Source organism: Ruegeria sp. AB9, from assembly GCF_056542585.1.
Genome location: NZ_JBQGAA010000001.1, coordinates 907142 through 1021055 on the forward strand (window position 1 = coordinate 907142; position 113914 = coordinate 1021055).

The following is a 113914-nucleotide window of genomic DNA, read 5'->3' on the forward strand; positions in this document are numbered from 1 at the left end:
GGGTGCCGCCTTCGGATTCGAACACGACGATGTCGGTCAGGTTCTCTTTATAGCAGCGGTTCATATGGGCGCAGAACGCCGCGAACTTGTCCTTGCCAGTGCGGATCTGACCTTCGTTCACGTGATGGGCCACGTCATCAGACAGGCAGGCCAGCATGCCGTCAACGTCACCCGCGTTGAAGGCTTGGAAATAGGTTTTGACGGTCTGGTTCATGGTCACTCCGTAGGTTCGCCCCAGCGGTCCTTCAGATGCTTGATGATCTGATCGCGGGTCTGTCGGTAGTGATGTAGCTTTTGTTCGCGGGTCTCGCCCATCCCGGTAGGGTCCATTATTGGCCAATAATCGACATCAAGGTGAAAAAACCGGGTCAGTTCCAACGCTTTTCGCTGGCTCGCGGGAGACAGCGCCACGATCAGATCGAATGAGCTGAGGTCATCGCCCCATTGTTCCATCTCGTCGAATGACCGGGACCGATGGCGCGACAGCTCAACATCGACCTCATGGCAGGCAGCAATGCTGAAGCCGTCAATTTCCAGATCGTTGTGCACTCCCGCAGACTGAACATAGGTGCCAGTGCCATAAAACTTCTTCATCAGGCCTTCGGCCATGGGCGAGCGCACCGAGTTGTGGTCGCAACAAAACAGGACCGACTGCGGCAGGGGCTTCACGCGTCAGCCCCCAAAATGCAACACGCAGATCAGCGTGAAGAGGCGGCGGGCGGTGTCGGTGTCGATGTCAGCCTTCCCTTCGAGCCTTTCCTGCAGCACCCGGCTGCCTTCGTTGTGGATACCGCGGCGGGCCATGTCGATGGTTTCGATCTGGCTGGGCGGCAGCGATTTCACCGCGTCGAAATAGCTTTCGCAGATCTGGAAATAATCCTTGACCACCTGCCGGAACGGCCCAAGCGACAGGTGAAATTCGGCGGCTTTTTCGGCCTCTTCCGTCGCTATGTCAAAGACCAGGCGTTTGTCGCGGATCGACAGCTGCACATGGTAAGGCCCGTCTGGTATGACACGGTCATCCCGGACGGGCAGCGAAAAGCTGTTTTCTTCCAGCAGATCATAGATGGCGACCTTGCGCTCCTGCTCAATCTCGGGCGTCGGCGGTGGCAGGTTTCGGTCATCCAGTTCGATATGCGAAATGCGGGTCATCTTTACGGCTACAATCCTTGTGTCAGCACAGACCTATAACAACGAAATTCAGTCGGCAACGCAGAGAAGCGCCATATGCGTCCGGTCTTTGCGTCATTTCAGCCATTCAGGCGGTTCAGACGCGCGGTGACCGACAGGCCATGCGCCTCAAGGCTTTCCGATTGCGCCAGTTGTTCAGCGGCAGGGCCGATGGCGCGCAACGCTTCGGGGGTCATCTGACTGAGCGTGGTGCGTTTGAGGAAATCCATCACGCTGAGCCCCGACGAGAACCGCGCAGACCGTGCCGTCGGCAATACGTGGTTCGGGCCGCCGACATAGTCGCCGATGGCTTCAGGCGTGTACTGGCCCAGAAAGATCGCTCCGGCGTGGATGGTTTTTTTGCTCAGCGCCACCGGGTCGGCGACGCACAGCTCAAGATGTTCCGGGGCGATGCGGTTGGACAGCATTGCCGCCTCCTCCAGATCGCGGACGGCGATGATGGCGCCGAAGTCGCGCCAGCTGGCCCCGGCGATGGCGCGGCGTTGCAGGGTTTCCAGACGTTTTTCGACCGCCTTTGCCACGTTCTGACCAAAAGCGGCATCATCGGTGATCAGAATAGATTGCGCGCTTTCGTCGTGTTCGGCCTGGCTGAGCAGGTCCAGTGCGATCCAGTCGGGGTCGTTGTCCTTGTCGGCGATGACCAGAATCTCCGAGGGACCCGCGATCATGTCGATGCCGACCTTGCCAAAGACGCGCCGCTTGGCCGCTGCAACAAAGGCGTTTCCCGGGCCGGTGATCTTGTCCACTGGTGCGATGGAGTCGGTACCATAGGCCAGCGCGGCCACGGCCTGTGCGCCGCCAATGCGATAGATTTCGTCGACGCCCGACAAGTGCGCCGCCAGCAGCACCAGCGGGTTCACCTGTCCATCCGGCGTGGGCACGGCGATGGCCAGCCTTTCCACGCCCGCCACTTTGGCCGGGATAGCGTTCATCAGAACCGATGACGGGTAAGAGGCCAGTCCGCCCGGCACATAAAGCCCCGCGGCAGTGACCGCAGACCAGCGCCAACCCAAGGTTGCCCCTGCCTCATCTGTCCAGTTGTGATCAGAGGGCAGCTGTTTTTCGTGATAGGCCCGGATGCGGGCTGCGGCCAGTTCCAGCGCTGCACGATCTTCGGTCGAGACCTGCGCCACCGCGTCCTCGATTTCATGCACACTGAAGGCCAGCGTCTCAGGCGTCAGTTCCAACCGGTCAAATTTCGCGGTCAATTCGATGACTGCCGCATCGCCCCGGTTACGGACATCGTCGATGATCTGCGCGACGACCGCGTCCACATCCGGGCTGTCCTCGCGCTTGGCCGACAGCAGGGTTTGAAAGGCGGATTCAAAATCGGACGAGTTGGTGTCGAGGAAAACGGGCATGATCTGGCACTCCGGGCGTTGCGCAACGGGACATATCGCCCGCCGGGCGCGGCCTCAACCCTCAGTCCCCGGGGTGCAGCGATTTGCGCATGGGGTGTTGCGGGATACCGTTCCAGTCACCCGGCGGGCCCGCAGGTTGCCACCCTTGTTTCAAATAAAACTCGCGCGCGGTTTGGGTGGCATCCAGACGCGCCTCGGAACAGCCGCACGCGGCCAGTTGCTCTTCCAGCCGACTGAGCAGTGCGGCCCCGACACCGAAACCTGTGTGATCCGGGTCGACATATAACAGGGTTACTTTCCCGGTCTCGAACAGGCCCCCGGCAGCAGCCACCTGCCCTTCGCGAGCGGCCAGCCAGATCTGCGCGCCGGGCTTGATCCACCCCCGAATGGTGGCAGGGTCCTTATTTGCGGTCCACTGTTGCAGGTGGTCGGGATCGTTGTTGTGATCAGCCACGCAAAGCTGCGTGATCGACCGGATCAGTACGCGGCTAAGGTCAAACACGTCGAACACAGTTGCGGGCCGCAGCACGACACCTGCGGGCGATTTGGAAAACGCCTGAGAAATGCCGCGCTTGTTTTGCATCTATTCAGGGTGGATTGGAGCGTGCCCGGAAGGTGCCAGATAAGGACGTGTAACGTCTTTGAGCGTGACATCCAACGCCTCAACCTTCAGGCGGATCGCGCCATCACCCGCCAGCGTCAGCACAACATGTCCGGCACCATCTTCACCTGCTTCAAAATCGACAGACAGAAGCGACATGACCATGTCCTTGTCGCTACGATCAATGCCTTGGCTGGCCACAGACAGAACCGAGTCAAACACCAGAACCGACTGCACCCGTTCAAACGGACGGTCTCGGCGGGTAGCGGCGTCTTTGTCTTCCCAACGAAAGCGGTTCAATAACAAGCCGAAGCGGCGCTGAGACGGTTGCCATTTCATTTCGGTTACCGGAAAGACCGCGTCCTGCGCGAGAGTCGAGATCACCTGCAGGTCATCTGCATCCTCGGCTCCCAGATTCAGCGGGGCTTCGCGCCCGTCTTCAAAACTTGCGTCAGTCATTCGCCCTTGATCCGTTCAATTTTTGCGCCCACACCTTCCAGCTTGCGCACCACATGCTCATATCCGCGATCCAGATGATAGACCCGGCTTACCGTCGTTTCACCCTCTGCCGCCAATCCGGCAAGGATAAGTGAAACCGAAGCCCGCAGATCCGTCGCCATCACCGGCGCGCCTTTCAGGTTTTCAACGCCCGTGACGGTGGCCGTGCCGCCATGCACTTCGATATCCGCGCCCATGCGCACCAGTTCCGGGGCGTGCATGAAACGGTTTTCGAAAATACGCTCTTCCAGCACTGAAGTTCCTTCAGCAGTACACATCAGCGCCATCATCTGCGCCTGCAGGTCGGTCGGAAAGCCCGGGAAAGGCTCCGTCACCACATCCACTGCCTGCACCCGACCATTCTTACGGGCCACTTTCAATCCGTTTTGGGTTTCAGTGACACTGACACCCGCCGCGTCGAGTTTGGCGGCGAAGGAGTCGACCAGCGACATGCGCCCACCCAGCAGTTCAACCTCGCCGCCGCAAATCGCGGGGGCCAGCATATAAGTGCCCAACTCGATCCGGTCTGTGACAACCTGATGTGTGGCCCCGTGCAGCCGGTCGACGCCCTGAATTTCGATGGTCGGGGTCCCCTCGCCCGAAATCTGTGCACCCATCTTGCGCAGGCACTCGACCAAGTCGACAATCTCAGGCTCGCGCGCGGCGTTCTTCAGAACCGTAGTGCCCTTGGCCAGTGTTGCAGCCATGACAATGTTCTCGGTGGCACCCACAGAAGCAAAGCGCATCTCATGCACGGCACCCTTCAGACCGCCCGGAGCCTTTGCGTGCAGATAGCCGTCTTTCAGCTCGATCTCGGCGCCCAGCGCTTCCAGCCCTTCCACATGCAGATCCATTGGACGCGCGCCGATCGCGCAACCACCGGGCAACGACACAACCGCTTGCCCGAACCGCGCCAGCAACGGACCCAGCACCAGGTTCGAAGCGCGCATCTTGCGGACAATGTCATAATCCGCCGTCTGGCTGGTCAGGTTGTGGCTCGACATCGCGATCACCTGACCATCCTGCAGCGACGACACTTCGGCCCCCAGCGATTGCAGCAAAGCCGTCATGGTCTTGATGTCGCTGAGGCGTGGCGCGTTGGTCAGCGTCAGCGGTTCTTCGCTCAGCAAGGTCGCGGGCATCAGCGTCAGGCACGCATTCTTGGCCCCCGCAATCGGTATCTGACCATTCAGCGGGCCGTTGCCCGTCACCAGAATCGAATCCATCTGCTCTTATCCCTCGTCCTTGTCGGCATTGTCTCCGGAGACCGCCCGCGCCTTGGCCTGCGCCTTGCGCCGCGCCATATTGGCCTTCAGCGCCGCCTTCAGCCGCTCTTCGCGCGCATCCCCGGATTTGCCTTGTTTTTTGGGTGAATTTTTATCCGTCATGATCTTTCTCTACAGGAGGCGAAAAAAACCGTCCAGACACCCTTGCGCCGCGTTTCGTTTGAGTCTAATCACCCGCCCACAGCGCTGCTGTAGCTCAGAGGTAGAGCACTCCCTTGGTAAGGGAGAGGTCGAGAGTTCAATTCTCTCCAGCAGCACCATCTCGCTTTTCGAATCTGTGATTTCCTTTAACACCCTGAAAGGAAAGGCAGAATTGATAGTTCCATACCCTTCCTCACGGCTGTACCGAATTGGCTCAGCAAAGGCTAGCCGAAGCACTGATCTGCGTACCGCCAAACTACCTTTTTCGTATATTTCATAGGGGTTTGACAGGAACCGCATAGCGAGTTCCATACAATTCTCCAGCTGCCCCTTTGGCGGCACTGTTTTTTCGGCTTTTTCCGCTAGAACAATCTTCTGCCGTTCCAGTTTTTCGATACGCGACTCATAGGCCTTAACTGCACTGCGAGAACTCGCCTCGACTACCCGATCCAGAAACTCTTCGATCTGCTTCTCGACCTGTTTGATTTGTCGTGCCCACTCGACCTTCTGTTCTTGCGCCTTTGCCAGCCGCACGTTCCACGCATCCTTGATCATTGCCCGCGCCACATCGAATAGCTGTTTCGTTGGGACCAGAGATTTCAAAACTTCCGCAAAACCATCCTCCAACTCTGCGCGCGGAATGGAGTCATCCTTCGACGGACAGCCGCGTGTCATGCAACGATAATAGGCGTAGCGGTTTCGACATCCGGTCGACCACGCCGCTGTCATTGCGTTGCCGCAATCGCCACACAGGACGAAACCACGTAGGGGAAAGTCCTCACTAAGGTCTTTGCGTTTGGGTGCGCGTTTCTTGTTTTGCAGGTTATCCTGAATACGCTGAAAGGTTTCAAAGCTGATCAAACCTTCATGCTGGCCTTTGCGCAAGGAAACGCTCCATTTCGGCGCTTCGACATACCCGGCATAAACAGGCTTTTTCAAAAGGCGGTTGACCGTCATCGGGCGCAACCTGCCGTCTTTTAGGTCTTTTGGGAAGAACGGGTCTTTTTCCAGAAACCGCTGAACTTCAGCCTGTGAGGCAAACCTGCCAATGGCGTAGCCATTCAGCGCTTCACGCACGACAGGTGCGAGTTTTTCATCAGGAACAAGCACCTTCCCACCACCGCCTTTAGCGGCAGTGTATCTGTAGCCGACAGGTGCGCGGAAAACCCAAAATCCGTTCTCCACACGCGCCTTCATTTTCTGGACAACCTGACGGCGGTTCTGTTCGCGTTCAAGCTGCCCCTGAGCGGCTATGATGGTTTCAATAAATTTGCCTTCGGGCGTATCTTCAATTTTGAAATTCAAGCATTCAATGCGCGCGCCACGCTCGGCAAATTCCCGGCGCAGTTTCAGATGAAATTCCGTATCACGAGCGAAACGTTTGAGGTCGTCGAAAATGACGGTGTAGCTCCGGTCGGGCTGCGCATCGAGATAGGCCAGCATCGCCCGCATGCCGGGGCGTTGCATAAAATCGCCGCCACCGGATACGTCATCGGGAAAAACGGCTTCGACATGCAAACCCTTCTCGGCAGCAAAGGCGCGACAGCGTTGTTCCTGACTTTCCAGACCACCGCCATCAATGCGCTGTTTGGCGGAACTGACACGGCAGTAAATCAAGGCCGATTGCACAGCGCCCGCCTCAGCGCTGGCGGCCATATTCTGCTCAGCATTCATGCGTAAATCCTCCTTTGCTGGTATGGTCCGAGTTTACAATATTCGTGGACTCCTGGGCAGAGTCTGCACCTCCCGGTTCGTCCTTTTTTCCACAGTTTTCTTGAGGAAACTGGACCTCGAAGCCCATATCCACAAAGCCGATTGCAATCTTTGCCAGTTCTTGGAGGATTTGCAGTTTTTCTTCATAGCCGCCGTCCACCTCCGACAGCATGTCGACATATGCTGTGAGGTCGAATTCAACCGACTTCGTGGGGCGCGAGCTTTCTGCGTCGTTGAATTTTCTGCTCAGATCAAAATCTTTGCCTGTACCGTACATGGTTGTTCCTTTCGCAAATCTCGTTTGCGGCGGCGGGCGCGATAGCCCACTGCGTTGGTGTTCTTAGGTGTTGTGAATTTTCGGAGCGCACGGCTCTGTGCCAGATGCTCCGCCACCAGAATGGGGTGGCAAACCAAATCAATTCCTGTGCGGAATACATCCGCAGATTGGTATCTATTTTTATAATATCATCCATGGGTTACATCGTGCAAATTTCGTGAGGCGTTACGGTCTTGCTGTGCGCGGAAAAACCACCATCGGCCCTTGGCTGGAACTGACTAAAACGGCAGGTCATCATCAAGTTCAGGCTCGCCCAGATACAGGTTCAGGACCTGCATCGCCCACACGCGCCGCTCCTCAAGATGCTGAAGAAAGGCCATGTGAATGGCGGCCACGGCGGCTTCCTCAAGGGAACGACCGGAGTGCTGCGCCAGAGCAGAGAGTTGCAAGGCCGAAAATGGCGGCAAAGATACGGAGATGTTCGATAGGGGTTTGTTCTCATCAAATTTCATCCTGCCTTCTCCTTTATCTGCCGCGTTCGGGATCGCCCGCTCGCTGCCTGAAATCATGGGCGGTGCGAAAATCTTCACGTCCCTTTTGGGATCGGTGATGAAACCGCCAGCGCATACGTCTGGCCAGTCTTAGATTTTCCCGCTCGGCCTGTTCCCGGGACGCGGCATCACCCGGCGTGTATTCCTGTGCGGGTGCATCGGGGCTGCGCCGTTCCATCCAGTCCAGCATCTCGCGGGTTTTGATCCGTTTCTCGTACAGTTCCTGCGGAGCAGCCTTCCCATCGCGGCGCATCTGCGCGAACCGGGCGGCAATCGCCTTAAACTGATCCCGGATGCTTTTCATCGGCTTCGATCCTGATCACGCTCGCAATTATCGCGGGACGGAGCATCCTTCCGGCGTTCCGCACGAAGCCGTGTCAGCGCGTCATAGGACTGACCTGCAAGCCGCGACAGGCGCAGCAAGTCGTTGCCGGAAAAACTGTCCGTGTCGCGGAACTCGCCTTCCTGATCCCGATAGGTGCGGCGGAATTGCACGCTGTGCATCACATTCTCATCGCGTTTGTTCTCCCAGATGGAGGCTTTCAGATTGCCATCGCGCAGGGTTTCGACGGGCTGTTTTCGTGAATCGCTCATGACGTTCTCCTTTTCGGCTGAGCGTGGGTTTCAGGTGCCTGGACGATAGCCTTCGATGAAGGACCATTCGCCGCTTCGGTATTGTGGAAAGTCACGGTAGCGCGCAGGTATGACCTCGCGGATCACGCGGCGGGTGCGATTGCCCCAGAAGGTTCTGACGCGCACTTTTTCCATGTCCCGGTCAAAATAAGGGTTGGGGAAATAGCGGCCTGCATATCGGCGCAGCGTGTAATACGGCACCTTGTCGGCGAAAAACGGGCGCAGCCCATAGCCGGAGGCCAGTACCAACGCCTTGTCGCGCGGCATCATCAGCACCTCATCCGGTGTCATCAGAGGCCGTGCCTGTTTGCGTGTGTGCTGCACCTCATACCGCAGGGCTTTCAGGGCCATGGCGGATTTGAGCGGGTCCTGACCGTCAAACAAAGCGCCATGCAACATCTCACGCTTGGCACGCATCGCGCGGGCCTGTGTCAACGCATCATCCAGTGCTATAGTCTGCTGGCCCAGCTTGCGGCTGAGATGTTCCGCTGTCTTCAAATCCGATATGCCGCCGCCGAGGTAAATCTCGACATCCGCACTGGCCGAAAGCGTCATCGCACCCGTTTCACCCAGATTGCGTTTGATCTGACCAATGTCTTGATAGACACAAAGCGGGCTGAGACCAAAGCCCCGGCCAATGGCATAAAACTCTGCAATCTCTGAAAAGCGGCCAAGCTGCGCCGCCTCATCAATCACCAGATTGATCGTGGGGGCCTGCGGCTTGCGCTGTTTCAAAGCGCGTATGGTCGAAAAGCACTGGCGGATGATTGGCGCACTCTGTGCAATCAATTCGGCAGGCATCATCACAAAGACAAAAACCGCGCGGTCGCTATCTTCGGTCAACACATCCAGTGTGAAATCCGCACCCGCATCGCTGACGAAGCCATTCTGCAATTTCGGGTCGCTCAAAAAAGCGAGCGCATTGGCGATCTCGCTCAGCACGGAATCATAAGTCTTGCGGCTGTTCTCCGCCATTTCGACCATTTCCAAATAAGTCACGTTAAGGTCGGGTTCGCCGCGCGCGGCCATAGCGTCGGCCATCTCGGCCCAGGCTTCCGGCGCGGCGCGTATCATGCCGGCCAGTTCGAAGAGGCTTTGCGGAGAAACGCTGCCATCGGTGTGAACCAACCCCCGCAGCAGCGGGTCAACCCAGTTCTGGGCTTTCTGTTCAAAGAACCGCGCATCACCGCCGCCACTTTCCGGCAGCAAGGTGCGCGACGTTTGGCGAGCATCGGCAACGAGGGTGTTAGAACTGGGTTTCAGATGGCTGAGCAGCGAAAGTGAATGGCTTGGCAGGCCGTGCAGACCATAGGGGTTGATGTAATAAACATGGGCGTTTTGATGGGCGAGGCCCGGCCCCATCACCGCTGCCACCTCGCCTTTCGGATCAAGGATCAGATAACGCGGTGGCTCACCTTTACGTCTCTCTGCGCTCATGATGTGGGACAACATGGTGGTAAACTTCCCGCAGCCCGCACCGCCAATCAGCAAAGCACCCGCCTGACCGGAATGCGTCAGCTGACGGCCACGATAAAAGCCAATCGGCAAACCACCTTTTTTGCGGAACGCGCGGCGTATCTCCAGCGGATCGGCATAGCGTGCTGAACCATGTGGATTATCATGATAGTGGTTCATTGCGTTTCCTTGAATCGTGGCAGGGGAGAAAACGGCCCCGACCGGGGCCGCCCTTCGGATCAGCGGTAAACGCCGCCTTTGACGACAAGTTTGCGTTCGGTTTTGATTTTGGTGGCGATGAAGATCGATGCGGCGGCAAGGCCTGCACATATCAGGAAGCCCTTGCCGTTGCCGTTTTGGACAAACCCGTAGGCCAGCAAGGCTGACAAAACTCCAATCACGATCATGGTGTTGCGGATTGTCTTGCGTCCGGGGATTTCCTGAGTGTCCGATAGATGTGCCAAATCGTATCTCCTTTTCTGGTTGGGTTAGATGAGGCGATAGGCGAGATAGACGCCTGCTGCTGTGAGTGCGTAGGCAACACCTTCGCGCGCAGCAAAAAAGACGAATGGAAAACAGCAGATCATCCATACGACTTCAAAGATTGCCACGATTTCTTCGGCGTAAGACTTGCGCGCGATCTCGAGGACGAACGGCAGGGTGTGGCTGCTCACAATCGGCGCGAAGATCAGTGCAAGCATGAACGCCACCGTCGTTGAAAATCCGCCTTTAAGATCGTGGCCAGGACCGCGTGCACCCGGTGCCGCACTGTTCTTATGATAGTTACCAAACATGGTTCCCGCTCCCTTGCGCGGTTTCTCGCTGTATCGTAGTGATGCATATTTGTAGCCCACGTAGGCAGGTCAAGGGGCGGAAAGGAAAAAACTCTTTCTAAAGCGTGAAACGAGGTGTCAAATCGGAAGCTCGGTGCGCCAAGGCGTGGAAAATCAAACGCCTTGCCCAGTCAGCTTTCTTGATGCCAAGCGCCTCAGAGATATCTTCGATCTGTTTGTCGAGATCGTTTGGAATTCTAAGGTTTACCACACCTTTGGTCCGGTAATCAGGGTAGTCATCCGCAGCTTGCCCCGGAAACAAGTTCAAGAATACCTGCGCCTCTTTCGCAAACCAGGCCGACCGATCAAGCCCTTGGTCCTTTGCAGCTTCATCCATGCGCGAACGAAGCTGCTCGCTGATGCGCATCTGAAACCGCGCATTCGAGCGTTTCTCTTCCGACCAACGCGGCGTGTCCTGACCACTTGCTCGAAGATGCTGCCATTTCAGTTTGTCACCTTCGTACCGAATATTGTCTTCTTCTTTAACCACATGTTCATTATTGACTTGAACAAAATAAGAATTGGTTAACTCGTTAATTATATTCTCCACACGATCTTTTTCAGTTTCAAGCAAAACACTGAAAATCTTCGCTCGCGCATCGGTTTTGAGCAGACAGAACACCTCTAATTTCTGCAAAACACCAACGGAGAAATACTCCATATCAATGCTGTCCAAATTGATATCACTCGACGCATACAGCTTGATCGCTTTCTGCGTGCTGCGGACTGAGGTTCTCATGAACTTGGAGGCTTCTTCTGGGTTCAGTTCCAATGCCTTGAGAAGCTCTTCAATTTTGACGAGCCTTGCAGCCCCGTCATAGTCTTTGTCTGACAGACCAAGATATGATGCCTGATCTGTAGCTTTTGAAACTGGTGACATCTTGTTTGGTTTAGAGTTAGGCATGTCTGTCCTGATGTGCTGTGTGGGCTACAAAATGCAGCCAAACGATAGCACCGTCAACTGAACCGATAGTAGCAGGTACGTTCTGCGTCCAACATGACGCTCCCGCCATATCAGAGGTAAAAAATCTATTTGTAGCAAGAGGTTGCAAAGTAAGCTTCTAAAGCAGGTTAATACCTTCTTAACCAAAATTACCTATAATATCCAATATGATGGAAGATGGAGAAGACAGAGCATCCAAGTTAGCAGCGCGTTTTGCAAAACACGCGCAGGACTTTGACGACCTCCAAAATGAGTTGGCCGGGCGAGATGTCGGGCGCATTTCCCGCTTTCTGAATGCTGATGCACGGGAAACCAGAGTGGGAACGCAGAAGCGCGATGCCCGCAATAGCTCCGTCATGACGGCGCTTCAGGTCATGATGTTGAATGACCCGGAATATGCCCAGCTTTACCGGGAGACAGAAAAACATCTGCGTGACGTACAAACACGCTTGGACACCATGCTGGAAACCGTGTTGCGCGCCAAAGAAGAAGCCGAGGAGCGCCTGCGCACTGCACAAAATGAAGCCGAGAGACTGGCGCAGCAAGAACGCCTGAACGAATTGACCGAACTGGAAAACGACATCCGTAGTGGTCAGGCTGATATCGGTGACATGCAACTGCGCATGGAAGACGAAGAAAACCCGCCATCGAAGGACGAAATAGCGGATTTCCAGATACGTGCTGATGAGAAAGAAGCTGACATAAGAGAACAAGCTGAGGAACTGGAAATTATCCCTCCATCCGTCGCACCAGACTCAGAACAGCCTGTGTTTTCAGAAACAGTTCCAGATGTGCCAGAACTTTGAGGATGTCAGCGTCAAAAGCAGAGGTCATTCATCCGGCTTGATATAGCCGATAGGATTCTTCGGCTTTTCTTCTTGCGCCATCAGCGTGCAAAATCTCCGCACGCTTCTTCCAGCACAGCCATAATAATTCCCTGCGGGTGATATCCGGGGAAATCCTCTAGCTTGGCGCGGATGTACTCATGACGCTCGCCCTGAACACGCGCGCGATACCAATGGTTAAGACAACGTACAATGTCTCCGTGCTGACCAGTCTGCACGGCGACGATACGTGCCATCGAGATAGATGTCTGAAAGAAGCTCACTTGCGCGCTTTCTTCCCATTCCAGCACATCGGCACTGGTGAATTCATTCGCCAAAGAAAGTTGTGGACTCATCAGACAAGTCACCAGAAATGCTTTGCCGGATACCTTTAATGCATTGATCATAAACGAAGGTTTTTGATCAGGCACACTTTAACGGGAGGCACATTGAGCGTATACGGTGAAATCAGTGATTTCGGACAATCTGGTTTGAATAAAACCGCGAATGCAGCACAGGTAATCAACTGTTCAGAAAGGTTCCTTTCTGAGCAGGCTTGCATGCACCAGCCCCGCACAGTCGCTTATTTGCGCGTGTCAACCAAGGAACAATCTATTGACCGTCAAGCCTATGGGCTGCGCGATCTATGCGATGAATTTCATGTGGAACGACTGTCTGCGGGCGCACGCCGCCGCCCAGTCTTTGAACACACCATAGCCAGCCTTAGGCCCGGTGATACGTTTCTGATCTGGGATTTGGACCGGGCATTTCGTTCGACCATTGATGCCCTTGTCACGGCGGACTTGCTTGAAAAGCGCGGCGTCCAGCTTCGTATCGCGCAAATGCACATCAATGCCGCCACGGAGGAAGGGGAACTCTTCTACACCATGGTTGCAGCCTATGCGCGGTTCGAACGGCGTATTCTGGCAAGGCGCACGCGCGAAGGTCTCGCTGCTGCAAGGGCAAACGGAAAGCGCCTCGGCAGGCCACCCCTCATCAATGCGGAAACAGCGCGTCTTGCCCATGAGGATATCACGCAGCACGGCTACCCCTGCCGCTATGTAGCACATCTTCTGGGCGTCTCCCGCATCACTCTGCAACGGGCAATACACAGGGAGGGACTGGAATATCCAAACTCAAAACCAACGAAAGGAAAGAAAAATGATCCAATCATCTTATGACGTAACACCGGAGGAACTATTCCGGCTGATAACGGCCTACGCCGCCATCCGAAAACCAAATATCCGCGCGGAATTTTTACGTTCTATTGAAGTCTGGACGACAGAACAGTGGCTGAATGAGGGAAGATGATCTGCAAAGAGCATTACCAAACTTGTAGTCGTGCGTGCGAATACCTGAAACGACGTACCACGCTCAAAGTTTTTCGTTTAGTTTACTAGTCACTTAACGGCGACAATCCACACGACTCCGTAATCTGCAAGATTTATGCTATTCTCCGCGCATTGATTAGTTTCATTCGGTGGATAGCCCGATGTTCCCGTGTAGTCGAATCCTTACGTTCTTTTTCTCACTGTTCGTTATTCTGGCGATATGTCCGCCAGACTACGTTGCGGCACAAAACCAGACGTTCATTCAACAGCAACGTATGTTGCAAAGCCAGCGAGCGAACCAGCAGGCATTGCAGGCGCAACGAAACGCCGCACAGGCTCGCATCCGTCAGCAGGAACAGGCCCGGATTCAACGCGAACAACAGAGACTGGAACGCGAACGTCAACGCATACAAAGCCAGCAGCAGCGTGCACAGCGCGAACAACTACTGAAACAAAGAGAACTCTTACGCGCACAACGGGACCAACAGAGGGCGGAGCGTGCCACGCAGCAAGCGGCGCGCGCCCAGCAACAGGCCCGTCGCACTCAGCAACAACAGAGTGACGCAACGCGTAAGCGTCAGGAAACCGAAGCAAGGACAGCGATCCTGACGCGGCAACAGACTACAGCAATTCGGTCGAAACTGGCTGCCCTTCCCAAGCCCGGCAATCAAAAAGCGAATGATGTTTCAGGTAAGCTCGCAAAACCAGCGAATGACACGCAGAAATTCGATCTTAAAAAAATAGGACCGTTGCGTGACCCTGCGATCAAACCAAAACCGAGTGAATCTAGACAAATAGGCCGTTCCGAAGGGCTGTTGACAGCTACGGATACTAAATTTTCCAACGTAAAATTAGGAACTTACGGAGATCGTGACTCAAAATACATTTGGACTATTGATAACAGGGGCGTTAATATAGTTAAGGAGTTAAGTAATCAAACTACTTACAAACACACTAATCTCAGCAGCAAAGCTGCAATTGGAGGGGAGGTTTGGTTCAAAGACTCCAAAACCGTAGTAATTAACTCCGGCTCCGGGAGATTTGGTGATGGCAACGGAAATGTTGGAAAGTCCACCTATCGATCAGCAATAAAAGCTTGGGAGTCATTGGGCTATACAGTGGAGGCAAAATCATTTCGAGAAAGATACTAAATATTGAATTGATTAGCTTGATCAGCCGAGCATTTGATGAAGGGAGTGAAGCTTTGCAGACGCTTGAGAAATCAAGCAATGAAGGGCGGCAAACCATTTCTCTATTGAACGACTATGAATCAATGCTTCATCCAGATCAGCACTCACAATATTTGCAAGAAATAGACCCTCAAAATGAGATGCTACAGTTTTTTATTGGCCAGTTTAAAGAAGTTCTTTTTACGGATGTTGATCAAAAATCTCTTTATAGAACAAAACGCTCATCCGCAGATAGGGAAATTTCTCTTCCTGATGCTCTTAAAATGTTCGGTCTGATTGGTGTCCATGATGCGATTGAATATGGTTCCTACAAAAAAATTAACGCATAATCAAATCCGCCGAATTCATCACAAACTGTCGCAGTTCCTTACTTTCGCAAGGATAGCGCCCTTCAAGCGTCGATGCGCTATCGTAAGCAGACCCCCAATCCAACAGTGTTTTCTGCGTCCCCACTTTTGATTTCAGGGTCGGCAGAAGTGTTGGAAGATGTGTACCATAAATATGTACGGCGTGGCGCAGCGCCGGATCATCTGGATTTTCTGACAACCTTGTTCTTAATTGGCTCAAGGTTCGCGGATCGGAGCAGAATTCGGCGAAGCTTTCCAGCATGAAATATAGAAACTCCGGGATTCCGCGTTCATAATCAACCGCTCTGCCCTGATCGAGATAATCGGGATTAATGCGCGCGCTCATTTTGTAAACCGACGTTAGTTCAATCGGCAAAGCAGTTCCGCTGGCATCAAACGGCTTGTCCGTATCTTCGGCGAACGGATTAAACCCTGCGGCCTCCGCCTGAGCAAAATATGCATCGGATAGCTCGTAATCCTGAGCAATACCTTCTCCAGACAGGTACATTTGCCCAAGGTAATCCGCTGCACCAGCATGGTTTTGCGCCGCCGCAAACTCAAAGTACCCGAATGCCTCCTCAACCAGTCCAGCTTCATACAAAGCGCGCGCCAACTGAAAACTAAGAACGGGATCATTCGGGCGCAATTCGAGTTCGCTAATGCAGGCGTCAATCGCACGCTCCAAATCTTGAGGAAGGATAAACTCACTACCTTGTAAACCGTAGCGGCGCATCCTGTCTGCGGGATGTGCAGTGAGTTTATCGCAGAGCGGTGCGTGTTCCTGCGCGATCCTCCGAGCTTTGCTGATACTATCGGCATGCGGTAGGCCGTCCAGACCTTCTCGCCTGTGTTTCGGCTGGGTACCGCTGATATCGAAAACCCAGGTTTCAATCGGCCCATCAACTAGCGTAGATCGAAACACAAAACGTACGGTTCGTAGTTGGGGACAGCTTTGGCGCATTGTTTCAAGCGCTTGGAGCACGCCTGTTGAAACCGGAAACGTGCCCTGGTGCGACAGATCAATGGGATATTGAAGCTCGCCGACGACTTGTTCAGCACACCACTGACCGTTGGGCAACCACATGCCAACTGAATACTCATCCTCGGCAAATTTGAATAAGCCGTGTTTGGATTTCTCTTTGGTGCCATCAATTCGTGGAATATACCCAAATTCTGTTTCCGGCTCTGTATCAAAAATGATGAGCCTCGCATCCGCATCATCAATCCCGTCACCATAAATCCGCGTTAGAATGATGGCTGTTTCGAATTCGCGTTTTTCAAGCTCGGCGGCAAGTTGCGCAACGGTTGTGGATTCATTCCAACCTAGATGCCACAAGTAATCACCAGATCGGAAACCTGCTGCGAATGCCGGGCCATCCGGCGCGATGTGGTCGATTTCAAGATTTCTGTATCCGGCAAGTACGCCTTCAGAGTTACTGGCTGTTTCTATGACACTCATCCCAAGAAGATCACGGATGAGTTGCTGACGCGGATCGGTCATGGATGTGACTGGCCCTTCCGGCTTTGCGCCGCTCAAAGCAGCAGGCCGTAGCGCAGGGTCCAGCATTTCACCAAGCTGCCCTGCAATAAGCTCAATGCCCTTTCCAAGTGTCGCCGGACAATTTGCTACTTTGGGACCAACCATCAGCAGAGGATGTGGAATGGCATTCGTTGTTTCCCGTTGCTTGAGCGCACTGGAGGATAGTGATTCAGGGACATCCACCCCCCAGAACAATAGCTTTGGTGTGGTCCAGGAGTTGGAATTATTGCCGGGTATGTCTGGATGGAAATACCGATCATAAGTGCATTCGAGAACCGCACCAACAGCGGAAAGGGCTTGGTCAAGTTCAAGATCAAACAACTCTGAATCACCGCTTCTCCAATGATTGTAGAGCTCTGACATCCACACGTTTCTGGATTGCTGGCTATTGAATTTCGTTGGATCAAACAGTGCTAAAATAGGATCAATAGCGGTGTCGCTATGCAACGCGCGGGTTACGTCTTTTCCTTTGAGGCGGCGTACCGCTTCCTTACCTTGGCGATTGAAAAGCTTGGTTTTGTAATCTTCTTCAAAGAACCCGGAAGCCCCCGAAAACGTGTTGGGGTTCGCCGGGGGTAACAGCAAAACTATTTCACTTTCGACTATCTGGTCACTCACATCGATAGTTCTGGGTGGTTGGTCCGTCATATGTTGACGACGCTGCGCAGCCCTACGGATTTCCTGCTCAGCTTCCCAAGCAGTGTTTTGATCGGCTATACGGATCTCTTCTGCGGCTGCGGCTTGTTGTTCAGCAAGTCGTTCCTGTTCCTCTCGGAGCTGTTGTTCCTCAGCCAGTCGTGTATGTTCTTCCTTCTCATGCAATCGTTGCAACTCGGCTTCGACACGGCGGGCAAAATCTCCTCGCAAACTATCTAAGTGACTGTCGTACACTTGGATCAGTGGGCGAATACCCTGACTCACGTGATAGGTACGGAATTTCGATCCAGCAAAGTTTCTTCTGTCAATTTGTTGTTTGGTTCGTTCGGCAATGGCGGTTCCCTCAGTTTTTTGAATGAGGCCGTCTATCAGGTTCAACATCTCCCGATGCCGCTGCGAAAGTTCCTCAGAAGCGCATATGGCTTTCTGAGCAGGATGGATTGCGGTCGCACAATCGTAACCGGGACCGGGCGCAGGCAAGGCCAAAAGTTCTTCAGATGTGAACGGTGTAAACAAGGAATCCCATACGCCGATACGCTCTTTCATGACATCTGCAAGACAGGGAATATCCGCTCCACATGCCGAATACTGCTTGATCGTTTCCGAATTGTAGCCATAGAAATTAGGGGTCATTTCCAGATCATCGGACATGCGCGCGATAGCAGCTGCCGCCGCTTCTGGTAACTCTTCAAGCAGAGGAGATAGTTCTGGGTTAGTGCAAAACGGTGTATTTTCTGGGTTCTGACAGTCAAGCTTCACGATGTGCTTCTCGGCTTCCGCCAAATGCCTCTGTTCAAATGATCGCTCTGAACCGGGAACTTCCGATGAGACTCCGGGCGATTGTTCCGCTGTCACCGTTGATCCGCATGTATTTTCAAGCGCAGCCAAGTGATCAGACAAGCCATCGTGGAGGCTGATTGGCCCTGCGCCCCAATGCCCGCCAGCTTCCTTAATCCAGAGCCATCCGCCGCTCGTCTTTGCTGATCTTACACTCTGGAAAAATTGCCCAGCATCGGTGAAATCTGCGAACCCCATGCCTTCTATGTCGGTGTTTAGATCGGCAGGAGGCGATGGCACGCCTCCGACTTCAAGCAAGATCTGCTTGACTTCAAACCCGTCAGAATTTCTACGCGGCGTAGCCCAACGATCTATCAGTGACACACGAAGTGCGCCATTTTGGCAGGACAGGCGCAATATGTCGCGTCCACCAAGCTGAAATGCAATTGTCGGTTTTTCCAGTCCAGCGACTTCAACTTCCTCCCAGCTTTGAGCAAAGCTGTTGGAAGCAATAAAACCAGTGGAAATTGAGGCAACGAGGAGGAAAATGCCAAACCGCATACTTAAAACCCTCACATAACCAAACAACAAAAAATATGCTCGAAGGTTAGCGGCTGCATCAAGATACGTAAACAGTCGAGAGTCTCATGCGGTCCAATGGAAGACGGCAGACCGCTGTCGCTGTAGACACTCTGGCCCATCAGCGGGCAAGATGCGTGCATATTTTGAGGATCATACGATCATGCGCTTTTTGACTATCGTTTTCCTTTTGCTGGTTGCTCAGGATTTGCCTGCCCAAGAAACATCTCCGCCGACAACGGGCGACATGCGTGTTTTTATGCGCAGTTTGATGAATGCGCAGATGGAAGGTATCTATGTCGTCGACGTTACTAGGCAAAGCTGTGCAAAAATCACGTCGGGCTTAGTCCAGCGCGGCGTGGTCTACTTTCGAATTGATCATGCCTCAGCGGGGGAGCGGTTTGTTTATGATCGCGCGACCCATGATCGGTCTGAAAGCGGAGAGGTTCGAAAAGACGGCTCAATTCTTTATCGGCCGCTCCTAAGCTTCGATACTGAAACTGAAATGGGCGCTGCGGCACGAATTCTGGATTCTTGCGAAGTAGACCCCGAGCCTGCCTATCTAGAGATTACGAATGTGTTTCATGACGACGGCGAGGCTGTAATCTGGGAGGCCAGCCAGGCATCGGGATATTGTAAACGCCCATGGCTCAATGAAGACTGCGTGCTAGGGTGCTTGGAACATGTAGATCGCGGCGTGGCTGTACTTGTTTTTGCGAAAGGTCAACCTCGCGCAGATCATGTTATGCATGATGCAGGTTTCATCGCACATTGTACACCATAGGGCTTATGGCGCCGGACCCGCGCCAAAACCTGCCGTGGTATTGTACCCGGCCTTGTCTTCACGGTGCGCGTCAAGCTCCGCCAATTTTTCACGGATACTCTCCACTTGATCCGGTGAGAGTGGGCTATGAAGTGCGGTATCTGGTAAATCCATCGCCGCCGCGATTTCTGTATCGGGGTCCATGCCATCATCAATGGCTTGACGAAGACGAACCGCCATTTCGTGCACGTCATTCTCAAATACGGGTGTCTCCCCGGATTGAACCGCTTGCAGGGCACGGATCACATCCAGTTCTTTCACCATGCCTTCGGACGCATCTTCACTCATGACGATGGCATCATAAACTTCATATGCTGTGACCTCTTCGTGAAGACCAACACCCATATAGCGCTTTGCCGCGACAACGACGCCAAGGCTTTCGGCGTCCTGAGGGCTATCTTCCAATCCGGTTTCCAAAGCACCACTACGAAGGGTTTGTCCGGCACGTGCCGCATCAAGGCCGATATATCTGGCCTGTCTTTCTTCAAGTCCTAAATCGCGGGCTGCTTCATACGCTTGTTCCTGAGCCCATCGCCGATCCTGCCTGTTTTCAACTTCCAACGTGGTTTCAGCCATGCTCACGACATTTTCGACTACGCTTTCAATGGGGCTTCCGTTTTTGAGGGAATTGACGACCATATTGATGTTGTCAGGCCGTGTTTGAAAATAATGTGTGACAGCGAGCGTTGCCTGCGGATCATCCATCTTAGCCAGATGCTCGTGTAATGCAGCTTTAAAGTCCTCCAATAGCTCTGCGTCGTTCTTTGGTGTCTCACTGGCCGGATTAATGGCATCACCAGCGCGCGCCAATGCGGCTCGCAGATACAGCATAAGATCGGAGTTGTTCTGGCTCGTGTCCTTTTCCTTACCCATGCAGTTATATTACCAAACGGATGTTAATTCTTTGTTAACCTAGACTTGCGCAGCATATACCCGATTGCTGTTAGCCGAAGAAAAGAGGAGCGCGATCCAGTCCAATTGCGCAGAAGGCGAGATTCTTGCTGGCTGGGTCGATAACGCGAAAGGCAAGATGTTGGTGGTACTACCACCATCTTGGCAAGGGAACTCGCTGCGCGTTCCCGTTGCATCCCTCCGGCGGCTGGCTCGGATCAGGGAATTAACCCATCTCAGAGCCAGAAGAACGCATCCCCGTTCAATCAGTCGTCGGATTTGGAGACGTGCCTCTCCACCAACACCAAACCATGCACAAACGGATGCTCGTTTGATCGCCAATCAGGGAAGCGTTCCAGCTACCCCCGATACCCCCATGACCATTTCATGGAGACACTTCAGCGGGACCAGGAAGGGAGCACTTCATAGCTGCCCTTACCTTGGAACCATCCCATTGATCAAAGGGCGTCCCTGCCCTTGTGAAATCCTGACCAACCCTGCGCGGTTTGGATGCCGCCATCTTATCGAAGATGGATCACTCCTAAAAGCTTATCGTCCCGCAGCCAGATTTATTCAAAATAACGCGCAATTGCCTTTAACAGGAATCGGCTTGAAACGAAGCACCCGTAAGGTTGAAGCTCGTCACCCTTATTTTCATCTGCCAAATCCACAACAACTTTTGCACACAAAACGTCGGGTCTATTACTAGCCAGGTGAGCGGCACGATGTAACCCAAACACTTCCATATCGAGACCTGAAACTTTTCGATGATAACTTGCCACCTGAGACATATACTGGGCATCTGCTATCACTGCAGATCCACTAGTAAAAACAGAAAGCTTCGGATTACTTGTCTCGTGTGGTCTCTTTTTTCGCCAACCATCTTCAAGATCGAACGCAATATTATCGTCATCAATTAAGTGTCGAACAATTGCTCTCAAATTCTCGGACATTGCGTGTTGATAAGGTTCTGCTTCAAACCCATCCGTTGACCACTTACCCGTCTGGTATTCGTAAGTGGACTCTGCAATCAGCAGCTGCCCTAGCTTGGCCCGACCCTTAAAACCGCCACAAATACCTGACATACTGACGAGCTTTGGCGAAAATCTGTCAATACACTTTGCCGCAACAATAGATGCATCGACAAGTCCCATACGCGGCATTTCAATAACCGAACCTTGCTTATCACCGACTTTAATATCGTAGCGTGTAAGCCCATCACTTAAAACAGATTTTCCCTCAAGTTCTGGAAAAGCTAGGTAGGGTGAGCGTTCCTTGGGCAGCGCTGTGAATATCAGGAAATCAAACTTTGTTTTTGAAGACGATTGCAAGAGCAAGATGCGCAGCGCGCTTTTCCACACGTCACGATCTTCAAAATTGGCCAAGACGCAACCCTGTCGTTCAAACTTTGGCCGTATGTCCTCAAACTCATCAGGATATGCGCTGATAGCCAAAAGCTTCACTCTGCCGGTTGACGTTCGATCAATGTGCTGGAGAACACCAAGACCATTTTTATCGGCATCCGCTCCGTCGTAAGCTGGGATACGAACATCAATGACACAAATATCGACATTTTCATCGAACTTGCTAGTGAAATCAGCCATGGTGTCAGCTATCAAGATATCGAGGTTCGAATGCTCCAGTGACTCAAGAAAATCAACTATCTCATTAGTTTTTCTTTGGTCATCGTCGCAGATGAGTATTTTTACCATAATGTGTCCAAGATTTTCTTGATTTTATGTCGGTTTCCCGAGGATTTATATTTGTACAAAACCGCGCCCAGAATGGTTTGGTTGTACCTTCTACTTAACACTGATACCGCAGCTCTTAGCTTCACCCTTTTTCCTCCAAGGGAAATGTCAGGATATTGTGTAACGATTATTATTCCCATCTTTTTGTTTAATGTTTTTAACACACGCAATATTTCCACGCCCCCAAGGGCCTGATCGAGTCCACCATCAAGAACATCATCTTGCACGGTGAATGTCGGAAGCGCCATGTCCAGTAAAATCAGGTCGTAATCATTTTCTTCAACCGTCAGAATTGCCTGTCTCACGCTATCAACAACATCAATCGTTTTTTCACAACGAATAAATTCATTCAAATAGCCAGACAGCTCTTCTCGCTTGTGAGCTTCATCCTCCACCAAGAGTATACGCTTAGTCGTCATCTCGCCCGCTATCTACTTCAACCTTTAATGTAAAACGTAACTCAATCTCGTTGCCTACATTTGTATATTCGACCGTGTGAGAACCCTCGTTTAGTTTCGTGATGTATTTTAGCTTCTTCAATCCGGTATACCCTTCCGTCACCATATCTTGACCTGTTTCAGTGGTTGCAAGGGCCAGTTTTATTCTTTCAAGACAGTTTTCGATATCATTCGGGCTAACTGATGAAAGCACGGAAACCTGCACTCGATGCAGGTTGGTATTAGCCAAAGCCACAAAATTTGCATTAACAGACACAGGTGTATGAAAATCACCATGTTTAAAGGCGTTTTGCATTAACACCGCTAAGCAGTCGTAAAGTCGGTGAACGCTAATACCGTAGTACCGAGTGTCCGTTGCATTTCCTGTGACTTTGGTAGGGTTTTCTTCTCTACCAAACTCAATATCAATAATGTTGCTTAAGGACTCTATCGTAGCTGGCACAAAGCCTGTCTCAGGCAATCGAAACCAGTTGGCAACCGTTGTGAAAACTGAGTCTATGGCTTCATGAAGCTCAGCGAGAACTCTCTGCTCTTGTGGCCCCCTAAATCCGAACGTAGCGCTCTCCAACGCAGCTTTTATCTCTCCGGCCATCTTAACTTTGAACTGGCGAGAAGCATAGTCCAACTGAGGGGCAATCTGCTGCCAACAAAAGGTTATGACCAAATCATGCATCAGATCGGAGCCCGTGACTTTTAACGTCTCCGAAAGGCTATTTATATTGCGCCGTGTGGATGGGTCTGTTTGATCCAAAACAGGATCGAATAACGCATTTGGCTTACTAGAATCCCGAAACTGGAGAAACTCTCGTCTAATTCGTTCAATGTAGTTTTTATAAAACTTCAGCCACTCATCCAATGCAGCGCCAAATTTTGTTTTTATCGTGACTGGCCCGTGCATGGGGTTGTTCAAAATACCATCTATTGGGTCACTCATAACACCGTTCAATGTATTATGTCTAATTCTACGACCCAAATAGGACTCAATTCCGAATTCCGTATTCGTGCAGAATTCCTTAAAGGCTTCGCTTGCAATTTGACGTACCAATTGGGCGGCAGTGTTGGTGTAAACTTTAATAGATATTTTTGTACTTTCCCCGGCATCGTTACCAACTGGCGTTTCGATTGTCGCAGAAGTGGAAACTAGCTTTGGCAATAGTTCTTTATATTCTCTTACGTATGCAGATGGATTAGCCTCCAACCAATCTTTCATAGCCACCGAATCCACATACATTCTGCTAGTTTCAAAATACCTCTTCAATTTTGCGACTTGATTACGGGTTTCTATTGCTTCAGCTTCGATGATAAACTCGATTCTGTTAAGCGCTGCACCAATCGATAGTAAAATATCTCGCCGTACAAGGCTTGCCTCTAATGGAGACTTTATTAGTCTGTACATCTTTTGTAGAGTTGTATCATTTAATGAAAGAACTAAATAGTGCGCAACTTGTGGACTACTGACTATTAAGGATTCAATGAAATCTTGAATGCTTCCATTATAGTCTTCTTGAATAAGTCTTTCTAGTTTGTCCCTGTAAGCGAAGTCAACATCGGCGTCCGAGGAGCGCCCACGATACAGCGCGAGAGCAAGAACAGAAACCAACGCTCTTGTTTCGTCTGAAGCATTTAGATGCATTGTCTGAAGCTCATGCTCTTGCAGTAACGCATCCAAATCAGATGTGTTATTAAAGATATATTTAAAATCCGCTTCATCCAAAAATGATAATTCAACTGGATTTTGGATAAATCTAAGAAACAAAAAGGTTCGGTAAAAGTTATCTAACTTCACGTCGGGCTTGTTATGAAGCGCAAAGTCAAAATGCTCGTCAGTTCTGCGCAGAACATCGATGCTACTGAAGTTTTCTGACGGCCACTCTGTTATCTTGGGTAAGAGCGACGAGACCAGACGTAAGCCTACCACACAGTCTATGTCATTTCGATATTCACAGAGACGTGGAAACTCAAGAAATGCTGCACTTTTTCTATATAGGACAAGCGATTTTTCGAGCATCCGGTTGTCCAAATCCGATGCGTTTTTTACGATATCTGGCACATCGAGTTGTCCAATATCCTTTTGTGCTTCTGTAAGTGTACGGAACAATTCGTCCTGCAATACTGACTTGACAGTTTCTTCTAGGCTAGGAAATCGATGTTTCAAATTCAACAACACCCAAAGCCCATGAACCGTATCCAAGAGACTTGTTTCCGCAGCCCTATGGATAAATGCAGCAGCATCGCTCGCGGAAAACGGCGTGGAAACTAAGTTGTTTAGGTAGTGACTCCTGCGGAAATTCTGACCAACTTTTGACCTCATAGAATTTGTATGTCTACGGGCGACTGAGAATAGTGAGATGTCCGGTATCAAATTTTCCAGAGCGCTGTATTGTAGGGCCGGATGATCTGCATGACCCAGAACAGCATCAATCTCGTCCAATACGACGCTTTGCGGCTCTTTTGGATCACCGTTGGCTTTGACAAAAGCCAGCTTAAAACAAATGTAGTTTGAGGCCCCCCAACGTAGTGCAGCTGCTTTTATCGCGGTCGCAGCGTCTTCATGATCAACGACCGCAACCAAAGAAAGTAGTCGAATAGTCTCGATAGCATCGAGTGTATCTGAGCTCCAGCTGTTCAAAATCCCGCATGCGAAAGATAGCTCAAGCTCCAGAGATTTATCTGGCAAAGTGTAGCTTGTCCAAAGATCTTTCTGGGAAAGGCCGTGTATTTTTCGCCCGCGCAGACCTCTGGGCCCCTCGAGCATTTCTGCCGCTAGGCTCATATCTGCTACTGTGGCGTTGTTGCGAATTTTCTCCAAAATCTCGTTGTCTAATCCGGTCTTTTGAAATTGAGCCAAGGCCCCCCGTATTTCGTTTCGACGTGCCTTGGTGAACCTCTGAACTAAACCCAGAGAAAATTGAGTGTTGAAGGGTTGGGTCTTCACCTTAGGTACTATTGATCTCGCCAAATCAGTCTTCCAAAATATTGCCACACCAAGTTCAAAGCTTGGGAATGGTGCAGACGCTACGCTGTTCAGCAATCAGCCGCAAGCAGTTGTAGGTAAGCCTTACTACCGTTTGAGTTGCCACACTGAAGGTGAGTTGTAAGGAAAATCCTACATTGACATTTTGGGCCGTGAACCGAGCCTGTAGTCTCGGCCAGTACGGTTTCCATCCCTTGCGCAGAAGAGTTGTGGCGGCAGGCATGCCGCCAATTTCGTTTCCGCATGCCCTGGCATGCTTGGAACCTGTTCTTCCAGCTTAAATCGATGCGATGCACCTGACCCAATAGACCAAATCCTCCGGCCCGCTCCATTCCCCGGATAAATCCGGCTCCCGTGTTGTCAGATTTGGTCTTTGGGGCGCATCGCGTACGAACTCACATCCAATACGCGCGTCGTTACCTCCTTGCGCATTTTAATCTGGATGCTCGCCGCTGGGCAGAGGTTCAAGCGCGGGGCTGATTGTTCGTCTCTGCCTTCAATCTCAAGAAAGCGAGGATGCTATGTTTAAAGATCAAATTATTTGCGGTGATGCGATAAACGAACTCAAAAAATTGGAAGGTGAATGTGTTGATCTGGTGATTACCGATCCGCCTTATCTGGTGAATTACAAGGATCGCACGGGGCGCAAAGTTGCCAATGATACGAATTCAGACGGGGTGTTGCCTGCGTTTGGTGAGATTTTCCGCATTCTGAAACCTGATAGCCTGTGCATTTGTTTTTGCGGCTGGACGGCGCTGGATCAGTTTACAAGCGCATGGAGTGCGGCAGGATTTCATGTGGCGGGTCACATCGTCTGGACAAAACCCTATGCGTCCAACAAGGGACAAACGGCTTATCACCATGAATCGGCCTATGTGTTGGCAAAAGGGTTTCCGAAACGTCCCAACACACCCTTGGCTGATGTTCAGGAATGGACCTACAGCGGCAACCGAGCGCACCCGACAGAAAAGAGTGTCAATATTCTCACGCCGTTGATGCGCACATTTTCAAAGCCAGGAGATTTAATATGTGACCCGTTCGCAGGGTCGGGCAGCACTTGTGTATCGGCAGCACTGGCGGGGCGGCACTATCTGGGCATTGAACTTGAGGAAAAATATTGCCGTTTAGCCAAAGCCCGCCTTGCTGGTGTGGAACGCTACAATCGCAGCAAGGACGCACAAGCCCATTCCAACGCTTCAAATCCAACCGAGACAGCAGGGATTGCCGCGTAAGCGGCAGATCCCCATCAAAGGGGGAAATAGGCATGGAAACTCACAATATCACATGGCGCAATATCGATATTGAAATCTCGTTCACGCCGGAGGAATTTGGCATGGTGGATCATATCGAATTGCGCACCAACCTCCGCGTGCCGCTACCAGTCACCGAAACGGGCTATAAATCGCATTTCATTCCGGTTGGCACGGTTGAAGCGCATGGGGGCGTGGTATCCTTTGTAACAGCATGGCTGGATCATGAGGCAAGGCGCACAGGCTGGAACGGGGCGCAACTGTCATTGTTCTGACAAAAAAATCGCGCCCGCCATACGGCGGGCGCTCTATCGTCCGTTAAAAAAGTGGACTCGAGAGCGAAGCGTAGTCAAGTTTGGAGCTAAACAGAAAATTGCCACGGAGGTAGCTGTGGAACTTGAGAGATTGACACTTCCGCAGTTGTTCCGACTGCTTAAGATCAAAGACTGGCTTTTTGTGGTTGGAATCGGAGCAGGTATTTACACATTAGGTGCCGCATCGGCTGTTTGGTTCCCGGAAACTAATTCGGACGCTGCTGAAGAAAAATCGGAAGATAGCATAAAACTTCAAAACCAAGTGGTACAACTAGAAGCGGATTTGCAGGCTGCGAAGAAAAAACTCGAAGTAGCCAATGAACAACAAGCCGCTCTTGCGGAAACAGCAAAAACACAAAAAGCACTTGTTACTTCCGATTCCAAACGCTTGTCTTGCATAAAAGTTGTTTTGCCTACCTTGATATCACGGCTCGATGACGCAAATGAACATGTGGAATTGGCAGCGGGCACGTTTGCCAATCATACTTTGCGCGCAACAATGATCACCAATTGGAAATCTAGTATGCTTCCGGGAATAAAAGAGCAGATCAAACTAATCGACGACTATACCGAAGCACACCGAAGCGACTGCTGAGAAGAAGCGACAGGCCAATTTCCCAAACGCACTGAGTTAGAAACTTGGCTTCCGCACCGCCAATTCAGCCTGCACGGTTTCCTGCGTTGCCAGGGCATTGCGGCGTTCCGCGCTATCGGCATCCGATGCAGCCAATGCATTGAAGGTTTCCCGAAGCAGGCTACGCAGTTGATCATCGCTGAGTTTTGCCGCTTCAAATCGTGTGGTGAGTTTCATGTTATCCTCCTTTGGATCAAGGAGGCCCCGACCTTCAGGGCCTTTCGGCCCGTCACCCGCATCATCCCCGGCTCATGAAGGCGCTGATAGTGGGCGGTTGAACTTGATTGAAAGCTGGAAGGTGCGAAACTCACGCGGTTTGATGCATCAAATCGGCGATGGAATGGAGAAAGCTTGCTCTGAAAACTGTTTTCTGCTTTGTCGCGTCAGGACAAAGATAAGGGGAATGAAATGTCGATAGACATTAGCGGCCTGAACGCTGCTGAATTGAAAGAACTGGCGGCGAAAATCGAAAAACGTGCTGTGGAAGTGGAAAAAGAAACGCTGCAAACGGCGCTGAAAGAAATGCGCGCTGTAGCCGATAAATTGGGAGTGGCCTTTGAAGACGTGATTGCGCTGCATAGCGGCAAGGGCAAGAAAACAGCCAGCAAAGCTGCCCCGAAATACGCCAACCCTGACAATCCATCCCAGACATGGACCGGGCGTGGCCGCAAACCCGCATGGGTGAAAGAGGCGCTGGAGGCCGGAAAATCAATAGACGATCTGACGATTTAAGAGCTGGCTACTAGCCAATTTGGTTATCGTCAGACTGATTATTCTCCCTCATCGAAGGCATCTTCTACGATTTCTTCAATGAGGGTGATTTCTGCATCAGTCAGTTTGTCGAATGGATCGCGGTTACGCCGTTTGCGAGGCAAAGCGCCGCCATTTTGCCGAATGAACATGATCAGGTTTTCGGCTATGCGATCCGGCATCTCGACCGCATTCATGATATTGCGCATCGCCTCATCATGACGTTTGAGGTAATCGATTTCGCCCGGCAGGTCTTTTTCTATGGTGCGCAACACGCACTCATACAGAAATTCCGCTTCTGCCGTGCAATCAAAGAAACGGTATAAATCTGCTGTTTCGTTGGTGACTTCGACATTGCCATTTGGCAAGGCATGCCACTCAATAAAATCCATGAGTGGTGATGAGTGACTTTGCAGGACATCCCGGTAATCATCAATCCGGTCGAGCATCACTGTCGATACGGGGAAGACCATGCCCGCCGGGGTATAACCGCGCTCAGCCAGCACATGATGAATAAGGCAACGATGCAGACGCCCATTCCCGTCAGCAAGCGGGTGAATGTAAACGAAGCCGAAAGCGATGCAGGCGGCCTGCAACACCGGATCAACATCGTCAGCATCTGATATCCGAAGCCTGTTGTTGCAGTTGTTAAGCGCTGTCATCAACTCCGGCACGTCCTGAGCGCGCGCGCCAATGAACTCCGGCATGGGTTCATTGTGATGATCCCGTTCACCCAGAAATACACCGTCTTCGCGGTAGCCTACCGGAGTAAAGCGATCATCGTTGCCAATGAGAATACCATGCAGTCGGTAAATCTCGGTCTGGTTAAGAGGCCGTTTTCCCGCTTCCAAAATGGCGCGCGCCCAACGCTCAAGCCGATTGATTGGCGGGCGCTCTCCTTCAATTTCGAAACTCGCCCGGCTATCGGCCAGCAACATGAAACTCGCTGCCCTTGCGATGACCTGCGCTCCGGTCTTTCCGATGATATCCTGCGCTTGTTGCGCCAAGTTGGAGTCCACCAGCTTTTGTAGCTTTTCGGTGCGCCTAATTATCGGGCAAAGCTCCCCTGTACCCAGCATATTATCCCGGACACGGTGGCGCTGCGAAAAACGAACCTTTCCAGTGAAATACAGTTTGGGGTCCAGAGCATCGACGGCTGTGACCTTAGGTGCATCTTCCAGTTCAAGCGTCTTCCCCGTCAAAATTTCGTAGAAAAACCATATACGGCGTGCATTCGCGCCCGTTGGTGTGGCTGCAACGATATCCTCAATGGCCTGCGCAGGAACAGCATCGAAAACGCGCTTCAACACCAGCAAGTCGATATCTTCATGCCGAAGCGCAAAATTCAGATGCCCCTCCAGCGTGGCGTCAGGCAGATAGCGTTTGTCAAATACGTCCCAATGCACCTCGACCCGCTTGTTCCCACGGACATGCTTACCTGAAATGCATGATAGTTTACGGACAGGCGCAGCGATCCCCAGATGATGTACGAGCGCTGCCCAGCCTGCCAATGTAACGTCATCGGGCACGGGCTCATTTTGAAAAAAATCTGGTCTGGCTGCTACAATCTGCATTGTCGAAAATCTTTCACTTAAGTCGAAAAATACCGCACCAACGAGAGGAAAGCGGAAAATCAATGTACCATGGCTGATGTCGAAATTCAATCACAGGCGTCGAAAAATGACCCAAGCACTAAGCCAATGTCGAAAATCGCCTCTTCGTAACCGTTTCCACGAGTGAGGGCATCAACAAGGCGTGTTGTCATCCGGGCAGTTATGCCTCTGACGCGGCTTGTATTCCGGCACCAGTACATCGGGTTTGCTGCGGTTGGCATGAGCCAGCCGAATGGCAAGACGCAGCGTATCCTCAGCAGCCAGTTTGAAATGGCGGCTTAGCTCGTCAAGTTGTCGTGCGTGGTGGTCGTCCAGATTTAGCATGAGTGTGTGTCTCATGGCTTTCTCCTTTCACTGGTTAGGGTTAAAATCATTGCCCCGATCCCGGCTGGTAGTGTCGTGTTGGCGGTCGCGTTTTTTGGTCTTTTGCTGAGCAGTCTCAGGCACACGGCCAAGTTTCATCGCTTGCGCAACATCCCGATTCAGTTCCTGTAATCTTTGCTGCTGCTTTTCTCGGGCGAGCTTGATCTGACGCTGCAACACCCGGCGTTCGGCTAGTTGTTTACGGATCACATCCTGCTTTTCATTCCGGTCACGGGTTTTTGCGCGGGCAATTTCAGCTTCGTTTTGGTGGCGGATTTTCCGGTTTTTGCCCGTTACCCAGCCCCACAAGCCGCGAATACCTCTGGGCGTCTGCTCAGCCCGTACCTTTTCTTCTCGAAGCCAGCGCTCTTCCTGCTGGCGCTTGAGATCACTGCGCAATTTACGATGGCGTTGTACCATCTGTTCCCGCTGGAACTGCGCCGCGAGATTTGCCTTAAGGGCTTTTTGCTCTTCGTCCTTCGCCCAGGCTTGCAGCTTGGGTGTCAGACGCGCGCCAATATGGGCTTTGGCCTCATCCGTGGAGAGCAACTCCTTTGGATCACCAAGGCGGGATTTCAGGTCTTTGGTCTTTACGCCTGTCATCCTGCTGAGCGAATAGACCTCACCCCGCCAGTCCACGGCGACAAAACCACGCCGATCCCCGCGGGCAAGCCAAAACCCTTTGTCTTGTAGCGCCGCCTCAAAAGACTGAGCGTTATCAGAACCGTTCCAGCATTCGCGGATCAGAGATTTCGTTATCTTAGGGGCTTGCTTCGTGCGTTTTGCCTGCTGCCACTCTTCCAAGGTAAAGCGCAGAGGGTCGCGGTTTTGCTTATCACGAAAGCCCTCCGGCAACGGCCAGCCATGTTCCAGATACAGTTCCCGCGAGACATCATTCAGGCGGTTCTTGTAGTACGGCAATTCTATCGCTTTCATCCGCTCGCCATCAATGCGCGACCAGACACAATGCGCATGTCTGCGACCTTCCTTTTCATGGAAGACAATGGCACGGGGTTGGTTCTCCAGGCCAAGCCGGACTTCGATCTGGCCAATCGCAGATTCAAAGGCCTCAATCGGGACATCTTCATTTTCCGGTGGGTTGAGGCTCAGGGAAAAGAACGGTTTCGTGCAGCGCGTTCCGCGTGTCACGGCCTCACTTTCCTGCATCGCGCCATGCAGATCATCAGCCACAAATCCGCGCAGATCATGCAATTCAACATGTTCATTGTCGCGGGCATTCATCAAATGCCGTGCCAATTCTTTGCCCGAGCCGCGTATGTTGCCTATCAGGATCATGGGCCACTCTCCGATCCCAACGCGCGCAATAATTCGCCCCGCATCGCTGCAATAGCGGCACAGGCGTCTTTCAGTTCGGCTTCGATTTCAGGATGAACAGGCAGGGTGCCAGTATTAACGGCGCGTGCAAGCTGATTGAGATTGCTGGATAGGCGGGAAGCGCCCAAAGATGCCAGAATGCGCCCCAGAGCCTCGTGATCGGCAACGGGGTTGGTATTGCGGCGGCGCACTTTGGTCAGATCACCGCCAAACAGGACAGCCTTGATGTAAGCTCCCAGAGGCAAACCATTGGCGGCTTCCTCCAACTGGGCGCGTTCTTCAAAGGTCAGGCGCAGTGAAAACGGCGCTTCCCGCTTCTTTGCAGCCTTAGCACTGGCGTTAAATTCATGGCGCGATTTCGTCATCATCGCACCTCAGATCGTTACGATCCAAAGATGCGAGATGGGCTTCCCATTCCTCTAGAACCTCAAAGAGAGAGTTCAAACTTTCTCTCTCTAGGCGCACCATTCCATACATTGCAGAAACCAAACGTGATCCAAACGGCCGGTGGTCGAGTCTTTGGCCGTTGATGTTTTTTGGTCGTTACCATTTTTCTCGCAAAAACAGACGTCTCGAATTGAGGCAAAGATTAACGAATAAGGGCACAAGAAACTCATGTATGACAAGTTCTCGTAAAACTTATGCCAATATCCATATCTATTGGTACATCATCCTGCCGATCTGTTGACTAGTCCGGTTTTAATGAGGGGGTATCTCGGCAGGGTTAGGGGGATGACCGTTCAGGCCTGCTTTGGGTCGATAGCGAACGGCATCCCCTGCCGTATCGGGCTCGGCAAGTCCACCATCAGGCAATGTCAGTCTATCTTGTTGCGCTGCGCGTGCGGGGTGACACCAAAGCTTGACCGATAGACGCGTGAAAAATGGCCCGGGTTTTCAAAACCACAGGCCACGGCGACTTCGGTGACGGACGCTTCGGTCTGCAGCAACAGTTTCTGAGCGCGCTCCAGCCGCATTTCCATGAAGTACTTCTTCGGCGACGTGTTCAGATATTTTCCGAACAACCGCTCAAGCTGTCGTGTTGAAATACCAAGCTCTTCTGCGATGAAGGAGGGGGAAATCGGGGTTTCGATACTGTCCTGCATAATGGTAATCGCCTTGGCGAGGTGCGCATTGCGCATTCCATTGCGTGATTGCAGGGAAACGCGCTGTTTTGCCGTGGCATTGCGCACGGCGTTATAGACCATCTGATCGGCCACATCGATGGCCAGTTCCTCGCCGTGGTCGCGTTCGATCAGGTGCAGCATCAGATCCGCCGTCGCGGTACCGCCAGATGCGGTAATGTGCTTTTCATCAGCCACAAATACGCTGCGCACCAGATTGACCTGGGGAAAGGCTTCCATGAACGCGTCGTGATATTCCCAGTGAATCGCCGCCTCCATCCCGTCGAGAAAACCGGCCTTGGCCAACACCCACGCCCCAGAGCACAGGGCTCCGATTGGCGTGCCACGCGCACGTTCGCGGCGCAGGGTAGCAAGCAGGGGTCGGGTGACGTGGTCGCGCATGTGAATGCCCGACAGAACAAAAAGCTGATCGCTTTTGGTCAAGCCGTCCAGCCCGGAATGCACAAGTGTAATGGATCCGTTGGAGCACACAGCCTGTTCGCCGTGTTCGGACACAAAGGACCAGCTGTACAGCTCTTCGCCGCTCACAAGGTTGGCGATCCGCAACGGTTCGACCGCACAGGAAAAGGCGAGGTGCGAGAACTCCTCGATCAGGATGAATGAGATGTGCCGCATCTGGGGCATGAGCAGTACCGTTTCCAAGCTGGGACGATGCCCCAAAAGTGAGTCTATTTCGCAGGCGCTTATGCTGCACGAATTTTTTATGTATACAAGTTGTATTTTCTTAGAATACTAAACTGTGACCGCACACGATTCGAACGCGGCCACCGAAAGAAATGATGAGGCCAAAGTATGAAAGACGAAGCCAAGTCACGCAAAAGCGCGTTAAGAGAGTATCTGAAAGTGTCTATCCTGACGCTGCGCTTGCGCCCGGGTACCGATCTGGATGAGGCGCATCTGTCGGATGAATTCGGCCTGTCGCGCACGCCGCTGCGCGAGGTGTTTCGTCAACTGGCTGGCGAAGGTTACCTGGACCTGCGAACAAACCGCAGCGCCCGCGTGTCGGAAATGTCCTACACCACTCTGCGCGATTTCTTTCTCGCCGCGCCCATGGTGTATGGCGCGATCCTGCGTCTGGCAGCAATGAACGCAACGAACGCGCAGATCGATAACTTGAAAGAGGCGCAGCAGGCGTTCAAAGCTGCACTGCGATCCGGGTCCGGCGAGGACCGTGCCTTGGCAAACAACCGCTTTCATGACGTGACCGGCGAGATGTCCGGCAATGTTTACCTTCTGCCTTCGTTCAACCGGCTGCTGATCGATCACGCACGGATCGGCATGACATTCTACCGTCCGCAAACCGGTGAAATGTCGGAAAACCTGTCGCTGGCCAGCCAGCAGCATGACGCGATCATCGCAGCCATCGAGGCGCGCGATGAGGCTGAGGCAGCCAAGCTAGCCGAGGACCACTGGAACCTGTCACGCGATCAAATTGAAATGTTCGTAATGCCTGACGCGCTGGATGTCCCGATGGGCGTCCCGCCCCTTTCGAAACCTGCATGAGGACGGAATGAACCCGATTTTCAAATTTGAGGGGATCTATACCCCTGTGGTCACGCCCTATCACGACGATGGCAGCGTGAATTGGGACGCTTTGTCCGACGTGATCGAATACCTGATCGAGAATGGCGTGCATGGCCTGATCTCGGGTGGCTCGACCGGCGAGAACTATGCCCAGACCGTCGAAGAACGGCTGAAACTAGCCAGATTCACGCATGAGCAGTTGAAGGGCCGGTTGCCATTAGTGGTTGGCACAGGCGCGATGCTGACGCCGGATTCTATTGCGCTGGCGACCGGAGCGCGTGAGATCGGCGCAGATGCAATCCTGCTGGCCAGTCCGCCATATTCAGTGCCAACCGACCGCGAAAACGCGTTGAACGCGCTGGCCATCGACAAGGCCGCCGATCTGCCGGTAATGCTGTACAACTACCCGCACCGCACCGGCACGATGATGGGTGAAGAATTTTTGGACCGTGTGGGCCGCAGCCGGAATTTCTGCGGCATCAAGGAAAGCTCGGGCGATATCAACCGGGTGCACCTGCTGGCGCGGGACTATCCACATATCCAGCTGGGCTGCGGCATGGATGATCAGGCGCTGGAGTTCTTCGCCTGGGGCGCTCCCTTCTGGGTCTGCGGCGGATCGAACTTCCTGCCTGCGGAACACGTGGCGCTGTATCAGGCCTGCGTGATCGAAGGGAACTTTGCCAAAGGTCGCCGGATCATGTCGGCGATGATGCCGCTGATGCGGGTGTTGGAACAGGGCGGAAAGTTCATCCAGACGATCAAGCATGGCGTGACCATGAACGGGATTGATGCGGGCGCGATGCGGCCTCCGCTGAAGGGTCTCAACAAGGACGACAAACGCGCGCTGGAACAGGTGACGCGCGTGTTGAAGAAAACAATCGCTGACATCGTGGCGGAGGGCTAAGGCATGGAACTGCTGACACAGGACGAATACAAATCCATCGCCGCAGGCCTGACCCTGCCAACCGGAGCCTTCATTGATGGCGCTTTCCGCCCAGCGATCTCGGGTGAAACCTTTGAGACTGTGAACCCGGCCACAGGCGACAAGCTGGCCGATATCGCGGCCTGCGGCGCAGCGGATGTGGATTTTGCCGTCGAAAAGGCGCGTGAGGCGTTTGACGATGGCCGCTGGTCGAGACTGCACCCGTCCGAACGCAAGGATGTGCTGATCCGGCTGTGCAAACTGATGACCCGTAACGCGCGCGAACTGGCGGTGATGGAGAGTATCGACAGCGGTAAGACCATCTACGACTGCGAAACCGTGGACGTGCCCGAGACCATCCACTGCCTGAAATGGCACGCTGAAGCGATCGACAAGATCTATGATCAGGTCTCGCCCGCCAGTGACGATCACATCGCCATGGTGGTGCGCGAGCCGATTGGCGTTGTCGGGTTGGTGCTGCCGTGGAACTTCCCACTGCTGATGCTGGCCTGGAAGATCGGTCCGGCTCTGGCGGCAGGCTGTTCGGTGGTGGTGAAACCGGCGGCTGAAACCACGCTGACCGCACTTCGCATGGCCGAACTGGCGATGGAGGCCGGTCTGCCGCGCGGTGTTCTGAACATCGTCCCCGGTGGCGGCGCAGAGGTCGGCGAACCCATCGGGCGACATATGGATATCGACATGGTGTCCTTCACAGGCTCGACCGTCACCGGCAAGCGGTTCCTGACCTATTCCGCCGAAAGCAACGCAAAAGAGGTGGTGCTTGAGATGGGTGGCAAGAACCCGGCCATCGTGATGGACGACGCCGAAAATATTGACCGCGTGGCCGCGCATGTGGTGAACGGCGCTTTCTGGAACATGGGCGAGAATTGCTCGGCCTCATCCCGCCTGATCGTGCACAAGAAAGTGAAGGTGGAACTGCTGGAACGCATCGCGCATCACGCCAAGGAATGGAACATCGGCGACCCGCTGGACCCGGAAACCCGCATGGGCGCGTTGGTCAGCGAAGGGCACTACACCAAGGTCTGTGGCTATCTGGATCAGGCCGAGAACGTGGTGATCGGCGGCAAGGCGGACAAAGGCTTTGTCGAGGCCACTGTGGTCGAAGTGCCCGGCAACGACTCGACCTTGGCGCGCGAGGAAATCTTCGGCCCGGTCCTGTCGGTGATCGAAGTGTCGGGCTTTGACGAAGCCATCAAGATCGCCAATGACACCGACTATGGCCTCTGCGCCTCGATCTTTACGGCCAACGCCAAACGCGCCATTCGGGGTGCGCGGGCCATTCGGGCGGGCACCGTGACGGTCAACAGTTTTGGTGAGGGTGACATCACTACGCCATTTGGTGGCTACAAGCAATCAGGCTTTGGCGGACGCGACAACTCGGTTCACGCGCATGACCAGTACACCCAGTTGAAAACCATCTGGATCGATCTTGCCGATGACGCGGACGAGGCCGTCGATTGACACGGTTCGAGGCCAAAAGACTGCCCCGGCAGACGGGCCCGGCGGGATGGAATGCCATCCTGCCGCCCCAAACGCCTCTGCCGGTGCTTGAAAAGGACCTGACCGCCGACATCACCATTGTCGGTGGCGGGTTCGCCGGGCTCAGCACGGCGCGGCGGCTGCATCAACTGGACCCGTCGCTGAAAATTGTTCTGCTGGAAGCGGGCCGATTTGCCGATGGCTCGGCCGGGCGGAATTCCGGGTTCATGATCGACCTGCCGCATGATCTGGCTTCGGACAACTACGCGGGCGACGCGTTGGAGGCAGATCGTGCTGCCATTGCCCTGAACCGCAAGGCCATCGCTTTTGCAACCCAGGTGGCCGCCGACTGCGAGCTGCCGCAAGAAATGTTCGACCCCTGCGGCAAGTACAACGCGGCTGCTACAAAAGCGGGTGATAAGCACAATCACAAGTTTGCCGAGCATCTGACCAAATTGGGCGAGCCACATACGCTCTATGACCAGCAGCAGATGCAAGAGATCACGGGCAGCCCACATTACACCTCGGGTCTTTATGCGCCGGGGACGGTGATGGTGCAGCCTGCGGCTTATGTGCGGGCGTTGTCGGGTCAACTGGCTGGCCAAATCAACGTATTCGAAAACTCGCCAGTCACCAGCTTTGAAAAGCAGGGATCAGGCTGGATGGTCGAAACTGCCAAGGCCAAGGTCAGTACCGGACGGATCATTCTGGCCAACAACGGCCATCTCGAAAGCTTTGGGTTCTACCAACGACAATTGATGCATATCTGCCTTTACGCCTCGATCTCGGCCCCACTGACCGAGGCACAGATCAAGACATTGGGCGGGCAATCGCGCTGGTCTGTGACCCCGGCGGACCCGATGGGCACATCGGTCCGGCGCATTTCCGGAAGCTATGGCGATCGCATTCTGATCCGTACCGGGTCCAGCTTTCACCCGACGATCGAAACCAGCCCGATGCGGCTGCGCAATGCAGGCTGGGTGCATGACCGCAAGTACCGGGAACGCTTCCCGCATCTGCCAGACGTGAAGATAGAGCACCGCTGGGCGGGGATGCTTTGCCTCAGCCGAAATGGATCCGCTGCTTTTGGTGAGCTTGAGGACGGTGTGTTCTCGGCCTGCTGTCAGAATGGCCTGGGCATTGCCCGAGGTACTCTGCAAGGCATGGGCATCGCAGAATTGGTAATGCAGGGCGGATCAGAGATTGCCGATCATTTTTTGGCACAACCAGACCTTCCGCGCTTGCCGCCCGAGCCGTTCGCCTCGCTTGGGGCGAACAGCTACCTGATCTGGAAAGAATGGCGATCCGGCAAGGAATGACGCGTGGGCGTCAGGGCAAGCTGAGTTTGGCCATACGTCCACCGTCCACCGTATAGACCTGCCCGGTGATAAAGCACGCATCCTCCGACGCCAGAAACGCCACGAGGGCGGCAACCTCTTCGGGCCGCCCCGTACGCGCGGCAGGGTGGATTTTGGCAATGCCGCGACGGAATGCAGCGGGGTCGGGCATGGATTCGATGAAATCCTCGTTCAGTTCGGTATCGATCCATCCCGGCGCAACAGCATTGCAGCGAATACCTTCACCCCCGTGATCCACAGCAACTGCGCGGGTCAGGCCATGCAACCCTGCCTTGGACGCGCAATAAGCTGCATGACCTGGGTTGCTGCCCAACCCTTCGATAGATCCGGTATTGACGATGTTGCCCTTGGTCTGACGCAGATGCGGCAGCGCGGCCTTGATCATCAGGAATGGGGCGGTCAGGTTGACTGTCAGATTGCGGTGCCAATCCTCAAGGCTCATCTCCTCGACCGAGGCTTCCTGCATCATGCCGGCGTTGTTGACCAACACGTCCAGACGCCCGGATTTCGCGATCACTTCGCTGACCACCTGCGGGGGGCTGTTGGGATCGGTGAAATCCACGGTAATTCCATGAAATACGCTGTCTTCACCACGTTGCGCGGTAAAGACATGTGCGCCTTCGTCCTGCAACCGGCGGGCGATGGCCTGACCGATGCCGCTGCGCCCGCCGGTGACCAGCGCTACCTTTCCATCGAACCGTTTCATGAAACGGGTTTCCCTCCGTTGACTTCAACCAGCGTGCCGCAAACATATCGCGACGCGTCCGAAACAAGGAACATGATGACGTCGGCGATGTCTTCCGGCTCGGCAATCCGCCCCAGCGGTACGGTCTGACCCAGTTCGGCCACGGCTGTATCCGGGTCAAAGCCCCGCTTTTCAAAACCCGAGCGCAGCATCGGGGTATTCACCTCGTTCGGACAAACGGCGTTGATGCGGATGCCCTGATGGGCGTGATCCATGCCCATGCATTGGGTCAGGGACGCGATGGCCGCTTTGGTCATGCAGTAGACTGCGTGATTTAGGCCAGGGCGCAGACCCCAACAGGATGCAGTGTTGACGATGGCCCCGCCCCCTGCTTCGGCCATAATCGGAATTGCGGCCCGGCAGATGCGAAACGGGGCTTCGACGTTGACGCCCAATGACAAAGACCAATCCGCATCAGACGTATCCGTGACAGATCCGCGCGTGATGACACCGGCATTATTGATCACGATGTCGAGCCCGCCCAGCGCCGATGCCGCGGTCTGAGGTAAGCGATCAGAATAGATGGGATCAAGTAAATCGCCGGGCAGATACGCCTCAGCCTCAATGCCATCGACCTGCCGGTCTGCGACGGCGACCCGCGCCCCGGCTTCACGCAAGCGTTGAACGATTGATGCCCCGATGCCACCGGCTGCACCAGTTACCAGAGCCGATTTTCCATTCAAATTCATGAGATCATCCACAATCAGAAAGACGCAACGGGCGCGCGGAATAGGCCTTCATCAGGAACCACGCCCAGCCCCGGCCCGGTTGGCAGCGCGATATGCCCGGCCTCGACCCGGATGCCGTTTTCGGGATCGTAGTTGCCTTCGATATATGGCGCAGCCAGCCAGACGCCTTCCAGCAGGTCGGGCCGAACGGTTGCACCGATATGGGTGCATGCAGCGGCGATGATGTCCCCGCCCCAGCTGTCATCGCAGGTATGGGGCAGGTTGCGCGCCTCGCAGATGTCGCGGAAGGCGCGCATCGGATGCAGGCCGCCGATGCGGGTGACCTTCATGCCGAACCCGTCGACCAGACCGGTGCCCGCAGCCGAGATCACGGTGTTCAGGCTGGTGCTGTTTTCATCCATATAGATGCCATGCGTGACCTGAGGCCGGATCTTCCTGAGATCTTCGATTGTGTTGCAGGGCTGTTCCATGATGAAGGGGATTTCGGGGCATTCGCGGCTGACCCGCAGGGCGTCTCGTGTAGTCCAGCCCCGGTTGCCGTCGACGGCCAGGCGCATACCCGATCCCTTGACCACGTCCCAAACCTTTCGAATGGTTTCGATGTCGATCTCGACCGGGCGGCCTCCGACCTTGATTTGCAGACGCGGGTAGCCTTCGGCCATTTTCTCGGCAGCCAGTTTCGCGATGTCGTCGGGTGCACCGACGCCTGTGGCATAATAGGACGGCACCTTGCCCGAAACCGCTCCGCCCAGTAAATCGGAAACCGGAACGCCCAAATGTTTACCAAGCAGGTCGTGCACCGCAATGTCGATGGCGGCCTTGGCATAACCATGACCGTTCAACAGCCCATCCATCCGGCGATGCAGGATCAGGGGCAGCGCTTCAACCCCGATCAGGCCGGGGGCCATTTCGACAAGAGCGGCGCGGGCACCTGTCGCGTGCGCCTCGGCATAGGTCGGGCCAACCGGGCAAGTCTCACCCCAGCCAACCAGACCGTTGTCCGCCACGACTTTGACCAGCGTAGTATCCAGCGCCCAAACCTCCGCATTGGCCATAGTGTAGGGCCCATTTTTGACTGGCAGGTCGTGGCTGTAGATGTGCAGTTCGGCGATCTTCATCTTGTTTTATCTGTCCTGAACGAAAAAAGGACCCACCCGGGATACGGGTGGGCCAGTACGGGGAGTGTATATCAGTATGTCTGGTTCAACTCATCTGCTGCCGGTATTTCCCTCTCGCGGCGGGCGATATAATCCAGAAGCGCTTCGTTCCTGGCTTCGTCCAGCTTCGGCTCTTCATATTCGGCCAACAGCTTCTTGGCGTGTTTCAGCGCGCGTTCGGTAATTTCAACTTCACCTTCCGCCACCCATTGCTCGATTGAGTTGTTGTCGAACAATTCCGGCATGAAGAACGCGGTCTGGAAATTGTCCTGCGTATGCGGATGGCCCAGATAATGGCCGCCAGGGCCTACATCCGGAACCGCGGCCAAAGCCTGATCGAAATCATGCCATTTCGGCCCTTCAGCCATGCGGTAAGCCATCGCGCATTGTTCCGCGTCTACGACGAACTTGGCGACCGAGCAGTGCATGCCCGCTTCGTTCCAGCCTGCCGAATGCCAGATATAGTTGGCCCCGGCGTGGATCACCGCGCTGAGCGTCGTGGCAGATTCGTAGCCTGCCTGCGCATCAAAGGTCTTGGCCCCGCCCAGCGTGTTCGAGGTACGCCATGGCACGTCGTAATACCGCGCCATCTGACCGATCATGAAGTTCATCAGGCTGATCTCGGGCGTGCCCGCCATGGGTGCCCCGGATTTCATCGACACGGTCGACAGGTAATGGCCCCAGATCGCCGGGCACCCCTTGCGGATCACCTGCGTATAGGCCAGCGCCGAAAGCGCCTCGGCAGTCAGCTGCGCCACGGTCGCGGGCACCGATGCAGGCGTGTTCGCGCCACCCAGAACGAAAGGTGAGCACAGAACCGGCTGATTGCGGCGGCAGAAGGCGCGCATCGCCCCCAGCATGGTTTCGTCCCAGACCAGCGGGCTGTTGCCGTTGCAGTTGCCGGTGGTGACGGGATGCTCATCGATGAAACCTTCACCGAACAGGATATCGCACATATCCATCACGTCCTCGGCGTTCTTGGGCGAGGTGGTCATGCCCATGAAGGTCTTGTCCGAGTATTTCATCGACGAATAGGTGATGCGCAGGTGCCGCTGGCTGATCGGGTGATCGTAGGGCTCGACGATATGGTGGGCCGAACTGTGCAGCGCGGGCATCATGTGCGACAGCTTGTGGAACATCGCCAGATCATCAAGCGTCGGGTTCCGGCGCACATCGTCCAGATCGCGCAGGAAGGGCGCGCCGGTCATCGGCACAAAGATCGAGTGTTTGCCGCCCAGTGCAAGGTTCTTTTGTGGATCGCGCGCGTGATAAGTAAACTGAGCCGGGATAGTTGAGATCAGTTCGCGCACCATGTGGCGATCCAGATAGACCAGCTCTCCGTCAACCTTGGCTCCGGCTTTCTTCCAGTCTTCCAGCGCGATGGGGTCTCGGAACTGGACGCCAACATTTTCCAGAATGTCCATTGCCGCGCCGTCAATGCGTTCGACCTGGCTTCCGTCCATGACTTCGCAAACCGGAATACCTCGGGTCAGACCCGGCAGCATGGCAAAGTTCGGAGCGGTACGTTTGGCGCGGCGGGCAGAGCGTCCGCCGGAACGCGCGGCAGTGCGAATAGTCAAAGGGTTATCCTCCAATTTTGATTCAAACTGACGGATTCGCAGCGCAACCACCTCTCTGATTGCGATATGTGCTTGCAGGAAGCGACACGGTTTACGCCAGTGCATTTTTCCTGCCATTCTGCGTGAAAAGACGTCCGGTCATGTTTCTCTGTGTGACTTAGTTCACAGCCAAGCCAGAGCATACATCTGCAACAGGTAAACGTATGGTTGTATCAGGAGACGCGCATACATGCACCACAAGACAGAAATGCTGATCGTCGGCGCCGGGTTTTCAGGCCTGACGATGGCGCTTGAGGCGCGCAAACGCGGCGTCAACGATATCACGATTCTGGAAAAAGCCGATGATATCGGAGGGACGTGGCGGGAAAACACCTATCCCGGTGTCGCTTGTGATGTGCCGTCGCATCTCTATTCCATGGCAACCCACCTTAATCCGCATTGGAGCCGTGCGTATGCCGGTGGCGCCGAAATTCAGGCTTATCTGCAAAATGTCGCGCGTCAGGAAGGTCTGTATGATCTGTGTCACTTTGGGCAGGAACTGAAATCGGCCAGATGGGATGGCACCCACTGGCAGGTTGAAACCATGGATGGCCAGCTCTGGTCGGCACGGTTTCTGGTCTCTGCCATTGGTGCGCTGCATCATCCCAGCGTTCCAGATATCCCCGGCGCAGACAGTTTTTCCGGCCCTTGTTTCCATTCTGCCGAATGGGATCATGATGTCGATCTGACTGGGAAAATCGTGGCTGTCGTAGGTACCGGGGCTTCGGCCGTGCAGTTTGTACCCGAGATCGCCAAGGTTGCAGGTCATGTCACGATCTTTCAGCGCAGCGCGCCTTACGTCATGCCGCGCCCGGACGGTCCGATTGCGTCCTGGGTGCGCAATCTGTATGCCCGCTTTTCCATTTTGCCTCGCATTCGGCGAAAGCTGGTTTTCATGATCTTCGAATTTCGTCACCGTGTGTTTCGCGGTGAGGAACGCGCGGTGAATTTTGCCTTAGGAATGTGGCGGAAGGCACTGGAGCGTGCCATTACCGATCCGGAAGAACGTCAGATTCTGACCCCCGGCTACCGGATCGGCTGCAAACGCATCCTAAGCTCGAATGATTGGTACCCGACCCTGGCCCGCGACAATGTCAGCGTCGTACCACACGGTGTCACCCGAATTGACGCTGACACAATCACCGCAGCAGATGGCACCGAAATTCAGGCGGATGCCCTGATCTGGGGCACGGGATTTCACGTCACCGATGTGGTCGAGCGGTTGGACATTACCGGTTCTGATGGGTTGACGCTGCGCTCTGCCTGGTCGGACGGCATGTGCGCGCATCTGGGCACCGCGATTGCGGGCTTTCCCAATTTCTTCCTCCTTTTGGGTCCGCATACCGGGCTGGGGCATAACTCGGTCGTGCTGATGATCGAGGCTCAGGTCGGACATATCGGCCGGGTTCTGAGCGAGATGCAGCGCAAAGGTCTGTCTGCGATCACTCCGGACGCAATCAAACAGGCGGCGTTCACGCAGGAAATGCAGAACCGCCACGCAGACAGCGTATGGCAGGAAGGGGGCTGCACATCGTGGTACATAGATGCGGAAGGGCGGAACACGACCCTTTGGCCCGGCACTGTTGCCGAGTTCCAGAAACGCATGGCACAATCAGGGCTGGAGCAGTACAGGCCCGCCGCCCATGGCAATGGAGAGAATTGAATGACAACCGTTCTGATCGTGATCGCCGTCCTTGTCGCCTTCCTGATTGTCATGAACCTGTGGACCCGGAAAATAATGCGCCAGGGGCTTGAGACCGTGCCGCAACTGGGTCAGATCACACCCGTTCGCGGCGGCAGCATCCACTACGTGGAAAAGGGCAACCCCGAGGCGCAGACCATTGTCATGATCCACGGTCTGGCCGGGCAATTGCAGCATTTCACCTATGCGCTGGTAGATCTTCTGGCCGAAGACTACCACGTTATCGCACTGGACCGTCCGGGATGCGGGTATTCAACACGCGATGCCGCCGAGTTGGCGCAATTGCCGCATCAGGCTGGCATGATCGCCGAGTTTCTGGATACCAAAGGCGTGGATCGGGCCGTGTTGGTCGGGCACTCGCTGGGGGGCGCAGTATCACTGGCAATGGCGCTAGACCATCCCGCCCGGGTCGCCGGTCTGGCGCTGCTGGCACCGCTGACGCACAAATTGCCGGAAACCCCGGCGATCTTCAAACCGCTCGAGATCCGGACCGAATGGTTGCGCAGTCTGATCGGCAACACGCTTGCCGTACCTCTGGCGTCGAAAACCGCGCCGCACACGCTGGGCGCAGCGTTTGCCCCAGAAACCCCGCCTGATGACTTTCTGGATCGGGCAGGCGGTGCGCTTGGCCTGCGGCCTTCCGCCTTTATTACAGCGTCTCAGGACATTGCCGGTGTCGACGCGAGCATAAACGCACAGGTCGCACGCTATCCGGACCTGACCGTACCCGGAGGCATTTTGTATGGCCGTCAGGACGCAATACTGTCCCCGTTGCTGCATGGGCCGACAATGACTGATTTTGGACTGAGCTATGAAGAACTGGGCGAATTCGGTCATATGATTCCGATCACAGAACCCGAAACCTGCGCCGCCTTCATTCACAGGATGGCGGAAGCTACGACATCCCCTCAGGCGCCCTTGCAGGACATGCCATCTGAGCGCGTGTGAAAGAATTCTTCGGGTTGGATGATTTCCCTCTTGACCCTCCCCGGCCCCTCGCTTAAATCGCCTCTCACTCAAGGCGGAGTAGCTCAGTTGGTTAGAGCAGCGGAATCATAATCCGCGTGTCGGGGGTTCAAGTCCCTCCTCCGCTACCAAAATCCCACCCAGAAAACCGCGTGTTAACCAATGGCCTAATCCAAGCCAAACCATCACCCGATTCAAGCTGGCAAGGTATTATGGCATGCCAAAATCGCCAAAATTCTGGGTTGTCTCGCACGTAGGAGTGGACGTGAGCGGATACAGATGGTCAACGATTGTAATCGGCCCAGCCAGTACCAGTGTCAGCGAGATTGTGTTTTCAAAGAATTTTTTTGTGGACCGTCGTCCAGACAAGGGCTTCGCCACCTAAGTTCCTTAGTTACGCCTTGAAAGTTGACGCGTGGATTGGCCTGCAAAAACAAGCATCTATCGGATTTGCGCCAAATCCAGACTGGGCTTGGCGCGGGTGATTTCGTGGGTGCTGGACGCCTCGTCCGAACCAACACGAAGGTTCAGCTTCTTTGTACCGCTGAACCTCCCGAAATATGCGAACTCGATCGTGTTTAACGCGTCCATATCCTGACATTGAATAACGTAATCTGCCTGAAATTCCGAGTGTTCGCCATCCGCGGATGAGGTGGCCCCTTCGCCCGCCTTGTCCTGATGCGCCGAAATCTCATGCGTCAGGATCACATGTGCAGCAGCGGTAAAGCACACGGCCTCAGGTGGAACGACAAACAGTTCCAGAGGCTTGGATAGCTCGGATATCGCGATGGCGACACTCGTACGCTCGTCATCATTCGCAACCGGGGTTTCGAACCCGATTATGTCCATGCTTGGAACCCTGAGTGACAGCGAAAATTCCGTGTCCGTGAACACGATATCCAATTGGCCAGACCCGTGTTGATGGGAAGATGTGATTTGCGTTGCTTGGGCAGCAAGTACCGCAGGAAAGAGGGACAAGGCCAGAACATAGCACTTCATTAACCAACAACCGCCTTTAACAGAATCACAACACCGATTTTAACGCGAATCACCCGCCACGCAACGTTAACCCTTGGGTCGGACCCCGCCAGAAATGGGGAGGGTCATGAGGTTTTACACCTCCAACTTATTTCCGACAATAAAACTCAGGTTGACATTGCTGACTAATTCACTCAGTTAATTCCTCGCGAAACCTGCGGGGTATTCCCGCGTGATCTGACAGTTCTGACAGGAAAGCACCGACTCCTATGACCAAGCTATTTATCACTGCCAGCGCCCTGACGTTCTGCGCGGCAACCGCCGCGATCTCAGGTGATGCCCCGGCCAAAGCAGATGTACTGAACACCTATGCCAATATTGCCGAAGCCAAGTTTGATGACAGCCTGATTGCAGCCAGGTCCCTGCAGGATGCGGTCAACGCGCTGATCGCCGATCCGTCGGACGCTACGCTGAATGCGGCACGCGCGGCGTGGGTTGCTGCGCGCGTCCCCTATCAGCAAACTGAAGTTTATCGCTTCGGCAATGCCATCGTTGATGATTGGGAAGGCAAGGTGAACGCCTGGCCATTGGACGAAGGTTTGATCGACTATGTTGACCCGGCCTATGGCGGCGCGACCGACGAGAACGAGTTCGCCGTGCTGAACGTTATCGCCAACCCGAGCTTCCAATTGTCGGGTGAGACCATTGATGCTGGCGAAATCACCCCTGAACTGCTGAGCGAGACGTTGCACGAAGCCGACGGTATCGAGGCCAACGTTGCAACCGGCTATCACGCTATCGAGTTCCTGCTGTGGGGCCAGGACATGAATGGCCATGGCACCGGTGCAGGCAACCGACCAGCCACCGACTATGCGCAGGGCGAAGACTGCACCGGCGGACACTGCGACCGTCGTGCCCAGTATCTGAGCGCCGCAACCGAACTGCTGATCAGCGATCTGGCCTGGATGGCGGATCAGTGGAAAGAAGGCGGTGCGGCCCGCGCAACCTTGATGGAGAACGAAGCAGCAGGTGTCAGCGCGATCCTGACCGGCATGGGCTCGCTGTCATATGGCGAACAGGCCGGTGAACGGATGCGTCTGGGTCTGATGCTGAATGATCCCGAGGAAGAGCATGATTGCTTCTCGGACAACACCCACAACAGCCATTACTATGATGGTCTGGGTATCCAGAACGTTTATCTGGGCAGCTATACCCGCATTGATGGCACCCCTGTTTCGGGCGCATCTCTGGCCGATCTGGTCATCGCAGCCGATCCGGCGCTGGATTTAGAGATGAAAGCGAAACTGGCGGCCACAATGCAGGCACTGGGCAAGATCAAATCGACTGCCGAGGCGGGCTTTGCCTATGACCAGATGCTGGAACGCGGCAACGAAGGCGGCGAAGCCCTGATCATGGGCGGCGTAAACGGGTTGGTCGATCAGACCAAGACCATCGAACGCATCGTAACTGCGCTGGAGCTGGACGGGATCGAATTCGAAGGATCGGACAGCCTGGATGACCCCAGCGCGGTATTCCAGTAACCACCGAGCGGGCCGGAAGGTACATCCCCCGGCCCATTCAAACCCTCCTGGTTGCCCGCCGAGGCGCAGAAAATGAGTCAGCATCAATGATTGTCTGCCACTGCACCAACATATCCGATCACGATATCCGCGCGGCCATCGACTGGATGCGCACGGCGGATTCGCAGACCATCATCACCCCCGGTAAAATCTACCATGCGCTCGGGAAGTCGGCGGATTGCGGCGGGTGCATGCCGCTTTTCCTAGACACAATGAGGGCAAGCAGTAATCTGGAAGTACCGATGCAGCTCCGCGCCTTACGCGCCGGAGCATCACAGGAGAAAACAGATGAAGGGCGATCCAAAGGTCATCGAATATCTAAACAAATCTCTGCGGCATGAACTGACGGCTGTCAGCCAGTACTGGCTGCACTACCGATTGCAGGAAGACTGGGGACTTGGCCATATGGCCCAGAAAAGCCGCGAGGAAAGCATCGAAGAGATGGGGCACGCGGACAAGCTGATCGAACGGATCATCTTTTTGGAAGGCCACCCCAACCTTCAGAAACTGGACCCGCTGCGGATCGGACAGACGCCCAAGGAAACGCTGGAATGCGACCTGGCCGCTGAAGTCGACGCAAGGGCTCTTTACAAGGAAGCGCGCGAATATTGTCGAGACGCCGGCGACTATGTCTCTATGTCGCTGTTCGAGCAGTTGATGTCCGATGAAGAGGGGCATATCGACTTCCTCGAAACGCAGCTCGACCTGTACGAAAGGATCGGCGAAGCCAATTATGCGCAACTCAACGCATCGAAAATGGACGAAGGCGAGTAGCCTTCTTACTCTGTCGGTGGTCGCCCTTGCGGCCACCCCTTCCCTGTCAGCCGAGCTGCAGGATCTGCATCTGAATATCACCCCCCGCACCGATGATGAACGCGCCCGCATTGCTGCTGTCACTGCGCCGCCGCAGGACTACAGCGTGCCGCAGCCGTTTGAAGACTTGTCTGCCGGGGCTGCGACGGTCCGGGTTCGCAACGATGCGGACGCGTTTTCGCAACCCTCAGGCAATCTGAGCTTCGAGCAGGAACTGGATTTCAGGGTCGGAAACGGGCTATTCAAGAAAATCTGGGTCTCGTCGCCAGCATCCACGTTGGCCTCTGACGGACTGGGACCGCTTTATAACGCGCGGTCCTGCCAGCGCTGTCACGTCAAGGATGGGCGCGGGCACACACCAAACGGCCCCGATGACAACTCGGTTTCGATGTTCCTGCGGGTTTCCATCCCCGGCACACCGGAAGATGGCTATGCCGAGATAGAAGATTACATCGCCACCCTGCCCGAACCCAACTATGGCGGGCAGATGCAGGATTTTGCGCTGGCGGGGCATCCGGCAGAGTACCGGCTGGATATCTCGTACGAAGAAATCCCGATTGAGCTATCTGACGGAGAGGCCGCATCGCTGCGGCGCCCGACATACCGGGCGGATGAACTGGGATATGGCCCACTGCACCCGGATGCGATGCTGAGCCCGCGGGTCGCGCCTCAGATGATCGGGCTTGGCCTGTTGGAAGCGATCCCGGTCGAAGATCTGCTGGCCAGGGCGGACCCGGATGATGTGGATGGGGACGGCATCTCGGGCCGCCCGAACATCGTCTGGTCTCTTGAATATGGCGCGTCGATGATGGGCCGGTTTGGGTACAAGGCGGGTATGCCGACGATCATGGAGCAATCAGCCGCCGCCTTCGCGGGGGACATCGGGATTTCCAGCCCGCTCTACCCGGCGCCACAGGGGGACTGCACGGATTTGCAGGTGAACTGCGTTGAAGCCCCGCATGGCGACAATGACGTGCGCGAATTTGAGATCGATCAGCAGGGCATGGATCTGGTTGACTTTTACAGCCGCAATCTGGGTGTACCCGGCCGTCGCGACGTGGACGATCCCGACGTGCTGCGCGGGAAAGAGGTGTTTCACACGACCGGCTGCGCATCGTGCCACACTCCGGCCTATGTCACTCACCGTATGGAAGATCGCCCCGAGCACAGTTTTCAGCTGATCTGGCCCTATACCGACCTGCTGCTGCATGACATGGGCGAGGGTCTGGCTGATCATCGCCCCGAGGCCCGCGCGACGGGCCGGGAATGGCGCACACCGCCGCTGTGGGGCGTTGGTCTGACGGAACGTGTCTCGGGCCACACTCAGTTTCTGCACGATGGTCGGGCACGAAACCTGCTTGAGGCGATCCTGTGGCATGGAGGTGAAGCTCAGGCCGCGCGTGATACAGTTGTGTCGATGCCAAAAGCCGACCGAGACGCCCTGATCCAATTTCTGGAGAGCCTCTGACCCATGCGTATTCTCACCCTTGTTGCAGCTTTGATATTGCCGTTTGCCGCGCAGGCTCAGGATCGCGCCCCGATCCTGATGGACGTAACTGAGACGCATATCCTGCCCCGGTTCGGCAATCTGCCGGAAACGACCGGTGCTCTGGTCAGTGCATCGCTGGTGGATTGCGAACCGACCTCGCCAGCGCTGCGCGCGGCTTATGATGCTGCCTTCGACAGCTGGGTTTCGGCCAGCCACCTACGGTTCGGTCCGACCGAGGTCGAGGACCGCGCCTTTGCCATGGCATTCTGGCCCGATACGAAAGGGTTCACCTCCAAGGCACTTTCGCAGCACATCGCGATCGAGGATGACGCTGTGCAAAGCCCGGAGGCCTATGCCGAGACATCCATAGCGGGGCGAGGGTTCTTTGCGCTCGAAAGAATGTTGTACGATCCCGTTTTTGCCGAACCGGGCAATGCGGAATACCGCTGCGCGCTGATCAAGGCGATCACGTCGGATATTGATGCCAACGCCCGGGCGATGGCCGAGGACTGGCAAAGCTATGCCCCGAACCTGACCCGCCCTGGAGAGGACAGCCGCTACCGGACACAGGACGAAGCGATGCAGGAATTGTTCAAGGCTTTGTCCACGGGCCTTGAGTTCACAGCCGACACACGACTGGGCCGGCCATTGGGCACGTTCGACCGCCCGCGTCCGAACCGGGCTGAAGCGCGACGGTCAGAGCGGTCTTTGCGTCATGTGGAATTGTCGTTGGTAGCCCTGCGTGACCTCGCGGCGCGATTGTCCTTTGATCATCCTGAAACTGCCGCCGACCTGGATGCCGCCTTTGCGCGCGCCATCGAGAATGCCCAATCCATTGACGACCCAGCGCTGGCCGGAGTTGCAGACCCACAAGCCCGGTTCCGCATTGAGGCCCTGCAACAGTCCATCCACGATATTCGCGCCATTGCTTCAACAGAACTTGGTCCGACATTGGGCATCAGCGCGGGCTTCAATTCGCTGGACGGGGACTAAACCATGACATCGCGCCGTCAATTTCTGGCCGGTCTGGCCGCAACCACCCTCTCCCCGATCCGCAGCTGGGCTTCGGTCGGGGCGCCTGATTTTCTGGCGGCAGGGCTGTTTCCGGATGGCTCGTACCGACTGGCCGGACTGGATGCACAGGGAACGATCCTCTTTTCTGTGCCCCTTCCCGCGCGTGGGCATGCGGCGGCGGCACATCCGTTCAAAGCACAGGCTGTCGCCTTTGCGCGCCGTCCGGGCACCTTTGCCGTCGTGATTGATTGCGGGACGGGTTCACCGATTGCACAACTGGAGGCTCCGAAAGGTCGCCATTTCTTTGGCCATGGCGTTTTCTCAGCAGATGGCAAGTATTTCTTTGCCACTGAAAACGATTACGAAGCCGGAGAAGGTATCATTGGTGTCTGGGACGCCGAGACCTTTGCCCGGCTGGGCGAATTCCCGTCCGGAGGAGTGGGTCCCCATGATATGCGTCTGATGCCGGACGGGAAAACGCTTGTGATTGCCAATGGCGGGATCGAAACCCATCCCGAGACCGGGCGTACAAAGCTGAACCTGCCGACGATGGAGCCCAATCTGACGTATCTCACCCTGTCCGGCGCGGTGCAGGAGCAGATGTCACTGTCGCACAGGCTCCATAAGAACTCGATCCGCCATCTGGCGGTACATCCGGACGGGTTGGTGGGCTTCGCGATGCAGTGGCAGGGCAGCAAAGCCGAGCACCCGCCCCTTTTGGGCCTTCACCGCCGGGGGGAAAACCCGCGTCTATTGTCAGCACCTGAGCAGGATCAGAGCACACTGCAGGGCTATGCGGGCAGCATTGCGTTCTCGGCGGACGGTGCAACCATTGCCATCACCTGCCCACGTGGCAACGCGCTGCATCGGTTCGACATTGCCAGCAGCGCGTTTAAGGATGCGTTTGAGTTGCAGGACGTCTGCGGGCTTGGTTCCGGCGCAGACGGTTTGGTTTTCACCACAGGAACCGGAGTGTTCGGAGCGTTGACCACTGCCAACCCTGTGATCCAGACCCGCGCAAAGTGTCAATGGGACAATCACCTGATCCCAATCCGCCGCCCTGCGTAAAACTCGGTTTTCGCTGTCACATAGTTTACACTTGGAAGAATCGAACAGCTGCCGTATTGGCGGGCGCGAAACTGGCACCCCTACGTTAAGGACCGACTTGATTGAAACAGACGCCCGACGCACCGCATTCCATCTACGGGGTTGAGAAATGGGGCAAAGGCCTCATTGAGGTGACGGAGCGGGGCGAGATCGGTCTGCGCAATCCTTTAGCGCTCGAAGCCGCTGCAATCAGCCTGCCAGGCATTCTCAGCGATCTGGACGACCGCGGCATCAAAGCCCCGATGGTTCTGCGCGTCGCTTCCTATCTGGAACACGAAATCGCGCATCTGAACCAAAGTTTCCGCGATGCTATCGCCCGCGTGGGTTTCAAGGGCAGCTATCGAGGTGTGTTCCCGATCAAAGTGAACCAGCAGGCACAGGTCGTCGACCGGATCGTCGAATTCGGCAAGAAGTACAATTATGGGCTCGAGGCCGGGTCCAAACCCGAACTGGTGATCGCGCTGGCGCATCGTCTGGCCAGCGAAGCCCTGATCGTGTGCAACGGCGTCAAGGATGCCGAGTTTATCCAGTTGGCCATCCTGTCCCGCAAGATCGGCTTCAACACGGTGATCGTGCTGGAAAGCCCGAAAGAAGCCGACACGGTGATCGATGTCTATAAAGAGTTGGGCATCGAACCCCTGATCGGTGTCCGCGTCAAGCTGACGAACCAGATCAGCGGCAAGTGGGAAGAAAGCTCGGGTGACCGCTCGGCCTTTGGCATGAACACCGACCAATTGGTCGCCACGGTGGACAAGCTGAAAGCAGCCGGTTTGCTGCATTGCCTGAAGCTGCAGCACTCGCATCTTGGATCGCAAGTGCAGGACGTCAACGACGTGCGCCGCGCCGTGGGCGAGGCGTGCCGGTATTACACCGAGCTGATGCGCGAGGGCGTGCCGCTGACCCATCTGGACCTCGGCGGCGGCATGGGTGTGGATTACACAGGCGAGAAAAAGGCGGCAGAGAACTCGATCAACTACACGGTCGAAGAATACTGCGCCAATGTCGTGGAAACCGTGGCCTACGCGATGGATGAGGCCGAGATCGACCACCCCACGTTGGTCACCGAAAGCGGTCGCGCAGTGGTGGCGACATCGTCGATGCTGGTGTTCAACGTGTTGGAAAGCACATTGTATGACGCACCCAACGGCCCCGAGGTGGAGCCAGACGATCACCACCTGGTTTCAGACCTTGCTGCCGTGCATAGCTATCTCAGCAAAGACCGCCTGCAAGAATGCTGGAACGACGCCACGTTTTACCGCAACGAACTGCGCGCGTTGTTCCGCCGCGGCTATGTCGACCTGCGGCAGATGGCGCGGGCCGAGCGCATTTACCTGTCCCTGATGGCCCGGCTCAAGGCAATGGCAGCCAGCGATGATCTGGAAACGGACGTAGACGACCAGCTTGAGAAAGTGGCCGATATCTACCACTGCAACTTCTCGCTGTTTCAATCCTTGCCCGACGTCTGGGCTATAGACCAGCTGCACCCGATCGTGCCGTTGCAGGGCCTGAACCAGCCCCCGGACCGCCGCGCGGTCCTGTCCGACATCACTTGCGACAGCGACGGCAAGATCGACCAGTTCATTCTGGCTGATGGCGTCTCGCCCAGCTTGCCGGTGCATTCCCTGCCGGAGGAAGATGAATACTATATGGGCGTCTTCTTCGTCGGCGCTTATCAGGAAACTCTGGGCGATCTGCATAACCTATTCGGCGACACAAATGTTGTCACCATCGACCTGCGCGCCGATGGTGGCTTCGATTTGCTACATGAACAAGAGGGCGACACGATCAGTCAGGTCCTGTCCTATGTCGAGTTCGACCCGCAGGATTGTGTTGCCGCCTTCCGCAAAATGGTGGACGAGGCGATCTCGACCGGTACTCTGAAAGCCAAAGACCGCAAAACCCTGATGAGCGCCTATCGCGACTCGATCAATGGCTACACCTATTACGAATAACCCCCTGTGAGAGGAGATCACCCCCATGGGTTCATTTACTGGCAAAACACTGGTTGTCGGCGCAGGCGGCGTATCCCACGCCGCCGTGCACAAGATGGCGATGAATTCGGACATCTTTACCGAAATTACGCTGGCCAGCCGCACCAAGTCGAAATGCGACGCCATTGCCGCAGCCGTTAAGGATCGCGTCGGTGTTGACATCAAAACCGCCGAGTTGGACGCCTACAGGGTCGAAGACACGGTAAAACTGATCAAGGAAACCGGTGCTGAGATTCTGGTAAACCTCGCCCTGCCCTATCAGGATCTGGTGCTGATGGACGCCTGCCTTGAGGCGGGCATCCACTATCTCGACACCGCGAACTATGAGCCCGAGGACGAGGCCAAGTTCGAATACCATTGGCAATGGGCCTATCAGGAACGCTTCAAAGAGGCTGGTCTGACCGCCATCCTCGGCTCGGGCTTTGATCCGGGTGTGACCAGCGTCTTCGCGAAATGGCTCAAGAAACACAAGCTGGACACGATCCGCCAGATCGACGTGCTGGACGCCAATGGCGGCAGCAACGATCAGGAGTTCGCCACCAACTTCAACCCTGAGATCAACCTGCGCGAAGTGCTGGCCGAAGTACGCCACTGGGAAAACGGTGAGTGGAAACACAGCCCGGCGATGACCCACAAGGTCGAGTTCGACTTCCCCGCCATCGGCCCCAAGAACATGTACCTTATGTATCACGAGGAACTGGAGTCGCTCTCGACCCATTTCCCCGAGATCGACCGCGCCCGCTTCTGGATGACCTTCGGTGACGCCTACATCACCCATGCCAAAGTGCTGGAAAATGTCGGCATGACCCGGATCGACCCGGTGATGCATGACGGTAAGGAAATCATCCCGATCCAGTTCCTGAAAACCCTGCTGCCCGATCCCGGCGATCTGGGTGCGGAAACCAAAGGCAAGGCCTGCATCGGCGACATCGCCACGGGTCAGGCCAAGGATGGCTCGGGCGAGAAGACCTATTACATCTACAACATCTGCGACCACGAGGAATGCTATGCCGAGGTCGGCAGCCAGGCCGTCAGCTACACCACCGGCGTCCCTGCCATGATTGGCGCGGCACAAGTGCTGAAAGGCAACTGGACCGAGCCGGGCGTGTGGAACATGGAGCAGCTCGACCCGGACAATTTCATGGACATGCTGAACGAACACGGACTGCCTTGGCAGGTTCACGAACTCGACGGCCCGGTCGACTTCTGATCCGCTTTAGCTTCATCTGGCTAAAAATATCCCGGGGGTCCGGGGGCAGAGCCCCCGGCCTCTCCACACAACGGAGACGCCGGTTATGTCCGACATGATGACAACGCAGGCCGGCGACGCCGGAGCCTTCCGCAACTTCGATCTCAGCCGCGTTCCCACGCCGTGCTTTGTAGTCGACGAAAAAGCCGTCGAACGGAACCTGAGCATCCTCGCCGATATCGGCACCCGCTCGGGCGCACATGTGCTGAGTGCTCTGAAAGCCTTCTCGATGTTCTCACTCGCCCCGCTGGTGCGCCAGTATCTCGGCGGCACCTGCGCCAGCGGCATCTTTGAGGCCCGGCTGGGCCGCGAGGAATATGGCGGTGAGGTCGCAACCTTCTGCGCCGGATACAAGGACGCCGATATCGACGATATCCTGTCGCTGTCCGACCACATCATCTTCAACTCCCCCGCGCAAAAGGATCGCTTCCTCGACAAAGCCCAGGCCGCAGGCGTTCAGGTCGGACTGCGCATCAACCCGGAACATTCCGAGGGCGAGATTCCCAAATACGACCCCTGCGCCCCCTGCTCGCGTCTGGGCACTCCGGTCAGTCAGTTGACCGATGACACATTGCACGGAGTAGACGGCCTGCACATGCACACGCTCTGCGAACAGGGGTTCGAGCCGCTGCAACGCACATGGGCCGCAGTGGAACCCAAACTTACCCCCTATATCGGCCAACTCAAATGGCTGAACTTCGGCGGCGGCCACCACATCACACGCGACGACTATGACCGCGAGGGGCTGGTAGCTTTCATCAAAACAATCCGCGAAACGTACGACATCGACCTCTATCTCGAACCCGGTGAGGCCGTTGCGCTGGATGCGGGCATTCTGGTGGGTGAAATCCTCGATTTACCGACGAATAGTATGAACCTCGCGATTACCGATATCTCAGCTACGTGCCACATGCCTGACGTGATTGAGGCACCCTATCGTCCGGCCTTGATGGATGAGGCGGGCGCGGGCCATACCTACCGTCTGGGCGGTCCCTCCTGTCTGGCGGGCGACGTGATCGGCGATTACACATGGGACAAACCGCTTGAGATCGGCCGGCGCTTTGCCTTCCTCGATCAGGCGCATTATTCGATGGTCAAGACCAACACCTTCAACGGCGTCCCTCTGCCGACCATCGCCCTGTGGAACAGCGAAACGGATGAGCTGAAAATCATCAAGCAGTTCGGCTACGACGACTTTAAGGACCGACTCTCATGAGCATTTTCCTCAACAGTGAACTCACCGCGTCAGAGCGCAGCGAAGACGCCCGGTTCCGCGTGATCCCGGTGCCGCTGGAACGCACCGTGTCCTATGGCTCGGGCACCGCAAAAGGCCCCGAGGCCATCATCGAGGCCAGCAATGAGCTGGAGCGCATTACCGGCCACGCCGAACCCTGCGTCGAAGGCATTTTTACCGAAGAGCCGCTGGATTGCGATGCGGCCCTACCCGAAATCATGGAACGCCTTGCCCAACGTACCGAGGCGGCCGTTCGTGCAGGTAAGATACCGGTGACACTGGGGGGCGAGCATTCACTCAGCTACGGCGCCGTTATGGGTGTGGCACGCGCTCTGGGTCAGCCAATCGGGATCGTGCAGATCGACGCCCATGCCGACCTGCGCAACGCGTATCAGGGCGAAAAACACTCTCATGCCTCAGTCATGCATCTACTGGCCGAGGAAGGTATCCGGCTGGCCCAATTCGGTGTGCGCGCCTTTTCCACCGAAGAAGCAAAAAGCCGTCTGAAAAACCATGTCTTCCATGTCGATGCCGAGGAGCTGGTGACAGGTCATATCCACTCGGTCGATCTGCCCGGGGATTTCCCGGAACTCGTCTATGTCAGCTTTGATGTCGACGGTCTGGACCCGGCGCAGATGCCCGCCACTGGTACGCCTGTTCCGGGGGGGTTGGGCTATTATCAGGCGCTTCGTCTGGTGGAACACGCACTGAAGGGGCGCACATGCGTTGGCTTCGATGTGGTCGAACTGGCGCCCAACGGAAACGCCGCCTGGGATTTCACGGCGGCGCAGATCGTCTATCGCCTGATGGCAAGTTGCTGAACAGGCAGGCGGGCCGAACTGGCCCGCCTGATCTGGCAGTTAGTCGGTTTTGCCGTCATCGGCGGTTTCGTTCAGTTCCATATGGCCTTCGCCCTTGTTCAGGATCCGGCGCAGCATCGGTTCAAAGAATTCCAGCGGTTTGGTCGGGTAATTCGGATCAAAAGCGCACTGATCATACTCGTGGCAGAAATAGCGGCAATCTTCCCAATAGGGGCTATCGCGATACTTGTCTCGCGCATTGCGGTCACCGCCCAGGAAATGATTGTAATAGTACCCCTGAAACACACAGTGGTGCTTGAGAATCCAATAGGTTTTCTCGCTGACATAAGGTTTCATCATCGCGGCTGACAGCTCGCCATGGTTATAGGGCGACAGGATGTCGCCGGTGTCATGTACAAGGGCCGCTATCACAATCTCTTCGTCCGCCCCATCATTGTAGGCACGAGTCGCGGCCTGCAGACTGTGCTGATACCGGTTGACCGGATACGGCGTCCACTCTTCGTCCAGGGAACGGATGGCGTCTAGGATACGATCCGGCAAGGCCGCGTTATAGGCGTCTTCGTAATCCATGACCGCCAGGAAATCTTCCTTGGTGGCGTTCTCAAAACTGGTCCAGGTGGGTTTGTGGCTTTTGTCCAGCATGACTGATCCTTTGGCATGTTTCCTGCCCTTTAGGTTACTACGATACTACCCTTCAAAAAAATGAATTGATTTCATCACTGTGATCAAAAAATACTTTCGATATGCAAACCAAAGCTCTGGAAACTTTTCTGTGTGTGGCCGAAGCCGGTGGCTTTCATGCCGCCGCTCGTAAGTTGAATGTCACGCAGACCGCAGTCAGCGCACGTATTCGCCTGATCGAAGAGGAAACCGGCAAAGCGCTGTTTACCCGCGGTGCAGGAGGGACGGCGCTGACCGAATTTGGCAGGCAGTTCAAACCTTATGCAGAACAGATGTTGTCCCTTTGGGAGTTTGCTTCGCGCGATTTGCCAGTACAGGCACAAAATCGCCCGGCGCTGCGATTGGGCGGCCAACTCAGCATCTGGGACCCGCTGCTGGTTGATCTCGCTGTGCGCTTTGAACAGCGCTGTGGCAAGCTGCTGCTCACACTGAACTACGATCATGACCTGAACATGGTCGAGGCTGTGGCAACCCATGTACTTGACGCCGCGATCACACATGAAAAGCCATCCGACCGGCGTGTCACGTGGCATGAATTGGAACCGGAGCTGTTGTCTCTGGTGCGAACGCCGGCAGCTGTTGGCACAGACGATGATTTGGTCTTCGTCAATCTTGAACTGGGCGAGATCTATCAGGATCATGTAAGATCAGCTGCGCGACGGGCGTCGGGCCAGACCGTGTTTCTTGGCAATTGCATGATGGCGCTGCGATATGTCCTGCAAAGGGGCGGAAACGGCTATTTCCCCGATTACGTCATTTCCGAACATCTGGCCTCGGGTGCCCTTGTGCGGGTTGAGGACAGTGTCAGACTGCCGCTGCCGATGTATCTGGTGGCTCGCGGTGACCGCGAGGAATTTGACGACATTCGCAACTGTCTGGTGGATCTTCGTAGCTAGACATCAAGCCGGTGTCGGCATGGTTTGCGGCTCGCGCACCCTTTTTCGCAAAAGCGGTCGGCCGGCTACAAGTAAGAAGAAGCCCGAGATCAGCACGCCCATGATTGCGGGAAGGTAAAGGAGTATCCAAAGCGCCGGGTCATCAATCACCACCGGAGAAACGAACCCGCGAACCCCTTCCAGCAGCACAAGAATGGTGAACGCGCCCAGAATCTGCGGCCACAATCCAAACCGGGAAAAGCTGCCCAGCATCAGGGTCGAATACCCGGCCAAGGCTACTGCTACACAAATCGCGATCCACGAGAACCGCTGGTGTAATTCTTCGATCAGTCTTCCTTGGCTGAACCCTTCCGCAGCGGAAATCGCGTCGCGGTTGCGGATCAGATCGGCTGTTGGGATAGCTTCAAGGCTACGACGGGCCATCGGGCTTGTATTCGTCAGTTCCGAGATGTCATAGGAGGCGTCCTGGAACAGGGTCGAGGACAGCACATTGCCTTCTTGGTTCAGACGCAGGGCGACTCCGTCAACCATCACAAGGTGGATGCCGCTGTCGTTATTGACCAGATAAGCCGTTACGCTGGAATAACTGACCGCGTTTTCAGGATCGCGACGGTCCGAAACGAACACCTCATGGAGCGTGCCGTCCAGATCGATACTGCCTATGTAAACCGTGACGCCTTCGGCAGGGTGCAGAAACTCTCCTTCGTTCAGAAGCTGGGCAGTGACATCTCCTGCAACCTCGGCCTGCCGAAACTCCAGCTGTTCAACCGAGGCGGGGCGCAAAAACACGCTGATGATCGCCATCATCAACCCGGTAATCACACCAAACAGCATAACCGCCCGGGCCAGCCGCCAGGGGCTGGACCCGGTGGCCAGCATAACAGTCAGCTCACTTTCGCGGCTCAGGCGGTTGGTGGCATAGACGGCAGCAGCAAACACCGCCATGGGCATGACCGTCCGGATCAGGGTCGGTAGGGTCAGCGCCGTGAATTCCAGAAACACCATCGCCGACTGACCGCCGCTGATGACCCTGTCAAACAGGCTGACGGACCGGGTGATCCAGAACACACCGACCAACACCAGGGTGAAAAAGCCAAACAGAATCAGCAATTGCCGCAGGAAATATCCATCAAAACGCGACATGGGGCCTCTTGCGTGTGTTCGTTTGCAGCGGACACTAGGGCATTAAGCCGACAGAGGAAACAGGCATTGGACGACAGCCTACCTCTGTGCGCAACCTTCGCACATACCGGTTTTCACCGCGCAACCCCGATTTGGCACCGGAAAGGTTAGGAGATAGCTCTTTGTGAAAACAGCGGTTCATGGCACATTTTACAGATTGATTAGAATGGAGTTTATGAAATGGCACTGTTTTTTTCCCGCCGCACCTATAACGCGCAGAAGAAGAAGTTCACCTTAAAGCCGGCTGCAAAGACAAGATATGTTCACATTACCCACCAAAGTCCGGGTGGCAAAATTCGCAAGGGCAGCATCGTCAAGCAGGCGAAATGGCTGAATCTCGTGCGTCAGGAAGGCGGAGATTCGGCCGTCCTGATTTATGTCCACGGGTTCAACACCAGCCAGAAAGATATGCTGGACCGGCTGGGAAAAATCGAAAGCAACCTCCGGACCAAGGGGTATCAGGGGGCTGTCGTTGCGTTCGACTGGCCCAGCGACGGATCAATCCACACCTATGACTCGGACCGGTCGGATGCCAAGGCCGTGGCTCCGCATCTGGTGGGGGATGGGATTTTACCGTTGTTGGGGATGGCCCCACGCCCCAAGGTCCACATCATCGCACATTCCATGGGGGCATTGGCCGTATTGCGCGCTTTCTCGGATTTCGGGGATTCGGCAGGACCGGGAAACAAGATCTGGTCTGCGGATCAGGTCATGTTTGCGTCAGGTGATATCGATGCAGAATGGCTGGAAAAAGGCGCATGGGGCGATCTGGTTCTGAAAAAGCGCTGCAAGCGGTTCACCAACTACTACAGCCGCAAAGACAAGGTCCTGGCCCTGGCCGGTGGGGTTGTGCATGGCGGGCGGCAGCGCGCTGGCCGTGTTGGGATGCCCAAGCTGACCTCGAAAGGTCATTGGGACATTTATTGTGACGACCAATACAAGCAGGACGTGCCAAAGGGACAGCGCAAGATGATGAAATCGCATCGCTGGTGGTTCGACAGCGACGGGTTTTATGAGGATCTCGCCCTGACGATCGACGGGCACCCGGCAAAAACGATGCCGACCCGACACAAGACAAATATCGGAGATCTGGCGCTACTGACCTGACTGACCAGTCGCCCAGCGCCTGTCTGTGACGGTCCGCCTGTACGGGTAGGCTTTGATAGAAGGCGGGCGCCGCACTGGTTCATTCCGCTTGCTGGATAAGTGCGCGGCACAACCAGCGTGAAGGGATAACCGAGAAGATATCGATCAGAACCAGCGCAAGAAACCAAACATAATCGGCAATTGCCCCGAGAAGTACGCTTCAACACGAGATCTGGTTTCTGTCAGATCGGATCAAATTTCCACCAGCGAGATGTCGTTCAGGCAGCAGCATAAATGTCGTCGGCAAGTATTCGAGATATGCCGGGATATTCACTGGCCCGGCAATGCGCACTCATCATTCGATAGCTTTAGGCTGCAATACAGAACAACTCTAGGTAGCTCGACAATGCATATGTTGCTGATTGGCCACAAAATTGCTATTATGCATATGTTAATTGAGGGGAAATGGTATGAGTTTTGAAGTCCTGAAGAGACTTGCGACTGCTGTTCTTTTAGTGATCTCCGCCTCAACTGCAAATGCGTTGACCTATACTTTTACAGCCAGAATCGATTCAATGCCGACGATCGGCAACGGTTCGGGGCCAATTGATTTTTCGGGGCTTTCTATTGGCGACACAATTACAGGCCAGATTGTCTATGACCCCAATGCTATTTCTACTGGTGGCGGGTCGTTTTTCGCCCGATACGATGGTGTCAAACTCAGCGCGGCTCTTCCCTCAGGGGCGTTTTCCATCGACCAGAACACACCAGGCTACAATACTTCAGTCGGGGGCGTCCAAACGAGCATTTACCCTACCGATCACTTCGTCGAATTTCAGCCGAGAGCCATTGTAGGTCCTAGTGGCAGCCAGACTTTTACTGGCTTCAATATCCAGTTCCGGGATTCTACAGCTAGTGTTTTGTCCGGGCTTGCGCTTCCGACCTCTTTGAATTTGGCGGACTATACATCCAATTTTTTCTACATCTATGGAGACCAGCAGACCTCTGGTACCACAAACGGCGCGCAGATCAGGGGAACTGTGACCTCGCTGTCATTGGTTGCGCCAGTTCCGTTACCAGCTACGGCTTGGTTACTGCTAGGGGCAGTCGGTGGATTTGCCGCATTCTCTCGCAGATCGAAGCGCGCACGAGCCTGAAACACCCGAACTGCCTTCGTTTCAGCAACAAACGCCGAACGTGCATCTGAATTCTTGCTTTGGATTTTACTGGCAGGGGCAGCAGGGTTCGAACCCGCGACCTACGGTTTTGGAGACCGTCGCTCTACCAACTGAGCTATACCCCTTTAGTGAGCCCTCAGATATGCCAGCCGCGCGGTGGACTCAAGAGGCTTTTTCAGAATCCACGCCACTATCTGATCCGACAAACAAGTTGCGCAAAATGCGCAGTGCGCTAAGACAAGGTCCGGTCAGCAAAAGGAACCCCGTGTGAACCTCCGCAAGAAGATCGCAGACAGCGAAGCCGTGCTGAACTGGGTGGCACGCCGGATCGCCAGTTACATCCGATTGGTCAATCGAAACACGCGCTGGCAGCGTATCGGGTACGAAGAACTGGACCAGTTGGCCGAACGGGGCGAGCCGGTCATCGTTGTGCTCTGGCACCAACGGCTGGCGCAGTCGCCTTACTTCTTCCCGCTGGACAAGGGGCGGATCTGTTCGATCACTTCCTCTGCCCGGGCTGGCAGTATGGTGGGCCGGGTACAAAAGCTGTTTGGCATGGACACGATAGCCATGGCCAGCAAGACACGCCACGTCGCCTTGTCACGTCAAGTTCTGGGCATGATGAAACAGGGGATTTCCATTGGTATCGCGGCAGATGGCCCGCGTGGGCCAGAACGGATTCTGTCGACGGTTCCGTTGGTGTGGGCGCGCACCTCGGGTAAGCGTGTGTTTGGCATCACCTTTTCAGCGAAACACGGTCGCGAAGCGGGAACCTGGGATCGCCTTCTGATGCCCCGCCCCTGGCGCAACGAAGGGGTGTTTCTGTGCCGAGAGTGGACCGAAGCGGTTCCGCGCAAGGCAAGCGAAGAGGAAATCGAGGCCCTACGCCTGAGCCTTGAGCAGCATATGAACGACATCACGGCAGAAGCTGACCGTATGGTCGGGCGCGAGCCGTGGTCGCCTGACGCCTAACCGCCCCGGAGACGTTGCATCAGATAGATCTCACTGCCTTCGGGAATCGGTTCCGTGAGCCCGGTGGCAATAACGCGCCCGTCAATCGCGATTGAAACCCCCGCATCAATGGGGGCCTGCAATTGCGGGTGGGCCTGAATCAAAGCCCGCAGAAGCTCTCCGGTGGTCTTGGCCTCGACCTTAACCACCTGCTGGCCTCCGGTCAGTGACCGGAGACCGGACCAGAGGTGGACCTCAACCATTGTCCTTGAGCGCCGCCAGAATGCGCGGTGGAGACATCGGCAGTTGTTTCAACCGAACACCCGCCGCATTGGAAACCGCGTTGGCAATGGCGGCCAGTGGCGGCACGATGCCCGTCTCGCCCACGCCGCGCACCCCAAACGGGTGGCCGGGGTTGGGAACTTCGACGATCACTGTGTCGATCATCGGCAAGTCGCTGGCGACCGGAATGCGATAGTCAAGGAAGATCGAGTTTTGCAACCGGCCATCCTGGCCATAGATATATTCCTCATTCAGGGCCCAGCCGATGCCCTGCGCGGCACCGCCTTGGAACTGGCCTTCCACATAGGTCGGGTGGATCGCCTTGCCGGCATCCTGAATGACCGTATAGCGGGTCACGCTGGTCTTGCCGGTCTCAGGATCAACCTCGGCGTCGACGATATGGGTGCCAAAAGATACCCCCGCGCCTTCCGGGGTCGCTTCGAAATGGCCCGAGATCGGGCCTCCGGTTGATCCCATATCCGCCGTGATATCCGCCAGAGGAATCGGATCGAAATCGCCCGCATTGGGGCCCGAGGGCACCGCGCAGCCGTCTTCCCATTTCACCGCATCGACCGGGATTCCCCACTTGGCCGCCGCGCGTTCGCACAGTTTCTCGACCGCGTGTTTTGCGGCCTTGATCGTGGCGAGGCCCGACGCGTAGGTCACACGCGAACCGTGGCTCACGTCGTTGTAACCAAGTGTCGCTGTGTCGGCGACGGTCACACGGATGTTCTCATAGGCGATGCCCAGAACCTCGGCTGCCATCAGCGCCATGGACGCGCGCGACCCGCCAATGTCGGGTGTCCCGACCATCAACTGCGCCGAACCGTCCTCGGACAACGCCAGAGACACCGAAGTCTCGCCGCCGTGGTTGAACCAGAAGCCACAGGAAATCCCGCGCCCCTGCCCCGGTTTCAGGGGGGCCGCATAGTGTGGATGCGCCTTGGCAGCTTCAAGCGTTTCGACCAGACCGATGCGTTCATAAGTCGGGCCATAGCTGGCCTTGGTGCCCTCATGCGCGGCGTTTTTCAGACGTACATCGACCGGATCGAGGCCCAGTTTGTTGCAGAGTTCATCAATGACCGACTCAACGGCGAAGGCCCCCATAGGCGCGCCCGGCGCGCGGTAGGCGGCCTGTTTCGGACGATTCGACATTACGTCGTAACCGATCTGCTTGACGTTGGTCAGGTTGTAAGGGGCAAAGGCGCACATGGCGGTCATGTCGCCCGGCGCACCCGGGAAGGCCCCGCCTTGCAGGCGGAAGACACCCTGCGCCGCCGTGATCGTGCCGTCTTTCTTCATGCCGATCTTCACGTCCATTGACGCCGAAGAGGTCGGCCCGGTGGCACGGAAAACCTCGGACCTGGTCATCACGATCTTGACCGGACGGTTGGCCTTGCGGCTGAGCGCCAGCGCGACGGGTTCGATGAACACCGTGGTCTTGCCGCCAAAACCGCCGCCGATTTCAGACGCCGTGACGCGCAGCTGAGAGGTTTCGATTCCCAGCAGCGCCGCACAGGTCTTTTGCGCGATCCAGTGACCTTGGGTCGTGCACCACAACTCGCCCTTACCATCGTTACCCAGCATACCCAGACAGGCGTGCGGTTCGATGTAGCCCTGGTGGGTCGCCTCGGTCACAAAGCTGTCTTCAATGACCAGATCGGCTTCGGCAAAGCCGGCCTCGACATCGCCGTGGCCACTTTCGTGATAGCGCACGACGTTTGGATGCATTCCTTCGGGCACAGAATAGTCTGCCGCCCCTTCACGGATCACAGGCGCATCCGTGGCCATCGCCTTGTCCACATCGGTGACGTGCGGCAGCACTTCGTATTCAACCACGATCAGCTTAAGCGCGTCACGTGCGGCCAGAGCAGAGGTCGCCGCAACTGCAGCAACCGCGTGACCGTCATAGAGGGCTTTCTCGCCAGCCATGACGTTTTCGAGAACGCTATAAAATTCGCCCTCGAGCCCCGGCTTGAAGGGCACATCGGCAAAGTCGGCACGCGTTACGACGGCTTTGACGTCTTTGTGCGCCTCGGCTTTCGAGGCATCGATCTTCACGATCCGCGCGTGGGCATGAGGGGACCGCAGAACCGCACCATGCAACATACCGGGGGCCGAGATATCCGCACCGAACTTGGCGCGACCTGTCACCTTGTCCAGACCATCGGGACGGTCGGGACGGGTGCCAACGAAAGTGAAGTCTGATTTACGATCGTCCAGAGCCATTATGACGCCTCCCGCAGTTCAGCCGCCGTATCCATCACGGCGCGAATGATCTTGTCATACCCGGTGCAGCGGCAGAGATTGCCAGCCAGCCAATACCGGGTCTCTTCCTCGGTCGGGTTCGGGTTCTTCTCCAGCAGCGACTTGGCCGCCACCAGTATGCCCGGCGTACAGATACCGCACTGAAGCGCGGCATATTCGATCATCTTCTTCTGCAATGGGTGCAGAACGTCTCCGTCTGCGATGCCTTCGACGGTTTCGATCTGCTTGCCCTCGGCCTCGACCCCCAGCATCAGGCACGAGCAGACCAGGCGACCATCGACAGTGACCGAGCACGCGCCGCAGTCACCGGTACCACAGCCCTCTTTCGAGCCGGTCAGGTTCAGCTTGTCGCGCAGACAGTCCAGCAGGGTTTCACGCGGGTCACACAGGTATTCGACCGCGTCCCCGTTTACGGTGGTTGAAACATGGAGCTTGCTCATGCGTTTTCTCCCTTGGCACGGGCATAGGCGATTTTCGCGGCGCGTTTGGCCAGTACGCCAGCGACTTCGGTTCGAAATTCGATCGTGCCGCGTTTATCATCAATCGGGTTGCAAGCGGCTGACGCAGCCGCTGCCAACGCGTCCAATGCTGCATCGTCCAAAGTGCTGCCGATGATCGCCTTGGCACAGCCTTCAACCAGCAGAACGGTAGGGGCGACGGCGCCTAGCGACACACGGGCTTCGGTGATCGTGTCACCCTCCAGACGCAGGTTAACGCCGACGCCGACCACGGCAATGTCCATTTCAGTGCGGGGAATGAAGCGCAGATAAGCGTCGCCTGCGTTCTCACCGCGGGCGGGGATGTTGACGGCGGAGACCACCTCTCCTTTCGTCAGCGATGTCTTGCCAGGACCTGTCGGAATATCTTCGACCGCGACTTCACGCGTGCCATTCGGTCCGGTGACCGTAACAGTCACACCAGCGGCAACCATAGCGGGCACGGAATCAGCCGCCGGTGAACCATTGCACAAGTTGCCGGTCAGCGTTGCCCGTCCCTGCACCTGAGTTGATCCGATCAGGTCCATCGCCTCGACCACGCCGGGCCAATCCTTGCCCAACTCGGGGTGCTCGCTCATCTCTGCTCCGGTTGTGGCCACGCCCAGCGTCCAACTGCCATCCGCATTGCCGGCGATGTCGTTTACGCCCTTGATTTTCTTGATGTCTATAAGCGTATCGGGCGTCACCAGTTCCGAGCGCAGCTGCACCAGTACATCCGTACCGCCCGCCAGAAATCGTGTTGTACCCGTCGCATTCGCGGCCAGAGCCGAGGCCTCGGCAAAGCTGGCGGGGCTGTGATAATCCATGAAGTTACCTCGTACCTGTTGGTCAGGAATATCTGGGTTCGCGGCGACGTTAATTCACCCCTCGCCCGGCGTCCATGGGCCGAGCGACCAAAATTCATCTTGCAAATGTCGCTTTTAGGCTGGGTTCAGAGATTGACTTCAATCACTCCGCCCGGTTCCGCGGCACGGCTTTGGCACAAGATCATGGCTCCTTCACGCTGTTTCATGGACAAAACGAAATCCCGGTGCTCGACCTCACCCGAAAGAACGCCGCATTTGCATACGCCGCAGATTCCGTCAGCGCATTTCACATCCACGTGAAAACCGGCTTCGTTCAGAACCTGCGCTGCGTCCTTGTCTGCGGGCACGGGCAGCGTATTGCCCGAGCGCGCGAGCTTCAGGGTAAACGGATGGTTTTCGTATTCGGGCGTTTCGGGAACCGAAAAATATTCCAGATGCCGCGCCTCTTCGGGAAAGCCTTGCTGCTCTGCCGCGTGCATCACACCATCCATGTAGCGATCCGGCCCGCAGGTATAGACATGCCATCCGTTCTGATAGCCGGACAAGATCGTATCCAGATCGGCGCGGGTTCCTTCATCTGAGAAATGGTAATGAACGCGGTCTGCCCAGGACATTGCGGCCAAATCCTCCAGATACCCCGCCCCGCCCCGTGTGCTGGCCGAATAGTGCAGCTCGAACTCCCGGCCCAATGCGTGCAGGCGGTGGGCAAAGGCGATCATCGGGGTGATGCCGATGCCGCCGCCCATCAGGAAGGTTTTGGTTGCCGTCTCATCCAGATCAAAGTGGTTGATCGGTTTCGAGATGAAAACCTTTCGGCCCTCATTGAAGATACGATGCAGCAGGGCCGACCCGCCGCGCCCATCATCCTCGCGCAGCACTCCGATCTGATAGGTTGCACGATCCGACGGATCTCCGGACATGGAATATTGCCGCAGGAACTCCGGTGCGACCAATACGTCCAGATGTGCGCCCGCTGTCCATCCCGGCAGGGGCGCACCGTCCAGCGGTGAGAATTCATATTTCGTTACATCGGTCGTCATCTTGTCGACCTTGGTCACGGCGACCCGCATCACCGGCGCGTCACCGGCGATCTGATAGCGGTGGATGACCGACATGTCGCCCGCTGCCTTACGGGTCTTGTAGTCATCTGCGGTGACCAAAGCCTCGTAAGCGGCGATCCCGGCCTCTCGGTCCATTGCAAAGGGATAGGGCCATGGGTGCGGAGCCAGATAAGCGGGATAGACGGCGAGAGTCTGATCCTCGTACTTCAGGTCCAGATCCTTTTGCAGATCGCGCCGGTTCAGCGGTTGGGATGCGGGGCGATAAGCGCCGTCTGGCTGAAGCTCGATATCCCACCACCACTTCTTGATGTCGTTAAGGCCGCCATTGCCAACCGCATCGTCCAATTTGGCCAGTGCGGGTGCCGCCGACGGGATGTTCATCGCGGCCCAGCGGAACGGGCGTTCCTTGAAGAGGCCCTCAAGGTTCCATGGACAGGTCTTCATGCACCGCCCGCACATTGCACCGCCCGGAGTGGTTACACGATAGGTCGCACATTTCTGGCTGTCGGACTTCCAGATCTCATAGCCATTGAACATCAGTTTTGGCCCGGCTGTAATTGCCCCGGATGGACATTCGCGGGCACATTTGTTGCAGCTTTCGCAAAAGCTCTGCAGACCAAAATCAATCGGCTTGTCATGATCCATCGGCATATCGGTGGTCACCGCTCCGGATTTCAGGCGCGGCCCCAGATATGGGTTCAGGATCACCTCGCCGATCCGGCTGACCTCGCCCAGACCGGACAGCAACAACAGCGGAGGTTGCAGTACCTCGCCATCCATCACCGTATGCGCCTTGGCCTTGTAGCCGAGGTTGCGGATTTGCTGCGCAATCACCCCACCCAGCAGTGAAAACCGCAAATAGGCGCGCATGGATTGGGCAACACTGATCCAGTCATCGCCACTGGCGCCTTCCATCGTTTCATAGCCCTGATCGATGATCATGCTTATGGCCTGATCATGGGGCGGCACGATTTCTTCGCCCGTCGCATCGTGGGAGTACCACGCCCAATCCGGGCAACGGCTGAGGCCCACCGCATCGACGCCCAGAAAATAGGTCGCCGCCTTGATATTCGCCGCATTCCGTTCAGCATCGGTTGGCTTCGGTACGTCCGCGCTTTCGCCATCCTGCAACAGCACGAAGGCCCCCAAGGCGCGCCGTTGGGCAAAGCTGGGCGCAGCCTTGCGCACGTAGTAACCGCCCTTTGCGGCGTCCTGCAGCGATTTGCCCATGTCACCGAACTGTGCGCGTGCAAACATGTCGGCGCGTTTGGGAACGCGGGCGACATTCTCTTCGTCGATGTAAGTGGTCGGGGTCTCAACCCGGTTGAGTTTCTCGAAAGGATGTGCCCCGTCCACATAGTGCCGCTTGGCATAAGGATCGCGGTTGAGAGCGTTCTTGGCAAAGCCCGTTCCCAACCACCATGCCGGCCCCTGCGTCCGAAACCACGGCTGCTGCGCCATGGGCTGAAGCGGTTGGTCATGCGCAATGGGCATCTCGGTCGTCACGGCGGCCAGACCAAAGCGTGTTCCCAGCCACGGCACCACGATCTCACCGTCCTCAACCGAGGCCAGCCCTGCGGCCACCGCCAGCTTGCCCAAATCCACCTCGGACGACATCATGCTATGCGCCCGCGCATCAAAACCCAACAGGCGGATATAGTTGGCTATGACCACAGCGTTCTCGGTCGCCAGCAGGCAGGCGCGATGCTCCTGCGCGTCGATGATCCAATCTGCACCGGGCTCGGAGGGATCAGGATCACGGTTATATTCGTAAAGAAAAACGATGCTGTGACGATGGCTGTCAATTGGCTTGGGTGCTGCCTCCATGCTGTCTTTCAGGTCGGCCATGATGACATCAATCCCGGAGGCCAGCGTTTTAGTCTGGCGGGTACGCAACGCATGCGCAAGCCGATCGATATCGGGGTTGCGGCGCGGTTCATCCAGCAAAGCGTCCGATGGCAAAGGTCCGCAGCCCATCATCGACGCATCGTTGAAATATCCAAACGCTTTCAGGTGGTTGGCACGATCCAGCGGGTCTGAGGGGATCTCTGACGCAATCGGGTTCACCAGCCCGTCGCGGATCGCATCCATCATCGCCTGAAACTCGCCCATCGCGTTGACGATGCTGTCGGGTTGTTCCGGTCGGTGGAAGCTCAGGTCAGCCATTGAAGGCACAAGCGACAGATCAGGCATGTCATCTTGTCGGGCCAGACGCTCGAGCGGGAAGCGACCCATGTGAACGGGCCGGTTTTTATCCGAAAAAAAGCGGATTCCCATTATGTGCCTCCTGTTTCGACTCAACCCCTAACCCGCGATGGACAGCAAAACCATTCATGCTTAATCATAAATGGTATGAGCAAATTCGATTTTACTGATCTTGACGGCAAGGTTCTGCGCACGTTTCTGACCATACTTGAGGAAAGCTCGGTCTCGAAAGCTGCAGACCGGTTGGGCGTCACGCAATCGGCCATCAGCCATACTCTGTCCAAGCTCCGGCAGGTGCTGGGCGACCCATTGTTTGTCCGTTCCGGTCAGGGCCTGACCCCAACTGAACGCGCCCTGTCCCTGAAGGATCCTGCGCAAAAGGTGCTGGACGGAATGCGGGCGCTGACGGAAGGGCGACCGTTCGACCCGCTGTCTGAACAGATTGAGATCCGCATTGCCACCAATGACATGCCGCGTGAGCTGATCTTTCCGCAACTCCTGCGCGAAACCCGCGCTGAAGGCGCAGGTCTGCGGTTGGAATTCATCCCCTCAGGCGTTCCCGACCCCGATCTGTTGCGCAGTGACAGATGCCAGCTGATGCTGACTCCGCTGCCGCCGGACGGACCGGATATCTTTCAGAAACGCCTAATGACCAGCCCTCTGATGATGTTCTATGACGCCACGCAACGCAGACCGCCGGACAGTTGGCAGGACTATTGCGACAGCGCGCATGTCGAGGTGCGCTTTGCCGATGGCCGCAACGCCCGCGCGGTGATGCGCGGTGTTGATCAAAGCCAGATCAGGCCAGCGGTTGTCGCTTTACCGCATTTCAACGCGATCCCCGCCTTTGTGCAGGGCAGCGACCTGATTTCGACCGATACAGCGCTTATGAAACAGGGTCCGTTAGCTGCGTTGGATTGCGCACCGCTGCCTTTCGAGTGCGCGCCCGTCTCCATCTACATGGTCTGGCATCAGCGGTCGGCAAATGATCCCGCCCACCGTTGGTTGCGCGCCCGGATCGAGGCTATCGCAGCCTCCCTTCAGACCTGAGACAGCAGCCAGTTGCGCATGATCTCGACCAGTTGCGGCTGGCGCGGCTTGCGGGGCACGACAACATAGAAGCCCAAATCTTCAATCAAGACATCCTCTAGCGGTTGGACAAGACGGCCCGAGGCGACCTCAGGCGCGACCAGAGGCGCATTGGCCAGAGCGACTCCCTGCCCCGAGAGTGCCGCATCAATAGCCAGGCTGGTCTGACTAAAGCTCATCATCCGGGGCTTACCGCTTACACCCACCCGCTCAAGAAACAAGGGCCACAGCCCGTGGGTATCATTCAGCAGCACTTGCCCCAGCAGGTCAGCGGGTTCTCCTACTTGTCCGGCGATAGCGGGGCTGCAAACCGGGATGAATTCGGTCGAAAACAATGGCACTGCATCCAGTTCAGACCCAAAAGGCGCCCGACCCTGCCTGACCGCCAGATCCACCCCATCCGATTTGAAATCTGCCAGACGTTCGCGTGCATCCACCTGGACCGAGATGTCGGGATGCAGATCAGTGAAATCCGACAATCGCGGCACCAGCCATTTCGAGGCGAAACTGGGCGTAACCGACAAGGTGATCCGACGGTCCGGAGACAAGTCTTCAACGGCCTCTTCGATCAGCCTGAAGGCTCGGCGTAAAGGCGCGTGAAACCGGCGCCCGGCTTCAGTCAGCCTCAATCCACGTGGCAGGCGGTCGAACAAAACCTCTTCCAATCGTGCCTCAAGACCTCGCACCTGCTGTGCGACAGCGCCTTGCGTCACGCCCAATTCTTCGGCAGCCAGTCGAAAATTCAAATGTCGCGCCGAGGCTTCGAAAGCCCGCAAAGCGTTCAGGGGTGGAAGGGCAGCCATGGCATGATCCTGTAGATTTCCTACAGCATAGAGCCAGCAGAACTGATTGGTCAAACCGGGCCCTAATCGCCATCTTGGGATCAATTGAAAACGGAGATGTCAGATGGACAAAGTAGCGCTTATCACAGCCGGCGGCAGCGGCATGGGTGCGGATTCAGCACGAAGGCTGGCGGCGGACGGGTTCAAGGTTGGCGTTCTGTCGGCCTCAGGCAAAGGCGAAGCGTTGGCGCATGAGCTGGGCGGCGTCGGTGTGACTGGCTCGAACCAGTCCACCGAGGATTTGCAAAAGCTTGTCGATGCCGCGATGGCCCATTGGGGGCGTATTGACGTACTGGTCAATTCCGCTGGTCACGGCCCCCGCGCTCCAATCCTTGAGTTGGCGGATGAGGATTGGCACGCTGGCATGGATGTCTATTTCCTTAACGCGGTCCGTCCGACACGGCTGGTGACCCCGATCATGCAGGCCCAGGGTGGTGGGTCGATCATCAATATCTCAACCTTTGCGGCATTCGAACCTGATCCGGTTTTTCCAACCTCAGGCGTGTTTCGGGCCGGATTGGCGGCCTTCGCCAAACTGTATTCAGACAAATATGCCGCCGAAAATATCCGCATGAACAACGTCCTGCCGGGCTTCATCGACAGCTTACCCGAGAAGGAAGAGTTTCGCAGCCGCATCCCAATGGGGCGCTATGGGCGCAGCTATGACGAGATCGCCTCGGTCGTCGCTTTGCTGGCCTCCGAAGGGGGCGGCTACATCACCGGGCAGAACATCCGGGTGGATGGTGGCATCACCCGGTCTGTCTGACCTCAGAACCGCGCCTTTATCAGATGTGTCAGCGCCGCGCCGGATTCGAAAAAGGCGCGGCGCACGCGCGTCCAGCTTTCGCGATGCTCAGCGACGGCGGGAACCGGTAAAAGTGAGAGGTCATCCGCCAGAAGGCTTTCGGCCATCATGCGACCGAACACAGTGCCAGGGCCGATGCCACGGCCGGAATACCCGTGCGCAGCCAGAGCGTTGGGGCCAATCTTCGTAATCTTGGGAATATGATCCGATGTCATGGCTATCCGCCCGTGCCATCCTTGTTCAAAAGGCTGATCGGCGAGCTGCGGATAAAGCTCCGTCAGCTTACGCCGGACCCATCCGGAATGGGCACTCCGGCCCACATTCCCCAAGTCGCCCATGCCACCGATGATCATCCGCCCCGCCTGATCCAGTCGGAAAGAGGTCATGATCAGACCGGTATCCCAGCACCCCTCTGTCTGCGGCAGGATGCTGGCGCGCAGATTGTGGGACAGAGGAGTTGTAGCGTATTGAAAGTAATAGACCGGAACATAGGCAGGCGCGGTATCCGGTAACGCAAGGTGATAGGCATTAGTCGCCTGAATAACTGATTTAGCCCGAACTGTGCCGCCCGGCGTGGACAGAATCCAAAGGTCATCCTGATATCGCATCGTCTGTACAGGACTTTGCGCATGTACCTGCGCCCCGGCCTGTGCTGCCGCGCGTGCCAAACCCACCGCATAGGCCAGAGGCTGTATGGTTCCGGCACGCGGATCGAACAAGGCACCGTAAAAAGCGTCGCTACCGGTCCGTTCACGGGCTTGGTCCCCTGACAGCAACTCGACCGGTGCTCTGGCCCCACTCAGTTGCGCGTGACGCTTCTGCAGGTCTTTCAACCCCGAAGCAGAGTGCGCACAATGAAGGGTTCCGTTGCGCACCGGCTCACAGGCGATGCCGTATTCTTCGATTAGGGAAAAAACATCTGACGGGGCCTCAGCCAGCAAATCGATCAGGCGGTCTCCGGCATCCGCACCGATATGCGCGCGGATGTCGTCCGGTGGCAGCCATAACCCGGCATTCACCAGACCTACATTGCGTCCTGATCCACCAAACCCGATCTCCTGCGCTTCCAGCAGGCAGACCGAGGCACCGGCGCGGGCTGCCGTCAAAGCCGCCGAACAACCTGTATATCCGCCGCCGATGACGGCTAGGTCAACGGTTGTATCAGCGGTCAGAGGCGATGCGGTGACAGCTTCGGTGCAAGTGGCGCGCCACAGGGCATGTTCGGGATCGTTCACGTCGGGCCTCTGAGTCTTTTCGGCGGATCATCATACCGTTGCACTTTCTTTGCAAGCGCGCGCATGGCGACAGGTATGCGACGAAAAAGACCCCACCGGCGTGGGCAAAGCCCCGGGCCTGCCGGGCCCAACCCGAGTAGGCATTTCGCCAGGAATGATGACGACGGACGGGGGCCGCGCGGATGCCGTCAAACGTCGAGCGACCGCGCGATCACCTCTTTCATGACCTCGTTGGTGCCACCATAGATCATCTGCACCCGCGCATCCGCATAAAGACGCGCAATCGGGTATTCCATCATGAAACCATAGCCGCCGAACAGCTGCAGGCACTCGTGCATGATTTCGTTCTGCACCTCCGAGCCCCAATATTTCGCCATCGAGGCGGTGGCCGCGTCCAGCTCTCCCGCTTCCAGCTTGCCAATACAGTCGTTGATGAAGCTACGCAAAACCTCGGCCTTGGTCTTGCATTCGGCCAGCTTGAACCGGGTGTTTTGGAAGTCCATCACCCGCTGCCCAAAGGCCTTGCGTTCCTGTACGTATTTCACTGTTTCGGCGATGGCGAAATCAATCGCGCCCAGCGCCATGATCGCGATATTCAACCGTTCCCAGGGCAGTTGCTTCATCAACTGATAGAATCCCTGCCCTTCCTCGGCCCCCAAAAGGTTGGTCATCGGCACTTTGACATCTTCGAAGAACAGCTCGGCCGTGTCGTTGCCCTTCATCCCCAGCTTCTTGAGGTTCCGTGCCCGGCGGAAGCCTTCTGCCCCATCGGTTTCCACCACGATCAATGAGACGCCGCGCGCACCTGCGGCCTTGTCCGTCTTGGCGGCCACAATGATCAGTTCCGCGGTCTGTCCATTGGTGATGAAGATTTTCGAACCATTCAGCCGGTAGGAGTTTCCGTCTTTCTCGGCCATGGTCCGCACCGCCTGAACGTCCGAGCCGGTGCTGGGTTCGGTCATCGCCAGCGCGCCCACCATTTCGCCCGAGGCCAGTTTCGGTAGCCATTTCAGCTTCTGGTCTTCGCTGCCATAGGCGGTGAGGTAATGGGTCACGATCGACTGAATGCCATAACCCCAACCGGCGTCTCCACGTGCTCCCTGCTCATAGGCGGTGATCGCATCAAAGCCCATACCGCCACCGACACCGCCATATTCCTCGGGGATCGCACCTGCCATCAGGCCCGTTTCACCCGCCTTACGCCAGAAATCGCGATCCACAACGCCGTTTTCGACCCAGGTTTCAATATTGGGCGACATTTCGTCATCCATGAACCGGCCAGCCATATCCGCAAACATGCGATGTTCATCAGTGACCCACGCCGCAGTCGAAGTGAATAGTGACATTTACGCTCTCCAATCAGTCTTTCCTGAAAGGCTAGCGTTCTGTTCGATTCACGCCAATGCTCGTGACGCCGCGTCCCGCAGTTGAACAACGCAACGTTCTTTGCCCGCAAGTGTCTGAAGAACCTGTCCGTTTGAGCAGGTTTAGGTCAGTGCCGTGGCCAGCAGGTGTTTGGCCGCATCCTTGGCATCTTCCGCCGGGTCGCAATTCTTGAGCAGAACGGCAGATACGATTGCGCCCTCTTGCAACAACACGATCTGATTGGCGAGTTTCTGAGGATCGCGTACACCGGCCTGCTTGGCCACGGACGTAAAATGTTCCAGCAGATGCTGTTTATGTTCAGCGGCCTGCACATGGATCGGGTGGTCTACGTCCTGATATTCGGCCCCGGCCTTGATGAACATGCAGCCCCGGAATCCGTCTTCCTCGAACCACTCTTTCAGAACGTCAAAACTGGCGATGATTTGCTCGGCTGGTGTTTTAGCAATGGCGCCAATGCGCTGAAAAAACCAGTTGCGGAAGTTCTCATCCCGCAAGCGCAACGCGGCCACAATCAGGTCTTCCTTGGTGCGGAAATGCTTATACATCGACGTTTTGGACACGCCCGTTTCCACCACCAGCTTGTCCATGCCGGTCGCGTGAAACCCATCGCGATAAAAGACCTTCAGGGCCTTGCTGACCAACTCATCCCGTTTGTTTGGGCGCATGATTCGGCTCCATGGTGTACCGTTCTGTACATATTATCCCGAAGCTCGAAGTACAATGACCACCACTCAACTCATTGTTTTTACGTTATTTTAAAATTCAAACCAGTCTCACACTGACATTTTTAATATTCACCCTTGCAAAAGTTAACAGGTCGGTACACTTTCAATGCAAAAGTTTACCGATCTGTACACCAGAGGATTTGACTGATGAAACGTCGCGCCAGCATTTTCCCACCGCAGTACGTTCCGTTCCTTCTGTCCATGGCCCTTCTTGCCGCCTCACTTACCTGAAAGCCTACTACACAATGTCTCGCCCCCCTCTGCCCCCTTTCACGCTCGAAACCGCGACTCAAAAAGTGCGCATGGCCGAAAATGGTTGGAACAGCCGTGATCCCGATCGCGTAACGCCCGCTTATACCGACGACAGTCAATGGCGGAACCGGGCCGAATTCTTATCCGGACATGCCGACATCCACGCGTTTCTGACCCGCAAATGGCGTAAGGAACTGGACTATCGTCTGATCAAAGAGCTTTGGGCATTTACCGAAAACCGCATCGCCGTGCGCTATGCCTATGAATGGCATGACGACAGCGGTCAGTGGTTCCGGTCTTACGGCAATGAGAACTGGGAATTTGCCGAAGACGGGCGCATGTCAAATCGCCATGCTTCGCTAAACGATCTGCCCATTTCCGAAAGTGACCGTCTGTTCCATTGGCCCTTGGGTGAACGCCCCGAGGACCATCCCGGGCTTTCAGACCTGGGTCTTTGAAAGGACAAACCATGCCTCGTGCCTTTTCCGAACTGACATTCACATCTGCTGTCCGCGCCCATCAAGAGCGGATGGGATCGGCCAAAACTTATGCCAAGTTTATCGAAGGCGGCCCGCAGCAAGGCCATCTGATTGGTGAACCCGAGAAAGAGTTCATACAGGCTCGGGACGGTTTCTATCAATCTACTGTGTCCGAAACCGGCTGGCCCTACGTGCAGTATCGCGGAGGCCCGGTCGGGTTTCTGAAGGTGCTGGGCCCGCAGACCATCGGCTATGCGGATTTTTCGGGCAACAAACAGTATATCTCGCGCGGGAATCTGGACGGCAACGACCGCATTGCGATGATCCTGATGGATTATGCCAACCAACGCCGCCTCAAGATCCTGGGACGGGTCGAATTCACAGAAGGCGAAACAGCAGCAGCCAGCCTTTACCCTGAAGATTCCGAGGCTCCGGCGGAACGGGCTGTGATCATTCGTATCGAAGCGCTGGACTGGAACTGCCCGCGCCACATCACGCCGCGCTTCACCGAGGCTGAATTGCGCCCGCATCTGAACAAGCTGGGGCAGCAGCTGGCACTGTTGCAGGCGGAAAACGAAAGGCTGAAGCAAGAGCTGGCAAAGTCCGGCTGACCCTTCAGACACTGCAGTATTCAAAACAGGGGATGTCACAACGGCTCGCTGAGTCTTTCACCTCTCAGCGGCCTGTCTTGCCGGGGCCGCCATGATCCTGTTGGTCATTTTGTTCGGATTTTTCGTCTCGCCCAACGCCGTACGAACATAGCCGCCATCCGTGTTCAACAAGACTCTGTTTGAACATTTACGGCAGGAGTGATGACCGTGTGGCTTTCCGATAGGCTCTCTGCGGCACTCCAATTTTTCCTATGGGATCAACTGATCTAATTCTAACGTCGCGTCTTAATTGGCGATCGCGTCAAGAGTTTGGCTCGGGGATAGATGGGATTTGCCCCCTCATACAGGTGAGAATATGCACCGAGTTCAATCAGGGCCAAGCTTGAGACTACTTTGCCAATCGTCTCAGGGTTTTCACGTCAATTTGGATCCATAGGGCGTATGCTCTGCAAGAACGAATATAACGGGTTTTTACAGAGTGGCGCGCTTCCCAGAATGCTCTCACCGCTTCGAGAGGTGAGAGCATGAAAAACCAGGTCAGGCCATGCTACGCTTTTTCCGGCGACCTACCGCAAACATGCCGGTGATGCCCCCGAGAAGCAGCCAGCCAGCGGCCGGCAACGGTACAGGAGCAATCGTGTATTGCCCGTAAAGCGTTGCGTTGTTTTGCATGTTTTCTGTCGTCATGAAGCCGTTGGAAATGGTGCTGCCACCGTCCTGAGAAAAGCCAAGGACTGAAAACACGTAGTTCTGGCCACCAAAGCTGAAGGTTTGGGAACCAAGATTGTTGGAAATGGTAACGATATCGTCGCAAGGCGTTGAATTCGTGGGGCAATTGCTCTGGCTGTTTAAGGTCTCATTATGTGCAATGCCAAATGACGACGACACAAGAGGACCCCCGCCGATGAGGATGTCAACCATCAGGTCAACGGAACTCAGCGTGGTTCCAGTGATCGGATAGTTCAGGTGTGTGAACTGTCCGAGTGAAAAAGCCGAACCAGGCAACAGGCCTGAAATTGGTGTTCCCGTCGGCGTAAAGTCATACCCGCTCGAGGTGCTGCCACTTCCCCAACGAAGTGAAATTGTCGAACCCGAGGCGCTTTCAGAAACACCACTTGTTGGACTTACGTTTTGCCAAGACGGCGAAATGCTTGAAATAGTAAGCGCCGAAGCGCCGCTGCCTGCCATCACTGCTACAACAGCTATTGCAGCTACGTTTCCTTTAAGAACCATGTCCCCACCTTTAAAACAGAATCACCAATTACGAACCACACTCCTAAGGAGAGCAAAGTGATTTAAACTTATCTCCACAATGAGCGCCACATTGACGCCACGTTTTCACCTCATTCAAGGCCAGCACGGCTTAATTTGGAGCGGAAATAGAAACAATCGCCACACCAGTGATCATTAGCCGTCATGTGGAAACACGATTTTGACACAGGTTGCCAACTCGCCGACAAACCACGCCATCCTGGGCCTCACAAGAGTTCATTCACGACCAGATTTAATCATTGCTTCGATACCGGCACAGCAGAAATCCACCAGATGTTCTACATCGGACAAATCACCGCCCTGCGAAAGCGCCCTGACCCGCCAGCCACTGTTGAGGTGGGCCAACATAGCCGAGACAGAATAGACCTGACCACTAGCCATTACGGCCGGATCGACATCCGGGTAAAGCGCGGCGATCTCGTCGATGAATAGTTGGGCGGTAGGGTCGAAACACTCAGCGGCGATCTCGCGCCATCGGGGATCGACCGACACATGGGCCACCAACCGCCCGTAAGCCATCCATCCCGGGCCGCCTGTTTCAGCAAGTTCCACATAAGGGCGGATAAAGCTATCCAAAATGCTGTGCAGCCCGAGCGGACCAGCCATCTTAGCCTTTTTCAAGGCGTCGGTCCGAAGCTGCGCCAACTTCTCCGCGCGGCGCGCGACGGTGCGATAGAACAGCTCTTCCTTGCCACCCCCGTGATGATGCACAAGCCCAATCTGAACCTCTGCACGTGCTGCGATATCCCGGATTGACGCACCTTCGAATCCACGTTCGGCAAAGACGGTTTCAGCCGCATCCATGATCCGCGCCTTGGTCTCAAGCGATCGCTTGGACGGCGCCCTTTGCCTTGGTTTTTCTATGTTTTTCAGACTCATGAATTTCATCTTGCCTTATTTTGGTCGTTCGTTCAAGTTAAGCTCCACGAACTTTGGGAGGGTTCATGACAGAGACACGCGACGCATTCGCCCTGATCGGGGCGGGGCCGATGGGGTTGGCCGCAGCCAAGGTGCTGAAGGAGCAGGGCATCGCATTTCAGGGGTTCGAGCTACATTCGGACGTGGGCGGTCTGTGGGACATCGATGCGCCCAGATCAACCATGTACGAGACAGCGCATTTGATCTCGTCCAAGCGTATGACCGAGTTCGAAGATTTCCCGATGGATGAGGCAGTGGCCGAGTACCCCTCGCACCGGGCGATGTGCGACTATTTCCGTGCGTTCGCCGATCATTTCGGGCTGCGTGAGAGGTACAGGTTCAACGCTGAGGTCACCGAGATCACGCCACTGGGTAAACCCGGTGACGGTTGGCGTGTCTGTTGGCGGGATGCAGACGGTCACCACCAGGCCGAGTTCGCAGGCGTTCTGATTGCAAACGGCACTTTGTCAGAACCGAATATGCCCAGCTTTCCCGGCTCGTTTGACGGCGAGGTGATCCATGCCTCGCAGTATCGTTACCCCAGCCAGTTCGACGGCAAGCGTGTGTTGGTCGTAGGCGCGGGCAATTCCGGTTGCGATATCGCTGTGGATGCAATCCATCATGCGAAACGCTGCGATCTGTCGATGCGCCGTGGATATTACTTCGTCCCGAAGTACGTTTTTGGCAAACCTGCTGATACGATGGGTGGCAAGATCCGCTTGCCCATGTGGCTGAAGCGCAAGATGGACGGCCTAATCCTGAGCTGGTTTGTCGGTGACCCGCAGAAATACGGCTTTCCCAAGCCCGATTATCAGCTTTACGAAAGCCATCCGGTGGTGAATTCGCTGGTTCTGTATCACGCGGGCCATGGCGATCTGCGCATTCGCCCCGATATCGACCGACTGGAAGGCCACACCGTTCACTTCAAGGACGGCTCCTGCGAAGACTATGACATGATCCTCGCCGCGACCGGATACAAGCTGCACTATCCGTTCATCGACAGGGATCTTCTGAATTGGCAGGGCGATGCCCCGCATCTTTACCTAAACACCATACATCCCGAACGTGACGATCTGTTTGTGCTGGGCATGGTCGAGGCCACGGGCCTGGGCTGGCAGGGCAGGCATGAGCAGGCCGAGATGGTGGCGCGCTACATCAAGGGTCTTCAAAAAGGCTGCCCGGCGGCAGCCGATCTGAAAACCGAAAAACAAAAAGACTATGTGCGCGCCACCGGAGGCATGAACTATATCGACCTACCCCGCATGGCTTATTACGTGGACAAGGCCACCTACAGAAAGGCCGTCACCGGCTGGATCGACCGGCTACGGAAAGCTGCCGTATGAGTGGTATCGACGAGGTTACGCTGAATTTCAGCCCGGCATCACTGACGCTGTTGAACGCGATACTGGCGATTGTGATGTTTTCCATTGCGATTGATCTGGCGCCTCGGGATTTCGATCGTCTGAGACGCGCGCCAAAACCCGTGATTGTCGGGTTGCTGTCGCAGTTCGTGGTTTTGCCGGCGCTGACATTTGCCTTGGTGTCGATAACGGCCCCGCGCCCGTCGATCGCACTTGGGCTGATCCTTGTGGCGGCTTGTCCCGGCGGCAATATTTCGAACTTCATCACGCATCGCGCGGGCGGCAATGCGGCGCTGTCGGTGTCGATGACCGCATTCGCCACCATCGGCGCCATCTTCATGACGCCTTTCAATATCGCTCTTTGGGGCGGGCTATACCCGCCCACCCGCGCGATCCTGCAGCAGACCCAGATCGATCCGGTGCAAATCGCCATTCTCGTCGGTCTGATGCTGATCCTGCCACTGGTTCTGGGCATCACGCTGAACCAGCGGCGGCCCGCCCTGACCGCCCGTCTGCGCGCACCGCTGCAATACCTGTCGATGGGAATTTTTGCAGCCTTCATCCTGCTTGCCCTGGCCGCCAACTGGAGGTTCTTCCTCAGTTTCGCCGGGGCCGTTGCCGGGCTTGTGATCCTTCACAACGCCCTGGCGCTGGGGGGCGGCTGGGTTGTAGCCACTCTGACCCGGCTGTCCCCCTTCGATCGGCGTGCCATCACCATTGAAACCGGCATTCAGAATTCAGGCCTTGGGCTGGTCTTGATCTTTGCATTCTTCCACGGGCTGGGAGGCATGGCCGTGGTTGCCGCGTTCTGGGGCATCTGGCACGCGATTTCAGGGATCGCTCTGGCGTCGATGATGGCCCGAACCGAGGCGGCACGATGAGCCGTATCCTGATCACAGGCGCCGCCGGCATGGTCGGGCAAGCGCTGTTGCCTGAACTTCAGGGTCATGAGGTTTTTGCCACCGACCTCAAGCGCCCGGGCAACCTGCCGGAAAACACCCATTTTCTGCCCATGGACGTTACAACCGATGCCCCTGCGCGTGTTATCGCCAAGGTAAAACCGGATGTGATCGTGCATCTGGCCTCTATCGTGACGCCGCCGCCAAAGATGGGACGCGCGGCGGCTTATGCGGTTGACGTTGATGGCACGCGCAAGGTGATGGACGCGGCTATCGCCAACGGGGTGCGCCGATTGGTGGTCACATCCTCCGGTTCCGCTTATGGGTATCATGCCGATAATCCTGTGCCCTTACGCGAGGATGATCCGCTGCGTGGCAATCCCGAGTTCCCCTATTCCGACCACAAAAGGCAGGTTGAGGAGATACTGGCCGAAGCTCGTGGTGGCACCCCTGATCTTGAGCAGGTTGTTCTGCGCGTGGGCACGGTTCTGGGGGCTGGAACCGAAAACCAGATCACGGCCCTGTTTCACAAATCCCGCCTGTTGGCCGTTAACGGCAGCGAAAGCCCTTTTGTCTTTATCTGGACACGCGATCTGGCCCGCATTCTGCAGCGTGCAGCAACCGACGGTCCACCCGGTATCTACAACGTCGCCGGAGACGGCGCGATGGGAGTGACCGATCTGGCCCGCGCTATGGGAAAACCGGTTCTGCGCCTGCCCGCCTGGGCGCTGAAAGCAGCTTTGGCCGTGGCACGTCCGCTCGGTCTGTCGCGTTACGGACCGGAACAGGTGCGGTTCCTTCAATATCGACCGGTTTTAGATAATTCTGCATTGAAGTCCGAGTTCGGGTACATCCCCGAAAAAACCAGTGCTGAGGTTTTCGCATTCTGGCAAAAGCAGACCGGGCTATGAAGACGGCCGTCATATCTGGCGGGGCGGGCGGTTTGGGACAGGCCCTGAGCAAAGCCCTTCAAGACCGTGGCTGGCGGGTTGTGCTGCTAGACCTTGATGTGTCGGGCCTGGCCTGCAGATCGAACCAGCTTCCAATCGCCTGTGACCTGACAAACCCTGAACAGCTTGCCAGCGCGTGCCAAAGGGCGATCACATCCTGCGACAGTATTGATCTGGTTTTATACAACGCCGGGGTAACTCAAATTCGGGGGTTTGATCAGTCTGACGCTGCCAGTCACCGAATGATCTTCGACATCAACTATTTTGCAGCCGTAGAAATGGCCCGCGCGTTTCTACAGCCGGTAAGAGCGTCAAAGGGGACACATTTGGCCATCTCATCTGTGGCCGGATTTGCGCCGCTCTATCACCGCACTGCCTATGCTGCTTCGAAACACGCGCTTGAGGGGTTCTTTAAGTCACTTCGCTCCGAAGAAGCGCCTCATGGCGTTCAGGTCCAGATCGCAGCACCGTCCTTTGTGGCGACCAACCCTGACAGCGCGCAAGAGCAAGCAAACGGCACAGCGCGCCCCGGATCGGCACATGACGGGATGGATGAGATGAGCCCCGAGGCCGCTGCGGAAACGATCCTGCGCGGACTGGACAAGTCGCAGCCCATGATTCCGGTTGGCCGCGTAGCTCTCTTGTCGTGGTGGCTCAACCGCCTGTCACCGCGACTGTATCAAAGCTTAATGGAGCGCAATATGCGCGGGTCGGGGCAATAGAAAATTACCATAGGCCCTTGACCTTCCCGTCACTGGAACCCTCATTTGGAGGACAACGAAACCTCCGGGACGAGTCGCATGGGGCAAGAGGCACTGACAGAACTGAAAATCACCGGCATGGGATGTGCATCCTGCGTGGGCCGCGTTGAGGCGGCGCTGCGTGATGTGCCCGGGGTTGATGCGGCCTCGGTCAACTTTGCGACCAAGTCGGCGCAGGTGGCTTTTGACGGGCCGGTTTCTGCCCTAACCGCGGCGCTGGATGCGGCAGGTTATCCGGCTGAGACTAGTCAGGCAGATCTGAGCATTGAAGGCATGAGTTGCGCATCCTGCGTGGCCAAGATCGAACGCGCGCTTATGGCCAGCCATGGCGTGACTGAAGCGCAGGTCAATCTGGCGACCCAAACTGCCACGGTGGCTTACGCCGCAGGGGCAACAACGCCAGAGGCACTGGCACAGTTAGTGACCGGACTCGGATATCCGGCGCGTCTTCAAGGCGTCTCAGAACCCGAAAGCCGTGAGGATCGAGAAATTCAAAGGCTGACCCGTGCCACAATACTGGCCGCCATTCTCGCCCTGCCAGTGTTCATTCTTGAGATGGGCGGGCACATGATCCCCGCCTTCCATCACTGGGTGCACGCAACCCTCGGCACGCAGACCAGCCAACTTATTCAGTTTGCCCTGACCTCGGCCCTGCTACTGGGGCCTGGCCGTATGTTTTACCGCAAGGGCATCCCGTCGTTGCTGCAGGGCACGCCGGATATGAACGCACTGGTCGCGCTGGGGACTGGCGCGGCATATCTGTATTCAGTCACCGCGACATTCGCCCCCGGCGCGTTGCCGCAGGGAACAGCGAACGTCTATTTTGAGGCTGCGGCCGTGATTGTGGTTCTGATCCTTCTGGGCCGGTTGATGGAAGCGCGCGCCAAAGGCAAAACCGGGACCGCGATCCGGAAACTGGTGGGCCTGCAGCCTAAGACTGCACGCGTGAAAGTCGACGGCCAGATGCAGGACCGTCCAATTGCTGAAATCACCGTCGGAGATATCCTGTACATCCGCCCAGGCGAACGCGTGCCGGTGGATGCCGAGGTGCTTGAGGGCACCTCCTACGTCGATGAAAGCATGATCACGGGCGAGCCAGTGCCGGTCGGCAAGTCGGCAGGTGCGTCAGTTGTCGGCGGCACTGTAAATGGAACCGGCGCTTTACGTGCACGCGCCACGCGCGTGGGAGGCGACACCGTTCTGGCGCAGGTCATCCGCATGGTGCAGCAGGCACAAGGGGCGAAGCTGCCCATTCAGGGCCTGGTCGATCGGATCACCTATCGCTTTGTCCCTGCGGTTATCGCCGTTGCTGTGATCACCGTCATGGTCTGGCTGATCTTTGGCCCAAGCCCTGCCCTGCCTCTGGCATTGGTCGCAGGTGTTTCCGTGCTGATCATTGCTTGCCCCTGCGCCATGGGTCTGGCCACACCGACTTCAATCATGGTGGGCACCGGGCGTGCAGCGGAGTTGGGGGTTTTGTTCCGTAAAGGCGATGCCTTGCAGCAGCTCCAGCAGGCGCGCGTCATCGCCATGGACAAGACCGGGACACTGACCCTCGGTCGTCCGGAACTGGACAGCGTGACGACAGCGAACGGGTTTGACAAGGATGAGATTGTGCGGCTCGCCGCTGCCTTGGAAGCTCGGTCAGAGCACCCGATTGCATCCGCCATAACCCGAGCGGGACCCGCAACACTGCCAGAGGCTTCAGATGTTCGGTCGCTTACCGGGCTTGGGCTGCAAGGACAGGTTGAAGGCCGGGACGTGTTGATCGGGTCGCGTCGGCTGATGCAGCAACGGAGGATCGATCTTGGAAGTTTGGCGGTCGAGGCAGAAGCACGTGCCGCCGAAGGAGCAACCCCCTTGTTCGTCGCCCTTGATGGGCAGGCCGCGGCGACGTTGTCTGTGTCTGATCCGATCAAGCCCGGCACCGTAGAGGCGCTGGAACGGCTGCACCAGATGGGGCTGACCGTAGCCATGATCACCGGCGACAACGCGCGCACGGCTCAGGCATTGGCCGACCGACTGGGGATCGATCACGTTACCGCCGAGGTGCTGCCCGATGGCAAGGTAGATGCGATCACGGCCTTGCGCGATCAGTTCGGAACGCTGGCTTTTGTCGGCGACGGCATAAACGACGCGCCCGCGCTGGCCTCTGCGGATATCGGCATCGCCATCGGCACCGGCACGGATGTGGCCATTGAGACGGCCGACGTTGTCCTGATGTCCGGTGATCTGCGCGGGGTTGCGAATGCGACCGAAATCAGCCGTCGGACAATGCGGAACATCCGCCAGAATCTGGGATGGGCGTTTGGCTATAACGTACTTTTGATCCCCGTCGCCGCTGGCGCCCTGTACCCGTTTGGCGGCCACCTGCTGTCCCCGGCGCTGGCGGCAGGCGCGATGGCGTTGTCCAGTGTCTTTGTCGTCTCGAACGCGCTGCGCCTGCGTCGCGTTCGCGCCAGCGTGCCGGAAACCGCGGCCCTGGCCAATAAGGAGGCGCACGCATGAATATCGGAGATGTCTCTGCCCGCACCGGCCTGCCCGCCAAGACGATCCGGTATTATGAGGAAATTAACCTGATCAAACCACTGCGCGACGACAACGGCTATCGCCGGTTTCGCGATCAGGACGTGCACAAGCTGAACTTTCTGGGTCGCGCCCGGGCGCTTGGGTTCACCATCGAAGATTGCCGGACCCTGCTCGCCCTCTACGAGGATGAAACCCGTGCAAGCGCGGATGTGAAACAGGTCGCGCGGGATCACCTTGCTCAAATCGAAGCTAAAATCGCGGACCTGAATGCCATGCGCGACACGCTCAGCCATCTGGTCGACGCCTGCGCCGGAGATGACCGGCCCGATTGCCCCATCCTGCGGGATCTGGGCGGGAAAACCTGAACCGGGGTTGCCCTTTGGGCGCAGCTTTGCTTTGTCTTCGCCAGAGATTTCGGTCAGGCCCGCGTCGCTGAAGCGGACTGAACAGCGGAGAGGATCACAAAAATGGCAAAAGTCGCGTTCCTTGGCCTTGGCGTCATGGGCTATCCCATGGCCGGACATCTGCAGGCCGCAGGTCATGACGTCACTGTCTACAACCGTACGACCGCCAAGGCTGAAGGCTGGGTAGCGCAGCATGGCGGGGCCATGGCGACTACACCCAAAGATGCGGTAGACGGTGCGGAATTTGTCATGGCTTGTGTGGGCAATGACAATGATCTGCGCATGATCTGCACAGGTGCAGACGGAGCGTTTCAGGGCATGTCCGACGGGGCCATTTTCGTCGATCACACAACGGTTTCGGCAGACGTCACACGCGAGCTTTGTGAGGCCGGTGCCACACAGGGGATCGCCTTTGTGGACGCTCCGATTTCGGGCGGTCAGGCCGGGGCCGAAAACGGGGTTCTGTCCATCATGTGCGGCGGGGATCAGGCCGCGTATGATGCGGCCGAACCGCTGATGGAAGTCTATTCCAAGATTTGCCGCCGCATCGGTGACAGCGGAGCGGGCCAGTTGACCAAGATGTGCAACCAGATCGCCATTGCCGGTTTGGTTCAGGCCCTCAGCGAAGCACTGCACTTTGCCGAGAAAGCAGGGTTGGACGGGCGGTCCGTTGTTGAGGTGATCAGCCAGGGCGCGGCCGGAAGCTGGCAGATGGTGAACCGTCACGAGACGATGCTGGACGATCATTTTGACCACGGGTTTGCCGTGGATTGGATGCGCAAGGATCTGGGCATCTGTATGGACGAAGCCAATGTCAACGGTGCATCATTGCCTGTGACGGCGCTGGTCGACCAGTTTTACAAGGATGTGCAGAAACTGGGTGGCGGTCGGTGGGATACGTCCTCGTTGTTCAAACGGCTGCGTGCCTTGGACTAAGCAGTCAGGGGGCTGTCTGCCCCCTCTTGGCCCGTTGAAGAGGATCCCGGGTGGGCCGGGACGGAGAACGATATGAGCGAATTGGTGAAGTTCTGGGCAGATGTTCTGCGTCAGCATTGGGGGCTGGATGCCCGATTGACGCGGCTGGATGGTGAATATGACCTGAACTTTCTGGTCCAGGCCACCAATGGTCAGGATTATGTTCTGAAAGTCATGCGGGCGGGCTGCGATGCGGGTCTGGTCGATCTGCAAATTCAAACGCTGGCGCATATCGCCTCGGAAGCGCCGGGGTTGCCGTTTCCAAAGGTGTTCCCCGATTTGAATGGCGCACTGCTGCCCGAGATCGTTGATCCTGAGGGGCAGCGCAGGCTGGTTTGGTTGTTGGAGTGCCTGCCGGGGCAGTGTTACGCGAAGGCCGCGCCGAAACCCGAAGACCTGATCCTGAAACTGGGGCGTGTACTGGGGGCAACCGATCGGGCCCTGGAAGGGTTTGAGCATGAAGGGTTGCATCGGGCCGGTTTCAAATGGGACCTGATGCAGGCGGGCTGGATCGCGGACAAGCTGGACGCGATTTCGGACCCTTCTCGGCGGGCAATGCTGACGGAAATCTGTGAGGGATTTGCCGAATTCTCAGGCACCCTTGCGGCTCTGCCGAAACAGGCCATCCATAATGACGCCAACGACTACAACATTCTGGTCGAAGGTGAATTGAGCGAGCGGCGGCGGATTTCGGGCCTGATTGATCTGGGCGACATGTGCGCCGCTCCGCGTGTCTGCGATCTGGCGATTGCCGGGGCGTATATCGTGTTGGACCATCCCAAGCCGGAACGGGCACTGGCTGCGCTGGTAAAGGGCTATCACGCGACAAACTGGCTAAGCGCGCGTGAGGTTGACCTAATCTGGCCGTTGCTGCGGATGCGATTGGCGGTATCCGTCGTCAACTCGACCCTGATGGCGGCCGAGAACCCGGATGATCCCTATGTGACCATCTCTCAGGCGCCTGCTTGGCGGTTCCTCGAGAATACTTCGGTCAATGGCGGGCTGATGCCGGCGCGGTTGCGGACGGCTTGCGGATTGCCGGTGGTCGATGGGGCCGAACGTATCCATACTTATCTGCAGGATCATCGGGGTCATTTTGCCGACATGTTCGGTCAGGATCTGAGCAATGTGCCCATGGGTTCACTGTCGGTTGAAAACTGCGTCTGGCCCCAGAACCCGTTTCACATGCCTTTGGTCGAGGCCGCACGGGTGGGCGAGGAATACGGTAATGACTTGTGGCTGGGCTATTACAACGAGCCTCGTCTGATCTATGCAGAGCCAGGGTTCCGCAAGGGGCCATGGAAAGCCTCGGACCGGCGGACGGTGCATTTGGCCGTGGATGTGTTTGCACCCGCCGGGACGGTGCTGAGCGCACCGATGAGTGGACGGGTTGAAGTGGTCGAGAACCGCGATCAGCACCTCGATTACGGCGGGGTGATCATCCTGCATCACGAAACGCCCGAAGGCGATTCGTTCTATACACTCTATGGTCATCTGGACCCGGAATGCTGTAACCGGCTGAAACCCGGCGATCCGGTGGCACAGGGGGCCGCGTTTGCCCGGTTGGGTGATGCCAGCCAGAACGGCGGCTGGGCCCCGCATGTGCATTTCCAGCTGGCACTGACCACCGATGGCATGGAGGCTGACTGGCCCGGCGTCGGCGATCCGGATGAGATGGAGTTGTGGCACGCGGTCTGTCCGAACCCGGCCGCATTGCTGAACCTGCCGGATGACAAAGTGTTCTATCAACCCACTGACAAGCAGGCGATCCTGCAGGGGCGCCGCGATCATTTTGGCGGCAACCTGTCGCTGACCTATGACGATCCGGTCATGCTGGTACGAGGCTGGAAGCATCACCTGTTCGACGAATGGGGCCGCCCTTACCTAGACGCCTATAACAACGTCCCTCATGTCGGACATGCCCATCCGCGCATTCAGGCTGTTGCAGCCGATCAGCTGAGGCGGATGAACTCGAACACCCGCTATCTGCATCCGGCTCAGACGGCGTTTGCCGACAAGATCCTGTCCAAGCTGCCGGATCACTTTGAGGTCTGTTTCTTCGTCAATTCAGGAACAGAGGCCAACGAACTGGCTCTGCGTCTGGCCCGCGCCCATGCCGGGGCGAAAGGGATCGTGACGCCGGATCATGGCTATCACGGGAACACGAACGCGGCTGTGGCGATTTCGGCCTACAAGTTCAACAAACCTGGTGGCATCGGTAAGGCCGACTGGGTTGAGTTGGTTGAGGTTGCCGATGATTACCGCGGTTCGTTCAAACGCGACGATGCGGATCGAGCACAGAGATTTGCCGATCTTGTGGACCCGGCAATCGCAGCCCTGAAGGACCGAGGGCAAGGCGTGGCCGGGTTCATCGCGGAAACCTTCCCTTCTGTCGGTGGGCAGATCATTCCGCCCAAGGGCTATCTACCTGCGGTATATGAGAAAATCCGTGCCGCTGGTGGTGTCTGTATAGCCGATGAAGTTCAGACAGGTTTGGGTCGCCTGGGTGAATATTACTTTGGCTTCGAACACCAGGGCGCGCTTCCCGATATCGTGGTGATGGGCAAGCCAATCGGCAACGGGCACCCTCTGGGCGTGCTGGTGACAACCAAAGAAATTGCCGACAGCTTCAACAACGGGATCGAGTTCTTTTCGACCTTTGGCGGCTCGACCCTGTCCTGTCGGATCGGCAAAGAGGTGCTGGATATCGTTGATGACGAAGGTCTGCAGGACAATGCCCGCCAGATGGGTGAGCGTCTGATGACCGGGCTACGCCGGATCGAAGGTGACTTTGGCTGTGTCGGCGATGTGCGGGGTATGGGTCTGTTTCTGGGTGTTGAACTGATCAACCCGGATGGGTCCGAAGGCACCGAGATTTGCAGCTATGTCAAAAACCGGATGCGCGATCATCGCATTCTGATCGGCAGCGAAGGGCCCAAGGATAATATTCTGAAGATCCGCCCGCCCCTCACCATCGAGGCCGAGGACGTGGACATGATCCTGTGGGTCTTGCGGGATGTGCTGTCAGAGGTCGGCGACTTCAGCCCTGCCCCGGTTTGCGATCATGACCATCACCACGAAGGATGCGGGTGTTGCTGAACGAAAAAACCCCGGCGTATCGCCGGGGTTTAGCCGTTCTGCACATTTGGTCAGTGGAGGACGGCCGAGGGGGTCTGGTGGCCGGTGGTCGGCATCTTGAATCCCGCTGTCATACGCCGGAGCGTCAAGCCCAGCTCTTCTGACAAAGACGCCAGAGCAGGCGCAAAATCCGGACGCACGATCAAGGACGCCATCATCATCGCATCTTCACGCGCCCCTTCGGAGGCTGCCGCAATCATCTGGGCAAAGCAGTTCTCATCCGCGCCAAGGCAGGCACATCCAAGGCCATGCCGGATCAGAGGGCGACGGCCATACGTGGCGCAAAGTGAGCACAAGCGGTCCAGTGTCAGCATTGCGGCACGCCCGGAATCCGAGCCCAGCGCAATGTGGAAATCGCTGGCGGCGTCGGCACGACCACCTTCACCTTCGCTCCACATCCGCAAGTACATCACAGCACCCGCTTCTACGGGCTCGAGATCGGCAAGACGGCCAACCGCTGCACCGCCGCGCATAGAAGGGGCGCTCATTTCGTCAGGATCAGTTTTCCTGCGCGGGTAATGCGCAGCGTATAGAGCTGGTCGCCCAATTCGATATGAGCCAGGTTACCGCCTTTGGTCAGTTCCTCGGCCTTATGCGCGGGAAGCATCGAGACAGCGTAACCTTGGGTTGGGGTCGGGTTCTGTACGTTCATCGGGACATCTCCAGTGCATTTCGGCATGGTGCCATATCTATCGCGTTTCATGTGATTTGGCTGACCCCGAAAGGGCTGGCTTTCCGTTCCTGCGTCTTAATCTGATTATTTTAGTAAGGATTGTCAAGTGTCGTTTCAACACACGCGATTGCACCCCCGTACAAGGCGCGTTAGGTCTTGGGCCAGACGATGAAAGGCGCGTAATATATGACCGCAGCAGTTGTATTTGATCTGGACGGAACGCTGGTGGACAGCCTTGGTGATCTGGCAGCGGCGGCCAACCGCACACTGGATGATGTCGGGCACGATCCCTTGCCGCGTGATGTCATCAAAGGATTCGTTGGCAACGGCTTACCGAAACTGGTCGAGCGTATGATCCGCCACTGCGGGCTGCCGTTGGATCGCCATGCAGAACTGACGCAGCTGACCCTGAAGCATTACAATGGCGCTGCAAGCAAAACGACCGTTCCCTACCCCGGTATCCCCGAGGCGCTGGGTGCCTTGCAACAGATGGGGTGCGTTCTGGGTGTCTGCACCAACAAACCAGAAGCGCCCGCCCGGCATATACTTGAGGCGCTGAATCTGTCCCGTTATTTCGGCGCCGTGCTTGGTGGCGATAGCCTTCCGACGCGAAAACCTGACCCCAACCACCTGTTCGCAAGCTTCGATGCGCTGCAGGCTTCTGGCCCACGTCTGTTCGTCGGCGACAGTGAAGTGGACGCGGAAACGGCGGCCCGTGCAAAGATCCCGTTTTTGCTGTTTACCGAAGGATACCGGAAAACGCCTGTGGCAGAAATTCCGCACACCGAAGCCTATGGCGCATCGCAAGATTTGCCCGCCCTCGTAGCCAAATTGATCAAGAGTTAACGCCGCTGGGGAAGATCATCGCGTATCAGTTCAAATAGCAATCCGCGTTTGCGTTCACCCCAATAAGTTAAGAGGGGCCGGCCGAGGGGGTGTGACCAGCCCCTCATCGGGGAAAGTAAATACCGTGTATGTTTGTGTGGTAAGTACGGTAGGTAATGTTTACCCCCGATTTTCCAGGCGCGAAATTGGGGGTTTCCCGTAGTTCTCTAAAAATCGCGAAAAATAAGGGGAATATGCCGTTTTTCGGGCTCACGTCATCCGCTATTTATCGCATTCACGACGTCCTTCTGGTCTGCAGTTTCGGGCGTAAGAGCTGTTAGCCGAGTACAGGTGAAGGATAACCCTAGGAAAAATATCGGGAAATCACACAGAACTGCAATTATGTGTGCTGAAATGTGCTCTGTCATTTGACCACACCAACCTGTCGGATGAAGTGTCGGAAGGCCTGACATATGCCCTTTCGTGACGTTCAAAATCACAGTTTAGGCGCAAATCGCGGGTGAATTTCTGACTTCGGCGCAAAACTTGATGCTGATTCCGATGACCCTGCTCGCGCTGCCCGAATCCTCGTTGCATCAGATAAATGAAACTCATTCGGGCGTGGCAGCTTTATCGGCGAAAGCCATTTTGAGCATGGCCGTGCCTGTGGGATCAGAAAATTCTGCCCTGACACCCATTTTGGCGTGATCCAGTGCATCCGTCGGACGATGTCCCCGACGTCAAACCGTGTCGGAAAAGTTGGTTATTGGTAATTCTTCGCTTTGGACATTTTCCCGATCCCCGGATTGAACGAGTTGGTCGGATCGCAGCATTTGTAATGCGCCGCCAGATCGGGCTTGGCCGAATAAAGGTGCCCCACGTTGTGCTCAGCAGGGTATTCCGCGCCGCGTTCGTCAAACAGTTTCAACATTGCCGCCTTCAGTGCTTTTGGGTCAGCGCCCTTTTTCACAATGTAATCCTGATGCATCACGTGGCACATGAAGTGCCCGTAATAAAGTTTGTGAACCAGCTGGTCTTCAATTTCAGACGGCAGCTTTTCCAGCCAATCATGGTCGTTGCGGCGTAACGCGACATCCAGAGCGATGATGTCCTCTACCTCGTTTGAATGGATCGCCATATAGCGCACAGCCGCGCCAGCCGCCGCGAAGCGATGAAGGCCCGCGATCTTGGCCTCCCGCGCGTCGCATTCGAAAAATCCGCCATCGCGGTCTTTCAGGAACAGCGGTAACCACTCGGCGGTCTCGGATACACCGTCATCCTTCATTTTCAGGATCAGGTGGTGTTCATATTTGTCACGGAAATCCGTCATTCGTTTGGGCAGGATGCGCGGCCACAGAGCTATCGCTGCCTGCATGAAGCGATCCGTGAAGTTGCGCAGGAACGGGATGCGACGCAAGCGGGCATCCACGGCGCCCTTCAATGCAAAGAAAATCGGCAGGCGATCCGTGCCCATTTTGTCGATCATCACAACCGTGTCCTTGCCGTACCGCGCGGTTATGTCGAACACCTCACGCTGCATGTATTCGGCTGAGACGGGCAGCGATTTGAACTCTGATAGAATATGGCGTCGCAGATCCGCCAGATCGTTGGGGTTGTTGGTCCCCACATAGAACACCTTCTCGACCTTGTTCTTAGGGAAGGTATCAAGGCGTACGGCGAAAACGGCCAGTTTCCCCGCCGAGCCCGCGGATTCGAAAAGCTTGGCCTTGTCGGCATTGAAGCGCGCAGGCGTTTCCGCATTCACATCCCGTACGATCTGCGCATAGTCATTTGCCGATGCACGTTTGTTTGTTGTCCCAGGATTGCGTTCGAATTTACCTGCATCGAGATTGGCAAGAATCTCCTCAGGCGAATTGCCCAGATCGATGCCGAGATGGTTGACCAATTCCAGGTCACCCTGTTCGGAAATCCGAGCATAGACGGAAAGTTCTGTGTAAACCGGGCCGCGTTCGACCAGAGATCCGCCGGAATTGTTGCACACCCCGCCCACAATCGACGCACCGATGCAGGACGAACCGATCACCGAATGCGGCTCACGTCCCAACGGGGCCAGCAGTTTCTCCAGCGCGAAAAGCGTAGCACCTGGAAAGCTGACGATCTGCTCGCCATTGTTCAACAGAACCAGAGTATCCATTCGGCGCGTGTTGATCAGAACTACGTCCCGGTCATAGGTGCCCGACGGAGTGGACCCTTCGGTCAGACCAGTATTGGCCGCCTGCATGATGACGATCTTGTCGTCTGCAACGCAGGCTTGCAGGATCTTCCATTGCTCCAGCAGAGTCCCCGGCTGAATGACGCAAAGCGCCACACCCTCGCCCGAGCGGAAACCACGCCGAAACCGCTCTGTCGCGCGTTCGCCTGTCAGCACGTGACGCGTACCGACGATGGCACGGAAGTGCTTGATCAACGCGTCATTGGTCATATCGGCCCCAATTCGGGTTAGGCGTTACGGAAACGAATATTCTCACGACTGAGTTGGTCAACACTGGTGACGCCCATCAATTTCATGTCGCGCTCGATTTCGGCCCGCATCAGACCAAGAGCCCGTTCGACACCCGCCTGTCCCGCAGCCGCCAGGGGATACAGGTAGTGTCGCCCGACGCCCACAGCTTTGGCCCCGATCGAAAGCGCCTTGAGCACATGGGTTCCGCGCTGAATACCGCTGTCCATCATCACGTCCAGCTTGTCCCCAACGGCATCTACAATATCGGCCAGTTGGTCGAAAGGCGTGCGCGAGCCATCCAGTTGACGGCCACCATGGTTCGAAAGAATGATGCCGGTACAACCGATTTCGGCGGCGCGTTTGGCATCCTCGACGGTCATGATGCCTTTCAGACAGAATTGACCATCCCAGTCCCGGACCATTTGTGCGACGTCATCCCAAGTCATCGACGGGTCCAGCATTTCGGTAAAATAGCCCCCGATCGAGCTGGCGCCACCGCCCATATCCACGTGCTCTTCAAGTTGCGGCAGGCGGAACTTCTCGTGGGTGACATAGTTGATGCCCCACATCGGCTTGATCGCGAACTGGATCATACCGCCGAGCGTCAGACGGAACGGGATCGAGAACCCCGTGCGCAGGTCGCGTTCACGATTGCCCCCGGTGATGCTGTCGACAGTCAGCATCATAACTTCGACACCAGCCTCTTTGGCGCGCTGCATCATGGCGGCGTTCAGCTCGCGATCCTTGTGGAAGTAGAACTGGTAGACCTGCGGGTTTTTATGTTTCTCGCGTAGCTCCTCCAGCGAAACAGTGCCCAAAGAGGAAACTCCGAACATGGTACCGTACTTCTCCGCCGCCGCCGCAACCGCACGCTCGCCTTGATGGTGGAACAGGCGCTGCAACGCGGTAGGCGAGCAATAGACCGGCATATCCAGCTTTTGCCCCATGACAGTGACGGACATATCCACATCCTTCACCCCACGCAGAACTGACGGAAGCAGGTCACAGCGATCAAATGCGTTGGTGTTTTCCCGATACGTCACCTCATCATCCGCGCCACCGTCGATGTAGTTGAAGATGGGCCCCGGTAGCCGCTGCTTGGCCAGCCGCCGGAAGTCGTGGAAGTTATGACATTGGCTCAGGCGCATGACTGGGGGCTCCTTAGTAGGCGACCGAGGGCAGCCAGGTGGCAAGGGTCGGCCACAGGAACACTAGCGCCAATCCGGTCAATTGCAGCAGGACAAAGGGAATGATGCCCTTGTAGATATGCGTCAGTTTAATTTCTGGCGGGCAAACGCCTTTGAGGTAGAACAACGCGAATCCTACGGGCGGCGTCAGAAAGCTGGTTTGCAGCGTCACCGCGACCAGAATGACGAACCACACCAGTGCCGGCTCATCCAGAACGCCGAAGCCGGGGATGTCGATGCCAAGACCGTTCACGATGGGACGCATCAGGGGCAGCACGATCAGCGTGATCTCGATCCAGTCAAGCACGAAGCCCAGCAGGAAGACGATGAACAGGATGAAGAGGATGGTTCCGTTCGCTCCAAACCCGGTGGATTGCACCACATGTTCGATCAGCTCATCCCCACCCAGTTCGCGCAAGACGTAGGAGAACACGGTCGCGCCTAGGAAGATCGCAAAGATATAAGCGGTGGTGTTGAAGGTCGAAACAAGCACGTTCCACAGCTTTGCAAAGGTCAGCTTGCGATAGCCCAGCGCCAGCAGCGTCGCGCCCAGCGCACCGATGCCCGAAGCTTCGGTCGGCGTGGTCAAACCTGCAAAGATCGAGCCCAGTACGGCAAGGATCAGTATCAGCGTCGGAATTACGGCGATCAGCACGTCCTTGACGGCAGCCCAGTCGGGGGCTTTTGCACCTTCCGGCACAGGAGCCGCATCGCGTTTCACCAGTGCGAGGATGAAGATATAGGTCAGGTACAGGCCACCAATGATAACGCCCGGGAAGACCGCCGCCATGAACAGGTCGCCCACAGACAAGGCCATCTGGTCAGCCATAATCACCAGCATGATCGACGGCGGGATCAGGATACCCAGCGTACCGGAGGCTGAGACTACGCCTGCCGCCAGCGTCGGCTGATATTTCTGCTGCATCATCGACGGCAACGAAAGTACGCCCAGCAGAACAACGGATGCACCGATGATCCCGGTAGAGGCCGCCAGAATGATACCGATCAGCGTCACCGTAATCGCCAGACCTCCGCGCACCGTACCGAACAGACGCTGCATTGAAGACATCAGACGTTCGGCCACGCCGGATTCGTCCAGCATCAGGCCCATGAAGATGAACATGGGTAGAGCAACCAGAACAGCGTTGGACATGGTCGCGTAGACCCGGTTCACAACTGCGCCCAACGTCAGATAGTCGAGACCGGTAAAGGTGCTCTCAAGCCCTGTCCACAGCATCAGGTCATTGTCGAACAGGTAGGCCAGACCACAATAGGCGACACCTACACCCGCCAGAACCCATGCCACCGGATAGCCGGTGAACAAAAGCGCGATGAAGGTCAGGAACATCGCGATGACCAGCTTTTCCTCGGTCGTCTCGACAAGGAAGGTCAGCCCGGCGCAAACCGCCGCAAACACGGCCAGCACCAGCAGGATGCGGCGCAGTGGTGCACCTTCACGCTCGGATGCAGGCCCGTACATCAACGCGTGCCCGTCGTGGATCAACCTTGCCAATGCGGCCAGCGCCAGCAAAACAAAGCTGATCGGGATTACCGCCTTGAAGGCCCAGCGCGCAGGCAGGCCAGTGGGGCTGTCCGAGCGTTCGTTAACGCGGGAGCTTTCGTAGAAATAGTCGTAGCCCTGATCGATCATCAGATAGATGAACGGGGTCAGCAGGGTCAGGATACCGATCACCTCGATGATCCGCTGCGCGCGGCGTGACAGCTGCATATGCAGGACGTCAACACGGACATGACTGTCGGTGATCAAGGCGTACGAAATACCGATCATCGTGACGATGCCGTAGAAGTGCCACTGAACCTCGTCCAGTTTCGGGTAGTTCTGGCTGAACAGGTAACGCAGCGAGACCTGAGCGAAGATCGCGCCCATCAGCAGGACATTGGCCCACATGACCACATGACCCACCGCCTTGACCCCTGTGTCGATTGCAACAGCGATTTTCTGGCGGTCGGTTTCGGGGTGTTCCAGGATGCCTTCATAGGCTTCGACCGGATCGTTGAGGTTGTTTTGGGTGGTCATGGTCATTCCTCGCTCAGCAGCCCGGAATGCGGGCAGTGAAAGGTTAGAAAGTCCGAAGATCAGAAAGAATGAACCGGAGCGGCGGATCGGGCCGCCCCGGCGACGTCAGTGAGGGAGAGTTTACTGACGTGGGAGGAAGGCGTTTGTCTTCCAAAGGCTATAGCCGTCGCGGAACTCGTTCATGTCGGCCAGAACCTGCGCGAAGAAGGCGTCATTGGCGGCTTCTTCTGCAGCAACCTCTTCCCAGGTCGCGCGGAATGTATCCAGCATCTCGGGCGACCACTGCTTGATCGAAACGCCGTTGTTCTCAACATTGTCGATCAGAGCCGCGTGCTGAATGGCCTCACCTTCGGCAAAGCTGTCTGCCATCGAAGCTTTGCAGGCGTTTTCGATGATCGCCTTGTGCTGATCGCTGGTATCGTTCCAGACATCTTTGTTGATCAGCAATTCGAACACGGTCGCCTGTTGGTGCCAGCCAGGGAAGTAGTTGAACTTGACCAGCTTGTGGAAACCCAGACGCGCGTCGATGGCGGGCATCGAGAATTCGGTCGCGTCGATCGCGCCTTTCTCCAGCGCCGGGAATATCTCACCACCCGGCAGCAGCGAGGTCGCCACGCCCAGTTTCTGCATCACTTTACCGCCCAAGCCGAAGAAACGCATCTTCAGGCCGTTCAGATCTTCGGGTGAGTTGATCTCTGACGCGAACCAGCCCGAGGTTTCCGGAGCTATGATGGCGCAAGGCAGAACTTTGACGTTGAAACCTGCCTGATCATACATCTCCTGATACAGGGTCATGCCGTTGCCATAATACAACCAAGCCATGTATTCGCCCGCCTCAGGGCCGAACGGCACAGCCGAGAACAGCGGCGCGGCCGGGATTTTACCTGCCCAGTAACCGGCAGTGGTGTAGCCCGAGTTGATCTTGCCGGTGGACACAGCATCCAGAATTTCGAACGGCGGAACCAGTTTGCCCGGCTCATACACTTTCATCTTCAGCGTGCCACCCGACATCAGCTCCAGCTGGTCAGCCACGCGCGGGATCGGCGAGCCCAGGCCCGGCAGTTCGGTCGAAAAGGCAATCGGTGTTTTCAGCAGCAATTTGTCCGCCGCAACCGCGGGTGCGGCCAGCAGGCTGGCGGCCACGGCAAGGCTCGTCAGGGTCTTTTTCATGAAATCTCCTCCAGGGTTGGTCGGGTTTTCTCCGATCAGCGGCGCAGGCTCTTCCAGCGCCTATCCGGTGGTAAACTAACTTTACCATATAAAACCAGTCAACAACTTTATTTACCACTGCGGAAAATTGAGAATATGAATTTTGGCCTCAACCATGCCTCTGAAAACCAGAGGTGGATGCCTTTAAAGAAGTCATTTTGCTTAAAAACTATTCACAAACAGATACGTACCCTTCCCAAAGGCAGAGCACCCTGATGCTTGAATTTTACACGGATATGGTTATGTTTATTTACCAGTTATTTCAGGTTTTCGGCTTCACATAGGGCAGCATCTCATGAGCAGCACGGCGATTTTTGAACCCGTTGGACACGAATCGCTGGCTGAAGCAGTGGTTGCACAAGTCGAAGATCTGATCGCCTCGGGCATTCTAAAACAGGGCAGGAAACTACCCTCGGAACGCGACCTGGCCGAGATGCTGCGCGTATCGCGCCCAAAGCTGCGCGAGGCTCTTCAGGTTCTGGAAGAACGCGGTCTGGTCACTACACAGCATGGAGAAGGCACATTCGTAGCAGCCCTGACCGGGCAAGCCATGATGCCAGCACTTCTTGCACTGTATGAACGCCATGAACCTGCTTTCTTCGACTATCTGGAATATCGCCGCGAGCAGGAAGGGTTTGCGGCCCGCCTTGCCGCGCGCCGGGCAACCAAGGCGGACAAAGAGAGGATTTCAGAAATCCTCGACGAAAACGAGCGTGCGTGGCAGGAGCAGGACGCCAAAGCATCGCAAGAAGCGGATTTTGCGCTGCATTCGGCGATTGTCGATGCCAGCCAGAACGCGACCCTTATACACATGATGGCGTCGATCTACGAACTCACTCGCAAAGGCGTGTTCTACAATCGCGACTTTCTGCGCACAATTGACGGGACCGGCGAAAAGCTGTTGCAACAACACATTGAACTGGGCCGCGCGGTGATCGAAGGCGATGAGGAGCGGGCCGAAAAAGCCGCAACCGATCACATCGACTTTGTCGAGGAGTCCTTCAAACTTGGGATTGAGCAGCGGCGACGCGAAGCCATGGCCGAAAAGCGCCGGATTCTTTCACGCTGAAAGCTTGGCGGCCTGCTTGTCCTTCAGGCCGTGGACCGCAATAGCGCAACGCAGCAGCATGAAATGGAACATTGGCCGTGGGCGTCATGTCGGGCTGACAATAAGGGCGTGAGGTCAGATATCCTCTCCGGGCGGGTCCAGAAGACCACCGGGCTCCAACAAGGCCCGCTCAGACAGCCAGGGATTGAGTTCAAGCGCTTCAGACAGGGCCACGCGCGCGTCTTCAAGACGTTTCAAACCCAGTAAGGACAATGCGCGTCCGCTGAGTGCTCCGATATGGGTTGGCGACATTTCAATCGTGACATTCAAGTCCTGCAACGCAGCATCGAAATCCTGCCTGAGGTAATTCACAAATGCCCGCTGGTTGTAGCCTTCGGCGTAGTTCGGACAATAATCGACCAACTGGTTGAAGTCGTCCAATGCGCCCAACAAATCCCACGCCTCTCGTCGCGCCATTCCCCGATCCAGCAGGATCTGCGACCGGGCATCCGGCGCGTCTGTCCAGAGTTCCCACAATTGCTGAGAGATAACACGCGCGTCACTTTGCGATTCTGCCTTCTGGACCTGCCTGATAAGCGCATCCACCCCTTCAGTATGATCCGGTGCCGTTGGGCATGTCTCGGCGGTGACCGGGTACGAAAAGGCGATCAGGAGAAAAGTGGCAGCAAGTGTTCGCATCATGAAACAAGGGTGGGCTGTAAACCCGCCGGGTCAAGCCTGATGTTCAAATCCACCCAGCATACCGGTTTCCTTCACTGCCTCCATCGCCACAAAAGTCGAGGTATTGGCGACATGCGGCAGGGACGAGATTTTCTCGGCCAGGACACGGCGATATTCCGACATCGTGGCCGTGCGCACCTTCAAAAGGTAGTCGAAATTGGATGCGATCATATGCGCTTGCTCGACCTCAGCGGTTTTGCGAACTGCCGCGTTGAACTCGGCCAGTGCCTTTTCGCGGGTATCGGTCAATCGCACCTCGACGAAAGCAACGTGATCCAGGCCCAGCCGGATCGGGTCCAACATCGCCCGATATCCCTGGATCACTCCACTCGCCTCAAGCCTTTTGAGCCGCGCTTGTGTCGGTGATTTCGACAGTCCGATCTCGCGCGCAAGGTCAGCGACCGAGATACGACCGTCCTCGGCCAGAATTCTCAGAATCGACCGGTCGAACCGGTCCAGATCGGGAAAGCTCATTTACACTGCTATTAGCCACAATTTCAGAACACTCGACTTCAATTACATGAAATTCGGTCCGTTGTCCTGTTTTTTCCACCTTATATTACCACAAAGACCGGAGGACCCATGTCACACAGCCTGCGCACACTCATCGACACCCCAACCTATGCCGATCAGTCGGTTGTTCTCGATACCCTGATTTCTCAGGCAAGCCTGACGGAAGCAGATCGAAGCGCCATTAGCGCTGCGGCCGCGCAGCTTGTGCGCGACATCCGGTCCAGCACTTCGCCGGGCCTGATGGAGGTTTTTCTGGCTGAATATGGCCTGTCCACCGACGAAGGCGTCGCCCTGATGTGTCTGGCCGAGGCGTTGTTGCGCGTGCCGGATGCCGACACTATCGACGCGTTGATCGAGGACAAGATCGCGCCGTCCGATTGGGGCAAGCATCTAGGGCAATCCTCGTCATCGCTGGTGAATGCGTCCACATGGGCGCTGATGTTGACCGGCAAGGTGCTGGACGAAGGCAAAACATCTCCGGTCGGAGCATTGCGTGGCGCGATCAAACGGCTGGGTGAGCCGGTAATCCGCACTGCTGTCGCGCGCGCGATGAAAGAGATGGGTAGGCAATTTGTTCTGGGGGAAACCATTCACTCCGCCATGGAACGCGCGCGCGGGATGGAGGAGAAGGGTTATGCCTATTCCTATGACATGCTGGGTGAAGCCGCCCGGACCGAGGCGGATGCCGCGCGCTATCACCTGTCATACTCGCGCGCCATTTCGTCCATTGCCGAGGCTTGCACCCATGACGATATTCGCGCCAACCCCGGTATCTCGGTAAAACTGTCCGCCCTGCATCCCCGCTATGAACTGGCGCAGGAACAGCGTGTCATGGACGAACTGGTTCCGCGATTGCGTGCGCTGGCCCTGTTGGCCAAAGCCGCTGGCATGGGCCTGAACGTCGATGCCGAAGAAGCAGATCGTCTGTCGCTGTCGCTGCAAGTGATCGAGGCGGTGATGTCCGATCCGGCGCTCGCGGGATGGCACGGGTTCGGGATTGTGGTTCAGGCTTATGGCCCACGCGCTGGTCTGGTCCTGGATACGCTGTATAGCATGGCTGAACGTCACGACCGCAAGCTGATGGTGCGGTTGGTCAAGGGCGCCTATTGGGACACCGAAATCAAACGCGCGCAGGTTGAAGGCGTGGATGGCTTTCCGGTCTTCACCCACAAGGCCGCAACCGACGTGTCCTATATCGCCAACGCCCGCAAATTGCTGGGCATGACAGACCGGATCTATCCGCAATTCGCCACCCATAACGCCCATACAGTCAGCGCCATCCTGCACATGGCCGGAGATCAGCCCTACGAATTCCAACGCTTGCACGGCATGGGCGAGACCCTGCATCAGATCGTGATGGACAAGCAGAACACCCGTTGCCGCATCTACGCACCGGTCGGGGCACATCGCGACTTGCTGGCCTATCTGGTGCGGCGTTTGCTGGAAAACGGCGCAAACTCGTCCTTCGTCAACCAGATCGTGGACGAGGATGTGCCACCGGAAGAGGTTGCCGCCGATCCGTTTGTCGCGGTGCAGACGCCGCCGCCTGCATTGCCGACCGGCCCCGAACTATTCCAGCCCGAAAGACCCAACTCCAAAGGCTTTGACCTGCACCACACACCGACCCTGGATCAGATCGATGCGGCACGGGATCAGTTCCGCGCCCACCACTGGTACGCGCAACCTTTGCTGGCCAGCGACGCCAAGCCAGAAGCCGACGTGCCAGTGTTCAACCCAGCGCACCCTCAGGACAAGCCGGGCGCGGTGGCCGCGGCAAGCGCAGAGGATGTGGAGATGGCTCTGGCTTCGGCCAACCCTTGGGACGCCCCAGCTGCTGAGCGCGCGCGTGCTCTGAACACCGCTGCCGATCTTTATGAAACGCATTATGGCGAGTTGTTTGCGCTGTTGTCACGCGAGGCAGGAAAGTCAGTGCCCGATGCAGTGGCGGAACTGCGTGAGGCGGTAGATTTCCTGCGTTACTACGCGGCTAACATCCCTGCGGCCAAGCCTGCCGGGATTTTCACCTGTATCAGCCCGTGGAACTTCCCGCTGGCGATTTTCACCGGTCAGATTTCGGCAGCGCTGGCCACAGGAAACGCAGTTCTGGCCGCCCCTGCACCGCAGACACCCCTGATTGCGCATCGCGCCATTCAATTGCTGCATGAGGCAGGCGTGCCACGCGATGTGCTGCAATTGCTGCCGGGTGGGCCGGTCGTAGGCGCGGCGCTGACGTCGGATCCGCGCGTGTCGGGCGTTGCCTTCACCGGGTCGACAGCCACTGCGCTCAAAATCCGGAGAGCGATGGCCGGGTCCATGCGTCCCGGCACGCCGCTGATCGCGGAAACCGGCGGCCTGAATGCAATGATCGTCGACAGCACCGCCTTGCCTGAACAAGCCGTGCAATCCATCATTGAAAGCGCCTTCCAGTCGGCAGGCCAGCGCTGTTCCGCACTGCGATGCCTGTATCTGCAAGAGGATATCGCCGATGACGTTCTGACCATGCTCAAGGGGGCAATGGAAGCGTTGAGCGTTGCAGATCCATGGCTGATCTCGACCGATTGCGGCCCGGTTATCGACGAACAGGCCCGGCAGAGCATCGCCGACCACGTGGCCAAGGCGCGCGGTGAAAAGCGGGTTCTGAAAGAGCTTCCGCTTCCACCCGAAGGCACCTTTGTTGCCCCAACTCTGATCGAGATTCCTGGCATCGCCGCGCTGGAGCGCGAGATTTTTGGCCCCGTGTTGCATGTGGCACGGTTCAAGTCGCAAGAGATCGACAAGATTATCGCCGATATCAACGCCACCGGATACGGGCTGACTTTCGGCTTGCACACACGGATCGACGACCGGGTGCAACATGTGACCGAGGCTATCCACGCGGGCAACATCTACGTGAACCGCAACCAGATCGGCGCCATCGTCGGTTCGCAACCCTTCGGTGGCGAAGGTCTGTCTGGCACCGGCCCCAAGGCTGGTGGACCGAACTATATGGCCCGGTTCTGCGCGCCAGACCGTCAAAACTCGGTGGACACATGGAGCGCCGTGGCTGATCTGCCTGCTGCGCAAGGACAACCTGCACCTGTCAAAACCCAATCTCTGCCCGGTCCGACAGGTGAATCGAACCGTCTGAGCGAATACCCGCGCCCGCCCTTGCTGTGCATGGGGCCCGGAGAGACTGCAGCGCGCGCGCAGGCCGAGGCCGTACACGCGCTGGGTGGTACCGCCATTCAGGCAACGGGGATGCTTGATCTGCACCGGTTGGAAAACCTGACCGGCATCTCGGGCGTGTTGTGGTGGGGAGACGACGAAACCGCCCGGCAGATCGAGCAGCATCTGGCCCGCCGCGACGGTCCGATTCTGCCGCTGATCCCCGGCAAACCCGACCGCGCCCGTGTTCTGGGCGAACGCCATATCTGCGTCGACACGACTGCTGCGGGCGGAAACGCTGCGTTGTTGGGAGGTGCGGCATAAGCTTGCCTTGACGCTGGGCGCACAAAAGCCCAGCGTCACACCATGTTTCCGATCCGCGACCATAACCCCTCGGGGCGCACCCCTTATGTTGTCTACGCTCTGCTGGCGGCCAATATCCTGATCTTCCTCAGCTATGTGGGGATCATGGATGACGGACCGCGGATCGGCAGGCTGTTTTTCGACTACGCCATCATCCCTGCGCGTGTCAGCGACGGGTTCGGGCTGGAGACCCTTGTGACGTCCATGTTCCTGCACGGAGGATGGATGCATCTGGCCGGGAACATGCTGTTCCTGTGGATCTTCGGCGACAATCTGGAAGACGAAATGGGCCACTTGCCGTTCTTGCTGTTCTATCTGGCGGCCGGGGTCGGCGCGGGCCTGATCCACATCATCACCGGCCCGGACTCTCAGGTCCCCACCGTTGGAGCCTCGGGGGCTATTGCAGGCGTGATGGGTGGCTATCTGCTACTGTTCCCGAAAGCACGGGTGGATATCTTGCTGATCCTGATTGTCTATTTCAGGGTCTTCACCATTCCTGCCTTCATCATGCTGGGCGTCTGGCTGGCGATACAGTTTTTTGGCAGCGTCACCAGCAATCCGGACGAAGGCGGCATCGCCTATTGGGCCCATACGGGTGGGTTTGCTGTGGGCCTGATCCTCTGCATACCGCTTTGGCTGAAGCGTGGAGGAGTGCAGTTCTGGGATCGCACCCAAGGGCACCCGCCTCACCCGGAAGCCAAGTACAAGCTTTCGCAGTCACGCATCCCGCGTGTTCCGCGTCGATAGTGTCGGGCAAAGGGGCGTTCAGCCCCGGATCACTTTGGCGAACTGATCAAAGATTGGTTCGTTCGAACAGATCACTTCACCATCTTCCAGCACACTGCCCTCGGGGTTCAGTGCCTGCACGAAGCCACCTGCTTCTTTCACGATGATGATACCGGCAGCCAGATCCCAAGCGTTCAGGCGGCGTTCCCAGAAGCCTTCATACCGGCCAGCGGCCACATACGCCATGTCCAGCGCCGCAGCGCCCCAGCGGCGCACACCGGCGCAGGCGGGCATCAGACGCGCCAGATCCTGCAAGGTCGCCGGCAGATCCGAACGACCGCCAAAGGGCAGGCCGGTCGCGAAGACCGATTCAATCATGCGGTGGCGGCCCGACACGCGAATGCGGGTATCGTTCATCCATGAACCTTCGCCTTTTTCGGCAAAGAACATCTCGTCCTTGGCGGCATCATAGATCACGCCTGCAACGATCTTGCCTTTATGCTCCAGCGCGATGGAAATCGCCCAATGCGGCAGGCCGTGCAGAAAGTTGGTTGTGCCGTCCAGCGGATCGACGATCCAGCGGCGGGTCGGGTCTTCTCCATCAATGGAGCCGCCCTCTTCGGCCAGCCAGCCATAAGTCGGACGCGCGCCCAGCAGTTCTTCCTTCAGAATGGCTTCGGCGGCGATATCGGCCTTCGAGACAAAGTCACCGGCGCCTTTCATCGACACCTGCAAATTCTCGACTTCACGGAAATCTTTGACCAAAGAACGCCCCGCCTTGCGCGCGGCCTTGATCATGATGTTGAGATTTGCACTGCCAACCATTGTCAAAAGGCTCCTGTCCGGTCAAACCGCGCGTATACTGCCGCAATGCGCCCTTGCCAAGAGGAATGATGCGCATATCAGACCCGCAGGAAACGCCGTTACTGGGATTGCAGCTTACGCGCCTCTTCCCGGGCCAGCTTCACCAGTTCCTGCACATAGGGTTTCTCCAGATCTTCCGACCGGACCGCTGCGTACAGGCGCCGTGTGATGCCTTCTTTCGTCAACGGTCGGGTGACGTAGTCCGAGTTGTATTTGACCTCGCGCACGACCCAATCCGGCAGGACCGAAATCCCACGGTTTGACGCCACCAGCAGCAGGATGACGGCAGTCAGTTCCACCTGTCGGATCGTTGCGGGTTCAACCCGTGCAGGGATCAGCAACTGGCTGAACACATCCAGACGCGTGCGTTCCACCGGATAGGTGATCAGGGTTTGGCCGCGAAAATCCTCGGCCTCGATAAAGCCCTTCTTGGCCAATGGATGGGCCGACGCTGCCACAAAAACGGCATTGTAGTCGAACAGCTCAACAAACTCGACGCCCGGAAGGTTTTCGGGGTCGGACGAGACCACCAGATCGACCTCTTCCTTCTGCAATGCCGGAAGGGCGTCGAAGGCCAGACCTGGGCGGATATCGACGTCCACGTCGCCCCAGGATTTTCTGAAGGATTCAAGCACCGGAAACAGCCATTCGAAACAAGCGTGGCATTCAATAGCAATATGCATCCGCCCGGTGCGCCCATCCCGCAGAGATGAAAACTCGTTCTGAGCAGCTTCAACCTGTGGCAGAATCTGTTCCGCCAGCCGAAGCAGGCGCAACCCGGCGGCTGACAGCTTCATGGGTTTTGAACGGCGCAAAAACAGCTCAACTCCGGCCTGATCCTCTAACCCTTTGATTTGATGACTCAAAGCAGACTGGGTAATGTTCAACTGGTCCGCAGCACGGGCCAGCCCACCGCATTCATGGATCGCCTTGATGGTACGCAGGTGCCGGAATTCAATGTGCATTTCAAACAGCATTCATGTTGTTGTTGAGTAATATGAGTTTGTTTCACATTGCCCGTCATGGCACAAGGGGCACAGTTGATCCAGCGAGGCTGCAATGTCGAAACCTGAAATTTCATTCGAGTTCTTTCCGCCCAAAACTCTGGAAGCCTCTTTCCGTCTTTGGGACACGGTTCAGACATTGGCCCCATTGGACCCTCGCTTCGTGTCCGTCACCTATGGCGCTGGCGGCACGACACGTGAACTGACGCGCGACGCGGTTTCAACCTTGCATAAATCGTCGGGCCTGAACGTGGCTGCACATCTGACCTGCGTTGATGCTTCGCGTCAGGAAACGCTGGAAATCGCCGACACGTTTGCACGGGCCGGTGTGCAGGACATCGTGGCCCTGCGCGGTGACCCGCCGAAAGGTCAGGACAAATTCGTGCCGCACCCCGACGGGTTCGCCAGTTCTGTGGAACTGATCGAATCGCTGGCCGAAACCGAAATGTTCAGCATCCGCGTCGGTGCCTATCCCGACACCCACCCCGAGGCTGCAAACATGGCAGCCGACGTAGACTGGCTGAAAGCCAAGCTGGACGCGGGCGCAGATGAGGCGCTGACGCAGTTCTTCTTCGAGGCCGAAACCTTTTTCAGGTTCCGTGACGCATGTGCCAAGGCCGGCATCGACAAACCGATCGTGCCGGGCATCCTGCCGATCGAGAATTGGGCGGGTGCCCGCAATTTCGCCAAACGCTGTGGCACGCATATTCCCGTGTGGGTCGAACAGGCCTTTGAAAAGGCCGTGCGCGACGAACGTGAGGATCTGCTTGCTACGGCAATCTGCACCGAGCTGTGTTCGGACCTGATAGACGGTGGCGTGGACAAGCTGCATTTCTATACCTTGAACCGCCCGGAACTGACGCGCGATGTCTGCTTTGCACTTGGCATCACACCACAGGTCGAGCTGGAAAACGTCGCCTGAGGCCCAAAATCCCCAACGATTCGCTCGGGTTAGGTATACACCCGGGCGAATTTCTTTTCGGCGGGTGTGAACTGTTTCACATTTGCGCTCGCAAAATGGCGCCTTTACGAGACAATTGAATCTTACCATCGTGATTGTTGTCACCAGCCCCTCAAATCATCCTCGAAATTTGACAAAACTATGACTGCGGCAACACTGGAAGAGTGTAGTTTGTAAAGAGTGTTTTGAGTATGGAACCTGTCGATAAAGTGCGGGCACGCACAGATGCGTTGGCGGATCTTGGATTGACGCCCTGCGCCGGTTCCCATGAAATCAGGGAAGCCTGGAGGCAAATCGCCTTCCATTCGCATCCCGATCACAAAGATGGGGACAGTTCCGGGTTTTCGCGCGCCAAGGCGGCCTATGATTTTCTGCGCAAAGAAGGGTTGGCAACAAAAGGTGGTGCCAGTTCCGGCCCCCCGCAGCCGCGCCGCCCAAGATTGAAAAAGCGCATCATCGAACTCCCGCAGGAAGATATTGCCGCCTGCAAGGCAATGCTGAATCCCGACCAGGCGTTGCCGCATATGCACAACGAAGGGAATGTTCAGGAAGTATCTGATGCATATGTTTCAGACCACGTTCCCGATGCGGTCGGTTGTTACGGGCGGCATCTGACCTATTTTGTAACCACGCCCGTGCATCACGGAGCAAATCGCGTGGCCTTGCCAACGACCGTCCTGTCCAGCGCGCGCCGCACCGAGGCTGAAATCCTGAGCTTTCAATCCAAAGATACCGGCGCCGGGGAAGTGGTTATTCCCGATACAATCTGCGAACGTAAGTTTCCGGGAGCCAAGAGTGTACGGATCAGGTTTGATGCTGATCAGGACATTCGGGATCAATTCTGGCTTGCAAGGTAATGACCTAAGCCCGACTGAACCAGCCGGGCTTAGGTCTTTTGGCGCCGGATCAGTTTTTGACCGGGCCTTCTGAAGTGAATTTCGGGATCACGTTGGTCGAGGCATCGCTCGGCTCGATACCCGGCCAGTTTCCTTCGGCAAGATTGATGTTGCCCGGGATGTCTTCCTCAAAAAATCCAACAACCACGTCGGTAATGTTGAGATACAGCTTGTCATCCACGATCCGCCACAGGTTCGGGTTTGCCGGAACCTTGCCGCCGCGCGACACGCCGTACGCGCAGTGCCCATCATATTGCGGTGCGTAATATGCTGGGTTTTCCAGGAATTTGGTACGGTTTTCCTCGGTCGCAAAAGCCCAGGTTGCACCATTGTATTCCGCCGTGATGTCAGCATTACCACGCACACCTTCCGGCTGCGCCTGGCCAACTGCCGCCTGATCCAGGCCGCGATAAGCAACGACATCATAGCCCGATACGGCAAAGCCGGTGCCGTCCACATATTGCGGGCCGGCAAATGCCGGAACGGCCAGGGCCATGGCCGCAACAAGGGTCAATGCAAAGCGTTTCATGTAGTCTATCCTTTTCGTGTCAACTGTATCGGTGACGCCGTATTGGCAAGTCTGGGAAGACAATATGTGATTCCCTTGCTGATCGTAGCCCTCCTAACGCCGCTGTGACCCCGCACGAGAAAATGTGAGGGGCTGATCGTGGATTATTACAGATTTGGCCGGATAAACTGGGTTGGACTCTGCAGACTGCAACATTAGCTGTAATGCAGCCGTGGGCACGGCAACGACGTAGGCAAGAAAGGCAAGAGATGAGCGACCAATCCTCGTACACCCCTCCAACGGTCTGGACATGGGACAGTGAAAGTGGCGGACAATTCGCCAACATCAACCGGCCGATTGCCGGTGCCACCCATGACAAGGACCTGCCGGCCGGGCGGCATCCACTTCAGCTGTATTCACTGGCTACTCCCAATGGTGTGAAAGTCACCGTTATGTTGGAAGAGCTATTGGCGCTGGGACATGAAGGTGCCGAATACAACGCCTGGCTGATCAATATCGGCGAAGGTGATCAGTTTGGGTCAGGTTTTGTGGGTGCCAACCCGAACTCGAAAATCCCCGCGCTTTGGGATCGATCAGGTGAAGAACCCGTTCGCGTCTTTGAAAGCGCCTCGATCCTGTTCCATCTTGCTGAAAAGTTCGGAGAGTTTCTGCCCGCGTCCGGGCCGGAACGGACCGAGGTCATGAACTGGGTCTTCTGGCAGATGGGCAGCGCGCCTTATCTGGGAGGTGGCTTCGGCCATTTCTATGCATACGCGCCAGAAAAATGGGAATACCCGATCAACCGTTTCGCGATGGAGACCAAACGCCAGCTGGACGTTTTAGACCGCGAACTGGCGAATAAGACCTTCATCGCGGGTGAAGATTATTCCATCGCCGATATGGCGATCTGGCCATGGTATGGTCAACTGGTTTTGGGTCGCCTCTACAGTGCCGCCGAATTCCTTGACGTTGAATCCTACAAAAACGTCATGCGCTGGGCCAAAGCGGTTGACGCGCGCCCTGCGGTACAGCGTGGCCGCATGGTCAACCGCGCCTTTGGAGAGCCGCACACGCAACTGCACGAGCGCCACGACGCCAGTGATTTTGAAACCCGCACGCAGGACAAATTGGAAGCGGCAGCGGAATAAACACATCCCAAGTGCAACAACACGCGGCGCAATTGGCGCCGCGTGTTTGCGTTTGGATGGTTATTTCAGAATGGGTGGGTTGTCCGGGTTGCTGCCGGGGGCTTCACGGATCGTCTCGGCAATTTGAGGCTCGGGCAGGTCAAATCGAAGACCCACCTTGGCCAACAGCGCGGCCGCAGCCTCGCTTGCGGTGAAAAACCCGACATCCATCGCGCCTGCCTCGATCCCGGAAAAGGTCAGCGCCTCGGACGCGGCCTTGGCCAAAGCGGGCTCAGCCCCCTCGACTACATCGACAAATCCCAACAGATGGCTCTGCGCACCTGCTTTGGATTTGGTGGCTACCAGATAAGCGGCACTGGCAAATCCGCCAGCAGTTGCCAGCTTCGCATCCAGCGCAGTCAGCAAGTTGTCCGGCAGACCAGCGGGCGGCAAGAACTCGGCAATCTCTTCCTCAACCACTTGCGGGCTGTGGCGCAACGTTTCAGCCAACCATTCCAGGGCTTCTGCCGGGACCAACATCGATGACGGTGCGGTTTCCAGATTCAGACCCAGCCCAATACCCTGCCCCGATAGCATCCCTGAAAGCACACGACCCGAAAGCGCCACATAAGGCACAGGCCGTCCGGCAAACTGCGCCAGCCGGTCCTCGCGGTCGAAAACCAGCACGAAGCGCCCGTCGGCCACATTGAACAATTCGGGCGAGATGTTCTCGTCCCGCGCTTCTTCGGTCAGCATCAGAAACAGCTCGCTGTCCGCGAGCCGTTCAAAGAAACGCAGCCGGGCGGCATCATTTTGCGGGTCCGCCTGCATTGCGGCATGCGCCGTGTCCAACGCCGTGGTTTCAGTCATTCAGCACCTCTTGAACCCGCGCACGCAAGACCGGCAGCAGTTCAGCTTCGAACCACGGGTTTTTCTTCAACCATGCCGTATTGCGCCAGGACGGATGAGGCAAGGCAAAGACCCGCGGCGCATGGTCCTGCCAGTTGCAAACGGTGTCGGTCACCGACCCGCGTGAGCCAAGATGAAATTTGTGTGCATGACCTCCGACCAGCACAGTCAGTGGCACCTGCCCCAGATCCTGCATCACGCGATCATGCCAGGTCTTGCGACATATCGCGGGCGGAGGAAGATCCGCATTGCGCGCATCATACCCTGGAAAACAGAACGCCATCGGTACAATCGAAACCCTGTCACGATCATAAAAAATCGTTTCATCAATCCCCAGCCAGTGCCGCAGCCTGTCGCCGGACGGGTCGGTAAAAGGCCGCCCCGACTCGTGCACACGGGCGCCCGGAGCCTGTCCCGCGATCAGGATGGGTGATTTGGCCCGAAACCAGACCACCGGGCGCGGCTCGTGCGCGGTTTCTGTTTGCGCGAACCTGTCGGCGCACAAGCGGCACGCGCGGATTTCCTGACGTAAACTACTCATCTGATCGCGAAGGCTCCTGTCCATCCGGACTATTGTTGGTTGGTCAAACAGATAGTAATGACCCGACGCAGCACCAAGAGAGTAGAATTCTCAGCGACATCCAGTCGGACATTCACAAGCAATTCCGGGACGCATTGATCATTTGTTTCATAATTCGACATAATGTAGCCAACATGGGTCGGTAAAAATAACCCTTTGTGGCCGCCCGCAAGTGCGACAACACGACTAAAACGAGCAGCAGACCGCGAATGCTAGAGTTCGACAACGTCAGCAAATCCTTCTGGACCGGAACACGCCGCAAGGTGATTCTGGATCGGGTCTCTTTTCGGGTCGAATTGGGTACCTCGCTGGGTGTTCTGGCTCCGAACGGAACCGGAAAAACCACACTGATCAACATGATGGCCGGTCTGGAAAAACCTGACGAAGGCGTGATCCGCCGTGAATGTCGCGTATCGTTTCCCATGGGATTTACCGGCGGCGTGGCGGGGAAACTATCGGCGCTCGAAAACGCGCGCTACATCGCCAAGATCTACGGCATGGACCCGGACTATATCGAGGCCTATTGCAAGTGGCTTTGCGGTTTGGGCGAATACTTCGACCAGCCCCTGGCCACCTATTCCTCTGGGATGAAATCGCGTTTCACCTTTTCTTTGATGCTGGCGCTGGATTTCGACATGTATCTCATCGACGAAGGAATGCCTGCGTCAACAGACGTCGAATTCAATGAAAAGGCAGGGTCGATCCTGAAGGAAAGGTTGCGCACAACGACATTGGTGATCGTATCGCACAGCCCATCCGTGTTAGAGAAATTCGCCCAGCAGGCCGCCGTTCTTCTGGACGGGCAATTGTATATGTTTGACTCCTTGGAAGAGGCAAAGCAGCTCTATGACTACGAAACCCAAGGTTAGAAAATACAACTGGCGCCGCAAACGTCAGACGGAAGATTCGGCCGAGGCGCGATCGGA

The 113914-nt window shown here is 56.5% G+C and carries 110 protein-coding genes, 3 tRNA genes and 1 pseudogene (2 of these 114 cut by a window edge); 53 read left to right on the forward strand and 61 right to left on the reverse strand.

The features are described from left to right. The 8 genes from ACR0K5_RS04595 to ACR0K5_RS04630 form a co-directional block, all read right to left on the reverse strand. Window positions 1–214, reverse strand: partial view of a ketosteroid isomerase-related protein gene (locus ACR0K5_RS04595; RefSeq protein ID WP_480628532.1) — the 5' portion only. It extends 185 nt beyond the left edge of the window; the window shows 214 of its 399 coding nt (coding positions 1–214); the start codon lies at window positions 212–214; its stop codon lies off the left edge, out of view. Window positions 215–216: 2 nt separating this feature from the next. Continuing rightward, window positions 217–669, reverse strand: coding sequence for an arsenate-mycothiol transferase ArsC (locus ACR0K5_RS04600; RefSeq protein WP_480628533.1), 453 nt, complete (start codon window positions 667–669; stop codon window positions 217–219). 3 nt (window positions 670–672) lie between these two features. Then, entirely contained in the window at window positions 673–1152 is a 480-nt protein-coding gene (locus ACR0K5_RS04605; RefSeq protein ID WP_480628534.1) for a UPF0262 family protein, read from the reverse strand. 98 nt (window positions 1153–1250) lie between these two features. Beyond that, window positions 1251–2552 (reverse strand): histidinol dehydrogenase, encoded by a 1302-nt coding sequence (gene hisD, locus ACR0K5_RS04610; RefSeq protein ID WP_480628535.1) that lies wholly within the window; start codon window positions 2550–2552, stop codon window positions 1251–1253. A 61-nt stretch (window positions 2553–2613) separates the two neighbouring features. Further along, a complete protein-coding gene (locus ACR0K5_RS04615; RefSeq protein ID WP_480628536.1) occupies window positions 2614–3135 on the reverse strand; it encodes a GNAT family N-acetyltransferase in 522 nt (173 codons plus the stop codon). Then, window positions 3136–3612, reverse strand: a complete 477-nt coding sequence (locus ACR0K5_RS04620) for a DUF2948 family protein (RefSeq protein WP_480628537.1) — start codon at window positions 3610–3612, stop codon at window positions 3136–3138. Beyond that, a complete protein-coding gene (murA, locus tag ACR0K5_RS04625; RefSeq protein WP_480628538.1) occupies window positions 3609–4877 on the reverse strand; it encodes a UDP-N-acetylglucosamine 1-carboxyvinyltransferase in 1269 nt (422 codons plus the stop codon). Before murA ends, ACR0K5_RS04620 begins: the two co-directional genes overlap by 4 nt. A gap of 6 nt (window positions 4878–4883) precedes the next feature. Further along, a complete protein-coding gene (locus ACR0K5_RS04630; RefSeq protein WP_480628539.1) occupies window positions 4884–5039 on the reverse strand; it encodes a hypothetical protein in 156 nt (51 codons plus the stop codon). Between the two features lie 83 nt (window positions 5040–5122). Between ACR0K5_RS04630 and ACR0K5_RS04635 the strand changes: the two genes are divergently transcribed. Then, window positions 5123–5197, forward strand: a tRNA-Thr gene (locus ACR0K5_RS04635). Window positions 5198–5690: 493 nt separating this feature from the next. On the opposite strand, the pseudogene ACR0K5_RS04640 reads toward ACR0K5_RS04635, so the two are convergent. The 9 genes and pseudogenes from ACR0K5_RS04640 to ACR0K5_RS04680 form a co-directional block, all read right to left on the reverse strand. Further along, window positions 5691–6752: pseudogene (locus ACR0K5_RS04640) on the reverse strand (recombinase family protein); the annotation flags it as partial. Beyond that, on the reverse strand, window positions 6742–7068 hold the full coding sequence (locus tag ACR0K5_RS04645) for a hypothetical protein (protein ID WP_480628540.1): 327 nt from the start codon (window positions 7066–7068) through the stop codon (window positions 6742–6744). The gene ACR0K5_RS04645 and the pseudogene ACR0K5_RS04640, both read right to left, overlap by 11 nt. A gap of 278 nt (window positions 7069–7346) precedes the next feature. Then, window positions 7347–7580, reverse strand: coding sequence for a hypothetical protein (locus tag ACR0K5_RS04650; RefSeq protein ID WP_480628541.1), 234 nt, complete (start codon window positions 7578–7580; stop codon window positions 7347–7349). Window positions 7581–7593: 13 nt separating this feature from the next. Beyond that, window positions 7594–7923 carry a hypothetical protein gene (locus ACR0K5_RS04655; RefSeq protein ID WP_480628542.1) on the reverse strand — a complete coding sequence of 110 codons (330 nt, stop codon included), beginning with the start codon at window positions 7921–7923 and terminating at the stop codon, window positions 7594–7596. Continuing rightward, on the reverse strand, window positions 7920–8213 hold the full coding sequence (locus tag ACR0K5_RS04660; protein WP_480628543.1) for a hypothetical protein: 294 nt from the start codon (window positions 8211–8213) through the stop codon (window positions 7920–7922). The genes ACR0K5_RS04655 and ACR0K5_RS04660 overlap by 4 nt, the downstream gene beginning before the upstream one ends. A gap of 30 nt (window positions 8214–8243) precedes the next feature. After that, window positions 8244–9887 (reverse strand): type IV secretory system conjugative DNA transfer family protein, encoded by a 1644-nt coding sequence (locus tag ACR0K5_RS04665; protein ID WP_480628544.1) that lies wholly within the window; start codon window positions 9885–9887, stop codon window positions 8244–8246. Between the two features lie 59 nt (window positions 9888–9946). Further along, window positions 9947–10171 carry a hypothetical protein gene (locus tag ACR0K5_RS04670; RefSeq protein WP_480628545.1) on the reverse strand — a complete coding sequence of 75 codons (225 nt, stop codon included), beginning with the start codon at window positions 10169–10171 and terminating at the stop codon, window positions 9947–9949. Between the two features lie 24 nt (window positions 10172–10195). Further along, window positions 10196–10501 carry a hypothetical protein gene (locus ACR0K5_RS04675; protein WP_480628546.1) on the reverse strand — a complete coding sequence of 102 codons (306 nt, stop codon included), beginning with the start codon at window positions 10499–10501 and terminating at the stop codon, window positions 10196–10198. Window positions 10502–10598: 97 nt separating this feature from the next. Then, window positions 10599–11444: a hypothetical protein gene (locus ACR0K5_RS04680; protein WP_480628547.1), complete on the reverse strand. Its 846-nt coding sequence runs from the start codon at window positions 11442–11444 to the stop codon at window positions 10599–10601. A 206-nt stretch (window positions 11445–11650) separates the two neighbouring features. On the opposite strand from ACR0K5_RS04680, the gene ACR0K5_RS04685 reads away from it, so the two are divergent. Next, complete coding sequence (locus ACR0K5_RS04685) at window positions 11651–12289, forward strand: hypothetical protein (RefSeq protein WP_480628548.1); 639 nt, start codon at window positions 11651–11653, stop codon at window positions 12287–12289. A gap of 80 nt (window positions 12290–12369) precedes the next feature. Here the strand turns inward: ACR0K5_RS04685 and ACR0K5_RS04690 are convergent, their stop codons facing one another. Beyond that, a complete protein-coding gene (locus ACR0K5_RS04690) occupies window positions 12370–12738 on the reverse strand; it encodes a hypothetical protein (RefSeq protein WP_480628549.1) in 369 nt (122 codons plus the stop codon). Between the two features lie 18 nt (window positions 12739–12756). Between ACR0K5_RS04690 and ACR0K5_RS04695 the strand changes: the two genes are divergently transcribed. From ACR0K5_RS04695 to ACR0K5_RS04705, 3 genes are all read left to right on the forward strand, one after another. Then, window positions 12757–13488 (forward strand): recombinase family protein, encoded by a 732-nt coding sequence (locus tag ACR0K5_RS04695; RefSeq protein ID WP_480628550.1) that lies wholly within the window; start codon window positions 12757–12759, stop codon window positions 13486–13488. Window positions 13489–13913: 425 nt separating this feature from the next. Further along, window positions 13914–14789, forward strand: a complete 876-nt coding sequence (locus tag ACR0K5_RS04700) for a hypothetical protein (protein WP_480628551.1) — start codon at window positions 13914–13916, stop codon at window positions 14787–14789. A gap of 17 nt (window positions 14790–14806) precedes the next feature. Beyond that, window positions 14807–15157 (forward strand): hypothetical protein, encoded by a 351-nt coding sequence (locus ACR0K5_RS04705; protein WP_480628552.1) that lies wholly within the window; start codon window positions 14807–14809, stop codon window positions 15155–15157. On the opposite strand, the gene ACR0K5_RS04710 is transcribed toward ACR0K5_RS04705, so the two are convergent. Further along, window positions 15147–18737 carry a hypothetical protein gene (locus ACR0K5_RS04710; protein WP_480628553.1) on the reverse strand — a complete coding sequence of 1197 codons (3591 nt, stop codon included), beginning with the start codon at window positions 18735–18737 and terminating at the stop codon, window positions 15147–15149. The genes ACR0K5_RS04705 and ACR0K5_RS04710 overlap by 11 nt on opposite strands. 124 nt (window positions 18738–18861) lie before the next feature. Between ACR0K5_RS04710 and ACR0K5_RS04715 the strand changes: the two genes are divergently transcribed. Next, window positions 18862–19512 carry a hypothetical protein gene (locus tag ACR0K5_RS04715; protein WP_480628554.1) on the forward strand — a complete coding sequence of 217 codons (651 nt, stop codon included), beginning with the start codon at window positions 18862–18864 and terminating at the stop codon, window positions 19510–19512. A gap of 3 nt (window positions 19513–19515) precedes the next feature. On the opposite strand, the gene ACR0K5_RS04720 is transcribed toward ACR0K5_RS04715, so the two are convergent. From ACR0K5_RS04720 to ACR0K5_RS04735, 4 genes are all read right to left on the reverse strand, one after another. Further along, the gene (locus tag ACR0K5_RS04720; RefSeq protein ID WP_480628555.1) at window positions 19516–20361 is read right to left on the reverse strand and encodes a hypothetical protein; all 846 of its coding nucleotides are present in this window, start codon (window positions 20359–20361) and stop codon (window positions 19516–19518) included. A 650-nt stretch (window positions 20362–21011) separates the two neighbouring features. Next, window positions 21012–22154, reverse strand: coding sequence for a phosphorylase family protein (locus tag ACR0K5_RS04725; protein ID WP_480628556.1), 1143 nt, complete (start codon window positions 22152–22154; stop codon window positions 21012–21014). Next, the gene (locus ACR0K5_RS04730; RefSeq protein WP_480628557.1) at window positions 22148–22612 is read right to left on the reverse strand and encodes a response regulator; all 465 of its coding nucleotides are present in this window, start codon (window positions 22610–22612) and stop codon (window positions 22148–22150) included. Before ACR0K5_RS04730 ends, ACR0K5_RS04725 begins: the two co-directional genes overlap by 7 nt. Continuing rightward, window positions 22602–25586, reverse strand: a complete 2985-nt coding sequence (locus tag ACR0K5_RS04735) for a hypothetical protein (protein WP_480628558.1) — start codon at window positions 25584–25586, stop codon at window positions 22602–22604. Before ACR0K5_RS04735 ends, ACR0K5_RS04730 begins: the two co-directional genes overlap by 11 nt. A 560-nt stretch (window positions 25587–26146) precedes the next feature. Here ACR0K5_RS04735 and ACR0K5_RS04740 point away from each other — a divergent pair. The 3 genes from ACR0K5_RS04740 (at window position 26147) to ACR0K5_RS04750 (ending at window position 27784) form a co-directional block, all read left to right on the forward strand. Further along, a complete protein-coding gene (locus ACR0K5_RS04740) occupies window positions 26147–26857 on the forward strand; it encodes a DNA methyltransferase (RefSeq protein WP_480628559.1) in 711 nt (236 codons plus the stop codon). Window positions 26858–26889: 32 nt separating this feature from the next. Next, the gene (locus ACR0K5_RS04745) at window positions 26890–27150 is read left to right on the forward strand and encodes a hypothetical protein (RefSeq protein WP_480628560.1); all 261 of its coding nucleotides are present in this window, start codon (window positions 26890–26892) and stop codon (window positions 27148–27150) included. Window positions 27151–27265: 115 nt separating this feature from the next. Further along, entirely contained in the window at window positions 27266–27784 is a 519-nt protein-coding gene (locus ACR0K5_RS04750; protein ID WP_480628561.1) for a hypothetical protein, read from the forward strand. A 36-nt stretch (window positions 27785–27820) separates the two neighbouring features. On the opposite strand, the gene ACR0K5_RS04755 is transcribed toward ACR0K5_RS04750, so the two are convergent. Continuing rightward, window positions 27821–28000, reverse strand: coding sequence for a hypothetical protein (locus ACR0K5_RS04755; RefSeq protein WP_480628562.1), 180 nt, complete (start codon window positions 27998–28000; stop codon window positions 27821–27823). A 198-nt stretch (window positions 28001–28198) separates the two neighbouring features. On the opposite strand from ACR0K5_RS04755, the gene ACR0K5_RS04760 reads away from it, so the two are divergent. Continuing rightward, window positions 28199–28555, forward strand: coding sequence for an H-NS histone family protein (locus ACR0K5_RS04760; protein WP_480628563.1), 357 nt, complete (start codon window positions 28199–28201; stop codon window positions 28553–28555). A gap of 38 nt (window positions 28556–28593) precedes the next feature. Here the strand turns inward: ACR0K5_RS04760 and ACR0K5_RS04765 are convergent, their stop codons facing one another. The 5 genes from ACR0K5_RS04765 to ACR0K5_RS04785 all read right to left on the reverse strand — a co-directional run bounded on the left by ACR0K5_RS04765 (window position 28594) and on the right by ACR0K5_RS04785 (window position 33650). Next, window positions 28594–30102: a Fic family protein gene (locus ACR0K5_RS04765; protein WP_480628564.1), complete on the reverse strand. Its 1509-nt coding sequence runs from the start codon at window positions 30100–30102 to the stop codon at window positions 28594–28596. A 216-nt stretch (window positions 30103–30318) separates the two neighbouring features. Then, window positions 30319–30525: a hypothetical protein gene (locus ACR0K5_RS04770; RefSeq protein WP_480628565.1), complete on the reverse strand. Its 207-nt coding sequence runs from the start codon at window positions 30523–30525 to the stop codon at window positions 30319–30321. A gap of 12 nt (window positions 30526–30537) precedes the next feature. Further along, on the reverse strand, window positions 30538–31845 hold the full coding sequence (locus ACR0K5_RS04775; RefSeq protein WP_480628566.1) for a relaxase/mobilization nuclease domain-containing protein: 1308 nt from the start codon (window positions 31843–31845) through the stop codon (window positions 30538–30540). Further along, window positions 31842–32249, reverse strand: a complete 408-nt coding sequence (locus ACR0K5_RS04780; protein ID WP_480628567.1) for a hypothetical protein — start codon at window positions 32247–32249, stop codon at window positions 31842–31844. Before ACR0K5_RS04780 ends, ACR0K5_RS04775 begins: the two co-directional genes overlap by 4 nt. Window positions 32250–32699: 450 nt before the next feature. Then, window positions 32700–33650: a GlxA family transcriptional regulator gene (locus ACR0K5_RS04785; RefSeq protein ID WP_480628568.1), complete on the reverse strand. Its 951-nt coding sequence runs from the start codon at window positions 33648–33650 to the stop codon at window positions 32700–32702. Between the two features lie 168 nt (window positions 33651–33818). On the opposite strand from ACR0K5_RS04785, the gene ACR0K5_RS04790 reads away from it, so the two are divergent. The 4 genes from ACR0K5_RS04790 to ACR0K5_RS04805 are packed head-to-tail and all read left to right on the forward strand — an operon-like array spanning window position 33819 to window position 38291. After that, complete coding sequence (locus tag ACR0K5_RS04790; RefSeq protein ID WP_480628569.1) at window positions 33819–34529, forward strand: GntR family transcriptional regulator; 711 nt, start codon at window positions 33819–33821, stop codon at window positions 34527–34529. 7 nt (window positions 34530–34536) lie between these two features. Next, entirely contained in the window at window positions 34537–35454 is a 918-nt protein-coding gene (locus ACR0K5_RS04795; RefSeq protein ID WP_480628570.1) for a dihydrodipicolinate synthase family protein, read from the forward strand. Between the two features lie 3 nt (window positions 35455–35457). Then, on the forward strand, window positions 35458–36954 hold the full coding sequence (locus ACR0K5_RS04800) for an aldehyde dehydrogenase (RefSeq protein WP_480628571.1): 1497 nt from the start codon (window positions 35458–35460) through the stop codon (window positions 36952–36954). Further along, complete coding sequence (locus ACR0K5_RS04805) at window positions 36951–38291, forward strand: NAD(P)/FAD-dependent oxidoreductase (protein WP_480628572.1); 1341 nt, start codon at window positions 36951–36953, stop codon at window positions 38289–38291. Before ACR0K5_RS04800 ends, ACR0K5_RS04805 begins: the two co-directional genes overlap by 4 nt. Before the next feature lie 10 nt (window positions 38292–38301). Here ACR0K5_RS04805 and ACR0K5_RS04810 read toward each other — a convergent pair whose 3' ends face one another. From ACR0K5_RS04810 to ACR0K5_RS04825, 4 genes are all read right to left on the reverse strand, one after another. Next, window positions 38302–39036, reverse strand: coding sequence for an SDR family NAD(P)-dependent oxidoreductase (locus ACR0K5_RS04810; RefSeq protein ID WP_480628573.1), 735 nt, complete (start codon window positions 39034–39036; stop codon window positions 38302–38304). Then, window positions 39033–39764, reverse strand: a complete 732-nt coding sequence (locus ACR0K5_RS04815; protein WP_480628574.1) for an SDR family NAD(P)-dependent oxidoreductase — start codon at window positions 39762–39764, stop codon at window positions 39033–39035. The genes ACR0K5_RS04810 and ACR0K5_RS04815 overlap by 4 nt, the downstream gene beginning before the upstream one ends. 14 nt (window positions 39765–39778) lie before the next feature. Continuing rightward, a complete protein-coding gene (locus ACR0K5_RS04820; RefSeq protein ID WP_480628575.1) occupies window positions 39779–40882 on the reverse strand; it encodes a mandelate racemase/muconate lactonizing enzyme family protein in 1104 nt (367 codons plus the stop codon). Between the two features lie 71 nt (window positions 40883–40953). After that, a complete protein-coding gene (locus tag ACR0K5_RS04825; RefSeq protein ID WP_480628576.1) occupies window positions 40954–42501 on the reverse strand; it encodes a trimethylamine methyltransferase family protein in 1548 nt (515 codons plus the stop codon). 229 nt (window positions 42502–42730) lie between these two features. Between ACR0K5_RS04825 and ACR0K5_RS04830 the strand changes: the two genes are divergently transcribed. From ACR0K5_RS04830 to ACR0K5_RS04840, 3 genes are all read left to right on the forward strand, one after another. Next, a complete protein-coding gene (locus ACR0K5_RS04830; RefSeq protein ID WP_480628577.1) occupies window positions 42731–44203 on the forward strand; it encodes a flavin-containing monooxygenase in 1473 nt (490 codons plus the stop codon). Next, window positions 44204–45190: an alpha/beta fold hydrolase gene (locus ACR0K5_RS04835; RefSeq protein WP_480628578.1), complete on the forward strand. Its 987-nt coding sequence runs from the start codon at window positions 44204–44206 to the stop codon at window positions 45188–45190. 72 nt (window positions 45191–45262) lie between these two features. Further along, a tRNA-Met gene (locus ACR0K5_RS04840) sits at window positions 45263–45339 on the forward strand. A 310-nt stretch (window positions 45340–45649) separates the two neighbouring features. Here the strand turns inward: ACR0K5_RS04840 and ACR0K5_RS04845 are convergent. Then, entirely contained in the window at window positions 45650–46207 is a 558-nt protein-coding gene (locus ACR0K5_RS04845) for a ZrgA family zinc uptake protein (protein ID WP_480628579.1), read from the reverse strand. A gap of 248 nt (window positions 46208–46455) precedes the next feature. Between ACR0K5_RS04845 and ACR0K5_RS04850 the strand changes: the two genes are divergently transcribed. From ACR0K5_RS04850 to speB, 10 genes are all read left to right on the forward strand, one after another. Beyond that, window positions 46456–47727, forward strand: coding sequence for an imelysin family protein (locus ACR0K5_RS04850; protein ID WP_480628580.1), 1272 nt, complete (start codon window positions 46456–46458; stop codon window positions 47725–47727). Window positions 47728–47873: 146 nt separating this feature from the next. After that, a complete protein-coding gene (locus ACR0K5_RS04855) occupies window positions 47874–48107 on the forward strand; it encodes a (2Fe-2S)-binding protein (protein WP_480628757.1) in 234 nt (77 codons plus the stop codon). After that, window positions 48055–48540 (forward strand): bacterioferritin, encoded by a 486-nt coding sequence (bfr, locus tag ACR0K5_RS04860; protein WP_480628581.1) that lies wholly within the window; start codon window positions 48055–48057, stop codon window positions 48538–48540. The genes ACR0K5_RS04855 and bfr overlap by 53 nt, the downstream gene beginning before the upstream one ends. Next, window positions 48500–50047 carry a di-heme oxidoreductase family protein gene (locus ACR0K5_RS04865; RefSeq protein ID WP_480628582.1) on the forward strand — a complete coding sequence of 516 codons (1548 nt, stop codon included), beginning with the start codon at window positions 48500–48502 and terminating at the stop codon, window positions 50045–50047. Before bfr ends, ACR0K5_RS04865 begins: the two co-directional genes overlap by 41 nt. 3 nt (window positions 50048–50050) lie before the next feature. Next, entirely contained in the window at window positions 50051–51061 is a 1011-nt protein-coding gene (locus tag ACR0K5_RS04870) for an imelysin family protein (protein ID WP_480628583.1), read from the forward strand. Window positions 51062–51064: 3 nt separating this feature from the next. Next, complete coding sequence (locus tag ACR0K5_RS04875; RefSeq protein WP_480628584.1) at window positions 51065–52150, forward strand: DUF1513 domain-containing protein; 1086 nt, start codon at window positions 51065–51067, stop codon at window positions 52148–52150. A 101-nt stretch (window positions 52151–52251) separates the two neighbouring features. After that, entirely contained in the window at window positions 52252–54141 is a 1890-nt protein-coding gene (speA, locus tag ACR0K5_RS04880; protein WP_480628585.1) for a biosynthetic arginine decarboxylase, read from the forward strand. A gap of 25 nt (window positions 54142–54166) precedes the next feature. Next, window positions 54167–55390, forward strand: a complete 1224-nt coding sequence (locus ACR0K5_RS04885; RefSeq protein WP_480628586.1) for a saccharopine dehydrogenase family protein — start codon at window positions 54167–54169, stop codon at window positions 55388–55390. 85 nt (window positions 55391–55475) lie between these two features. Continuing rightward, window positions 55476–56645 carry a carboxynorspermidine decarboxylase gene (gene nspC, locus ACR0K5_RS04890; RefSeq protein ID WP_480628587.1) on the forward strand — a complete coding sequence of 390 codons (1170 nt, stop codon included), beginning with the start codon at window positions 55476–55478 and terminating at the stop codon, window positions 56643–56645. Next, window positions 56642–57484, forward strand: a complete 843-nt coding sequence (gene speB / locus ACR0K5_RS04895) for an agmatinase (protein ID WP_480628588.1) — start codon at window positions 56642–56644, stop codon at window positions 57482–57484. The genes nspC and speB overlap by 4 nt, the downstream gene beginning before the upstream one ends. Window positions 57485–57523: 39 nt before the next feature. Here speB and ACR0K5_RS04900 read toward each other — a convergent pair whose 3' ends face one another. Continuing rightward, window positions 57524–58126 carry an HD domain-containing protein gene (locus tag ACR0K5_RS04900; RefSeq protein WP_480628589.1) on the reverse strand — a complete coding sequence of 201 codons (603 nt, stop codon included), beginning with the start codon at window positions 58124–58126 and terminating at the stop codon, window positions 57524–57526. Between the two features lie 101 nt (window positions 58127–58227). On the opposite strand from ACR0K5_RS04900, the gene ACR0K5_RS04905 reads away from it, so the two are divergent. Continuing rightward, window positions 58228–59061, forward strand: a complete 834-nt coding sequence (locus ACR0K5_RS04905) for a LysR family transcriptional regulator (protein ID WP_480628590.1) — start codon at window positions 58228–58230, stop codon at window positions 59059–59061. A gap of 3 nt (window positions 59062–59064) precedes the next feature. Here the strand turns inward: ACR0K5_RS04905 and lptF are convergent, their stop codons facing one another. Beyond that, window positions 59065–60204: an LPS export ABC transporter permease LptF gene (gene lptF / locus ACR0K5_RS04910; protein ID WP_480628591.1), complete on the reverse strand. Its 1140-nt coding sequence runs from the start codon at window positions 60202–60204 to the stop codon at window positions 59065–59067. A 219-nt stretch (window positions 60205–60423) separates the two neighbouring features. On the opposite strand from lptF, the gene ACR0K5_RS04915 reads away from it, so the two are divergent. Together ACR0K5_RS04915 and ACR0K5_RS04920 are read left to right on the forward strand one after the other, a co-directional pair. Continuing rightward, the gene (locus ACR0K5_RS04915; RefSeq protein ID WP_480628592.1) at window positions 60424–61350 is read left to right on the forward strand and encodes an alpha/beta fold hydrolase; all 927 of its coding nucleotides are present in this window, start codon (window positions 60424–60426) and stop codon (window positions 61348–61350) included. Window positions 61351–61799: 449 nt separating this feature from the next. Then, window positions 61800–62486, forward strand: a complete 687-nt coding sequence (locus ACR0K5_RS04920) for a VPLPA-CTERM sorting domain-containing protein (protein ID WP_480628593.1) — start codon at window positions 61800–61802, stop codon at window positions 62484–62486. Window positions 62487–62556: 70 nt separating this feature from the next. Here the strand turns inward: ACR0K5_RS04920 and ACR0K5_RS04925 are convergent. Continuing rightward, window positions 62557–62632 (reverse strand) — tRNA-Trp (locus tag ACR0K5_RS04925). Between the two features lie 142 nt (window positions 62633–62774). Between ACR0K5_RS04925 and ACR0K5_RS04930 the strand changes: the two genes are divergently transcribed. Next, the gene (locus tag ACR0K5_RS04930) at window positions 62775–63479 is read left to right on the forward strand and encodes a lysophospholipid acyltransferase family protein (protein WP_480628594.1); all 705 of its coding nucleotides are present in this window, start codon (window positions 62775–62777) and stop codon (window positions 63477–63479) included. Here ACR0K5_RS04930 and ACR0K5_RS04935 read toward each other — a convergent pair. The 5 genes from ACR0K5_RS04935 to ACR0K5_RS04955 form a co-directional block, all read right to left on the reverse strand. Next, on the reverse strand, window positions 63476–63721 hold the full coding sequence (locus tag ACR0K5_RS04935; protein ID WP_480628595.1) for a MoaD/ThiS family protein: 246 nt from the start codon (window positions 63719–63721) through the stop codon (window positions 63476–63478). The two genes, ACR0K5_RS04930 and ACR0K5_RS04935, sit on opposite strands and share 4 nt — an antisense overlap. Continuing rightward, window positions 63714–65969 carry a xanthine dehydrogenase family protein molybdopterin-binding subunit gene (locus ACR0K5_RS04940; RefSeq protein WP_480628596.1) on the reverse strand — a complete coding sequence of 752 codons (2256 nt, stop codon included), beginning with the start codon at window positions 65967–65969 and terminating at the stop codon, window positions 63714–63716. The genes ACR0K5_RS04935 and ACR0K5_RS04940 overlap by 8 nt, the downstream gene beginning before the upstream one ends. Further along, on the reverse strand, window positions 65969–66448 hold the full coding sequence (locus tag ACR0K5_RS04945) for a (2Fe-2S)-binding protein (protein ID WP_480628597.1): 480 nt from the start codon (window positions 66446–66448) through the stop codon (window positions 65969–65971). Before ACR0K5_RS04945 ends, ACR0K5_RS04940 begins: the two co-directional genes overlap by 1 nt. Next, window positions 66445–67311 carry an FAD binding domain-containing protein gene (locus tag ACR0K5_RS04950; protein WP_480628598.1) on the reverse strand — a complete coding sequence of 289 codons (867 nt, stop codon included), beginning with the start codon at window positions 67309–67311 and terminating at the stop codon, window positions 66445–66447. Before ACR0K5_RS04950 ends, ACR0K5_RS04945 begins: the two co-directional genes overlap by 4 nt. Before the next feature lie 125 nt (window positions 67312–67436). Next, window positions 67437–70649 carry a reductive dehalogenase gene (locus tag ACR0K5_RS04955; protein ID WP_480628599.1) on the reverse strand — a complete coding sequence of 1071 codons (3213 nt, stop codon included), beginning with the start codon at window positions 70647–70649 and terminating at the stop codon, window positions 67437–67439. Between the two features lie 75 nt (window positions 70650–70724). Between ACR0K5_RS04955 and ACR0K5_RS04960 the strand changes: the two genes are divergently transcribed. Then, window positions 70725–71627 carry a LysR family transcriptional regulator gene (locus ACR0K5_RS04960; protein WP_480628600.1) on the forward strand — a complete coding sequence of 301 codons (903 nt, stop codon included), beginning with the start codon at window positions 70725–70727 and terminating at the stop codon, window positions 71625–71627. Here ACR0K5_RS04960 and ACR0K5_RS04965 read toward each other — a convergent pair. Next, on the reverse strand, window positions 71618–72469 hold the full coding sequence (locus tag ACR0K5_RS04965) for a LysR substrate-binding domain-containing protein (RefSeq protein WP_480628601.1): 852 nt from the start codon (window positions 72467–72469) through the stop codon (window positions 71618–71620). The two genes, ACR0K5_RS04960 and ACR0K5_RS04965, sit on opposite strands and share 10 nt — an antisense overlap. A gap of 103 nt (window positions 72470–72572) precedes the next feature. On the opposite strand from ACR0K5_RS04965, the gene ACR0K5_RS04970 reads away from it, so the two are divergent. Next, window positions 72573–73274: an SDR family oxidoreductase gene (locus tag ACR0K5_RS04970; RefSeq protein ID WP_480628602.1), complete on the forward strand. Its 702-nt coding sequence runs from the start codon at window positions 72573–72575 to the stop codon at window positions 73272–73274. Between the two features lie 2 nt (window positions 73275–73276). Here the strand turns inward: ACR0K5_RS04970 and ACR0K5_RS04975 are convergent, their stop codons facing one another. The 3 genes from ACR0K5_RS04975 to ACR0K5_RS04985 form a co-directional block, all read right to left on the reverse strand. After that, complete coding sequence (locus ACR0K5_RS04975; RefSeq protein WP_480628603.1) at window positions 73277–74548, reverse strand: NAD(P)/FAD-dependent oxidoreductase; 1272 nt, start codon at window positions 74546–74548, stop codon at window positions 73277–73279. Window positions 74549–74736: 188 nt separating this feature from the next. Then, complete coding sequence (locus ACR0K5_RS04980) at window positions 74737–75894, reverse strand: acyl-CoA dehydrogenase family protein (protein ID WP_480628604.1); 1158 nt, start codon at window positions 75892–75894, stop codon at window positions 74737–74739. A 141-nt stretch (window positions 75895–76035) separates the two neighbouring features. Then, window positions 76036–76599 (reverse strand): TetR/AcrR family transcriptional regulator, encoded by a 564-nt coding sequence (locus ACR0K5_RS04985; protein WP_480628605.1) that lies wholly within the window; start codon window positions 76597–76599, stop codon window positions 76036–76038. A gap of 305 nt (window positions 76600–76904) precedes the next feature. Here ACR0K5_RS04985 and ACR0K5_RS04990 point away from each other — a divergent pair, with 305 nt between their 5' ends. Both ACR0K5_RS04990 and ACR0K5_RS04995 read left to right on the forward strand, forming a co-directional pair. Then, the gene (locus ACR0K5_RS04990; protein WP_480628606.1) at window positions 76905–77369 is read left to right on the forward strand and encodes a nuclear transport factor 2 family protein; all 465 of its coding nucleotides are present in this window, start codon (window positions 76905–76907) and stop codon (window positions 77367–77369) included. An 11-nt stretch (window positions 77370–77380) separates the two neighbouring features. Further along, window positions 77381–78001, forward strand: coding sequence for a pyridoxamine 5'-phosphate oxidase family protein (locus ACR0K5_RS04995; RefSeq protein ID WP_480628607.1), 621 nt, complete (start codon window positions 77381–77383; stop codon window positions 77999–78001). A gap of 537 nt (window positions 78002–78538) precedes the next feature. Here ACR0K5_RS04995 and ACR0K5_RS05000 read toward each other — a convergent pair. Together ACR0K5_RS05000 and ACR0K5_RS05005 are read right to left on the reverse strand one after the other, a co-directional pair. After that, window positions 78539–79234, reverse strand: coding sequence for a THxN family PEP-CTERM protein (locus ACR0K5_RS05000; RefSeq protein WP_480628608.1), 696 nt, complete (start codon window positions 79232–79234; stop codon window positions 78539–78541). A gap of 255 nt (window positions 79235–79489) precedes the next feature. After that, window positions 79490–80152, reverse strand: a complete 663-nt coding sequence (locus ACR0K5_RS05005; RefSeq protein ID WP_480628609.1) for a TetR/AcrR family transcriptional regulator — start codon at window positions 80150–80152, stop codon at window positions 79490–79492. A gap of 65 nt (window positions 80153–80217) precedes the next feature. On the opposite strand from ACR0K5_RS05005, the gene ACR0K5_RS05010 reads away from it, so the two are divergent. From ACR0K5_RS05010 to ACR0K5_RS05045, 8 genes are all read left to right on the forward strand, one after another. After that, a complete protein-coding gene (locus ACR0K5_RS05010) occupies window positions 80218–81534 on the forward strand; it encodes a flavin-containing monooxygenase (protein ID WP_480628610.1) in 1317 nt (438 codons plus the stop codon). Further along, the gene (locus ACR0K5_RS05015) at window positions 81531–82433 is read left to right on the forward strand and encodes a bile acid:sodium symporter family protein (RefSeq protein ID WP_480628611.1); all 903 of its coding nucleotides are present in this window, start codon (window positions 81531–81533) and stop codon (window positions 82431–82433) included. The genes ACR0K5_RS05010 and ACR0K5_RS05015 overlap by 4 nt, the downstream gene beginning before the upstream one ends. Beyond that, entirely contained in the window at window positions 82430–83362 is a 933-nt protein-coding gene (locus tag ACR0K5_RS05020; RefSeq protein WP_480628612.1) for an SDR family oxidoreductase, read from the forward strand. Before ACR0K5_RS05015 ends, ACR0K5_RS05020 begins: the two co-directional genes overlap by 4 nt. Continuing rightward, window positions 83359–84123: an SDR family NAD(P)-dependent oxidoreductase gene (locus ACR0K5_RS05025; protein ID WP_480628613.1), complete on the forward strand. Its 765-nt coding sequence runs from the start codon at window positions 83359–83361 to the stop codon at window positions 84121–84123. Before ACR0K5_RS05020 ends, ACR0K5_RS05025 begins: the two co-directional genes overlap by 4 nt. A gap of 78 nt (window positions 84124–84201) precedes the next feature. Further along, window positions 84202–86670, forward strand: a complete 2469-nt coding sequence (locus ACR0K5_RS05030; RefSeq protein WP_480628614.1) for a heavy metal translocating P-type ATPase — start codon at window positions 84202–84204, stop codon at window positions 86668–86670. Then, window positions 86667–87056 carry a Cu(I)-responsive transcriptional regulator gene (gene cueR, locus ACR0K5_RS05035; protein ID WP_480628615.1) on the forward strand — a complete coding sequence of 130 codons (390 nt, stop codon included), beginning with the start codon at window positions 86667–86669 and terminating at the stop codon, window positions 87054–87056. The genes ACR0K5_RS05030 and cueR overlap by 4 nt, the downstream gene beginning before the upstream one ends. A 102-nt stretch (window positions 87057–87158) precedes the next feature. Beyond that, window positions 87159–88031, forward strand: a complete 873-nt coding sequence (locus ACR0K5_RS05040) for an NAD(P)-dependent oxidoreductase (protein ID WP_480628616.1) — start codon at window positions 87159–87161, stop codon at window positions 88029–88031. A 72-nt stretch (window positions 88032–88103) separates the two neighbouring features. Beyond that, window positions 88104–91169 (forward strand): aminotransferase class III-fold pyridoxal phosphate-dependent enzyme, encoded by a 3066-nt coding sequence (locus ACR0K5_RS05045; RefSeq protein ID WP_480628617.1) that lies wholly within the window; start codon window positions 88104–88106, stop codon window positions 91167–91169. A gap of 50 nt (window positions 91170–91219) precedes the next feature. Here ACR0K5_RS05045 and ACR0K5_RS05050 read toward each other — a convergent pair whose 3' ends face one another. Together ACR0K5_RS05050 and hemP are read right to left on the reverse strand one after the other, a co-directional pair. Next, window positions 91220–91696, reverse strand: coding sequence for a hypothetical protein (locus ACR0K5_RS05050; protein WP_480628618.1), 477 nt, complete (start codon window positions 91694–91696; stop codon window positions 91220–91222). Continuing rightward, on the reverse strand, window positions 91693–91860 hold the full coding sequence (gene hemP / locus ACR0K5_RS05055; protein ID WP_480628758.1) for a hemin uptake protein HemP: 168 nt from the start codon (window positions 91858–91860) through the stop codon (window positions 91693–91695). Before hemP ends, ACR0K5_RS05050 begins: the two co-directional genes overlap by 4 nt. Window positions 91861–92067: 207 nt before the next feature. On the opposite strand from hemP, the gene gph reads away from it, so the two are divergent. Together gph and ACR0K5_RS05065 are read left to right on the forward strand one after the other, a co-directional pair. Then, window positions 92068–92727, forward strand: coding sequence for a phosphoglycolate phosphatase (gene gph, locus ACR0K5_RS05060; protein ID WP_480628619.1), 660 nt, complete (start codon window positions 92068–92070; stop codon window positions 92725–92727). Between the two features lie 528 nt (window positions 92728–93255). Further along, the gene (locus ACR0K5_RS05065; RefSeq protein ID WP_480628620.1) at window positions 93256–93414 is read left to right on the forward strand and encodes a hypothetical protein; all 159 of its coding nucleotides are present in this window, start codon (window positions 93256–93258) and stop codon (window positions 93412–93414) included. 55 nt (window positions 93415–93469) lie between these two features. Here the strand turns inward: ACR0K5_RS05065 and dld are convergent, their stop codons facing one another. From dld to ACR0K5_RS05085, 4 genes are all read right to left on the reverse strand, one after another. Further along, window positions 93470–95149, reverse strand: coding sequence for a D-lactate dehydrogenase (gene dld / locus ACR0K5_RS05070; protein WP_480628621.1), 1680 nt, complete (start codon window positions 95147–95149; stop codon window positions 93470–93472). 17 nt (window positions 95150–95166) lie between these two features. Next, window positions 95167–96318 (reverse strand): alpha-hydroxy acid oxidase, encoded by a 1152-nt coding sequence (locus ACR0K5_RS05075; protein WP_480628622.1) that lies wholly within the window; start codon window positions 96316–96318, stop codon window positions 95167–95169. A gap of 13 nt (window positions 96319–96331) precedes the next feature. Continuing rightward, window positions 96332–98395 carry a TRAP transporter large permease subunit gene (locus ACR0K5_RS05080; protein WP_480628623.1) on the reverse strand — a complete coding sequence of 688 codons (2064 nt, stop codon included), beginning with the start codon at window positions 98393–98395 and terminating at the stop codon, window positions 96332–96334. Window positions 98396–98515: 120 nt separating this feature from the next. Beyond that, window positions 98516–99565 carry a TRAP transporter substrate-binding protein gene (locus tag ACR0K5_RS05085; protein ID WP_480628624.1) on the reverse strand — a complete coding sequence of 350 codons (1050 nt, stop codon included), beginning with the start codon at window positions 99563–99565 and terminating at the stop codon, window positions 98516–98518. A gap of 334 nt (window positions 99566–99899) precedes the next feature. Between ACR0K5_RS05085 and ACR0K5_RS05090 the strand changes: the two genes are divergently transcribed. Next, complete coding sequence (locus tag ACR0K5_RS05090; protein ID WP_480628625.1) at window positions 99900–100673, forward strand: FadR/GntR family transcriptional regulator; 774 nt, start codon at window positions 99900–99902, stop codon at window positions 100671–100673. A gap of 114 nt (window positions 100674–100787) precedes the next feature. On the opposite strand, the gene ACR0K5_RS05095 is transcribed toward ACR0K5_RS05090, so the two are convergent. Continuing rightward, a complete protein-coding gene (locus tag ACR0K5_RS05095; RefSeq protein ID WP_480628759.1) occupies window positions 100788–101351 on the reverse strand; it encodes a tetratricopeptide repeat protein in 564 nt (187 codons plus the stop codon). Window positions 101352–101384: 33 nt separating this feature from the next. After that, a complete protein-coding gene (locus tag ACR0K5_RS05100; RefSeq protein WP_480628626.1) occupies window positions 101385–101867 on the reverse strand; it encodes an Lrp/AsnC family transcriptional regulator in 483 nt (160 codons plus the stop codon). 108 nt (window positions 101868–101975) lie between these two features. On the opposite strand from ACR0K5_RS05100, the gene putA reads away from it, so the two are divergent. Together putA and ACR0K5_RS05110 are read left to right on the forward strand one after the other, a co-directional pair. Further along, window positions 101976–105374 carry a bifunctional proline dehydrogenase/L-glutamate gamma-semialdehyde dehydrogenase PutA gene (putA, locus tag ACR0K5_RS05105; RefSeq protein WP_480628627.1) on the forward strand — a complete coding sequence of 1133 codons (3399 nt, stop codon included), beginning with the start codon at window positions 101976–101978 and terminating at the stop codon, window positions 105372–105374. A gap of 42 nt (window positions 105375–105416) precedes the next feature. Next, window positions 105417–106160 carry a rhomboid family intramembrane serine protease gene (locus ACR0K5_RS05110; protein ID WP_480628628.1) on the forward strand — a complete coding sequence of 248 codons (744 nt, stop codon included), beginning with the start codon at window positions 105417–105419 and terminating at the stop codon, window positions 106158–106160. Between the two features lie 18 nt (window positions 106161–106178). On the opposite strand, the gene ACR0K5_RS05115 is transcribed toward ACR0K5_RS05110, so the two are convergent. Beyond that, on the reverse strand, window positions 106179–106964 hold the full coding sequence (locus ACR0K5_RS05115; protein WP_480628629.1) for an inositol monophosphatase family protein: 786 nt from the start codon (window positions 106962–106964) through the stop codon (window positions 106179–106181). A 98-nt stretch (window positions 106965–107062) separates the two neighbouring features. Beyond that, complete coding sequence (locus ACR0K5_RS05120) at window positions 107063–107968, reverse strand: LysR family transcriptional regulator (protein ID WP_480628760.1); 906 nt, start codon at window positions 107966–107968, stop codon at window positions 107063–107065. Window positions 107969–108062: 94 nt separating this feature from the next. Between ACR0K5_RS05120 and metF the strand changes: the two genes are divergently transcribed. Both metF and ACR0K5_RS05130 read left to right on the forward strand, forming a co-directional pair. Beyond that, window positions 108063–108929, forward strand: a complete 867-nt coding sequence (gene metF / locus ACR0K5_RS05125; protein WP_480628630.1) for a methylenetetrahydrofolate reductase [NAD(P)H] — start codon at window positions 108063–108065, stop codon at window positions 108927–108929. Between the two features lie 230 nt (window positions 108930–109159). After that, a complete protein-coding gene (locus ACR0K5_RS05130; RefSeq protein ID WP_480628631.1) occupies window positions 109160–109825 on the forward strand; it encodes a J domain-containing protein in 666 nt (221 codons plus the stop codon). Between the two features lie 49 nt (window positions 109826–109874). On the opposite strand, the gene ACR0K5_RS05135 is transcribed toward ACR0K5_RS05130, so the two are convergent. Beyond that, window positions 109875–110393, reverse strand: a complete 519-nt coding sequence (locus tag ACR0K5_RS05135) for a YHS domain-containing (seleno)protein (RefSeq protein ID WP_480628632.1) — start codon at window positions 110391–110393, stop codon at window positions 109875–109877. Window positions 110394–110641: 248 nt separating this feature from the next. On the opposite strand from ACR0K5_RS05135, the gene yghU reads away from it, so the two are divergent. Next, window positions 110642–111520, forward strand: coding sequence for a glutathione-dependent disulfide-bond oxidoreductase (gene yghU / locus ACR0K5_RS05140; protein WP_480628633.1), 879 nt, complete (start codon window positions 110642–110644; stop codon window positions 111518–111520). A 60-nt stretch (window positions 111521–111580) separates the two neighbouring features. Here the strand turns inward: yghU and ACR0K5_RS05145 are convergent, their stop codons facing one another. Further along, window positions 111581–112369, reverse strand: coding sequence for an SseB family protein (locus ACR0K5_RS05145; protein ID WP_480628634.1), 789 nt, complete (start codon window positions 112367–112369; stop codon window positions 111581–111583). Further along, complete coding sequence (locus tag ACR0K5_RS05150) at window positions 112362–112973, reverse strand: uracil-DNA glycosylase family protein (protein ID WP_480628635.1); 612 nt, start codon at window positions 112971–112973, stop codon at window positions 112362–112364. The genes ACR0K5_RS05145 and ACR0K5_RS05150 overlap by 8 nt, the downstream gene beginning before the upstream one ends. Window positions 112974–113197: 224 nt before the next feature. On the opposite strand from ACR0K5_RS05150, the gene ACR0K5_RS05155 reads away from it, so the two are divergent. Together ACR0K5_RS05155 and ACR0K5_RS05160 are read left to right on the forward strand one after the other, a co-directional pair. Next, window positions 113198–113857 (forward strand): ABC transporter ATP-binding protein, encoded by a 660-nt coding sequence (locus ACR0K5_RS05155; RefSeq protein ID WP_480628636.1) that lies wholly within the window; start codon window positions 113198–113200, stop codon window positions 113855–113857. Next, window positions 113835–113914, forward strand: the 5' portion of a protein-coding gene (locus tag ACR0K5_RS05160) for a KpsE/RkpR family capsule polysaccharide export protein (RefSeq protein ID WP_480628637.1). Its footprint extends 1498 nt past the window's final position; the window shows 80 of its 1578 coding nt (coding positions 1–80); its start codon is at window positions 113835–113837; the stop codon falls past the right edge of the window. The genes ACR0K5_RS05155 and ACR0K5_RS05160 overlap by 23 nt, the downstream gene beginning before the upstream one ends.

Excerpts from the sequence above, each read along its gene's own strand:
- ACR0K5_RS04605 (WP_480628534.1), bottom strand. The coding sequence starts at position 1,152 with ATGACCCGCATTTCGCATATCGAACTGGATGACCGAAACCTGCCACCG.
- hisD (WP_480628535.1), bottom strand. The coding sequence starts at position 2,552 with ATGCCCGTTTTCCTCGACACCAACTCGTCCGATTTTGAATCCGCCTTT.
- ACR0K5_RS04615 (WP_480628536.1), bottom strand. The coding sequence starts at position 3,135 with ATGCAAAACAAGCGCGGCATTTCTCAGGCGTTTTCCAAATCGCCCGCA.
- ACR0K5_RS04620 (WP_480628537.1), bottom strand. The coding sequence starts at position 3,612 with ATGACTGACGCAAGTTTTGAAGACGGGCGCGAAGCCCCGCTGAATCTG.
- murA (WP_480628538.1), bottom strand. The coding sequence starts at position 4,877 with ATGGATTCGATTCTGGTGACGGGCAACGGCCCGCTGAATGGTCAGATA.
- ACR0K5_RS04630 (WP_480628539.1), bottom strand. The coding sequence starts at position 5,039 with ATGACGGATAAAAATTCACCCAAAAAACAAGGCAAATCCGGGGATGCG.
- ACR0K5_RS04645 (WP_480628540.1), bottom strand. The coding sequence starts at position 7,068 with ATGTACGGTACAGGCAAAGATTTTGATCTGAGCAGAAAATTCAACGAC.
- ACR0K5_RS04650 (WP_480628541.1), bottom strand. The coding sequence starts at position 7,580 with ATGAAATTTGATGAGAACAAACCCCTATCGAACATCTCCGTATCTTTG.
- ACR0K5_RS04655 (WP_480628542.1), bottom strand. The coding sequence starts at position 7,923 with ATGAAAAGCATCCGGGATCAGTTTAAGGCGATTGCCGCCCGGTTCGCG.
- ACR0K5_RS04660 (WP_480628543.1), bottom strand. The coding sequence starts at position 8,213 with ATGAGCGATTCACGAAAACAGCCCGTCGAAACCCTGCGCGATGGCAAT.
- ACR0K5_RS04665 (WP_480628544.1), bottom strand. The coding sequence starts at position 9,887 with ATGAACCACTATCATGATAATCCACATGGTTCAGCACGCTATGCCGAT.
- ACR0K5_RS04675 (WP_480628546.1), bottom strand. The coding sequence starts at position 10,501 with ATGTTTGGTAACTATCATAAGAACAGTGCGGCACCGGGTGCACGCGGT.
- ACR0K5_RS04680 (WP_480628547.1), bottom strand. The coding sequence starts at position 11,444 with ATGCCTAACTCTAAACCAAACAAGATGTCACCAGTTTCAAAAGCTACA.
- ACR0K5_RS04685 (WP_480628548.1), top strand. The coding sequence starts at position 11,651 with ATGATGGAAGATGGAGAAGACAGAGCATCCAAGTTAGCAGCGCGTTTT.
- ACR0K5_RS04700 (WP_480628551.1), top strand. The coding sequence starts at position 13,914 with ATGTTGCAAAGCCAGCGAGCGAACCAGCAGGCATTGCAGGCGCAACGA.
- ACR0K5_RS04715 (WP_480628554.1), top strand. The coding sequence starts at position 18,862 with ATGCGTGCATATTTTGAGGATCATACGATCATGCGCTTTTTGACTATC.
- ACR0K5_RS04725 (WP_480628556.1), bottom strand. The coding sequence starts at position 22,154 with ATGGTAAAAATACTCATCTGCGACGATGACCAAAGAAAAACTAATGAG.
- ACR0K5_RS04730 (WP_480628557.1), bottom strand. The coding sequence starts at position 22,612 with ATGACGACTAAGCGTATACTCTTGGTGGAGGATGAAGCTCACAAGCGA.
- ACR0K5_RS04740 (WP_480628559.1), top strand. The coding sequence starts at position 26,147 with ATGTTTAAAGATCAAATTATTTGCGGTGATGCGATAAACGAACTCAAA.
- ACR0K5_RS04745 (WP_480628560.1), top strand. The coding sequence starts at position 26,890 with ATGGAAACTCACAATATCACATGGCGCAATATCGATATTGAAATCTCG.
- ACR0K5_RS04755 (WP_480628562.1), bottom strand. The coding sequence starts at position 28,000 with ATGAAACTCACCACACGATTTGAAGCGGCAAAACTCAGCGATGATCAA.
- ACR0K5_RS04770 (WP_480628565.1), bottom strand. The coding sequence starts at position 30,525 with ATGAGACACACACTCATGCTAAATCTGGACGACCACCACGCACGACAA.
- ACR0K5_RS04775 (WP_480628566.1), bottom strand. The coding sequence starts at position 31,845 with ATGATCCTGATAGGCAACATACGCGGCTCGGGCAAAGAATTGGCACGG.
- ACR0K5_RS04780 (WP_480628567.1), bottom strand. The coding sequence starts at position 32,249 with ATGACGAAATCGCGCCATGAATTTAACGCCAGTGCTAAGGCTGCAAAG.
- ACR0K5_RS04785 (WP_480628568.1), bottom strand. The coding sequence starts at position 33,650 with ATGCCCCAGATGCGGCACATCTCATTCATCCTGATCGAGGAGTTCTCG.
- ACR0K5_RS04790 (WP_480628569.1), top strand. The coding sequence starts at position 33,819 with ATGAAAGACGAAGCCAAGTCACGCAAAAGCGCGTTAAGAGAGTATCTG.
- ACR0K5_RS04795 (WP_480628570.1), top strand. The coding sequence starts at position 34,537 with ATGAACCCGATTTTCAAATTTGAGGGGATCTATACCCCTGTGGTCACG.
- ACR0K5_RS04800 (WP_480628571.1), top strand. The coding sequence starts at position 35,458 with ATGGAACTGCTGACACAGGACGAATACAAATCCATCGCCGCAGGCCTG.
- ACR0K5_RS04810 (WP_480628573.1), bottom strand. The coding sequence starts at position 39,036 with ATGAAACGGTTCGATGGAAAGGTAGCGCTGGTCACCGGCGGGCGCAGC.
- ACR0K5_RS04815 (WP_480628574.1), bottom strand. The coding sequence starts at position 39,764 with ATGAATTTGAATGGAAAATCGGCTCTGGTAACTGGTGCAGCCGGTGGC.
- ACR0K5_RS04820 (WP_480628575.1), bottom strand. The coding sequence starts at position 40,882 with ATGAAGATCGCCGAACTGCACATCTACAGCCACGACCTGCCAGTCAAA.
- ACR0K5_RS04830 (WP_480628577.1), top strand. The coding sequence starts at position 42,731 with ATGCACCACAAGACAGAAATGCTGATCGTCGGCGCCGGGTTTTCAGGC.
- ACR0K5_RS04835 (WP_480628578.1), top strand. The coding sequence starts at position 44,204 with ATGACAACCGTTCTGATCGTGATCGCCGTCCTTGTCGCCTTCCTGATT.
- ACR0K5_RS04845 (WP_480628579.1), bottom strand. The coding sequence starts at position 46,207 with ATGAAGTGCTATGTTCTGGCCTTGTCCCTCTTTCCTGCGGTACTTGCT.
- ACR0K5_RS04850 (WP_480628580.1), top strand. The coding sequence starts at position 46,456 with ATGACCAAGCTATTTATCACTGCCAGCGCCCTGACGTTCTGCGCGGCA.
- ACR0K5_RS04855 (WP_480628757.1), top strand. The coding sequence starts at position 47,874 with ATGCGCACGGCGGATTCGCAGACCATCATCACCCCCGGTAAAATCTAC.
- bfr (WP_480628581.1), top strand. The coding sequence starts at position 48,055 with ATGAAGGGCGATCCAAAGGTCATCGAATATCTAAACAAATCTCTGCGG.
- ACR0K5_RS04865 (WP_480628582.1), top strand. The coding sequence starts at position 48,500 with ATGCGCAACTCAACGCATCGAAAATGGACGAAGGCGAGTAGCCTTCTT.
- ACR0K5_RS04870 (WP_480628583.1), top strand. The coding sequence starts at position 50,051 with ATGCGTATTCTCACCCTTGTTGCAGCTTTGATATTGCCGTTTGCCGCG.
- ACR0K5_RS04875 (WP_480628584.1), top strand. The coding sequence starts at position 51,065 with ATGACATCGCGCCGTCAATTTCTGGCCGGTCTGGCCGCAACCACCCTC.
- ACR0K5_RS04885 (WP_480628586.1), top strand. The coding sequence starts at position 54,167 with ATGGGTTCATTTACTGGCAAAACACTGGTTGTCGGCGCAGGCGGCGTA.
- nspC (WP_480628587.1), top strand. The coding sequence starts at position 55,476 with ATGTCCGACATGATGACAACGCAGGCCGGCGACGCCGGAGCCTTCCGC.
- speB (WP_480628588.1), top strand. The coding sequence starts at position 56,642 with ATGAGCATTTTCCTCAACAGTGAACTCACCGCGTCAGAGCGCAGCGAA.
- ACR0K5_RS04900 (WP_480628589.1), bottom strand. The coding sequence starts at position 58,126 with ATGCTGGACAAAAGCCACAAACCCACCTGGACCAGTTTTGAGAACGCC.
- ACR0K5_RS04905 (WP_480628590.1), top strand. The coding sequence starts at position 58,228 with ATGCAAACCAAAGCTCTGGAAACTTTTCTGTGTGTGGCCGAAGCCGGT.
- lptF (WP_480628591.1), bottom strand. The coding sequence starts at position 60,204 with ATGTCGCGTTTTGATGGATATTTCCTGCGGCAATTGCTGATTCTGTTT.
- ACR0K5_RS04915 (WP_480628592.1), top strand. The coding sequence starts at position 60,424 with ATGGCACTGTTTTTTTCCCGCCGCACCTATAACGCGCAGAAGAAGAAG.
- ACR0K5_RS04920 (WP_480628593.1), top strand. The coding sequence starts at position 61,800 with ATGAGTTTTGAAGTCCTGAAGAGACTTGCGACTGCTGTTCTTTTAGTG.
- ACR0K5_RS04935 (WP_480628595.1), bottom strand. The coding sequence starts at position 63,721 with ATGGTTGAGGTCCACCTCTGGTCCGGTCTCCGGTCACTGACCGGAGGC.
- ACR0K5_RS04940 (WP_480628596.1), bottom strand. The coding sequence starts at position 65,969 with ATGGCTCTGGACGATCGTAAATCAGACTTCACTTTCGTTGGCACCCGT.
- ACR0K5_RS04945 (WP_480628597.1), bottom strand. The coding sequence starts at position 66,448 with ATGAGCAAGCTCCATGTTTCAACCACCGTAAACGGGGACGCGGTCGAA.
- ACR0K5_RS04950 (WP_480628598.1), bottom strand. The coding sequence starts at position 67,311 with ATGGATTATCACAGCCCCGCCAGCTTTGCCGAGGCCTCGGCTCTGGCC.
- ACR0K5_RS04955 (WP_480628599.1), bottom strand. The coding sequence starts at position 70,649 with ATGGGAATCCGCTTTTTTTCGGATAAAAACCGGCCCGTTCACATGGGT.
- ACR0K5_RS04960 (WP_480628600.1), top strand. The coding sequence starts at position 70,725 with ATGAGCAAATTCGATTTTACTGATCTTGACGGCAAGGTTCTGCGCACG.
- ACR0K5_RS04965 (WP_480628601.1), bottom strand. The coding sequence starts at position 72,469 with ATGGCTGCCCTTCCACCCCTGAACGCTTTGCGGGCTTTCGAAGCCTCG.
- ACR0K5_RS04970 (WP_480628602.1), top strand. The coding sequence starts at position 72,573 with ATGGACAAAGTAGCGCTTATCACAGCCGGCGGCAGCGGCATGGGTGCG.
- ACR0K5_RS04980 (WP_480628604.1), bottom strand. The coding sequence starts at position 75,894 with ATGTCACTATTCACTTCGACTGCGGCGTGGGTCACTGATGAACATCGC.
- ACR0K5_RS04985 (WP_480628605.1), bottom strand. The coding sequence starts at position 76,599 with ATGCGCCCAAACAAACGGGATGAGTTGGTCAGCAAGGCCCTGAAGGTC.
- ACR0K5_RS04990 (WP_480628606.1), top strand. The coding sequence starts at position 76,905 with ATGTCTCGCCCCCCTCTGCCCCCTTTCACGCTCGAAACCGCGACTCAA.
- ACR0K5_RS04995 (WP_480628607.1), top strand. The coding sequence starts at position 77,381 with ATGCCTCGTGCCTTTTCCGAACTGACATTCACATCTGCTGTCCGCGCC.
- ACR0K5_RS05000 (WP_480628608.1), bottom strand. The coding sequence starts at position 79,234 with ATGGTTCTTAAAGGAAACGTAGCTGCAATAGCTGTTGTAGCAGTGATG.
- ACR0K5_RS05005 (WP_480628609.1), bottom strand. The coding sequence starts at position 80,152 with ATGAGTCTGAAAAACATAGAAAAACCAAGGCAAAGGGCGCCGTCCAAG.
- ACR0K5_RS05010 (WP_480628610.1), top strand. The coding sequence starts at position 80,218 with ATGACAGAGACACGCGACGCATTCGCCCTGATCGGGGCGGGGCCGATG.
- ACR0K5_RS05015 (WP_480628611.1), top strand. The coding sequence starts at position 81,531 with ATGAGTGGTATCGACGAGGTTACGCTGAATTTCAGCCCGGCATCACTG.
- ACR0K5_RS05020 (WP_480628612.1), top strand. The coding sequence starts at position 82,430 with ATGAGCCGTATCCTGATCACAGGCGCCGCCGGCATGGTCGGGCAAGCG.
- ACR0K5_RS05025 (WP_480628613.1), top strand. The coding sequence starts at position 83,359 with ATGAAGACGGCCGTCATATCTGGCGGGGCGGGCGGTTTGGGACAGGCC.
- ACR0K5_RS05030 (WP_480628614.1), top strand. The coding sequence starts at position 84,202 with ATGGGGCAAGAGGCACTGACAGAACTGAAAATCACCGGCATGGGATGT.
- cueR (WP_480628615.1), top strand. The coding sequence starts at position 86,667 with ATGAATATCGGAGATGTCTCTGCCCGCACCGGCCTGCCCGCCAAGACG.
- ACR0K5_RS05040 (WP_480628616.1), top strand. The coding sequence starts at position 87,159 with ATGGCAAAAGTCGCGTTCCTTGGCCTTGGCGTCATGGGCTATCCCATG.
- ACR0K5_RS05045 (WP_480628617.1), top strand. The coding sequence starts at position 88,104 with ATGAGCGAATTGGTGAAGTTCTGGGCAGATGTTCTGCGTCAGCATTGG.
- ACR0K5_RS05050 (WP_480628618.1), bottom strand. The coding sequence starts at position 91,696 with ATGAGCGCCCCTTCTATGCGCGGCGGTGCAGCGGTTGGCCGTCTTGCC.
- hemP (WP_480628758.1), bottom strand. The coding sequence starts at position 91,860 with ATGAACGTACAGAACCCGACCCCAACCCAAGGTTACGCTGTCTCGATG.
- gph (WP_480628619.1), top strand. The coding sequence starts at position 92,068 with ATGACCGCAGCAGTTGTATTTGATCTGGACGGAACGCTGGTGGACAGC.
- ACR0K5_RS05065 (WP_480628620.1), top strand. The coding sequence starts at position 93,256 with ATGCTGATTCCGATGACCCTGCTCGCGCTGCCCGAATCCTCGTTGCAT.
- dld (WP_480628621.1), bottom strand. The coding sequence starts at position 95,149 with ATGACCAATGACGCGTTGATCAAGCACTTCCGTGCCATCGTCGGTACG.
- ACR0K5_RS05075 (WP_480628622.1), bottom strand. The coding sequence starts at position 96,318 with ATGCGCCTGAGCCAATGTCATAACTTCCACGACTTCCGGCGGCTGGCC.
- ACR0K5_RS05080 (WP_480628623.1), bottom strand. The coding sequence starts at position 98,395 with ATGACCACCCAAAACAACCTCAACGATCCGGTCGAAGCCTATGAAGGC.
- ACR0K5_RS05085 (WP_480628624.1), bottom strand. The coding sequence starts at position 99,565 with ATGAAAAAGACCCTGACGAGCCTTGCCGTGGCCGCCAGCCTGCTGGCC.
- ACR0K5_RS05090 (WP_480628625.1), top strand. The coding sequence starts at position 99,900 with ATGAGCAGCACGGCGATTTTTGAACCCGTTGGACACGAATCGCTGGCT.
- ACR0K5_RS05095 (WP_480628759.1), bottom strand. The coding sequence starts at position 101,351 with ATGCGAACACTTGCTGCCACTTTTCTCCTGATCGCCTTTTCGTACCCG.
- ACR0K5_RS05100 (WP_480628626.1), bottom strand. The coding sequence starts at position 101,867 with ATGAGCTTTCCCGATCTGGACCGGTTCGACCGGTCGATTCTGAGAATT.
- putA (WP_480628627.1), top strand. The coding sequence starts at position 101,976 with ATGTCACACAGCCTGCGCACACTCATCGACACCCCAACCTATGCCGAT.
- ACR0K5_RS05110 (WP_480628628.1), top strand. The coding sequence starts at position 105,417 with ATGTTTCCGATCCGCGACCATAACCCCTCGGGGCGCACCCCTTATGTT.
- ACR0K5_RS05115 (WP_480628629.1), bottom strand. The coding sequence starts at position 106,964 with ATGGTTGGCAGTGCAAATCTCAACATCATGATCAAGGCCGCGCGCAAG.
- ACR0K5_RS05120 (WP_480628760.1), bottom strand. The coding sequence starts at position 107,968 with ATGCACATTGAATTCCGGCACCTGCGTACCATCAAGGCGATCCATGAA.
- metF (WP_480628630.1), top strand. The coding sequence starts at position 108,063 with ATGTCGAAACCTGAAATTTCATTCGAGTTCTTTCCGCCCAAAACTCTG.
- ACR0K5_RS05130 (WP_480628631.1), top strand. The coding sequence starts at position 109,160 with ATGGAACCTGTCGATAAAGTGCGGGCACGCACAGATGCGTTGGCGGAT.
- ACR0K5_RS05135 (WP_480628632.1), bottom strand. The coding sequence starts at position 110,393 with ATGAAACGCTTTGCATTGACCCTTGTTGCGGCCATGGCCCTGGCCGTT.
- yghU (WP_480628633.1), top strand. The coding sequence starts at position 110,642 with ATGAGCGACCAATCCTCGTACACCCCTCCAACGGTCTGGACATGGGAC.
- ACR0K5_RS05145 (WP_480628634.1), bottom strand. The coding sequence starts at position 112,369 with ATGACTGAAACCACGGCGTTGGACACGGCGCATGCCGCAATGCAGGCG.
- ACR0K5_RS05150 (WP_480628635.1), bottom strand. The coding sequence starts at position 112,973 with ATGGACAGGAGCCTTCGCGATCAGATGAGTAGTTTACGTCAGGAAATC.
- ACR0K5_RS05155 (WP_480628636.1), top strand. The coding sequence starts at position 113,198 with ATGCTAGAGTTCGACAACGTCAGCAAATCCTTCTGGACCGGAACACGC.